The following is an 85,439-nucleotide window of genomic DNA, read 5'->3' on the forward strand; positions in this document are numbered from 1 at the left end:
CGCGTCCTGGAGGATTCGAACCTCCGACCGCCTGGTTCGTAGCCAGGTACTCTATCCAGCTGAGCTAAGGACGCGCAGATCTTCTTGCTAAGAAGTTGTGAAGTAAATCACATTCATTTCTTACGAAACAAAAAAAAGGCCATCGGGCCAGTCAATGAATGGCGGTGAAGGAGGGATTCGAACCCTCGATACGGGATAAACCGTATACTCCCTTAGCAGGGGAGCGCCTTCAGCCTCTCGGCCACCTCACCGTTTTCATTGTTATATCTCAAAAGAGATATGGCGCGTCCTGGAGGATTCGAACCTCCGACCGCCTGGTTCGTAGCCAGGTACTCTATCCAGCTGAGCTAAGGACGCACTTTTTGTTGATAAATCAACGTTGCAAGAATGGCGGTGAAGGAGGGATTCGAACCCTCGATACGGGATAAACCGTATACTCCCTTAGCAGGGGAGCGCCTTCAGCCTCTCGGCCACCTCACCGTCTTGCGGAGGCACATATTACGTTTTACCGAAAATATGTCAAACACTTTCTTTGAAAAAATCTACGAAACTGGCTTAACCGTTGCTGATTTAATCAAAGTGACTATTAAACGAACTTTATCACTCTATTATGATGAAAAAAAGAGAGTCTTCTCTGAAAAAAAGACATTTATTTTCAAATAACTTTCTGAAGTTCGAATCAACATTATTGATGAATTCACAGCCATACTCAACACAATAGTTTCTGCAAATTTTCAAAAACAGTAAAAACTAAAAAGGCCAACCCTTCGGTTAGCCTTTTTCATTCAAACTAAGCTCTGTAAACAGGAGCGACTTAGTAGTTACCTGAAGCAACGTTGCCATTGCCTTTTTCAGCTTGAATGCGCATGTAGATTTCTTCACGGTGAACTGAAACCTCTTTCGGAGCGTTAACGCCGATACGCACTTGGTTACCTTTAACACCTAGTACAGTTACAGTCACTTCATCACCAATCATCAGTGTTTCGCCTACGCGGCGAGTCAAAATTAGCATTCTTTGCTCCTTGAGTAATCTCTAAATTTTCTTGCTACAAAGCTATTATCCAACAAAAGTTATATTTTCGTAAACTACCTTGTTAGCGAAAATCAGCCTAAAAAGGCATGTTTTTGTTGAATGTTTAATGCTTCACTAGACGTAATGTAAGCATCATGCAGAATGTTTGCTGCTGTATCCACACATTCGGGTGCTAAAACTAGCATCATAGTGAGTGCATTCGTTGCGCTGAAATTGATCTCAATATCTCGCTTTGCCAACAAATCGCATGCGTGCTCTACCATTCCATTGGCCTCAAGCCCCACTGCGGTCAACAGGCTTACCACTTCACTATTACGGATTTTGTCGCTGAACACCAGATCGAACTTGGCACATGCATCTTGTTTTATCGTGATACCTGCCCGTTCTGTTTCCTCGATCACATTCCAAATGTCGATACCCAACATCTGACATTGTTTTGTAGCACTAGATAAATGTTCTTTATCGACTTCGATTATGGCAAGGTCACGTTGAATGGCTATACCAGAGACGGCTTGATTGCCTAACTCCCCCTTTACCAGACTGCCTTCATTAACATCAAATGTCGAAAGCACGCGCAGTGGCACATTATTCTTCCATGCAAATTGCACTGAAGGTAAATGTAATACTTTCGCGCCTCGGCTTGCCATCGCTTCCATGGAAGGAAAATCGATAACCGCCAATTTTCGCGCGTTTTTCACTACACGTGGGTCACAAGTATAAATACCATCAACGTCGGTAAAGATTTGACACTCATCCGCGCGCAATGCGCCTGCCAGTGCCACTGCGCTCGTATCTGAGCCACCTCGACCTAATGTGGTGATATCCCCGTTCTCATTCACACCTTGAAAGCCTGCAACAATCACTATTTGGTCTTGCTCAAGCAATCCCAGAATTGTCTTAGTATCAATGTGTTTAATCGTTGCGTCATTGTGTTGATTATCCGTCACAATATTCGCCTGTGCTCCGGTAAGCGAGCGTGCAGCATGACCCAATTTATTGAGTGTCATTGCTAACAGTGCCATTGACACTTGCTCACCAGCAGAGAGCAAAACATCAAGTTCTCGAGCTGTAGGCACGCTATCTATCTGTTTAGCGAGGTCCATCAGTCTGTTTGTTTCGCCTGACATTGCAGACACGACAACAACAACTTGATTGCCATCATTTTTCGCCTTAATGATGTGTTCAGCAACTTGGTGGATTCTTTCAATTGAACCCACAGAGGTTCCGCCAAACTTTTGCACGATAAGGGGCTTTTTCACCAGTCTTCACCTTCCCAAGACCGAAGTCTCTTTAGAACTGCTTACATCGTCAGTATTTCCTTTTAGAAAAATTATATAAGCAGTAGTTACAACAAAAACCAAATAGCCTAAATGACTCGGTTAACTTTTAGTCAATTAAACCACTTGGCTGCTAAAAAAAATTACGCTCAATCAAAGAAACTTGATTGAGCGTAATTTTAGTAGTTAAAAGCTTATAAGCGCTCTTCTAACCAAGGCTGAACTGTTTTAATTGCCTCTGGTAGTGCGGCTACATCAGTACCACCAGCTTGAGCCATGTCAGGACGACCACCGCCCTTACCACCGACTTGCTCAGCAATCATCTTAACTAGATCACCAGCTTTTACTTTACCAGTTAGATCTTTAGTCACACCAGCAATCAGGCCAACCTTGTCACCTGTTACGTTAGCAAGCAGTACGACACCAGACCCCATTTGGTTCTTAATGTCATCAACCATAGTACGTAGGTTCTTGCTGTCAGCGCCTTCAAGAGCTGCGACTAGAACTTTTGTACCATTGACTTCAACCGCTTTGCCCATGATGTTAGCGCTTTCTGCTGCCGCCATCTTATCTTTTAGCTTCTGCACTTCTTTCTCTAGCGCTTTTGCTTTCTGTGCAGATTCTGCCAGTTTCTCTTCGTACTTCGCGTTTTGAGCTTCAATCGCGTCTAATGCAGCCTCGCCTGTTACCGCCTCAATACGTCGAATACCTGCAGCAATGCCGCTTTCTGAAGTAATTTTGAATAGGCCAATATCACCTGTGCTTGATGCGTGAATACCACCGCAAAGCTCTGTCGAGAAGTCACCCATAGACAGTACGCGTACTTCGTCATCGTACTTCTCACCAAACAGTGCCATTGCGCCTTTCTTCTTAGCAGACTCAATGTCCATCACGTTGGTTTCAATCGTGTGGTTGCGACGAATTTGCGCGTTAACTAGACGCTCAACTTCTTTCAGTTCTGCTGCAGTTACGGCTTCTAGGTGTGAGAAGTCGAAACGTAGGTTGTCTGCCTTCACCAATGAACCTTTCTGCGTTACGTGCTCACCTAAAACTTGGCGTAGTGCTGCGTGTAGCAAGTGCGTTGCTGAGTGGTTTAGAGAGATAGCTGCGCGGCGCTCTGCGTCAACGATAGTTGCTACTTCATCACCTTTCGCTAGAACGCCTTCTGCCATTACACCGTGGTGCGCGATTGCGTTACCTAGTTTTTGAGTGTCCTCAACGCGGAATACACCAGACTCAGTACGGATTTCACCAGCGTCACCACACTGACCGCCTGACTCTGCGTAGAATGGTGTTTCACCAAGTACGATGATTGCTTTGTCGCCCGCAGATAGAGAATCTACTTCGTTGCCTTCAACGAACATCGCTGCTACAGAACTAGAGCCTTTAGTACCTGTGTAACCACAGAATTCTGTTTGCGTATCAACTTTGATTGCTGCGTTGTAGTCAGTACCAAAATTACCCGCTTCACGCGCACGTTGACGCTGCTCTTCCATCGCTTTCTCAAAACCTTCTTCGTCGATTGCGAACTCACGCTCACGTGCAACGTCGTTAGTTAAGTCAGCTGGGAAGCCGTAAGTGTCGTAAAGTTTAAATACGGTTTCGCCGTCCAGTACTTTACCGTCTAGGTTATCTAATGCTTCGTTTAGAATCGCCATACCGCGCTCAAGTGTACGACCAAAGTTTTCTTCTTCGATACGCAGTACTTTTTCAACCACAGCTTGTTGACGCTTCAGCTCTTCACCAGCCGTACCCATGATGTCTGCCAGTACGCCAACCAACTTGTGGAAGAATGCACCTTGTGCGCCCAGCTTGTTACCGTGACGAACTGCGCGACGGATGATACGGCGTAATACGTAACCACGACCTTCGTTTGAAGGCATAACGCCATCTACGATCAGGAATGAACATGAACGGATGTGGTCAGCGATAACGCGTAGTGATTGGTTTGATAGGTCTTCGTAACCGATCACTTCTGCTGCTGCTTTGATAAGAGCTTGGAATACATCAATTTCGTAGTTTGAGTGAACGCCCTGCATGATTGCAGAGATACGCTCGATACCCATACCAGTATCTACCGATGGTTTTGGTAGCGGTTCCATAGTGCCGTCTGCGTGACGGTTGAACTGCATGAATACGTTGTTCCAGATCTCGATGAAACGGTCACCATCTTCTTCAGGCGTGCCAGGACGGCCACCCCAGATGTGCTCACCGTGATCGTAGAAGATTTCAGTACATGGACCACAAGGGCCAGTGTCGCCCATTTGCCAGAAGTTATCAGACTCGTACGGCTTGCCGCCTTCTTTGTCACCAATGCGAACAATACGATCAGCGGGCACGCCAACTTTCTTGTTCCAGATGTCAAACGCTTCGTCATCGGTTTCGTAAACAGTTACCAATAAACGATCCGCTGGCAGTTTAAGAACTTCAGTTAAGAATTCCCAAGCAAAGGAGATCGCATCTTCTTTGAAGTAATCGCCAAAGCTGAAGTTGCCTAACATTTCAAAGAATGTGTGGTGACGAGCAGTAAAGCCAACATTTTCTAGGTCGTTATGTTTACCACCAGCACGTACGCAACGCTGAGCCGTAGTCGCTCGAGTGTAGGCTCGTTTTTCTAAGCCTAAGAAACAATCTTTAAATTGGTTCATACCTGCGTTTGTGAACAGCAGGGTTGGGTCGTTATGTGGAACTAACGATGAACTTTCTACGATTTGGTGTCCTTTGCTCTCAAAGAACTTGAGGAACGCGTTACGAACCTCATCAGTGCTCATGTACATGCAGCTCTTCCTGAAAATAGTCGAGTTAGAATTTTGCCGTATTGTAGATCATGCAAACAGCTGAGACTAGTTTTCTTGAGGAAAAGAGGGAGTAGGAGAAAAAATTTGAAGCAAAACAAAAATCAGTGCGGACGACTGACCGTTAATCTTCATCCTCAAAGCTCAGCGCGTAGCTGATTTGGTCAAAACTGTAGCCGCGATACTGCAGAAAACGAACTTGTTTTGCGTACTCTTTTTGGTCTTTGGCTTTAATACCTTTGAATTTCTTTTCTGCCGCCTGTTTAGCCAGTTCAAACCAATCTTGCGGCTCTTCAGCCATAGCTTGCTCAATCACCGATTCCGCAACACGCTTCTGGTTTAACTCTTGACGAATTCGACGCTCTCCATGTCCTTTGTATACATGCTGTCTAATTTGACTCTTCGCGTAACGTAAATCATCTAAATAGTTATGGTCTAGGCAAAAATTAATTGCGATGTCGATGTCTGATTCTTCATAGCCCTTCATCGATAATTTTTGGTAAAGCTCATACTGACCATGATCGCGACGGCTAAGCAATTGTATAGCAGCCTCTTTGCTCGATAATGTTGGCGCCTGGCGTTTTTGGTACATGATGATCCTAAAAGTATTTTTGCTGTACAGGCTCTCAATGGCCTTTGTGATAATTCGATTTTTGATTTCAATAGATACAACAAAGCCCCGCATTGCAGGGCTTTGTCATTTATTAATCTATGAGAGATTAAAACTCTTCAGCTTGCTCTGGCGCTTCACCAGCTTCAGGCGCTTCCGCAAGTGCTGGCGCTAGCAACATTTCACGCAGTTTTGTATCGATAGTTTTAGCCACTTCAGGGTGCTCACGCAGGTAGTTACATGCATTCGCTTTACCTTGACCAATCTTATCGCCATTGTAGCTATACCAAGCACCGGCTTTTTCAACTAACTTGTGCTTCACACCTAGATCGACAAGTTCACCTTCGCGGTTAAAGCCTTGGCCGTACATGATTTGTGTGTTTGCTTCTTTAAATGGTGCTGCAATCTTATTCTTAACAACTTTGATGCGCGTTTCGTTACCTACGACTTCGTCACCTTCTTTGATTGCACCAGTACGACGGATATCTAGACGAACAGAAGCGTAGAACTTAAGTGCGTTACCACCTGTTGTTGTTTCTGGGTTACCAAACATCACACCAATCTTCATACGGATTTGGTTGATGAAGATACACATACAGTTAGACTGCTTTAGGTTACCCGTTAGCTTACGCATTGCTTGAGAAAGCATACGTGCTTGCAGACCCATGTGGCTATCGCCCATTTCGCCTTCGATTTCTGCTTTCGGTGTTAGTGCTGCAACAGAGTCGACAACCATAACATCGATAGCACCAGAACGTGCAAGTGCGTCACAGATCTCTAGAGCTTGCTCACCTGTGTCTGGCTGAGAAACTAGCAATGCATCGATATCAACGCCAAGTTTCTTCGCGTATACAGGATCTAGAGCATGCTCTGCATCGATAAACGCACACGTTTTGCCTTCACGTTGCGCAGCAGCAATAAGCTCAAGCGTTAATGTTGTTTTACCTGAAGATTCTGGGCCGTAGATTTCTACGATACGACCCATTGGTAGACCACCAGCACCCAAAGCGATATCAAGAGAAAGAGAACCCGTTGAGATGGTTTCTACGTCCATTGCGCGGTTATCACCAAGGCGCATGATAGAGCCTTTACCGAATTGCTTTTCAATTTGACCTAGCGCAGCGGCGAGCGCTTTCTGTTTGTTCTCGTCCATTACTTTCTCCGATTTATTCATCTTCTTTGGGCGACGAATAGTAATTCATTTTTCTTAAGCAGAAGAACTGCTCAGCAATGAAAGTTATTATACTGTTGATTCATACAGTGTCCATACCTGTATGAAAAAAATTTGGCTGACCTAAAGTCATGATTTGCTCTAGCCCTTATCAATGCTGGGCTAAAACAAGTTAAGAAATTCTAGAGCAGATGTTGATACAATTGAGTCAGCGCGTGCTCGACCGCTTTTTTGCGAACTTCTGCACGGTCACCAGAGAAATGCATGGTTTCGACTTGCTGCCAACTTTGGTTATCAGCAAAAGCAAAGCAGACCATGCCGACTGGTTTCTCTTCACTGCCACCACCCGGCCCTGCAATACCACTGATGGACACACCGATGGTGGCATTGGAGTTTTTAATTGCACCCTGCACCATTTCAATCACAACTGGCTCACTCACTGCACCATGCGCTTCTAACGTTGAAGCTTGCACACCAAGCATCTCCATTTTCGCTTCATTACTGTAGGTGACGAACGCACGGTCAAGCCAAGCTGAACTACCAGCAATGTCAGTAATGGCGGTTGCAACACCACCACCTGTGCATGATTCTGCGGTTGTTAAAACATGCCCGTGTTTAGCCAATAATGTGCCTAAATCGGCACTCAATTTTGTTGTTTTTTCCATAGCCAAAATGCCCTTTGTCTCTTTTTACTTGATAGGGATTCACGTATCCTAAGCCGCTACGGAAATAAACAAAAGAACTTACCTGTGAAAGCTGAACAAAAACACACTCCGATGATGCAGCAATACCTCAAGCTAAAAGCTGAGAACCCAGAGATTTTGCTGTTCTACCGCATGGGCGATTTCTACGAACTCTTTTACGATGATGCCAAGCGAGCTTCTCAGCTTCTTGATATTTCATTGACCAAACGTGGTGCGTCTGCAGGTGAACCTATCCCAATGGCGGGTGTGCCATTTCACGCCGTAGAGGGCTACCTGGCAAAACTTGTTCAGCTTGGTGAGTCTGTGGCGATCTGTGAACAGATTGGCGATCCGGCCACCAGCAAGGGACCGGTAGAACGTAAAGTTGTGCGTATCGTGACACCAGGTACTGTGACGGATGAAGCGCTGCTTTCTGAGCGTGTCGATAACTTAATCGCAGCAATTTACCATCACAACGGTAAGTTCGGTTATGCGACGCTGGATGTCACCTCTGGTCGCTTCCAACTGACAGAACCAGAAACTGAAGAAGCGATGACAGCCGAGCTTCAACGCACTGCACCACGTGAGCTACTGTTCCCAGAAGATTTTGAACCTGTACATTTAATGGCGGGCCGCAATGGTAACCGTCGTCGCCCAGTCTGGGAGTTTGAGCTTGATACGGCTAAGCAACAACTCAATCAACAATTTGGCACAAAAGATCTGGTTGGTTTTGGTGTAGAACATGCGTCCTTAGGGTTATGTGCTGCTGGTTGTTTGATCCAGTACGTAAAAGATACTCAACGTACGGCTTTACCTCATATTCGCTCTTTAACGTTTGATCATCAGGATCAATCCGTCATCCTTGATGCTGCTACCCGACGTAATCTGGAAATTACTCAAAATCTAGCAGGCGGAACCGATAACACGCTCGCTGCAGTACTCGACCATTGTGCAACTCCGATGGGCAGCCGAATGCTGAAGCGTTGGTTGCATCAGCCTATGCGTTGCATTGAAACGTTAAACAATCGCCTTGATGCGATTGGTGAGATTAAAGAACAAGCTCTGTTTGCCGATCTTCAACCAACGTTAAAGCAAATTGGTGATATTGAACGTATCTTAGCGCGCCTTGCATTACGCTCTGCTCGCCCTCGCGATATGGCTAGACTTCGCAATGCCATGCAACAGCTACCAGAGCTAGAATCTGTCACCGCTTCTTTGACCCATCCGTACCTAACGAAATTGGCGAAGTATGCAGCTCCGATTGACGAAGTATGTGACCTGTTAGAGCGCGCGATTAAAGAAAATCCGCCGGTTGTTATTCGTGATGGTGGCGTCATCGCTGAAGGCTACAATGCGGAGCTCGATGAATGGCGAAAATTGGCAGACGGTGCAACAGAATATCTTGAGCAGCTTGAGCGAGATGAGCGTGAACGACACGGTATCGATACGCTTAAAGTAGGCTATAACAACGTTCATGGCTTCTTTATCCAAGTGAGCCGTGGCCAGAGCCATTTGGTTCCACCGCATTATGTACGTCGCCAAACACTCAAAAACGCTGAACGCTACATCATCCCAGAGCTTAAGGAACACGAAGACAAAGTACTTAACTCGAAATCTAAAGCGTTAGCACTTGAGAAACAGTTGTGGGAAGAACTGTTTGATCTATTGATGCCAAACCTTGAGAAGCTGCAAAACCTAGCTTCTGCTCTGTCTCAACTGGATGTATTACAAAACCTAGCAGAGCGTGCAGATTCGTTAGATTACTGCCGCCCAACGCTTGTGAAAGACGCAGGAATTCACATTCAAGCTGGTCGTCATCCAGTCGTAGAACAAGTAACAACAGAGCCGTTCATCGCGAACCCAATTGAGCTTAACCCAGCCCGTAAGATGTTGATCATCACCGGTCCAAACATGGGTGGTAAATCAACCTACATGCGTCAAACTGCGCTGATTGCATTGATGGCACATATCGGCTCTTATGTACCGGCAGAATCCGCACAGATTGGTTCTTTAGATCGTATATTTACTCGTATTGGTGCGTCAGATGATCTTGCATCTGGCCGCTCGACCTTCATGGTAGAAATGACCGAAACAGCCAATATTCTTCACAACGCAACTAAGAACAGTTTGGTGCTAATGGATGAAATCGGACGCGGTACTAGTACTTACGACGGTCTCTCTTTAGCTTGGGCAAGTGCGGAATGGCTCGCAACACAAATTGGTGCGATGACCCTATTTGCAACTCACTACTTCGAATTAACAGAGTTACCGAACCAACTGCCAAGCTTAGCGAACGTTCACTTGGATGCCGTAGAACATGGAGACAGCATTGCCTTTATGCACGCAGTTCAAGAAGGTGCGGCAAGTAAGTCTTACGGCTTGGCTGTTGCGGGCTTAGCTGGCGTACCAAAAACGGTCATCAAAAATGCGCGTAACAAGCTATCTCAGCTAGAGCAACTGGGGCAAAACAGTGACACACCGCGTCCAAGTGCAGTAGATGTGGCCAACCAGTTGAGCCTGATTCCAGAGCCTAGCGAGGTCGAACAAGCTCTGTCAGGTATTGATCCTGACGACTTAACGCCACGCCAAGCTCTTGAAGAGCTGTATCGCTTGAAGAAGATGCTGTAAACAGACTCACACCGACGAGCAAAAAAGAAAAAAGGCTATGGGGAACCATAGCCTTTTGTGTATCTAGTGAAATACGGATTACTTAATCGTCTTCTACGTTAAACAAGTTTTCCATATTCAAACCTTGTTTGATTAGGACTTCACGAAGACGACGTAAACCTTCCACTTGTATTTGACGTACTCGCTCACGTGTCAGACCAATCTCTCGACCAACTTCTTCCAGCGTCGAAGGCTCGTAGCCTAGTAGGCCGAAGCGACGTGCAAGCACTTCTTTCTGTTTCGGATTCAACTCTTCTAACCAATGAATCAACGATGATTTGATGTCGTCATCTTGAGTCGAAACTTCTGGATCAGAGTTGTTTGCATCAGGAATAATATCCAGCAGCGCTTTCTCACCGTCACCACCGATTGGCGTGTCGACAGAGCTAATACGCTCATTAAGGCGTAACATTTTGCTTACGTCTTCGACTGGAATATCTAATTGAGCAGCAATTTCTTCTGCGGTCGGTTCGTGATCGAGCTTTTGAGAAAGTTCACGCGCAGTACGCAGATAAATGTTCAGCTCTTTCACTACGTGGATAGGTAGACGGATCGTGCGAGTTTGGTTCATCAACGCTCGCTCTATCGTTTGTCGGATCCACCATGTTGCGTAAGTAGAGAAACGGAAACCACGTTCTGGGTCGAATTTTTCGACCGCTCGGATCAAGCCGAGGTTACCTTCTTCAATCAGATCGAGTAGTGCTAGACCACGGTTACTGTATCGACGAGAAATCTTAACAACCAAACGTAGGTTACTTTCGATCATACGTTTGCGTGCCGCTTCGTCGCCACGTAGGGCGCGTCTTGCGTAAAGCACTTCTTCTTCGGCAGTAAGTAAAGGTGAGAAGCCAATTTCGCCCAAATACAACTGAGTTGCATCTAAGCTTTTACTGCTCGCGTCAAATTCTTCACGCGCAGTCGCTTTGCTTTCTGTGGATGATGATCTTTCGAGTTCGTTATCAATGGTCTTCACTGACGCATTGTCAAATGCAAACTCTTCAACTTTGGTTACTGTGTTGCTGATACTCATAACGCCTCCCCCTGGCGAGTTAGCAAGACATGACAACTCAATATGTCGCTAAATGATGTCGCAAGTTGTTTTTCAAAGTTTTAAGGCAAATAGCGTTTTGGATTCACTGATTTACCTTGATAGCGAATTTCAAAGTGTAGTTTGACCGACTTTGCACCTGAACTACCCATGGTGGCGATTTTTTGTCCGCTTTTTACGCTTTGTCCTTCTGTGACCAGCAGTTTGTCATTATGTGCGTATGCGCTTAAATAATTGTCGTTATGCTTTACTATAATTAAGTTGCCATAACCTCGTAGCGCATTGCCTGAATAAACGACTGTGCCGGCTGCGGTTGAAACGATAGGTTGACCACGCTGTCCTGCGATGTCGATACCTTTATTTCCCTGTTCTCCCGCCGAAAAGTTCTTGATTACTCTCCCTTTTGTTGGCCACAACCACTTTGAGACTTTATCACTCTTTGCTGTGGTAGTTGGCGCTTTTTGCTTCACTTTTTGGTTATCTTTTGAACCAACATACTCCTTTGTTTTCGATTGTTCAACCTTCTTTGGAGGCTGTTTTTGTACGACTTTAGGCTTAGTCTCTGTAGGTTTTTGACTAGAGTTTTTACTCGAAGGTTTAGGTTTAGAGGCTGTTGATGTTTTCGTCACTGGAGCTGGGGGTGTCGTAACAACAGGAGCCACAACGGGTTCAACTTTTTGACCATATTTAGGGGCGACATATTTCGGAGCCCAAAGTTTTAGCCTCTGTCCTGGGTAGATAGTGTAAGGCTGAGTTAACTCATTGTAACGAACAAGATCATTTACATCTTTATCTGTGACATAAGCTATGAAGTAAAGCGTATCGCCTTTTTTTACCTCATAATAACTCCCTCTGTAACTCCCTCTTTCAAGGCTTGAATAGTCTTTTTTTAGACTAGAGACAGGTGCAGGGGAATGCGCTGCACAACCAACTAGTCCTGCAGCAAACACAAAGCTAATACCAATATGACGTAGTAACTTATTCACCTATCCCTAACCCTTAAGCTAAATCACCCGCAACCAGAGGTACGAACCGAACCATTTCTACAACGGTAGAGAGATATTCGTCTCCCTTACGCTCTATTTTTAATAACTGTTGCTCCGTATCTCCAACAGGAATGACCATTTTGCCGCCATCTCTTAATTGTGAGAGAAGAGCTTGGGGAATCACTTCAGCGGCAGCGGTAACAATGATAGCATCGAAAGGACCTCTCGCTTCCCAGCCCTGCCACCCATCAGCATGCTTAGTTGAAACATTGTAAATATCCAATTGCTTCAGGCGACGCTTTGCTTCCCATTGCAACGATTTAATTCGCTCAACGGAGTATACATGATCAACAATTTGCGCCAGTACCGCGGTTTGATAACCCGATCCCGTTCCGATTTCCAGAACACGACTCGCCGGCTCTAGCTCAAGCAACTCGGTCATACGCGCAACGATATAAGGCTGAGAAATAGTTTGTCCCTGACCAATTGGTAACGCATTGTTATCATAGGCTTGGTGCATCATCGCTTGAGAAACAAAGCTTTCTCGTGGCAAGCGTTGGATAGCATCCAGAACTCTTTGGTCTTTGATGCCACTGGAGATAAGAAACGCTATCAACCTGTCAGCATGTGGGTTACTCATTACTTCTCTTCCTTTAACCAACTATCCATAGCACGCAGCGACTCGTGAGCGGTGAGATCAACTTGCAGAGGCGTCATTGAAACTCGGCCATGCTCAATTGCATAAAAGTCCGTGCCCTCTCCTGCATCTTGCTCCTTTCCTGGTGGCCCTAACCAATAAATGTCATGGCCTCTCGGATCTTTCTGCTTGATCATATTCTCTGCGTGATGACGTGCACCTAAACGCGTAACTTCAATTTCACCTAAATTCTCTGATGGTAAGTCAGGCACGTTTACGTTCAGTAGACGATTCGTTGGAATCGGCGACGCTAAATGCTGTTGTACAATTTGACGTGCAATTTTAGCGGCGGATTCGAAATGTCGCTTACCCACTAGAGAAAAAGCCACCGACTGAACGCCAAGGAAATGACCTTCCATGGCTGCTGCTACTGTTCCAGAATAAAGAACATCATCACCCAAATTAGCGCCATGGTTGATTCCTGACAGAACAAGATCAGGCAAATCATCTTTCATTAGCTCATTCAGCGCGAAATGCACACAATCCGTGGGCGTGCCTTGCACTGAGTAGATATTTGGGGCAATTTCAGTCACGCGTAATGGTTGTTCTAATGTGAGTGAATTCGAAGCACCTGAACGATTTCGATCAGGTGCGACAATGGTCACTTCAGCGATATCTCTCAACTCATCAGCGAGGGCATGAATCCCTTGAGCATGAACACCATCATCATTGCTGATTAAGACTCTTAAGGGCTTCGGGTTTCGTGAATCCTGTTCCATTAGTATTCTCTTTCTACTTCAACCTCATTAACTAACTCACGAACAATAGAGGTCGCAAAAGATCCCGCATCCAGTGAGAAAGTCAGCGTAATGTTGTTACCTTCAACCGTCCAAGCTAAATCTTTTGGCTTCAGCGCAATATCGCGACGATCGTGGCGCATGCGATTACCACGAATCAACGCCATGAGGTCAGGCTCTTCGTCTAAAAACGGTTGCTCTAATGCCAGAGCCTCGGCTTGAGTAGGCAGTGCATTATCGCCAGCAAGCGCAGCGGTAATTGCCGCTTCACCTTGTGCAAATTGCACTTGCAAATCAGTGATGTTGTTTGCATCAATCAACTGAGTGCCTGAATTCGTCTGTGCAATGTCACCATCAATGAACTTATCAAACACACCATTCTCTAGACGAGCTGAAACGATGCGGTTGAAAATCCACGAACGAGCCGCTGATAAATACATGCTGCGCTTGTTTTGATTGCGGGTACGAACGTTTTCGCGTCCCCATCGACGTGCTTCTTCAAGGTTGTTACCATCGTTACCAAAACGCTGACTACCAAAGTAGTTTGGCACGCCAACTTGTTTCACTTTTTCAAGACGTTGCTCTACATCCGCTATATCTGTCACTTCAGACAAAGTAACCACGAACTCGTTCCCTACTAGGTCACCAGGACGCAGTTTTTTATTGTGACGATCTGTTGCAAGGATTTCGATACTTGGGTATTGAGACAAAAACGCTGAAAAATCTGGCGTTTCACCTTTTGGTAAATGGACACTTAACCACTGTTCCGTCACCGCATGACGGTCTTTAAGACCCGCCCAGCTAACGTCTTTCGACTTAACACCACAGGCTTTTGCTAACTCGTTAGCAACGAAGCTGGTGTTCTCGCCCTTTTTACGGATACGAACCATTAAGTGCTCGCCTTCGCCCGTAAAGGCAAAACCTAAATCTTCGCGAACCTGAAAATGCTCTGGCTGCGCTTTAATTTTTGCCGATGCAACTGGCTTACCCGTTAGGTAAGCCAATGAAGATAAAATGTCTGACATGATGTGTTTCCGCTGATATCACAGCTTAGGGGAGCAAATTGCTAGTTATTGCTTAAACAGAAGTACAACGGCTTCCGTTGCAATGCCTTCTTTGCGTCCAGTAAAACCGAGACGTTCTGTCGTCGTCGCTTTTACGTTGATGTTACTAATGTCGGTTTCTAGGTCTTCGGCAATTGCCGCACACATTGCGTCAATGTGTGGTGCCATTTTAGGCGCTTGTGCCATGATGGTTACATCAGCATTGCCAAGACGGTAGCCTTGCTCTTTGACTCGACGGTAAACGTCTTTCAGTAATTCACGACTGTTTGCGCCTTTCCATTTATCATCCGTATCTGGGAAATGACGACCAATATCGCCGGCAGCAATCGCGCCCAGCAGAGCATCCGTTAACGCATGCAACGCTACATCGCCGTCTGAGTGTGCAATCAAACCTTGCTCATAAGGGATTGCTACACCACCAATAATGACTGGGCCTTCACCACCGAATTTATGTACATCGAAACCATGACCAATTCGAATCATTTTCTATCCTTTCTTTATTCGCCGCGCTCACGGCTTAGATAAAACTCGGCTAACGCGAGATCTTCTGGCTGAGTGATTTTTATATTGTTCGCATTCCCTTGAACTAAGGCTGGCTTCTCGCCTAACCATTCCAAAGCCGAGGCTTCATCGGTAATGGTTACACCCTGTTCTAATGCGTCAGCCAGTGCTTGAGTAAGCTGCTGAGTTTTAAACATTTGTGGAGTAAGTGCATGCCACAATGCTTCTCTATCTACCGTATGATCGATATCTTGTACTGCGTTTGCTCGCTTCATTGTATCTCTCACAGGAGATGCGAGAATGCCACCCGTTGAGTGGGCGCAGCAAACATCAATCAAACGGTCAATGTCGGATGTTAATACACATGGCCTCGCAGCGTCGTGGACTAATACCCACTCGCTTTCCAGATGCTCATTGACATAGTTTAGCCCTGATAACACAGAGTCTGCTCTTTCTTTACCACCAGCTACACGAATCACATCTGGGTGCTTAGCAATGGACAATTCTGGGTAATATGGGTCGCCGTCAGTAACGGCAACGACAACCTTAGAAATATTTGGGTGAGAAAGCAGTTTCTCTACGGTATGTTCCAGTACCGCTTTACCTTCGATCAATAAATATTGCTTAGGGCGATCTGCCTTCATTCTGCTCCCTACACCAGCAGCTGGCACAATTGCGATATGCGATGAGTTCATATCCAACATTTTAATGGTTTTCCTCACCTATAATGCGGTAAAAAGTCTCGCCATCTTTAACTAAACCGAGCTCATGACGCGCACGTTCTTCAATCGCATCAAGACCTTGCCTTAAGTCATCAATCTCAGCGAACATTTCATTGTTGCGAGCTTGTAGCTTGCTGTTCACTTGTTGCTGAACTTCAATTTCATCTTTTACTGTGTAGTAGTCAGACACTCCGTTTTTACCAAACCATAGAGTGTATTGAAGCAAGCCAAACAGTAGCGTAAGGGCTATAACAAAGATTCGCATATCGCTGCTAACATTCTGTACCGGAAGGAATTAGATAAGGAGACATATATAGCATAAATGCGAGGTTGCCTCTAGGGGAGAAAGGGAGACTCACACGCTCCTTACAAGAAATAAGCAGCAAAATGAAACAAAGAGACTTCTCTACTCTCTCCTTCCTCGTTCTATGGAATCACAAATGAACGTAAGCGAAAGACATCAAAAAGCAAAGCCTGTTCTCATATGTCAGATACAAAAACACCCCGCCAAAGCAGGGTGTTTCAAAAGCTTTAAGTTAAGCGGTTAATTCAATTAAGAATTAAGCTTGACCTTTAACTTCTTTAAGACCGTTGAAAGGAGCGCGATCACCTAGTGCTTCCTCGATACGGATTAGCTGGTTGTACTTAGCAACACGGTCAGAACGGCTCATAGAACCAGTTTTGATTTGACCTGCTGCTGTACCTACCGCTAGGTCAGCGATAGTTGCATCTTCAGTTTCGCCAGAACGGTGAGAGATTACTGCTGTGTAACCTGCGTCTTTAGCCATCTTGATTGCAGCTAGAGTCTCAGTTAGAGAACCGATTTGGTTGAACTTGATAAGGATAGAGTTAGCTACGCCTTTCTCGATACCTTCAGCAAGGATCTTAGTGTTAGTAACGAATAGATCGTCACCTACTAGTTGAAGCTTGTCACCTAGTAGTTCTGTTTGGTGCTTGAAGCCATCCCAGTCAGACTCGTCTAGACCGTCTTCGATAGAAACGATTGGGAATTGGTTAGCTAGCTCAGCTAGGTAGTGGTTGAACTCTTCAGAAGTGAAAGTTTTACCTTCGCCTTTCATGTTGTAGATGCCAGCTTCTTTGTCGAAGAACTCAGATGCAGCACAGTCCATAGCTAGAGTAACGTCTTTACCTAGTTCGTAACCAGCAGCTGCAACAGCTTCTGCGATAACTTCTAGAGCTTCAGCGTTAGATTTAAGGTTAGGAGCGAAACCACCTTCATCACCAACTGCAGTGCTGTAGCCTTTAGACTTAAGAACTTTAGCTAGGTTGTGGAATACTTCTGCACCGATACGTAGACCTTCTTTAAGAGTCTTAGCGCCAACTGGTTGGATCATGAACTCTTGGATGTCAACGTTGTTGTCTGCGTGCTCACCACCGTTGATGATGTTCATCATTGGTAGAGGCATAGAGAACTGACCTGCAGTGCCGTTTAGCTCAGCGATGTGCTCGTATAGAGGCATGCCTTTCGCAGCAGCAGCAGCTTTAGCGTTTGCTAGAGAAACAGCTAGGATAGCGTTAGCACCGAATTTAGATTTGTTTTCAGTGCCGTCTAGTTCGATCATTACTGCGTCGATTGCAGCTTGGTCTTTAGCGTCTTTGCCAACTAGAGCTTCAGCGATTGGGCCGTTTACAGCTTCAACTGCTTTAAGAACACCTTTACCTAGGAAACGTGCTTTGTCACCGTCACGTAGCTCAAGAGCTTCGCGAGAACCAGTAGATGCGCCAGATGGAGCTGCCGCCATACCTACGAAACCGCCTTCTAGGTGTACTTCAGCTTCTACAGTTGGGTTACCACGTGAGTCGATGATTTCACGACCTAGAACTTTAACGATCTTAGACATTAATGTTTCCTCTCGTTTCAAATATAAATGTCAATCTTAAAGGGCAGCAGCACAACCTTCGCCGCCGCCCGTATCCTTTTACTTCTCGAATTCGCCGCGTGCGTTTTGGCCCGCAGCCTTAACAAAACCTGCAAACAATGGATGTCCATCGCGAGGAGTCGAGGTGAATTCTGGGTGGAACTGAGCCGCTACAAACCATGGGTGAGCTGGGTTCTCAATCATTTCCACTAACTTCTTGTCCGCAGATAGACCTGATACTTTTAGGCCTGCTTTTTCGATTTGCGGACGAAGCACGTTATTCACTTCGTAACGGTGACGGTGACGTTCATGGATCGTCGCGCTACCGTACAGTTCACGAGCTTTAGTCCCTTTCTCTAGGTGACACAGCTGTGAACCAAGACGCATCGTACCGCCTAGGTCAGACTTTTCAGTACGCTCTTCTACGCTACCTGATTCGTCTACCCACTCTGTGATCAAACCTACCACAGGGTACTTAGTCTCTTTGTCAAATTCTGTTGAATGTGCACCTTCCATACCCGCAACGTTACGCGCGTATTCGATTAGTGCAACTTGCATACCCAAACAAATACCCAGGTAAGGCACGTTATTTTCACGTGCATATTGAGCCGCACGGATCTTGCCTTCAATACCACGATCGCCGAAGCCACCTGGTACTAGGATTGCGTCCAAACCTTCTAGAAGTTCAACGCCTTTTGTTTCGATATCTTGTGAGTCTACATACTTAATTGTGACGCTTAGGCGGTTTTTCAAGCCAGCGTGTTTAAGCGCTTCGTTCACAGATTTGTATGCATCTGGTAATTCAATGTATTTACCAACCATACCGATGGTTACTTCACCAGTAGGATTTGCTTCTTCGTAGATAACCTGTTCCCATTCAGAAAGGTCTGCTTCCGGAGCAGTAATACCAAAGCGAGCACACACAAGGTCATCTAGACCTTGAGATTTAATCAACTGAGGGATCTTGTAGATAGAGTCTACATCCTTCATTGAAATTACTGCTTTTTCTGGAACATTACAGAACAGTGCGATTTTTTTACGCTCATTCGCAGGAATAACGCGATCGCTACGGCAAACTAGGATATCTGGCTGAATACCGATAGATAGAAGTTCTTTTACAGAGTGTTGCGTCGGCTTAGTTTTCACTTCGCCCGCTGCCGCTAGGTAAGGAACAAGTGTTAGGTGCATGAACATTGCGCGCTCACGGCCTAGCTCAACAGCTAGCTGACGAATCGCTTCCATAAATGGTAGTGATTCGATATCACCAACAGTACCGCCAACTTCAACGATAGCCACATCATGGCCTTCAGAACCTGCAATAACGCGATCTTTGATTGCGTTAGTGATATGAGGGATAACTTGAATAGTTGCGCCTAGGTAGTCACCACGACGTTCTTTACGAAGTACGTCGGCATAAACACGACCTGCAGTGAAGTTGTTACGCTTGGTCATCTTGGTACGGATAAAACGCTCGTAGTGACCAAGGTCAAGGTCAGTCTCTGCGCCATCTTCTGTAACGAACACTTCACCGTGCTGAGTAGGGCTCATTGTGCCCGGGTCAACGTTGATGTAAGGGTCAAGCTTCATCATAGTCACTTTAAGACCACGAGCTTCTAGAATAGCCGCAAGAGATGCTGCTGCAATACCTTTACCTAGAGAGGATACAACCCCGCCAGTAACAAAAATGTAATTTGTCGTCATGTTTAACCTGAAATTGGTTGAATGAGGGAAATGGAGTGCTTCTGGACGGGAGATAAATATACCAGAAGCTCCTTACCGCCACAACGTGAAATCTATCACACCGTAATTTTTTATTTTTTGCTTCAAATCAAAGTGAGCAAAGACAAACCAAAGTCCGTTTTCGTGTAACCAAACAAGCTGACCTTATATTATGTATTCTGCCAGTTTACCTCTGCCTCGATTCTTCTTGTTTTACTTCATCCCAAAAATGGTCAAGTTCTGATAAAGAACAATCTGTAAGTACTTTGCCTGACTGCTGGACCTTGCCTTCAACTTGTTTAAAACGTCGCGCAAACTTTACGTTTGCTTTTCCTAGCGCGACTTCTGGGTTTTTATCAAGGTGGCGAGCCAAATTGACAGTCGCAAATAGCAAATCACCGAGCTCCAACTCAACTTTCTCTTCATCGGGCTGAACTTGCAGTGCCTCTTCCATGACTTCGTCAATTTCTTCTCGTACTTTATCGACAACCGGGCCAAGTGAATCCCAATCAAACCCAAATTTTGCACATTTTTTCTGAATTTTTGTAGCACGAGAAAGTGCAGGTAAAGAGTTTGGTATTGAGTCTAGGATACTTTCTTCCGCTTTGCCTACTAGGGCTTTTTCTTTTGCTTTTTCCGCTTCCCAGTTCGCGTTAATTTCCTCGTCAGATTCAAACTCAACATCTGAAAAAACGTGCGGGTGGCGACGAGTCAGTTTTTCGTTCACGGTTTCGACGACATCCGAAAAGTCAAACAGCTCTTGCTCTTTCGCTAGTTGACTGTAAAAAATCACCTGAAACAACAAATCCCCTAGCTCTTCTTTTAGATTGGGCCAATCTCGATTTTGAATCGCGTCCACCACTTCGTAGGTTTCTTCTATAGTATGCGGAACGATGGTGTCAAAGGTTTGTTTTAAGTCCCAAGGGCAACCATTTTCTGGGTCACGCAGCTTCGCCATGATTTGTTCTAACTGTTCAATTGGATGACTCATTTTTTGTTCCTTTAAACCTTTCTATTAAAGAAAAAGGTGAGCAGCCAAAACCACTCACCTTCTACATTATATTTTCTCAGCAGCTTTCACTAAGTAATTGTTACTTTGACAAGGCAACAAATTTTCGCGACTCCTGAGCATAGCTCGTCTATGTGATGCCCCTGAGCCGGCGCGTCGGAATAAGTGCAGCTAACGCAGATAAAAAGCCAAATATGACGCAAGTGTAACTCTGTAAATAGTTGAAGTTGTAGCTAGGCGACAAACAAACGAGACTCCATCACATGGTTCACCATGTGATGGAGCGAGTGCGTGCAGTCAACAACGCTACAACGATAACTATGACGAGAGTTTTAGCCGAGGCGTTTCACCGTCATGACATCCTTGATCTGTTCCACACGTTTCGAAACCCGCGAAAGCACCTCAATATTGGTGACTTCTAGGTCAAAGTCCATGATGGCAAGTTGACGTCTGTAGTCGACTCGGTTCTTCATACTGGTCACTTTGATCTTTTCGTTGGCGAACAGTGTCGTAATGTCTTTGAGTAGACCACCTCGCTCCATCGCTTCAACACGCACGGTGAGGATGTATGACCCCACAAAGCCGCTGCCCCAGACAGTATCAATGATACGCTCTGGCGCATGATGGCGCAGTTCTTCTAACTGTTCACAGTCACTACGGTGTACTGAAATGCCGCGACCTTGCGTGATGTAACCACAGATATCATCACCTGGAATCGGCTGACAGCAACGCGCTAGGTGCGTCATTAGATTATCGACACCTTCTACAACGACGGCGTCTTTTTTCGGTCGGCTTTGCGCTGGTGATTTGTGCTCTGCTTCTTGCAGTTTTTCCAGTGCTTGCTGGTCTTCTTCCTCTGCCGTTGGCTTGTTAACTAACGCGTTGATATGGTTAATGATTTGGTTGATGCGCAAATCACCGCTACCTACCCCAACATACAATTCATCTGGTGTTTTGACGTTAAACCGCTTGAGGGCGTAATGCTCTGCATCTTTTAACGTTGCGCCAATTTTGGCTAACTCATGCTCAAGGATTTCACGACCTGCTTCAAGGTTCTTCTCACGGCTTTGTTTTCGGAACCAGGCGTTAATTTTGGCACGCGCACGACCAGAATGAACGAAGCCTAATGATGGGTTTAACCAGTCACGTGATGGGTTAGGTTCTTTCTGAGTGATAATCTCGACTTGGTCACCCATATGTAATTTATGCGTGAACGGCACAATACGACCTCCGACTTTGGCACCGATACAACGGTGTCCCACTTCGGAGTGAATGTGATAGGCAAAATCTAGCGGCGTTGCCCCCATTGGCAAATCGACAACATCACCACGTGGTGTAAAGGCATAAACACGGTCATCAAAGACTTGGCTACGCAGCTCATCGAGCATTTCGCCAGAGTCAGACATTTCTTCTTGCCAATCCAGTAGCTTACGCAGCCACGTGATCTTCTCATCATAACCGCTTCGGCTGCTTGCCCCTTCTTTATATTTCCAGTGCGCGGCAACACCCAGCTCCGACTCTTCATGCATTTGCTTGGTACGAATCTGGATCTCGATGGTTTTGCCTTCTGGCCCTAGAATTACGGTGTGGATCGATTGATAACCGTTTGGTTTAGGGTTAGCAACGTAGTCATCAAACTCGCTCGGTAGGTGCTTGTATTTGGTGTGAACTACACCCAAAGCCGCGTAACAGTCTTGCAGTTTGTCTGCGATGATACGTACTGCTCGAACATCAAACAGCTCATCAAAGGCCAAACTCTTCTTCTGCATTTTTCGCCAAATGCTGTAGATGTGCTTAGGTCGACCACTCACTTCGGCATTGATGCCCGACACTTCCATTTCGTGCGTGAGGTCTTCAACAAAGTCTTTGATGTACTGTTCACGAACGATGCGTCGCTCAGAAAGCTGCTTGGCAATTTGTTTGTAAGTTTCCGGCTGTTGGTAGCGGAAAGCGTAATCTTCAATTTCCCATTTCAGCTGACCGATGCCTAATCGGTTTGCTAGCGGCGCATAGATGTTGGCACACTCTTTTGCCGCCGCACGTCGAACTTCATCAGGCGCTTTTTTAACTTCAATAAGGTTACAAATTCGCTCCGCAAGCTTGATAACCACGCAGCGGAAGTCATCCACCATGGCAAGCAGCATGCGGCGTACGTTATCTACCTGAGATGACGCTGCACTGCCTTCCATGTTGACGTTGAGTTGGCCAATAGCAGCCATTTCTTCAACGCCGTCGATTAATTTTATGATTTCTTTGCTGTATTTCTCTTCCAGAATTTCTCTGTTAAAAGCACCACTTGAAACCAAAGGAAACAGTTGAGCAGCCACTAAAGTGGCTTGATCCATAGACAAGGTGATCAAAATTTCGATCATTTCTCGTCCACGCCACAACAACAGCTCCGCTTGCTCGTTATCAGCCAATACCGTCTGGCAATCTCGATATACTTCGATTAAGCGTGAGGCTGTGTTTTTCTCTTGTCCTAGGCTAGCCACCCAGTTTTCGAGTTCAAACTGTTCATCTTGGTTTAAATGCGCGCTTCTTACCGCAACCATCTCATCATCCTAATTATTATATTCGTGTGGTTTGACTAACACCGTCCAGGTTAGTTCTTTTTACCGCGCGTACACGCTGGCTTTATGACCACCCACCACAAATAAGGGGTCAAAGTCCTAAAGTTAGGACTTTTCAAACAATGCCATCGATTCTAGATGACTGGTATGAGGGAACATATCCAGCATACCTAATTTCGTTAATTTATAGCCTTGCTCTATCAAGCTTTGACTATCCCTAGCAAGGGTAGCAGGATTACAAGAAACATAAACTACACGCTGTGCGCCAAGCTCAGAAACTTGATCGATGATCCCACTCGCTCCCGCGCGTGCCGGGTCTAATAATACTTTATCAAACCGCTCTGCGGCCCAGGCTTGGCCTTCAAAATCTTGCTCAAGGTTAGCGTGATAAAATTGCGCGTTATTGATTTGGTTCAAAGATGCATTGTTTGTGGCTTTTTCTACCATCTCTGCAACACCCTCTACTCCAACCACGTACTTAGCTAATTTCGCAACTGGTAAACTAAAGTTGCCTAAACCACAGAACAAATCTAACACTCGGTCACTCTTTTGTGGGTCTAACCACTCAACCGCTTGTTTGACCATTTGTTGGTTTACACCTTGGTTTACTTGAATAAAGTTATTTGGTGCAAAAGGGATTTTCACTCCAACTTCTTGATAAAAAGGCATATCGCCTTCGATAAGGTCTAATTGTTCTGTCGATGGCATTAAGTACAACGATGCGCCATGACGTTTTGCCAACTCCGTTAGAGATTGAGTTTCACTCGTTGTCAGAGCGCTCAAGTGGCGCAGCGTAATACACGGCCCATTATCACCAAGTACCAGCTCTACATGACCTAATTGTTCCGGCTTTTTGAACGCTTTTAGGGCTGAGTAAATCTCTGGCAGCAAAACATTCAGTTCCGGTGCCAGCACTGGGCAATCGGTCACTTGCGCAATTTGCTTACTCTGCTTTTTACGGAAACCAAAATGTAGCTGACGTGTTTTTTTATCAACAAACAAGCTCACTCTCGCACGGCGACGGTAGGCCTGCGAATATCCCAATAACGGGGCATCTAGTTCAATGTCACTGCCTGAAAATTTTCGCATTAGCTGACGCAACGTTTGCTGTTTGTACGTCAATTGTTGGTCATAATCTAGATGCTGCAAATCACAGCCACCGCACTCATGATAATGTGGGCAAAATGGCTCCACACGAGCTTCACTCGGCTTAAGGATTTTAATCAACTTACCGCGAGCGTATTTGCTCTTTTCTTCCACCAATTGAGTGACCACCTCCTCACCCGGCAGTGCTCCATCAATAAACAATGGCTTCTTTTTGAGGTAAGCAATGCCTGCGCCGTGGTGATCTAAACGCTCTACTTGCACTGCTTGGTGCCGAGTATTGAGTTGGGTTTTCTTTTTCGGTTGAAAGATGCGTGCCATGCTCTATGCCTGATTTATGTGTAATTGCTCTTCGGCTTCACTATTCTTGATTGCAGCCGTTGTGTGATTCGAGTGACTTGATTATGCTTACCGTTTATTCGGTGACGTCACTTCTTTGCTCAAGGCTTTATCGTGCGCTTGAGAAATAATGCGTTATTTTCCCATATCCAGACTCCGATGTAATTAGATAACATGACCAGATATGGCTTACGAGCACGTGTAATTACACTAACTCTCGCTCCCACTCTCATTATTGGTTTATTACTGAGCGGCTTTTTCTCATTTAACCGCTACCAAGACCTTGAGAAACAAGTTATCACCACTGGTAACAGCATTATTGAGCCGCTGGCGATTGCCAGTGAAACTCATCTACTATCAGAAAGCCGAGAGGCGGTACGTCGCTTGATAAGCTACGCGCACCGCAAAAACTCCAAACTGGTTCGTAGTATCGCGGTATTTGATGAACATCATGAGCTCTTTGTGACCTCTAACTTTCATCCTAATTTTGAAGCCTTGATGTTTCCCAAAGATAAACCGATCCCGCAACTGGGTAATTCGGAAATCTACGAAAACTCACTGATATTGCGTGTCCCCATTTTGTCAGAAGGTCACTACTTAGCGGAGTTGTCGAACGAAAGCCAAGGCACAAAAGCGATTGGTTACATCGCCGTCGAGTTAGATCTCTCCTCCTTGAGGCTGCAACAGTATCAAGAAGTCTTCTCTGCTTTTTTAGTTCTGGTTCTCGGTCTTGGCTTAGCAAGTGTGTTTGCTTCACGTCTAATGCACGATGTGACCCAACCTATCACCCACATGAAGAATGTCGTTGACCGCATTCGCCGTGGTCATCTGGATGTGCGTATCGAAGGCAAAATGCACGGTGAGTTAGACCAGCTAAAAAATGGCATCAACGCCATGGCGGTATCGTTATCAGAATATCACGTGGAGATGCAGCACAGTATAGACCAAGCCACGTCCGACTTACGTGAAACGCTTGAGCAGCTAGAAATTCAGAACGTTGAGTTGGATATCGCGAAGAAACGCGCGCAAGAAGCGGCCAGGGTTAAGTCAGAGTTCTTGGCGAACATGTCGCACGAGCTGCGTACTCCGCTCAATGGGGTGATTGGCTTTACTCGTCAAATGCTTAAAACGCAGCTTTCTAACAGCCAAACGGATTACCTACAGACGATTGAGAAATCGGCGAACAACCTGCTGAATATCATCAATGACATTCTCGACTTCTCGAAACTTGAAGCGGGTAAGCTGGCACTCGAAAACATTCCTTTTGATTTCCGAGAAAGTTTAGAAGAGGTAATTAACCTACAAGCCACAAGTGCACATGAGAAAGGGTTAGAAATCACCCTAAAAGTGGACCCTAAAATTCCACCAGGTTTAGTTGGGGATCCACTACGTATCCAGCAAATTTTGACGAACTTAGTCGGTAACTCAATCAAGTTTACCGAGCGAGGCAACATTGATGTTAGCGTAGAAATGCGCTCTCAATCAGGAGACTCCGTCGAACTGCAATTCATGGTGCGTGATACCGGTATTGGTATCTCTGAGCGTCAGCAAGCGCAGTTGTTCCAAGCCTTTAGCCAAGCAGATGCAAGTATTTCACGTCGTTACGGCGGTACTGGTCTTGGTCTGGTTATCACTCAGAAACTGGTGAGCCAGATGGGCGGCGAAATCAGTTTAACCAGCCGTCTACACCAAGGTTCAACCTTCTGGTTTACGGTGCGCTTGCACTCAACTGAGATGCCAATGAGCGAACTGATTGAAGTGGAACTTCTGACTGGGAAGCAGTTACTGCTGATTGAACCAAACATGCAAGCCGCATCCGTAACCCAACAGATTCTAAGTCAGGAGGGTATTTTAGTAACCTACCGCTCTTCGCTACCAAACAACGAAGAACAATATGATTATGTACTGTTGAATTTAGCGGCCAACCAGACTCACGATGCGGAAGTTATTACACCTTGGATAGAACAAGCGAAACGCATGGCTCCGAGTGTTCTCCTAGGGACACCGAGTACCGAATTGGCGCTTGCGGACCAAATAATGACAGAGCATCACGTCCAGTGCCTGACGAAACCATTGTCTCGCCGTAAGTTGCTACAAAGCCTGATTAGCGAACATGTAGAATCGCCACCGGTATTAAGCGCTCCAATTACGCCAAGCGAAGGGGACCGTTTACCTCTCACTGTACTAGCAGTGGATGACAACCCTGCAAACTTGAAGCTGATCTCTGCACTGCTCCGCGAACGAGTAGAAACCGTCACCGCCTGTAGCAATGGCCAGCAAGCGGTGAACCTGGCGACAGAGAAAAAGTACGATTTAATCTTCATGGATATTCAAATGCCACAAATGGATGGGGTGACCGCTTGTAAGCACATTAAAGAGTTGGAGCTAAATAAAGACACGCCAGTGATTGCGGTAACGGCACATGCCATGGCAGGGGAACGAGACCGCTTGCTCTCGGCAGGAATGGATGACTACTTGACCAAACCTATTGAAGAGCATGTGCTACAACAGGTTTTGGTTCACTGGAACCCAAATGCTTGTACAGAGAGCATTGGCAAAGTCGCCCCTTCATACGTTGATGAACCTGAAGGAAGCGCACCACAATCCGTTTCTTCGCCTCAGCAGGATGTGATTATTGATTGGCAAGCAGCCTTGAAACAGAGCGCGAATAAAGAGGATCTCGCTAAAGACATGCTACGCATGTTGATTGAGTTCATCCCTGAAGTAGAAGCAGTCGTTGACCAAGCTCTGGAGCAAGAAGATATCTCTCGTGATGACCTAATTCATGTCATACATAAGCTGCACGGCAGTAGTTCATATTGTGGCGTTCCAAGACTGAAGTCACTCTGTGCGACGCTTGAGCAAGCACTGCGCTCAGGGATCAGTCTTGAGGAGGTTGAGCCTGAAATGTTCGAGCTGCAAGATGAAATGATTAAAGTAACAACAACCGCAAAGTTATACCTTGAACAGTGATCTATTGAAGAGAAACAAAAGCCAGAGCAAATGCTCTGGCTTTTTAGTATTTTGTTTAAGACTTACAAGCTAGGATTCAAAAATGACCGTCGCCACAGCGTAATGACGCTCATCGGAAATGGACAGGTGAATGTGGTTAACACCCATCGCATCCGCTATTTGCTTGGCTGTGCCCGTCAATGCGAGTACTGGTTTTCCAAGCTCATCGTTCGAGATGGAAAAGTCGTGAAACGTGACCCCTTTTGCGATCCCTGTCCCCAATGCTTTTGAGGCAGCTTCTTTAACAGCAAAGCGCTTAGCAAGATAACGACCTTGCAGCTTAAGCTGTGAGAATTTGGCCATTTCTTCTTCTGAAAGAATCCGCTGAGCAAAAGGTTCACCACTACGAGCTAACGCTTTTTCAATACGCTCAATTTCTGCAATGTCGGTCCCTAACCCTATAATCGCCATCTAGATAGCCCTATGACTGGCGAGCCTCAATCATCAATGCTTTCATGTCAGCAACCGCTTTATTTAAACCATCAAATACCGCGCGACCAATGATTGAGTGACCAATGTTGAGTTCGTAAATTTCTGGTAATGCAGCAATTGGTGCGACATTGTGATAAGTCAGGCCATGCCCGGCATTAACAATAATACCTAGATCATGTGCATAACTAGCACCAGCGGCAATCTTCTTCAGTTCAGCTTGTTGCTCGTCTTCTGTCGTCGCATCTGCATAATGGCCAGTATGTAGCTCAATAAACGGAGCGCCACACTTTTTCGCAGCTTCAATCTGTTGACGGTCAGCATCAATAAAGAGCGAAACTTTGATGCCTGCATCTGTCAGCTTTTTCGTCGCAGCTTTAATTTTTTCAAGCTGCCCTACTACATCTAAGCCACCTTCCGTCGTCAGTTCTTCACGCTTTTCAGGCACTAAACACACAAACTCTGGTTTAGTTTGCAGCGCAATCTCAACCATTTCGTCCGTCACTGCCATCTCTAGATTCATACGCGTTTGAATGGTTTCACGCAGAATACGTACATCACGATCCAAAATATGGCGACGGTCTTCACGTAAGTGGATAGTGATACCGTCCGCGCCTGCACGCTCAGCAATTTCAGCAGCGTGAACAGGATCTGGGTATTTTGTACCACGTGCATTACGTAGAGTGGCAATATGGTCGATATTGACGCCTAAATAAATTGAGCTCATTTTCCGTTACTCCGTGCTCTGGGGGTCTGAATGAAAAATTCACGACTTTTTAAAGGTTTGCCGCCAAGATACGGCTTTAAGGCTATACGTGTAAAGCGTTTTGCCGCTTTTAGCTGCTCTTTAGTGACGAACCGCCGCTCACTGATAGCAATCAGTTCATTCCCTAAAAACGTGAGGTTATCGCGCCTAACAGAAGCAATAAACCCTTTCTGTTCCCGGTAACGATAGGTCATTTCTGGGTCGACGGGCTCGCCGGTACCTGCACAATGCAAAAAATCCACGCCATACCCCATCGAAGACAGCAAGGCTAACTCAAAACGACGCAGTGCAGGCTCAGGGTTCTCGTTGTGCGCCAACTCGGTTAACGCATGCAAATAATCATGAAATAGTGCTGGCATCGGCACTTCAGCCATCAAAATACGGCCAATCAGTTCATTGACGTACATGGCTGAGTAGAGATTAATGCCCGTTAACGGCAAACCTAGACTTATCGGCTCGGCTTGACGCAAAGTTTTCATTGAGCCTTTCCCCGACCATTTAAGTAATAGCGGGGTAAAAGGTTGCAATGCGCCTTTTAAGTTCGAACGCTTACTGCGCGCGCCTTTGGCCATTAAAGTCATTCGGCCATATTCCTCACTAAATACATCAAGGATTAAGCTCGATTCACTGTAAGGGCGTCGGTGCAATACAAAACAGCGCTGTAAACCTTCGGAAGACAGATTACTCATCTAAGTCATTGTGCCTAAAAAGTGTGAAATAAAAAATAAGGAGCCGAGCGGCTCCTTATTTTAATCGATACTGATTTTTCATCGATGTTGGAGCGAAGCACCTTCGCAGCCAAGATTATAAATCGTCTATATAACCCAACGATCGCAACGCTCGTTCGTCGTCTGCCCAGCCAGATTTCACTTTTACCCAAGTTTCTAGGTAAACCTTACGACCGAACAATTCTTCCATATCTAAACGCGCTTCGCGACCAATGGTTTTAATCTTCTCGCCGCCTTTGCCAATCACCATTTTCTTCTGGCCATTACGCTCAACAAGAATCAAGGCATTGATGTGGAAACCGTCGGTTTCTGGGTTGTAATCAAAACGTTCAATCTCAACCGTTACTGAGTATGGCAGCTCTTCACCAGTAAAGCGCATCAGCTTTTCACGCACAATCTCAGACGCCATAAAACGCTGAGAACGGTCAGTCACGTATTCTTCTGGGAAGTGATGCGTTGCTTTAGGTAAGTGATTACGCACGTGCTTACGCAGTACGTCAATGTTCTTACCTTGCTTGGCAGAGATTGGCACAACATCCACGAAGTCCATCTTCTTAGACATCTCCGCCATGTGTAGCATCACGTCGTTACGATCTTGTACGTTGTCGACTTTGTTTACACAAAGCACAACTGGGAAGTTCGATTTTTGAAGTTTGGTCAGCACCATCTCATCATCTTTAGTCCAATGCGTACCATCGACTAAGAAGAACACAAGGTTTACATCACTCAATGACGAGTTAGCTGCACGGTTCATCAAACGGTTGATCGCACGCTTTTCTTCAATGTGAAGTCCAGGCGTGTCGACGTAAATCGCTTGGTAATCGCCGTCCGTATCCACACCCATAATACGGTGGCGTGTCGTTTGCGGCTTACGAGAGGTGATCGAAATCTTCTGACCCAAAATCTTGTTCAAAAGTGTCGACTTACCTACGTTTGGACGACCAACAATAGCAATAAAGCCACAGTGTTGGTTTTCTGGCGAGCTTGGCTCACCCTGTGATGCGAAAAACGCATCGATATCGAATTCGTTATCAGCCATTTGTTAATTGCTCAAGTGCTGTTTCAGCAGCCGCTTGTTCTGCCTTGCGGCGGCTGGTGCCTTTACCGATTACAGGCTTATCCACACCTGCTACTTCACACTCAACCGTGAACTCTTGGTTGTGCGCTTCACCTTTAATATTAGTCACTGTGTAGACAGGCAGCGGTTTTCTTCTGCCTTGTAGGAACTCTTGTAGGCGAGTTTTCGGATCTTTCTGTGAAACGCCTGGTTTAATGGCTTCAAGGCGTGACTGATACCAACTCAGTACAATGCCTCGCACAACTTCAAGATCACTGTCTAGGTAAATTGCGCCAATAATGGCTTCAACCGCATCGGCTAAAATAGAGTCTCGGCGAAAACCGCCACTCTTCAATTCACCTGGACCTAATTTTAAATAATCTCCTAGATCGAATTCACGACCCAGTTCCGCCAATGTATGTCCGCGAACCAAAGTAGCACGCATGCGGCTCATGTCACCTTCGTTCACTTTTGGGAAACGATGGTACAGATCATCGGCGATGACAAAACTTAAAATTGAATCGCCCAGAAACTCAAGACGTTCATTGTGCTTACTGTTGGCGCTGCGGTGCGTCAGCGCCAAATTGATAAGCCCGGCATCTTGAAACTGGTAGCCGAGCTTTCTCTCTAGTTTATCAATTGGAGAATTCATACTCTCTCGATATTTGAATGGTTAGTGAATGCCACCGATGCGGTTAAAACGCACACCAGTTGGAATCCATGAAGGTAGAACACTATCTGCGCCACGATCAAACTCGAAGCTGATCCAGATCGCGACAGCTTTACCGACTAAGTTTGCTTCTGGAACAAAGCCCCAGTAACGGCTGTCAGCACTGTTGTCACGGTTATCACCCATCACAAAATACTGACCTTGTGGTACAACCCACTCTGTCGTTCCGCTGCGTGGGAAATATTGCTCCACGCGGTTACGCACAAGAGGGTTAACCAAAATATTGTGCTCAACGTTACCCAATTTTTCATCCAGTTGGATCATTGGAATACCGTTCGAGCTAAACTGACTTTCTTCAACATTGCTCAGTTTAACTGGCTTACATGCCGATTCGCCTAGGCTTTGCACGCAAAGCTGCTTATCACTTGAATAACGCACGATATCACCAGGTAAACCAACTACACGCTTAATGTAGTCCACACTTGGTTGTGGTGGGTATTTGAATACCACGATATCACCACGCTCAGGCTTACCAGTTTCCACTAGCTGAGTACGCCATACTGGGTCTTTTAGACCGTACGCGTACTTCTCAACTAAAATGAAATCGCCAACTAGCAAGGTAGGCATCATTGAGCCTGATGGGATTTGAAATGGTTCGTAGATAAAAGAACGTAATACTAAAACGAACGCGATCACAGGAAAAATAGAGACGCTATTTTCAACCCACCAAGGCTGACGCTCTACTTTTTGCAAGGTCACTGCATCCAAACCATTAGACGTCTGAGCTTGAATCTCAGCCAGTTTTTCCTGACGCTTTTTCGCGAAAACCAGCTTTTCCAATAGCCAAACCACGCCAGTTACCAAAGTCGCAATAACCAACATCAGTGAGAATGTATTCGCCATTAAATTCCCTTATCTAAAAATACGAAAGTGAAAGAGCCGAAACCCTTTCACTTATTTTAATATCTAACGTCTTAAGACCGACAAGTGTGAGACAAAGTTCAACTTTAGTCTTTACCTACGTGAAGGATGGCTAGGAACGCTTCTTGAGGCAGCTCAACGTTACCGATCTGCTTCATGCGTTTCTTACCTTCTTTCTGTTTCTTCAGAAGTTTCTTCTTACGACTTACGTCACCGCCGTAACATTTCGCAATAACGTTCTTACGCAACTGTTTTACCGTTGAACGAGCGATAATGTGGTTACCAATTGCCGCTTGGATTGCGATATCAAACATTTGGCGAGGGATGAATTCTTTCATCTTCTCTACCAACTGACGACCGCGAGTCTGAGACTGATCTTTGTGTGTAATCATCGCCAATGCATCAACAGTATCACCGTTAAGAAGAACGTCTACACGTACCATGTTCGAAGCTTCAAAACGCTGGAAGTTGTAATCCAAAGATGCGTAACCGCGTGATGTTGATTTCAGACGATCGAAGAAATCCAGTACCACTTCAGCCATTGGAATATCGTAAGTCACAGCGACTTGGTTACCGTGGTAAACCATATCAACTTGACTGCCTCGCTTTTCAACACACAGGGTGATTACGTTACCGAGGTACTCTGAAGGCACAAGGATATTACAACGTGCAATCGGTTCACGAATTTCTTCAATATCATTGATCGCTGGTAGTTTTGCTGGGCTATCAACATACAGCAGATCGCCATCCGTCTTCTCAACTTCGTAAACTACCGTTGGTGCTGTGGTAATAAGATCCAAGTCGTATTCACGCTCTAGACGCTCTTGGATGATTTCCATGTGCAACATGCCAAGGAAACCACAACGGAAACCAAAGCCAAGTGCCGCAGAGTTTTCTGGCTCGTAGAATAGCGATGCGTCGTTAAGGCTTAGTTTGCCTAGTGCGTCACGGAAGTTCTCGTAATCGTCAGAAGATACAGGGAACAGACCTGCGTAAACCTGAGGTTTAACTTTCTTAAAGCCTGGTAGCGGTTTATCACAACCATTCTTCGCTAGAGTCAGCGTATCACCAACAGGGGCACCAAGAATGTCTTTGATACCACAAACAACCCAACCTACTTCACCAGTACGAAGGGTATCGGTATCTACTTGTTTTGGCGTAAAGATACCAAGGCGGTCTACACCCCAAACTTGGCCCGTACTCATCACTTTGATCTTATCGTTCTTCTTCAGTTCGCCGTTTTTAATACGCACTAGAGAAACAACGCCAAGGTAGTTATCAAACCATGAGTCTATGATCAGCGCTTGTAGTGGCGCATCTGGATCACCTTCCGGTGCTGGAATCGCTGACACAATGTTCTCTAGAACGTCATCAACACCAATGCCTGTCTTCGCAGAACAGCGGGTTGCTTCCATTGCATCGATACCAACGATTTCTTCAATTTCTTCCGCTACACGCTCAGGATCGGCTGCTGGTAGGTCAATCTTGTTCAAGATTGGCACAACCTCTAGATCCATTTCGATCGCGGTGTAACAGTTAGCCAGTGTTTGAGCTTCAACACCTTGACCCGCATCCACAACCAATAGCGCACCCTCACAAGCCGCTAGAGAACGTGATACTTCATATGCAAAGTCAACGTGCCCCGGAGTATCGATGAAGTTCAGCTGATACGTCTCACCGTCTTTAGCGGTGTAGTTTAGCGTCACACTCTGAGATTTGATGGTGATGCCACGCTCACGTTCAAGATCCATAGAATCCAGAACCTGTGCGGCCATTTCACGATCGGTTAACCCGCCACAAACTTGGATTAGACGGTCTGATAGGGTCGACTTACCATGGTCGATGTGGGCGATAATCGAAAAGTTACGAATGTGCTTCATAGATTTAGGGTGACTAACTCTTTACAAATAGGGACAGTAAGAAACGCCATCTACTGACGGCATTTCAATCAAGTTGGCAGATTCTACCGAATTTCGTTAACGGGCGCACGTAATTTAAAGTACATACCCAAATAACCTTTAGTGGAGGGGGACAGCACTTACTGGATTGGCTCTCCAAGTACCCGAACGAGGGTAACTTGGCGCTTGGATTCATCTTCTAACGGACGAGAAACACGTTTTGCGATCCACATTCCACCAGCGGCAAACAATACCGATGCCAATATGATGATGCCTTCCCCGCCGGCTGTCAGCGGCGCTAATAGGAAGTGACCAAACATCGCACCGATAATCAAACCAAACAATGGCAGTAAATAAACCGCCATTGCTGATTTTATTAGGCTTGACTCAGGAAAACCAATCTCGACGACTTGACCTATTTTCACCGATTTATCCGTGCGCAGGTGCCAAGATAAACTCTTGTTACCAATGGCTTTAGTAACAACGCCCGTTCCACAGCTTTTCCGTGAAGAGCAACTACTGCAACTGGTCTGCTGTTCGCAACTTAAATCAATTTCGAATTGCTTGCCGCGACGATGCACGTCTGTCACGGTAGCCAACGCGGTCATCATTGTTATTTACTCTTTGTTACATTAAATGTGACAGATTGGGCGATACGCTGTGCTGTGGTCGGTGGAATGTCTCCTACAACAGAGATTTCATGTTGACCGCTCACAAAACTGTGTAGCGTTCTTCTGCCTTGGCGAACCAACTGCCCTTTTAACGAATGCTCATCTTTGTTTGCTACGTAAACAGAGAAGCTAAACAGACCATCAGAATACAGCTGGCTCTCCACCATTTGATTAGTAACGGCCATTCGATAGCGGTTGAGCTCGTTCGGCTCGAAACCCTCAGGGATCCAACCAACCTGCCAATTACTGGTCCCAATATCGCCTTTTGGCATGGTGAGAACAGCAGGTAATTGAACATCTTGCAGGCCACTCATTAACTCTGCGATTTTTGGGTTTACCGTGTAAGAAATAGTGCGATATTGTTCAAGCATCTCACCATCGCGGTCCACAAGGTCGGCACGTAACGGCAATTTACTCTTCTCATCGATCCATAGTACGTATGAATAGCGCAGACCGTCTTTAGGAACAATACGCAGCACTTGTGTTGCCACACCAGCTTCACGAGCTCTACCCACTTTTACATAGTCGTAATACAAGTTTAGCTCATCGATATTGGTGTTGAGCATAGGCATAGTCGGAGCGACCATTTTACCTGACTCGATGGTGAACGGTTCTAAACCCGTTTCGATGTAACTTACTTCAGTTCCGCGACGAATCACTTCACGCACGGGGCCACTTAAGTAGACAAGGTGAGCATATTGATCGTCACCATGCGTGGCATGACGATACAGCAACGGCTCAATGCTGTTCTTTTTGATAAGGATATAAGAGAGTTCGTAACTTAAATTCTTACTCGCCTCGCTCATTTGATGCAATAAAGCCTCCGCTGGCTTATCACCAGCAAAGGCTTGAGAAGACATCATACTGAACAGAGCGCAAGCGCTGATCAGAAATTTTTTCATTCAATATCCGGATTCAGATTTGCATCTTGTTGAGATGCATCACTGTTAATTCGTAACTGCAATTCGTAGTCTCGCAGCATAGCATGAACACGCTTGCGCTGCTCTTGCATATTTGCCTCGCCTACAGAACGTTCTACAGACTCACGAGTCAAACTCACTGGTTCTGCGCTGCCAGCAAACGGAACCGTCTGCAATACAGGTAATTGATCTGTTTGCGGCGACATTGAATCGCTACCACCGTACTGCTGTACACCTAAAATAACAACAAGCGATACACATGCAGCAACAGCAACTTGACCAAACTGCGTCAACCAACCTGGCAACTGACGTTTTGCTTTTTGCGGTTCTGGTTGCGACTCTTTTGGCGTATCCGCAATTGAGATAACATTTGCACTGTGCGAATCAAACGCACGGTGTGCAGGTTCATCTTCTAACGCTAACGCCACGCTTTCAGCAATATTCCACTCAGGTTTTGCTGGCGCTTCGCCTCGCATCACATCACCAATCAGGTGATAGTTCTGCCAAGCATCACGGCTCTCTTGGTCTTGCTCTAACTCTTGAATTAAAGCCTTATCGACCAATTCTCCATCCATGAGAGCTGAAAGTTTTTCTTTGTCAGCCATTATTTTCACCATAGTTATTACTTGTACTAGCGTTGCAAAAGAGGTCTGATTTTCTTTTCCACCGCCTCACGAGCACGGAAGATACGCGATCGTACCGTTCCTACCGGGCAATCCATCACTTCTGCAATTTCTTCATAACTCAAGCCATCGAGCTCTCGTAATGTCATTGCGGTTTTTAAATCTTCAGGCAAAGCTTCGATTGCACTGAACACCACCCGTTGCAATTCTTTGGACAACGTTAAGTTCTCAGGGTTCGATATTTCTTTAAGTGCACTACCTGTTTCGTAAAATTCAGCATCTTCAGCATCGACATCTGTCGCTGGAGGTCTACGCCCTTGAGCAACAATGTGATTTTTCGCAGTATTCACTGCAATGCGATACAGCCACGTATAAAACGCACTTTCCCCACGAAAGCTAGGGATAGCTCGGTAAGCTTTAATAAACGCTTCTTGTGCTACATCTGGTACATCGCCAGGATTACTAACGTATCTGGAAATAAGATTACATACCTTATTCTGGTACTTTGTTACCAACAGGTTGAATGCTTGCTTATCGCCATTCTGAACTCGCTCAATCAATACTTGATCGGTCAGCTGCTCGTTCATTCGAGCGGATACTCCTATTTGTTATGCCCCTACTCTTCTCAGATATGGGTACTAATTATGCAAAACGTAGTATTGACACCACTGCTTACTTGAGCACTATTGTGACCCTAACGTGAATGAGAAAGTTCCATGGTTTCTCAAGTTTTTTGTCATTGTTTTTTCACAGTGTGATGTCTGTACCCAAATGACCACCGCTGCCTGACTTTAGTCTAAGTTTGACAAGCGAGCATCTTGGAGGGAAATGGGTATAATGAATGATCTCTGTCCCAGATTGTGCTGGGTCGAGCATGGAAAAGCAATGGCATTGACAAACTATTACTTTTCATTTGCATGGCTAATGGCTATCTGAACACCGCGTTACAAATTATAACTTAGGAAGCATGCTCATGCTCTGCATGAAAAAGAAGAGTGGCTCAGTCACCGCAGTAACACGGACGTCGATAGGTCTCCCAACTTAGCCCTTAGCGACAGATGTCGCGATAATGGAATGCACATGGTGTGCAAATAATACACAAGGTAACTTTGTTACCTTAGCTTGGGATTATAAAAGTTATATGAACACAAATCGTGAACATGAGTGTGATGTATTAGTGGTAGGGAGTGGCGCGGCAGGTTTGTCGTTGGCTTTGCGCGTTGCTAACCACTGTAAGGTGATGGTGCTGAGTAAAGGACCACGCAGCGAAGGGGCGACCTACTATGCTCAAGGCGGTATCGCTGCCGTATTTGATGAGTCAGACACCATTGATTCACACGTTGAAGACACGCAAATCGCCGGGGATGGTATTTGCGATGAGGAGACCGTAAGGTTCATTGCTGAGCATTCAAAAGAGTGTGTACAGTGGTTGATTGACGGTGGTGTCCCATTTGATCGTGAAGAAGATGACTCTGACGATGAACCTCGCTACCACTTAACTCGTGAAGGTGGTCATAGCCGTCGTCGTATTCTTCACGCGGCAGATGCGACAGGTATGGCGATGCAAACCTCCCTGCAAGATAACGCTCATAACCATCCAAACATTCATGTTCTCGAACGTCATAATGCTCTGGACTTAATCACCGAAAACAAAATTGGCGGTGATAAAAACAAAGTTATCGGTGCTTATATTTGGAACCGCAGCGAAGAGCATGTCGAAACCGTGCGAGCCAAATTTGTGGTTCTCGCTACAGGTGGGGCTTCAAAGGTTTATCAATACACCTCTAACCCAGATGTGTCGTCTGGTGATGGTATTGCGATTGCTTGGCGTGCAGGGTGTCGTGTAGCGAATATGGAATTTAACCAGTTCCATCCGACGTGTTTATATCACCCAGAAGCACGTAACTTCTTGCTGACTGAAGCGTTGCGTGGCGAAGGTGCTTACCTGCGTCGTCCAGATGGCTCTCGCTTTATGCCGGATTTCGATGAACGTAAAGAGCTTGCTCCGCGTGACGTCGTGGCTCGTGCTATCGACTTCGAAATGAAGCGTTTAGGTGCCGACTGTATGTATCTCGACATCAGTCATAAGCCTGCTGACTTTATTACGAAACACTTCCCAACCATTTATTCACGTTTGATGGACTTGGGCATTGACATGACTAAAGAGCCAATCCCAATCGTACCTGCTGCACACTACACTTGTGGCGGTGTCATGGTGGATAGAAATGGCAGCACCGATCTGAAAAATTTGTATGCGATTGGTGAAGTTAGCTACACCGGGCTGCATGGTGCTAACCGCATGGCATCAAACTCACTTCTCGAATGCGTGGTTTATGCTTGGTCTGCGGCAAAAGATATTCTAAAACATCACACTAACGTTGAGCTACCCTCACAGGTGCCATGTTGGGATGAAAGCAAAGTAACCAATAGTGATGAAGAAGTGATCATTCAGCACAACTGGCACGAGCTTCGTCTGTTTATGTGGGACTACATGGGCATTGTGCGAACTGACAAGCGTTTAGAGCGCGCCTTACGCCGTATCCAACTGTTGCAACAAGAAACACACGAGTACTACAGCAATTTCCGAGTGTCGAACAACTTATTAGAACTGCGTAACCTTTTACAAGTCGCAGAGTTGATGGTTCGTTGTGCGATGCAGCGTAAAGAGAGTCGAGGTTTGCACTACACACTTGATTATCCGAACCAACTGGAAAACAGCGGACCAACGATTTTGGTTCCAGCTAAACAGCTTTAACTTTGCCAAGTAAACTATTAAATCAGCAGGGAGCATTAGCTCCCTGTTTCATTTCCCATTGGCGTAATACCAAAGATAGTTGACGATACTGCTCATCGTCACAGCTATCACGCCAAATCGTAACACTACGGCCAGATTGCAATTGGAATGTTATCTTGAATGGTGATGCCGATGTATCGACTCGCTGTAAATGACCCTTTTCGGACTCAATATCTTCCGAGTATTCGCCATATTCAAGGGCATCAAACCTAACCGAGCCATCGCAGTGCACATACCAATGCCCATGACTTGTAGGTTGAACAAGGCCTTGGCTTGAGAGAGCCTTAACAATCAGTAATAACAAATAAGTCGATAATACGAGCGGAATGCTAGAGAGGATAACAGCCCAAGTCATCAATAAGAAAAGTACAACATTGAGGACTCGGGCAGTCAGAGAGGGAGAAGCAGTAAAATTAACGAACTTTGCTGAGGTTATGGGCGACAATTTTATCAACCATTGCTGCATGACCTAAATTTTCGCTACGGCCATGCCCCATTACCCAAGTAAACAGATCAGGATCATCGCATTCAAGTAAAGAAACAAAGTCACGCTGCTCTTGTTCACTCAGAGTATCAAAGCACTCTTCAAAAAACGGCATAATTACTACGTCAAGCTCAAGCATGCCTCGACGACAAGCCCATTTAATACGCGCTTTTTCTTCCGGAGTGTACATTCACTATTCCTTCATAGATGTCTTGTTGTTAGTGCGGAGTGTAACAAGGGATGTGCTACGTCACTAGTGTGCGGGTCACAATACGATAGTGAAAGCAGACAAATGTTGATTCGTAAATCGCTCCCCTAGTATCTCAAGGTTATTTGGGTATAACATAGCGGAAAAATATCTTCAAAAGGCATTGTAATTATGGAATGGCAAACTCGTTTTTCAGCATTACCTCTCTCAACTCAAGACGCACTTCCAGAGTTATCTATCTCACTGCTGGATAACTTCGGCATGATCACCATGATCGGTGACGATAAAAAATCATACTTACAAGGTCAGGTTACCTGCGATGTTGTTTCTTTAGAACAAGACCAATCAACACTGGGCGCACATTGTGATGCAAAAGGCAAAGTGTGGAGCGTGTTCCGCCTTTTCCATCATCATGATGGCTACGGCATGATCCAACCAAGATCGGCGATTGACGTAGAACTTAATGAAATAAAGAAATACGCCATTTTCTCTAAAGTAACGATTGAAGCTTCTGATGACGTTATCTTAGGCGTTGCTGGCGTTAAAGCCGACGAATTCATTTCAACAATGAGCAAGACAACTGGCAGCGTTCGCCCAGTTGACGGTGGCACAGCCGTGCAAGTTGCACAAGATCGCTGGTTACTGATATTAAGTGCGCCAGAAGCACAGCAAATCGTTGAAACTACCGACGCGGTCTTTACGACAAATGAGCTTTGGAATCGTTTCGATATTGAGGCAGGTTTACCATTTGTCTCTGCATCCGCGCAGAATGCTCACATTCCACAAGCACTCAACGTTCAAGCTTTAGGAGGCATAAGCTTCACAAAGGGCTGCTACACGGGACAAGAAACGGTAGCACGAGCGAAGTATCGCGGTACCAATAAACGTGCGATGTATATCGTAAAAGGTGCGACTTCTGCTCCATTCAGTGACGAACCAATTGAGCTCGAACGCAGCGTAGGTGAAAACTGGCGTTCAGTAGGTGCTTTATTAAATCACTACCAGTTCAGTGACAATCACGCGATTGGCCTGATCGTGCTGCCTAATAATCTCGATGAGGACACTCGTCTTCGTTTGGTTGCGCAACCAGAGTGTGAATGGACAATCGAATCACTGCCTTACAGTCTTGATGATGAGTAATACAATCAATACTCCTTTGATGCAATTTCTCACAGACCAACACATTCCGTTTCGTCTGTTACCGCATCAAAGACCAGCAACGACCATTGAGGATGCCGCGCACCAACGCGGCATTCGCCCCTCTCAAATGGTGAAAGCAATCTTGCTACGAGACATGGGTAATCAATATGCACTCGCCTGTGCGCCAGGTGATCGTAGCGTTGATCCCAAAAAAGTGCGCTCGTTACTGAAATGTCGCCGGATGACTTGTGTTGATCAAGCCGACGTTGAGTCCATCACTGGTTACAAAATTGGTACTGTCACTCCTCTGCTACTAAAACGTCATATGCCAATCGTGTTCGACCCCAGCTTACTAGAAGAACAGGAAGTCACGATCAGCAGTGGCGATCGCATGGCTGGACTGGCGCTTTCTATCCAAGATCTCATCCAATTGTGTCAGCCGACCGTAGCTGAGATCTGTCGTTAATCGTCTAAAAACAATGTAATGACACGTAGTGTTTCTATCACTGCGTGATCTCGCTCATATCTACAAAAATAGACATAAGAATTTTTAATCACATATAAAACATAAATAGTCACATGAATAAAACTCGTATATGCTGAATTTGTTGGTTAAGTTTCAAACAAGCACTTAACCGATATAAAGTGAGTCAGCTAGCTGAGTGACAGCATTCATGCAGTTAGTTATCCACTTTTGTGTAATGCATCTGTGACTATTCGCCCGCTGAAGCGGGCTTTTTTTTACGTGGAACTTTTTCTCTTTCATTTCCTCTAATCGTTAGAACGTAAAGTGTGTTACGCGAAGCACGGCCTTAATAGAAACAACTAGCAAACAACCGTTTTCGTTCTATTCTTAATTCTGTAACAAAACTATTGCTTAATGCGTCACGTAAAAAGGAGTGTATTGGCATAAGGGTTCCTTTAGAGAGGTTATTTTTGGGGTAATCCTCACGCTATTTAAGAGATGACACTGTCAAATTGTCTAAGACAACACAATTCTCTGACGCAACACCCTACATCTGTATTTAATACTATTGCTGTCACAATAATTTTCGCGTCCAGAACGTAGAATACCTAGGCTAGGTTAGATAAAAGGAAAGTAAATATGAGACTGTTTAAGCGCTATACACCAAGTATGATTGCTAAACATATAAGTCGTCTTTTTAAAGGAAGAATTTATATTTACGGGGTCGGTAGATTCGAGTTTGATAACGGTAAGTTAATACTGCCGGAGAAAGCAGAGCAACGCCATTTCCGAGCGGTCAAAGAGATCAATCAAGAAATAATGAAACTCCGATGCGCATATGCTTAGCAAAATGTTGATAAAACAAAGGCTGGATTAACCAGCCTTTTGTGTATTTGAAGTTCACTTTGCACTTACTGACGCGCCAGATCCGGCAAGTGCCCCTTTAAACCAAGCGCGCGCTTCATGATCTCATCTTTCGCTCCCGGCAGTTGCCCCGCTAAACTCAAGCCAATGCCACGAACGAGCTTCTTAGCTGGGTTCTCGCCAGAGAACAAATCTCGAAACCCTTGCATAGTAGCGATCATCTTTGCCGCTTCCGCTTTTCGCCAACGCTCGTAGCTTCTTAGGTTGCGTTTACTGCCGATATCTTGTCCCTGCTTCCAAAGTGCTAACACCTCTTGAGCAAGACTGGCCGCATCTAATAAACCTAAATTCACACCCTGCCCCGCTAATGGGTGAATGGTATGGGCCGCATCACCAACCAGCGCGACTCGCTCGACGACAAAATCTCGCGCATAGCGCATTTTCAAAGGAAACGCAGCACGCTCTCCCACTACTTCACATAGACCAAGTCGAGCATCAAACTCACTCGTTAACGCTTTATTGAAATCATGTTCACTCATTGCCACTAACTGCTCTGCTCGATTTGGCTCCGTGGACCAAACAATAGAGCACATATCTGGTTGCGACATTGGCAAAAATGCCAACGGTCCGTGAGGAGTAAATATCTGGCGCGCAATGCTGTTGTGTGGCATAGCAGTTTTGACATTCGCGACCAAAGCATGATGACCATAGTCCCAATGCGTTAATGGAATATCCATTTGATGGCGAAGCCACGAATTCGCCCCATCGGCTCCGACCACTAATTTAGCGGTCATGGCTTGGCCATTATCGAGCGTCAGCCAGCTTTCTTGCTCACCGACCGCGAGAGTCGCGCAACGTGCAGGCATAAACATAGTGACGTTATCGAGCTTTTGGACTTGTTCAAGTAGCGCAAGTTGAATCACACGATTCTCAACAATATGCCCTAAATCAGGTTGTGCCATGCTTTGTGCATTGAACTCAATACTAGCAAAGCTATCTTGCTCCCACACTTCCATACCGTAGTATGGTGAAGCTCGGCGTTGCTCTATCCCCTGCCAAGCGCCAAGCTTACGCAAGATCGTTTCACTAGAACGGCTCAACGCAGACACACGCACATCAGGTAACTCTTTCAACGACTCATCTGGCACCTTACCTTCTATTACGGCGACACGCAGGTCACTGTCCTTGAACGCGGCAGCAAGTGCCAACCCAACCATCCCTCCGCCGATGATGGCGATATCTACACTTTGCATCATTGCTTTTTATTACCTAATTCAGTGCGGCCGTTCATCGTTTTACCAAACCAAGCGTATGGCGCAGTAGCGGCTGCTTAAAAATAGAAAGGTTATCCATCGCTGCTAAGGCCGTATTTCGCCCAATTCGCATCGCGGGTAAATCATTTGAAAAAACATGCACTAAGGCACTGGTTAGCCAAATAGTTTCGCTTCGATCTGCTTCTCTACGTTGACTAAAGCGCATCAGGCCTTGATAAAGACCCACATCCTCACTTTGCTGTACAATTTCTTCTGCTAGTGAGACTACATCGCGAATACCGAGATTAAAGCCTTGTCCAGCTATCGGGTGCAGCGTTTGTGCCGCATTTCCAACAATCGCAAAGCGATGTGAAATATTTTGCTTTCGATGACGAAGAAGTAATGGGTAACTTGCACGACGCCCCACTTTTTTCATCGCGCCTAAACGCCAACCAAAATCGTTCTGTAAATGCTGGAGAAATGCTTGATCAGATAACTCAAGAACGGCTTGGGCTTCTTCAGGGTGCAAACACCAAACTAAGGACATTCGATTGTCACTCATTGGCAATAAAGCAACAGGGCCATTTTCAGTAAAACGTTCAAAGGCTCTACCTTGATGAGGTTCTTGAGTCACAATATTGGCAATGACAGCCACTTGTTCAAAATCTTGCTCAGAAAGTTCTAGACCAATTTTCTGACAACAGGTCGAAACAGCACCATCTGCAGCCACCAGCAGTTTTGCTTCAAGTTGCTCACCACTTTTCAACGTCACATGGGTACAGTTTTGCTCGCGCTCGATATCGGTAACCGAGTCAGGACAAAACAGCGTAATTGATTCGCTGCTGTCTAATAATTCTTGATATACACGCCCAACATCGGCTAATTCTACAACATACCCTAGAGCTCCCACCCCAACCTCTTGCTTGGTAATCTCCGTCATCCCAGCATGAGAACGGTCAGAAACGTGGATATGTTCAATGGGTGTGACAAACGGTTCTACTGACGTCCAGAGCTGTAGTTGACGCAACAGATTGACAGTACCGTAAGACAATGCGATTGAGCGAGAGTCAAAACCAGGGTGCATATCTGATTGTGCTTTAAAAGGCTCAACGACGGCAATGCGGAGCTTTCCCTGAGACAAATGGTCAATCGCCAATGCTAACGTTGCACCAGCCATGGCACCACCAGCAATGACTACATCATATTGCTTCATACTAACCTCTGGACGGTCTACGATTAGTGAATAGTAGGTTTTTTGTCGCTGCTTTCAGGACGAACACCAAATTCAGCATGAATCGTTAGTACGCAAGCTTTGATGTGCTCAATCACTTGCTCTAGCAATTGCGCTTGTTCACCAAGATCGTCATCTTCATCAATGCCTAATTTGGCAATCTCTTCTAGATCAGCCAGTGCTTCTTTAGCGTCATCAGATGCTTTGTTAAGCGCAACGCCTGCTAGACCTAGCCCAGAAATAAAGTGGTTTACAAAGTCGGACACACTGTCGGCTAATGCGAATAAGCCTTCTTCGCCCGGCTCATCTGGCAATAGTAAAGACAGCTCCATTGATGTGCCAGTAAGCTCATTAACAGTAACGTTGAATATGCTCTGAGCAAAAGTGAGTGCTGTCGAGGGCCACCCCATCCCATCATTGGTGTAGTCAAAAAGAATCGGCTGCCAAGTTTGATCATTGATCGCCAATCCACCACTTAACATGCCAACAAATAAGCCATGTAACTCCGCCGGTGTCACTGCTAGGCTTGCCGATTGCAGTTCAGCAGCAATAGATTGGTATTCAGGAAGGGTGATTTCACTCATAACTTGGCTCATTCTTGCGTAATAATGTATTGGTATATCCTACCATCAAGGTTAGTGGTCTGAAACGGCTATCAAATTCAATTTTGGACAGCATTTGTTCAATTTGCCCAATTCCTGTGTGATCTCGTCATCATTTCTCTTTCTGTGATGGGAAATGCTTGAATCTTAATAGCGGTTTTCCTATAGTTTGCTCCTCGGTAGTTGTATGAAGCAACACCTTAGATAGCGCGAATATAGAGTTTATTCATCATGAGCAATCAAGCGATCGACGTTGAAATATTAGGCAAACTTACACGAGTGAATTGTCCGACAGGACAAGAAGAGTCTCTTGTTGCAGCGGCAAAAGATCTGGATCGCCGATTGAAAGAAATGAGCGAACGTACTAAGGTAACCAATGAAATCCAACTGCTGACCTTTGCTGCATTGAATATTTGCTATGAGTTGCACACCAAGTCATACGAATCCAATGGTCAACAGCAAGAAATTACTGAGCGAATGGAAAAGCTCACCGCGTCTTTAGAGAACGCACTAAGCAAAGTTACGCAAGGACAGCAGTAAATACAAAATTTACCCTGGGGTGTGCGTCAGCAGGATTTAAGTCCCTGAGCCGATAAGCAATACCTAAGGGTTAGTATTTGGTAACTATTGAGCAAGCTCGGCATGCACCGAGAAGCCTACGGTTGTCATTGCTGATCCGCCTTGAACCAGCTGGTTCAAGGGCCACAATCCTCAACGGCACCCTGGGGTATTCTCTCTATGTCAGACCTCTCTCGACAAGACTTCCGCAAACTGATTCGTGAAAAGCGCAACGCTCTGTGCAGTGATACACAATACCAAGCGGGAATCGACCTTATTACTCAATTTTCCCAACTTCCTGAAATCGAGCAGGCGCAACATATTGCCATCTACCTTTCTGCAGACGGTGAGCTTGATACTAAACCGCTCATTGAATGGTTATGGCAACAGGGAAAATCGGTTTATCTGCCCGTCATCCATCCCTTTTCTAAAGGTCAGTTACTGTTTCTTCAGTATATAAGTGATGAACAGCTCGTCTACAACAAGTACGGCATCTTAGAGCCCAAGCTCGATATCAGACACCTCAAACCCGTTCGCCAGCTTGATTTAATCTGCACACCTTTAGTTGGGTTCGACAGCATCGGACACCGCTTAGGCATGGGCGGGGGGTACTACGATCGTACTCTGTCACGTTGGTTTGTAACTGGAGAGGGTGCTAAACCTGTCGGTATCGCTCATGACTGCCAACATGTAGAACGCTTACCAATTGAAAGCTGGGACATTCCATTACCTAAGATCGTGACCCCAAGCCAAATATGGCAATGGGAAAGTGACAAGTAAGCCGCTATAATCACGCCCGCAAACGTTAACGAACATCTATTCAGGAGATTGGCATGACTCAAGATGAAATGAAAAAAGCGGCTGGTTGGGCAGCACTAAAATATGTTGAGAAAGGCAGCATTGTCGGTGTTGGTACTGGCTCTACCGTGAATCACTTCATCGATGCACTAGGCACTATCAAAGATGATATTAAAGGTGCAGTGTCTAGCTCTGTCGCTTCAACTGAGCGCCTTAAAGAGCTTGGTATTGAAGTATACGAGTGTAACGATGTAATGAAGCTGGATGTGTATGTTGATGGCGCAGATGAGATCAACCCAGCACGTGAAATGATCAAAGGCGGCGGCGCGGCTCTGACTCGTGAGAAAATTGTCGCAGCAATCTCTGATAAGTTCGTATGTATCGTTGACGGCACTAAAGCAGTTGACGTACTTGGCCAGTTCCCATTGCCTGTTGAAGTAATCCCAATGGCACGCTCTTACGTGGCTCGTGAATTGGTAAAACTAGGTGGTGATCCAGCTTACCGTGAAGGCGTTGTGACTGACAACGGCAACGTGATTCTGGATGTGCACAATATGCAAATTACCAACCCGAAAGAAATGGAAGACAAAATAAACGGCATCGCTGGTGTGGTGACTGTGGGTCTTTTCGCTCATCGTGGTGCAGACGTAGTGATCACTGGCACACCAGAAGGTGCAAAAATTGAAGAATAAATAACAGCCCAAAATGAACCTATCTGGTTCACTTTTCTGTTATTTCATTACATACGGTGCTGCAAGGCACCGTTTTTTATTCCTTTCTATAATAAAATTATCTCTTATTCCGTAATTTTCTTACCCAAAACAATTTTTTTTTGTTACTTTATTGAACAGAAGACGCACAGGGAAACGTTTGTCTTCCTACAAAACTGTTAATTATCCCCTTTTTAATAGTTTTGCCCAATGTGCGCCACATTAGCCCACCTTTCCATTTTAAGGACGAGAAAAAATGGCCAAAGTTTCACTGGAAAAAGAAAAGATTAAGATCCTCTTGTTAGAGGGACTCCACCCTTCTTCAGTTGAAGTTCTTCAAGCAGCTGGTTATACCAACATTGAATACCATAAAGGTTCCCTTCCGGAAGAAGAACTAATTGAAGCAGTAAAAGACGTGCACTTCATTGGTATCCGCTCCCGTACGAGCCTATCTGAAGAGGTAATCAATGCGGCGAACAAGCTGGTTGCAATTGGCTGTTTTTGTATTGGTACTAACCAAGTAAACCTAGACGCAGCAGCAAAACGCGGTATTCCTGTCTTTAATGCACCATTCTCTAACACTCGAAGCGTGGCAGAGCTTGTACTTGGGCAAATCCTTTTACTAGTGCGTGGTATTCCTGAAAAGAATGCACTTGCACATCGCGGTATTTGGAAGAAAAGTGCAGACAACTCTTACGAAGCTCGTGGTAAGTGCCTTGGCATTATCGGATACGGTCACATTGGTACGCAGCTTGGTATTATTGCCGAAAACTTAGGTATGCGCGTTTACTACTACGATATTGAGAACAAACTGTCCCTTGGTAATGCGACGCAAGTACATACCATGAGTGAACTATTGAACAAATGTGATGTGATTTCTTTGCACGTTCCCGAAACACCGGAAACGAAAAACATGATGGGTGAAGCTGAATTTGCTCGAATGAAACCAGGTTCCATCTTTATCAACGCGGCACGTGGCACCGTTGTGGATATTCCTGCACTTTGCCATAGCTTAGAAGCTGGTCACCTTGCCGGCGCTGCAATTGATGTATTCCCAACTGAACCAAAAACAAATGCTGACCCGTTCGAGTCTCCTTTACAAAAATTCGATAACGTCATCCTTACTCCACACGTTGGTGGTTCAACGCAAGAAGCACAAGAGAATATCGGCTTAGAAGTGGCGGGCAAACTGGCTAAGTACTCTGATAACGGCTCGACACTTTCAAGCGTAAACTTCCCTGAAGTGTCATTGCCAGAACACAGTGGTGAGTGCTCTCGTCTGCTTCATATCCATAAGAACCGTCCTGGTATTCTAACTCAGATCAACACCATCTTTGCTGAAGAAGGCATTAACATTGCCGCGCAGTACCTACAAACAGCCGCTGAAATAGGCTACGTAGTGATCGACGTTGAAACTGAACGAGCAGAAGAAGCTCTAACAAAGCTCAAAAACATTGAAGGCACAATCCGTGCTCGTATCCTGCATTAAACTGTGAAATAGAAATGACAAAGGCAGGGGTTATGACTCCCTGCCTTTTGCTTTTTACTGTTTGCTAAGCCTTACTTTAGCTTATAAATGACATCGACTTGATCGCGAATGATCATAGTTGAATCTTGGTAGCTATTCGCTCCTTCTTTACTATCCATCGCCATTGAACGCATTAACACAGGCTGAACGTGCATCTGTCTGTAATTGATCTGCCATACATCGCCCAACTTTTTCTCAAAACCAGTCGCTAATGACCCTGCTTTTTCTCTTGCGTCCTTAATCGCAGCCATTCGTGCCTTTTGCTGATACTCGGCTTGGTTGCTTACCTTAAGTTGAATATTATCAACCTGATTAATTCCCGCTTCTAACGCCATATCTAGGTATTGGTTAAGGTTTTTCAGATCCGTCACCGTGACATCAATACTGCGAGATGCTCGATACCCAACAAGTTCTGCTTTTCCTGATTTAGGGTAATGGTACTGAGGAGCAAGGTATAAATTCGAGCTAGTAATATTGTCTTTTGACAAGCCGGCATCCGATAAGCTTTTTAGAAACTCTTCAACGGTTTTATCTACGGACAATTTCGCTTGTTCGGCCGTCATTGTCGTATCGACTACTTTTACAGAAAACGTAGCCATATCAGGTGTGGCCGTCACTTCGCCATACCCCGTTGTCGTAACATGAGCAAACTCTGGCGTATTCGCCAAAACTGAAGCACTGGTAAGGCTGAGTGCTGAAGCCAGCAAAAATGAATACAATTTCATTCAATAAATCCATCCATACAAAATTAAGTACTTAATCTCAGATTCCAACATCACTATCATGGCTGAGAAAGCGTGTGGTTTCATAATAGAAACTTCCGCCGATTATCCAAGCACCCATAGTGACTTCTAACACAACTTTGACTATGTAACATTGGCGTAATTTTTAAACAAAACACACTTAAGTTAACGATATGCAGCTCTGACGAACTTATTGAGGTAGATGCTGCTGCGCATACCCCACTATCGCATGTGAGATTTCTTGTAGTACCCCAGTTTCTAACTGCCAGTGGTGCCAATAAATCCGATGGGACATTAAAAAACCTGGAGTCACATCAACCAACACACCTCTGTCTAATTCGTCGGTAATTTGCAAGCGGGGGATCAAGCAATAAGCTACACCAGCTAACGCCACTTTTAGAAACGCTTCAGAACTACTGATGTTGTGATGAATAACGCTGTCAGGATTGACGTTAAAGTGCTCGGTAAGAAATGTTTTATGTAGATCATCATATTGGTCATATGAAACGGCCGGTGCTTTTGCCAATGTCTGATTATTTACGCCTTTAGAAAAATAACGCTGATAGAACTCTGGGCTCGCGACACAAACATAATCGATGCGACCTAAATAGTCTGCTCTGCATCCGGGGATTGGCTGGGACTCCAAGCTGATCGCTCCTGTCACTTCGCCACTTTTGAGTTTTTCAATAGAGCGGTATTCACCATAGATAGTCAGTTTTAGTTCAACTTGACGCTGCTTCATAACATTTTGCAGCGCTGGCAGTAGCCATGTTGCAAGGCTATCTGCATTAGTCGCTAAAGAGAGTTGCACAGGTCGCGTACTGGTATCATTTTTTAGTTCGGGGAGAATTTCATGCTCTAGCAAGCGTACTCGCCGATAAAGACCCAACAATTTTTTACCAATTGGCGTTGGCTTAGGTGGCTGGCTTCGAATTAAAACAGGCTGCGCGAGAAACTTCTCTAACTGCTTGATACGTTGAGAAATGGCGGATTGAGAAACAAATAAATGCTCGGCAGCACGCTCAAAGCTACCCTGATAAACTATAGCGTCTAATGCCTCAATCCATTTGTAATCTAACCCTCGCATACCTTTCCTCTCACTCTTGATCAAACGGCCTCCCGTTAAATTAGTCTATCTAATGTAAGATTAAAATCATTAATTATACTTATTTAGATAAACGCTTTATCTTTCCCTTTTCTGTAAATGTATTTGTTATTTTGAAGTGAGGTGAAGTGTGAGCTTGTGGGTTCTATTGCAAGGTTTTGGTTTAGGAGCATCAATGATCATTCCGATCGGCGCGCAAAATGCGTATGTTTTGAATCAAGGCATAAAGCGTAACCACCACCTAACAACCGCCACTATTTGTAGCGTGCTAGATATGATTTTCATCTCTCTAGGTATTTTTGGTGGTGGTGCAATTCTGTCTCAAAATGAAATCTTACTGACGTCGATGACACTTGGTGGTATTGCTTTCTTGAGCTTCTATGGACTGCTCTCGCTAAAAAGTGCTTTTAAGCCAGAGAGTGAATCGGAATCAAAAGGGGAGATTGTAGCTCGAGGTCGTCGAACGGTTATTCTAGGTGCGCTAGCTGTCACTGTGCTTAATCCGCACTTATATTTAGATACAGTCGTTATTCTAGGTTCGATCGGTGGACAATTTGAAGGCCATGATCGCATTGCTTTTGCACTAGGTACGATTCTGGCTTCCTTTGTTTGGTTCTACACTTTATCGATAGGAGCAGCCAAACTAGGTCCAACACTCTCTAAACCAAAAGTGAAAAAAACCATCGACATTGCAATCGCAATGATGATGTTCACAATAGCGTATATCTTAGCGAGTGAGCTTATTGATAAGTATTGGTAATCACCAGGTAGTAAGGCAGCAAAGACATGGAGTCACTAAAACGTATTTATAACAACAATAGAGAGCGATTCAACGCGCTCTCTATTCCTTTTCGGGAATGGCAGCACGAAGCCATCTTAGACTTTGAGACAGATATACGCATTGCGAGAGAGCTTGGTTGGACGGGTACGCATACCAAAAGCCTCTTTTTAACACTCAAAGGACAAGGTTACGCGGTTTATCTGACAGATAAGGACTCGCGCCTCGATGCCAAGCAGATTAAAGCGATTACAGGTAAACGTCCCTCTATTTGTAATGACGATGAAATGGTCGAAGTGTTGGGTTGCGTACCCGGCGCGGTTTGCCCAATAGGCTTACCGGAATACATCACTATCATTGTTGATACCAATCTCTATCAACATCAAGAGTTGCTCTATACGCCTGGCTTACCTGAGTTCACATTTGGATTTGCAGGTAAACATCTAAAACGCCTCTTACTTGCTGGTCATCACACCCTTTACGAAGTATAAAAAAGCGAGGCCTATTGGCCTCGCTTTTGAATATCGACTGCTTTTGATTAAGCGTCGACTTTGTTCAGGTGAACATCCATTTGTGGGAATGGAATCTCGATACCATTTTCATCCAATGCTTCTTTAATACCTTGCATTGCATCAAAGTATACGCCCCAGTAATCTGCAGTTTTCACCCATGGACGAACCACAAAGTTAACTGAAGAGTCTGCTAACGTAAGTACACCAATTGTGATATCTGGGTCTTTCAAGATACGTGGATCTTTCTCTAGCGTCTCACGAATCACTTTCTTCGTTAGTTTAAGGTCTGCTTTGTATGAAACACCAATCACTAGGTCGACACGTCGTGTCGCATGGCGAGAGTAGTTAGTAATGGCACCGCCGATAACTGAAGAGTTAGGCACAACAACCATTTTGTTGTCTGGTGTTTTTAGAACTGTTTGGAAGATTTGAATTGCTTCAACACTACCCGCTACACCACCGATTTCTACGTAGTCGCCTGATTTGAATGGACGGAACGCAACAATAAGTACGCCTGCTGCAAAGTTTGATAGTGAACCTTGTAGTGCAAGACCAACAGCAAGACCTGCCGCACCAATCACAGCAACAACAGAAGCGGTTTGAACTCCTAATCGACCAAGAGCCGCGATTAGCACGATTACAAATAGCAAGTAACGAACAAGACCGTGAATAAATTCAACGACGGCCTTATCCATGTTTTTCTTTTCTAGTACTTTAGAAACACTACCAGCGACTGCCTTAACGATAAGATTACCGATAAACAGAATAAGCAGCGCAGAGATAATGTTCACACCGTACTGAACCAGTAGATCTGAATTGTTTGTCAGCCAAGTTTCAGCCTGAGTTAGACCATCCGTTAAAGTGGTATCGATACCCACCGATTCACCTGCCATAATTCTTATCCTCAAAAATAAAGAGATATAAATCCAATTGCCGTTAATTTATGAACCTTGTTTTTTAAAGGCTCTTTTCTAAAACAACATCCCTATTGCTCCACTGAACAGTGTCAGATTTTTGGCACAATATCCCAACTCTGACTTTTTTCAAAGTCAGAGTTTCGCAAAGATATGCAAAACAAGACTTTATCAGAGCTTTCTGACACTGACTTGTTACAGGTTACGCAATGCACTCTGATTTCGCCACTCTTAAGACTGATATTCCCATGTTTTCTTTAAAAAAACGTTAAAGGTGAGATATCTCACTAGCAAATACAATCTAACGCATAAAAATATCGGGAGAAAGCAGCGGGGAAGAAAGTGATAGACATAAAAAAACCCGCTCAAAGAGCGGGTTTTTAAGTAACTTAATCAGTAACGATTATAGTACGTCAACTGCGTTAAGGTCAGCAAATGCTTGCTCTAGACGAGTAACCATTGAAGCTTGGCCTGCACGTAGCCATACGCGTGGATCGTAGTACTTCTTGTTTGGTGCATCTTCACCAGTTGGGTTACCGATCTGACCTTGTAGGTAATCGTGGTTTTCAGCTTCGAACTTACGGATACCATCCCAAGTAGCCCACTGTGTATCAGTATCGATGTTCATTTTGATTACACCGTAGCCGATAGATTCACGGATTTCTTCTAGAGAAGAACCTGAACCACCGTGGAATACGAAGTTTAGAGAGTTCGCTGGAAGACCGAATTTCTCAGAAACGTGCGCTTGAGAATCACGTAGGATAGTTGGAGTTAGTACAACGTTACCTGGCTTGTATACGCCGTGTACGTTACCGAAAGATGCTGCGATAGTGAAACGGTGGCTGATTGCGCTTAGTTTCTCGTATGCGTATGCAACGTCTTCTGGAGAAGTGTATAGCTCAGACGCATCCATATCAGAGTTGTCAACGCCATCTTCTTCACCACCAGTACAACCTAGTTCGATTTCTAGAGTCATGTTCATTTTAGCCATGCGCTCTAGGTACTTAGCAGAAATTTCGATGTTCTCTTCTAGAGACTCTTCAGAAAGGTCGATCATGTGAGAAGAGAATAGTGGCTTACCAGTTTGCGCGAAGTACTCTTCACCAGCGTCTAGTAGACCGTCGATCCAAGGAAGTAGTTTCTTAGCTGCGTGGTCAGTGTGTAGGATTACTGGAACACCGTAAGCTTCAGCTACAGCGTGAACGTATTTCGCACCAGCAACAGCACCTAGGATTTGAGCTTCTTGACCTTCAAGTTTTAGACCTTTACCAGCAAAGAAAGCAGCGCCACCGTTAGAGAACTGAACGATAACTGGAGCTTTAACTTTTGCAGCTGCTTCAAGTACTGCGTTTACAGAGTCAGTACCCACACAGTTTACTGCTGGAAGTGCAAAGCTGTTTTCTTTTGCAACTTCAAATACTTTCTGAACGTCATCGCCAGAGATAACACCTGGTTTTACGAAGTCGAAGATCTTAGACATGGATGTAATCCTATTTATCTGTCGTTTTTAAACAAAACTTGTTAAGTTGAAAATCTTGCAAACGTTTGCTCACAACTGAGGCTATTCTAGCAGAGTTCCTCACACGTTGCAGCAAACAAGAAAGCGGGAGAATCACTCCCCCGCTTTGCTTTAATTACTTAGCGCGTGCTTCTAGCATTTCTACTGCTGGAAGAACTTTACCTTCTACGAACTCAAGGAAAGCGCCGCCGCCAGTAGAGATGTAAGATACATCCGCTTTGATACCGAACTTGTCGATAGCTGCTAGCGTGTCACCACCGCCTGCAACAGAGAAGCCTTCAGAAGCTGCGATAGCTTCAGAGATACCTTTAGTACCTGCTTCGAAGTTCTTGAATTCGAATACGCCTACTGGACCATTCCATAGGATAGTCTTAGCGTTTTTAAGGATTTCAGCTAGTTCAGCTGTTGAATCTGGACCAAGGTCGAAGATCATGTCGTCGTCTTGTACTTCAGAAACGTGCTTAATTTCAGCTTCTGCGTTCTCGTCGAATGCTTTCGCACATGCAACGTCAGTTGCTACTGGAATTGCACACTCGTCCATTAGCTTCTTAGCTGTTTCAACTAGGTCTGCTTCGTATAGAGACTTACCAACGTTGTGGCCAGCAGCTGCGATGAATGTGTTAGCAATACCACCACCAACAACGAGTTGGTCAGCGATTTTAGATAGAGACTCAAGAACCGTTAGCTTAGTAGAAACTTTTGAACCACCTACGATAGCAACCATTGGACGAGCTGGCTTGTCCATTGCTTTGCCTAGCGCTTCTAGTTCGTTCGCTAGTAGAGGACCAGCACATGCTACGTCTGCGTGCATACCAACGCCGTGAGTAGATGCTTGAGCACGGTGAGCCGTACCGAATGCGTCCATTACGAATACGTCACATAGTGCTGCGTATTTCTTAGATAGCTCTTCGTCGTTTTTCTTTTCGCCTTTGTTGAAGCGAACGTTTTCAAGAACAACAAGTTCACCCGCATTTAGCTCTAGGCCATCTAGGTAGTCTTTTGCTAGCTTCACTTCGCAATCTAGTGCGTCGTTTAGGTAGTTAACAACTGGTTGTAGAGAGAACTCTTCAGCGTATTCACCTTCAGTTGGGCGACCTAGGTGAGACGTAACCATTACTTTAGCGCCTGCTTCTAGGCAGTGCTTAATAGTTGGAAGAGATGCGATGATACGTGCATCCGAAGTTACTTTACCGTCTTTTACTGGCACGTTTAGGTCAGCACGGATAAATACACGTTTACCTGCAAGATCCAGGTCAGTCATCTTGATTACAGACATGATGTGTCCTCTCAAATATTTAATAATTAAAGTTTTTGAAAACTCGGCAACCCTGCCAAGCCTGTTAATTCTTCAAACTGGTTATAGATATGGAGATATTATGGATTTATTTCAAGGCTAGAAATAAAAATTCTCCATCACTTCTTCGTCATTACTGTTCCACTTGCGAAGAAGCTTGCATTGCTAAGGCAGTATCCAGCATCCGGTTAGCAAAGCCCCATTCGTTGTCGCACCAAACGAGCATTTTTACGAGTTGCCCGTTACTCACTCTAGTCTGGCTTCCATCCACAATCGCACTATGGGGGTCGTGGTTAAAGTCGATGGAAACGAGTGGCGATTCAGTATAGTCAACAATGTTACGTAATGTACACTGAGATGCGTTGACAATGGTTTGATTTACGTCATTAACTTTCACATTTGTACTAATTGTGACACTTAAATCCATTGCAGTGACGTTAACCGTTGGAACACGAACAGAAATTGCTTCGAATTTGTTGGAAAATTTCGGGAAGATCCTTTCAATCCCCTTATGCAACTTAGTGTCCACCGGAATAATAGATTGGCTTGCAGCACGGGTACGGCGTAAGTCGTTATGATACGCATCAATTACTTGTTGATCGTTCATGGACGAATGAATTGTGGTAATGGTGCCAGACTCTATGCCGAAGGCTTCGTCTAGTACTTTAATGATGGGAACGATACAGTTGGTGGTGCAAGAGCCATTGGAGACAACACGGTGCTCGTCTTTCAGAGTTTCGTGGTTCACGCCATAGATAATCGTATTATCTAGGTCGTTTGCGCCCGGGTGCGAAAACAGTACTTTCTTCGCGCCTGCTTCTATATGCGCTTGCCCATCCGCTTGCGAACCAAATACGCCAGTGCAATCCAAGACGATATCAACTTCTAAATCACGCCAAGGAAGTAATTCGATTTCGGAGAGATGGAGAATGCGAATGGAATCATATTCACCGCTGTCATGATGAACATGCAAATGTTCTTGGTCATGGGAAATTTTTTTACCAAAGCGACCATGACTGGTGTCATATTGCAGTAGGTGTGCCATCGCCTCTGGCTGTGCTAGTTCGTTTACCGCCACAACCTTGATCTGCTGGTGTTTTCCGCTTTCATACACCGCTCGCAGAACATTACGACCTATACGTCCAAATCCATTGATCGCAACCTTTAGCATTTATCCTTCGCCCTACCAAAAATTTCGTGTCACAGATACTACCTGATCAGGCTGACAAACGCACCTGTTGAATCAAAGTAAAGCAGGATTAAAAAAAGGTCGAGACTATGCTCGACCTTATTACAACGATAGATAATTAAAATGCGACGTCTAAACCTAACCAGTAGCGACGACCATCTTCAATATATCCGTATTCTTCGTAACTGATTTCCTCGTCCAGCAAGTTATAGATAGCGCCTTTAATACGAGTATTGTCGGTTAACTGGTATGTCACACCGGCGTCCACAAAGGTATAAGCTGGCTCTACGATACTGTTTCTTGATGGGCCAGTAACCGGATCCATTTCTTTACCTCGGTACGTGACTTTCGCCCAGCTCTCTAGATCTGTTGTCGTTTGCCAAGTCACATCCACATTAAACAGGTGCTTTGGTAACTGCTGCAGCGGCATGCCTTTGTATTCACCTGTTTTTTGCTCTGAGTCGGTAAATGTGTAGCTCGAGCTGAGGTAAATGGTTTCCGTTAATGGCGATGCTAAGGTCGCTTCAATACCTTGTGTGACCGCTTCGTCCACGTTAATGCGGTACGTTGGATCTGCACCCCATTGGTTTGGTCCATCTGTACAGATGGTATCTGGACAAACAACACGTGTGATCTTGTCTTTGAACTCATTATGGAACGCAGTCAAAGAGACATCTAAACCAGAGTCACCTTGATACAAGACACTGATTTCTTTGTTTAGCGACGTTTCAGGGTCAAGGTCTGGGTTACCGTAGATATTACCGCCGCCACTGACTTGCGCCCAACCAGGAGTAATTTCACGTAATTGTGGAGAACGGAAACCTGTTGCCACACCGCCTTTCACAGTCCAAGACGGGTCAACTCGCCATACACCATAGACACGCGGACTAAAGTGCGCGCCATAGTTTTCGTCATGATCTAGACGGCCGCCAAGCGTAACGCTAAACGGATCAGCAATTCTCCATTCATCTTCAATGAAAACAGCCCACTGCGTATTCGATGTTTCAGTCTTCGATGACGCTTTGTTGGAGGTGAAATCCTCAAGCTCTGCATGAGTAGCGTCCACACCCGTCGTCAACGTATGGTTTCCAATACCAGTCACCAAGCTCGATTTGAACGTGGTGTTGGTGATCGTCATCTCACGAGATTTGTTCTCGCTCTCTTCTCGCTGTAAGTAAGTATCTGAAATTCCCACCGAATCCCAATCACCGTTGTGGCTTACCGTTACGTAATTACGACGATATTCATTCAGTGAATCTTCACACCCACCACGACACCCAGTGGTCGGCACTGAAAGGCCCACATTACCACGACGACTTTGTGCCGAGGTGCCACCTTCTAATTGCACCGAGTGGCGCTCATTAATCTGGTAAGTCAGCTTTGAAGAGATACTCTGCATATCTTTATCTTCATAACCGTATTCGATGTCATCTTCTTCTCTGGTTGTGTACTGACCATATACTTGGAGAGATAAATTTTCAGCCAACGGACCATTAACGAAAAAATTCGCGCTCTGCTCTCCCCCTGAGCGACTATTCTCTTGTAGTACCGTGCCCAGTTGAACATTACCCGTCCACTCTAGCGCATCTTTTCGTGTGATGACGTTAATCACACCACCAATCGCATCAGAACCGTAAAGCGTCGACATTGGGCCACGAATAACTTCGATTCGCTCAATCGCTTGAAGAGGAGGTAACCAACCTTGTTCGATACCAGGGCCGTCACTATTTGGACGAGTTTCACGCGTACTTTGACGTTTACCATCGACCAGTATCAAAGTGTATTTAGAACCCATACCACGGATACTAATGTCGGTGGTATCACCACCACCTGTCACGACAACACCTGGCACACTTTTTAGTGCATCAGTCACATCGCGGTAATAACGGGAGTCCAACTCCTCACGTGAAATCACACTAATACTTGCAGGCGCGTCCGCTTGAGATTGCTCATAACTTGATGCAGTTACAACCACTGTTTCCATTTTAGAAACTGCATCATTGGCAAAAACATGAGGGACACTGACGAAGGCTAAAATACCAGTTGCGGTAATAACTGGCAGTCTAAGAGTAGACATCTACATCTCCATAATTGATAATGATTATTATTTTCGAAAGTGAATTATTCACAAATAGAATGAGATGCATAGTGAGAGTTATGGAACGGTTCTTTCCATTTATGGAACTCGTACATAACGCAGTAAGGAGTAAAAGAAATATGCACGACTTAGCATCAATTAGAGCCTTTGATGCGCTCAATCAGCATAAAAGTTTGACAGCCGCTGCTAAAGCCCTTAATCAGCCAAAATCAACGCTAAGTCGTCGCTTGGCACAATTAGAAGAAGACTTCGGTCAGGCTCTAACCGCCAGACAAGGTAATCGATTAGTTCTGACAAGAGCTGGAGAAATCTTTGCCCACTACAGCCGCCAGATTCTTGAGTTAAGCGAAGAGAGTTATGATGCACTGCAAGGTTTAACGAACCAAGTTTCAGGGCCACTGCATATTGTTTGTCATACTGCCTTAGTTAGAAGCTGGCTCGGCGGCGTACTCAATCGTTTTCTTGCTGATAATCCCGATGTTAGAGTTCAACTTACCAGTGACTTTTCTGAGGCGCATCATGACCCAGATTTGTTCATCTGGCTCGGTGAACGTAAAGAGCTAGACTGGCGAAAAGAAGTGCTGGGGGTATTTCGCTATACGCCTTTTGCCTCTCCAAATTATCTAAAACAACATGGGCCTATACCGCACCCCAAAGAACTTGAAGCACATCCATGGATCGATTTTGGTTCAGTGCAAGAAAATGGATTGATGCTAGCACACCCTCAACACGGTGAGTTCTTTTTAGAACCCTTTGTTAGTCGCTTATACAGCGACAACATAGCAATGCAAATAGACAGTATCGCGAATGGTCATGGTATTGGACTGCTGCCGACTTGGACAGCATGCGGCTATGAGAAACATCACCCAGGGCGAATCACACCATGCTTAGAAGGTTGGGTTTCTGAGCCTATTTCCATTAACTGCTATACACCAGCAGGACGACCACCACTGCGCTTATCCGTACTTTTAGACTGCATTCACCAAAGCATTCCACAAGGTTGGAAAACCTGACAAAAATAAAAAGGCCATCATAATGATGGCCTTTCTAACTTTAGCATCTAACAGTTGTCGTTTACGTTCGACTGTTTAGATGGTCCTGCAATTACGCTAGCAATTCTTTAGCTGTGTTCACTACGTTTTCAGTCGTGAAGCCAAACATCTCGAATAGCTGACCAGCAGGTGCAGATTCACCGAATGTTGTCATACCGATGATACGACCGTCGAAGCCTACGTACTTGTACCAGAAATCCGCAATGCCCGCTTCAATAGCGATACGTGCCGTTACGTCTGATGGCAGTACAGATTCACGGTAAGCAGCGTCTTGTTTGTCGAATGCGTCTGTTGATGGCATTGAAACAACGCGTACTTTCTTGCCTTCTGAAGTTAGTTGCTCAGCGGCTTTCACTGCAAGCTCAACCTCAGAACCTGTTGCGATAAGGATTAGCTCAGGCTTACCTTCGCTATCTTTCAGGATGTAAGCACCTTTCGCGATGTCTGCGACTTGTTCAGCAGTACGCTCTTGTTGCGCTAGGTTTTGACGAGAGAAGATAAGTGCAGTTGGTGCATCTTTACGTTCAATCGCTAGTTTCCATGCAACTGCAGACTCAACTTGGTCACATGGGCGCCATGTGCTCATGTTTGGAGTTACACGTAGAGACGCCATTTGCTCAACAGGTTGGTGAGTTGGGCCATCTTCGCCAAGACCGATCGAATCATGCGTGTAAACTTGGATGTTCTGAATTTTCATCAGCGCAGCCATACGCATTGCGTTACGAGCGTATTCCATGAACATTAGGAATGTTGCGCCGTAAGGAACGAAACCACCGTGCAATGCGATACCGTTGATGATAGCAGTCATACCGAATTCGCGTACACCGTAGTGGATGTAGTTGCCAGAGAAGTCCTCCGTTTCTAGAGACTTAGAACCAGACCACATGGTCAGGTTAGAAGGCGCTAGGTCAGCAGAACCACCCATAAACTCAGGAAGCATTTGACCAAACGCTTCTAGTGCATTTTGCGATGCTTTACGTGATGCAATGTTCGCTGGGTTTGCTTGAAGATCGGCAATGATTTGGTTCGCTTTTTCTTCCCACTGTGCAGGAAGTTCGCCGTTTAGACGTCGTTTAAGCTCTGCCGCTTCAGCAGGGTAAGCTGCAGCGTATGCCTCGAATTTTTCATTCCAAGCTGCTTCTTTCGCGGCGCCCGCTTCTTTTGCATCCCACTCAGCGTAAACATCTGCCGGGATCTCAAATGGGCCATACTCCCAACCTAGGTATTCACGAGCCGCTTGGATCTCATCGTGACCTAGTGGTGCACCGTGACAGTCGTGCGAACCAGACTTGTTAGGAGAACCGAAACCGATAATTGTTTTGGTACAGATAAGCGTAGGACGTGGGTCCGCTTTTGCTGCTTCAATTGCTGCGTTGATCGCGTCTGAGTCGTGACCATCGACTGCTGGGATTACATGCCAGCCGTACGCTTCAAAACGCTTAGGTGTATCGTCAGAGAACCAGCCTTCAACGTGACCGTCGATAGAAATGCCGTTGTCATCCCAAAACGCGATCAGTTTGCCTAGACCTAACGTCCCAGCAAGAGAGCATGCTTCATGCGAGATGCCTTCCATTAGACAGCCGTCACCCATGAACACATACGTAAAGTGGTCAACGATATCGTGACCTTCTTTGTTGAACTGTGCCGCTAGTGCTTTCTCTGCGATCGCCATACCAACAGCGTTAGTGATGCCTTGACCTAGAGGACCCGTTGTTGTCTCGATACCAGGCGCGTAGCCGTACTCTGGGTGACCTGGGGTTTTTGAGTGCAATTGACGGAAGTTTTTCAGATCGTCAATAGATAGCTCGTAACCGCTTAAGTGCAGTAGAGAGTAAATAAGCATTGACCCATGACCGTTTGACAGCACAAAGCGATCGCGGTCGGCCCACTCTGGGTTTGAAGGGTTATGGTTTAGGTGAGAGCGCCAAAGAACTTCAGCGATATCAGCCATACCCATTGGTGCGCCTGGGTGGCCTGAGTTAGCTTGTTGAACACCATCCATGCTTAGAGCACGAATTGCATTGGCAAGATGTTTACGAGACGACATGTCTGCTCCTGAGTACATTAAGCGAAACGAAAAGTAGGTCATAATTCTCTCAAAGCCCTGTTGGGTGTGCAAACGTTTTCCAGTCCAAAACCTCACAAATATTGCACCTTTCGCGCCAAATCGTTCGAAGTTCTTAAAATTATCAATAAATCAGGCAAACGTTTGGTTATAACAAAAACCAAAAAAGAGCTTGTAATTCGAGCAATCAAATTTAGAATAGACGTCTAGATGTAGATACACCTACAAAAATTAGTATTAATTTGCGCTGGAGAGTTTATCATTCCCCAGTTTTAAACCAGATATAGTGGAGCTAACATGGCTAAGCACCTGTTTACTTCTGAGTCAGTATCAGAAGGTCATCCAGATAAAATTGCAGACCAGATTTCTGATGCGGTTCTTGACGCGATTCTAGAGCAAGATCCAAAGGCTCGTGTTGCATGTGAGACTTACGTTAAAACCGGTATGGTAATGGTGGGTGGTGAAATCACGACTTCAGCATGGGTAGACATCGAAGAGTTAACTCGTGAAACCGTTCGTGAAATCGGCTACGTACATTCAGATATGGGCTTTGACGCAGATTCTTGTGCGGTACTAAACACAATCGGTAAACAGTCGCCAGATATCAACCAAGGTGTTGATAAAGCTGACCCTAAAGAACAAGGTGCAGGCGACCAAGGCATCATGTTTGGTTACGCTTGTAACGAAACTGAAGTACTAATGCCAGCGCCAATTACTTACTCTCACCGTCTTGTTCAAAAGCAAGCAGAAGTTCGTAAAAACGGCACACTACCTTGGTTGCGTCCTGATGCAAAATCTCAGGTAACATTCCAATACGATCAAGGTAACATCGTTGGTATCGACGCGGTTGTTCTTTCAACTCAACACTGTGACTCAATCTCAACTTCAGACCTGCGTGAAGCGGTAATGGAAGAGATCATTAAGCCAGTGCTACCTTCTGAGTGGATCAACAAAGAAACAAACTTCTTCATTAACCCAACCGGTCGCTTCGTAATCGGTGGTCCTATGGGTGACTGTGGCCTAACTGGTCGTAAGATCATCGTAGATACCTACGGCGGCGCAGCTCGTCACGGTGGCGGTGCGTTTTCTGGTAAAGATCCATCAAAAGTTGACCGTAGTGCAGCATACGCAGCACGCTACGTAGCGAAAAACATCGTAGCGGCAGGCATGGCTGACCGTTGTGAGATCCAACTTTCTTACGCAATCGGTGTTGCTGATCCAACGTCTATCATGGTGGAAACGTTCGGTACTGAGAAAGTATCTCACGACATCATCATTGAAGCGGTTCGTCAATTCTTCGACCTACGTCCATACGGTCTACAAGAAATGCTTAACCTTCTTCAACCTATCTACAAGAAGACAGCGGCTTACGGTCACTTCGGTCGTGAAGAATTCCCGTGGGAAGCGACAGACAAAGCTGCACTTCTACGCGATTTCGCTGGCATCAAATAATCAAGCCAAGCAAGAATCAATCAAGCCCTCGCCTATGGCGGGGGCTTTTTATTTTCAGCAACTTTTATCCAGCCATTTCGGCTCATACCGCCCTGCCCCACAAAGCAGTCCTGTTTCTCCCTCATTTTTATACCGAATAAATTTTAAGCAATTATTTGTAAATTATCCCATCTCCGCCAATAGTTAAAATATTGTTAACTCCAATTTAAATAGAGACGTCGGATGCTGGCGACTGTGGAAGCAACACTTAAGTAAAGACATGAGTCAGGCATCTTTATGGCTGATACCAAACTAAGCCAATGCTCAGATGTAAACTTGAAAAAGTCGCTTCAAGTTTGACTGAACAAAAACCGCTGTCAGTTGGTATAAGCGGATAATGTGGGAATAAATCAAGGAGGAGTTATGCCTCGAACTGTTAATCCATCGGACTTCCACAACAAACGAAAGGAAGTGCCAGACAACGAATACGCCAGAACCATACCGTGCAATACGGTCAATCTTTCTGCACCTTTTCATTGGCTCGCATTAGGTCTGCATGATTTCGTGCGAATGCCGCTTATTAGTGCTTTCTATGGCATCTGTTTTATGGCAGCTGCGATAGGCATTGTTTTGCTCGTACAGTGGCAAGGCACACACTTAGTCGTCATGCCCAGTTTGATTGTTTACATGTTAATTGGTCCGTTTCTCGCGCTGGGCTTATATGATGCCAGTTGGGAGAGAGAGCGCGGACACAAAGCAAGCTTGTTCCATTCAATGAAAGCGATCGGTCGTAACTCAACATCTCAATGGGCGTTCGCCGTGTTACTCGCAGTGTGTATGATATTTTGGATGCGCATTGCCGCTCTACTTCATGCACTCTACCCTTCTGTTCAAGGGGCACCTTTAAGTGAGTTCCTACCCTTCCTTGTCATCGGCTCTTTAGTTGGCTTTGTTTTGGCTTGTGTGGTGTTTAGCATTTCAGCCTTTTCTATTCCGCTCATGATGGAGCGTCGCGTAGACATGATGACCGCTGTGTTTACCAGCTTTAATGCCGTGAAATCCAACATTCCAGCAATGATTGTTTGGGCAGCGATCATCTGTGGCGGTATTCTTATCGGCTTTGCGACCTACGGGATCGGAATGTTGTTTACCATGCCAATTCTAGGCTACGGTACATGGCACGCTTACCATGCGACCATCAAGAAAAAACACACACCATAATTAACTGATGCTATGATCTGGCCCTCGCAATGCGGGGGCTTTTTTATTTGATTTATCGAGGTGAATTGTGGATATAGAACTCAGCTATAAAGCCAAGCAAGTGATGGCGGGATGTATCGCGATGGCGGAACAAGCTTTCAAACGTTCTTTCCCGATTCCAACAATCACCTTCGACGTCCGTGGGAAAGCGGCAGGAAAAGCCTACCTTCAATTAAATCAAGTACGCCTAAACCCTGTTTTATTTCGCGAAAACACCCAAGCATTCTTAGATGAAGTCATTCCTCATGAAGTAGCACACCTGATTACTTATCAGGTTTACGGGCGAGTTAGGCCTCACGGCAAAGAATGGAAAGGCGTCATGGAAGCCGTATTTAACGTACCAGCCAAAACCACTCACAGCTTTGAAGTAAAATCCGTTCAAGGTAAAACCTTTGAGTATCGTTGTGGTTGTATGACCTACCCTCTCTCGATTCGCCGTCATAATAAAGTGCTGCGCAAAGAGGCGACGTACTCTTGTCAAAAATGCCGCCAACCACTTAACTTCACCGGTATTCAATTATCGTAGCCCTTACCTCATAGTGTTACTTGCGTTCCCAAAATAAAGATCGATTTGATCAAAACCTTCCCTTCGCCAACTATTGTTAACTTACTCATCACTAAAGCTATTTTATGCGTGTTATCATGAATAAAGTCATACTTTATAAAGACTTTTATCATGAAATACTTATTCTCTCTGTTGCTTATCTCGCTTTCTAGCACTGCGATTGCCGCTCCACCGAGCTCATTCTCTGCAGCCAAACGTGAGGCGGTCAAAATTTATCAAGACCACCCAACAAGCTTCTACTGTGGCTGTAACATTCAATGGCAAGGCAAGAAAGGCTTACCCGATTTAGCCTCTTGCGGTTACCAAGTCCGTAAACAAGAAAAACGGGCTGCACGAATCGAATGGGAGCACGTTGTTCCTGCGTGGCAATTTGGCCACCAGCGTCAATGCTGGCAAGATGGCGGACGTAAAAACTGTAAGAAAAAAGACAAAACTTTTCGTTTGATGGAAGCAGACTTGCACAACCTAACCCCTGCTATTGGTGAAGTAAACGGTGACCGTTCGAACTACAACTTCAGCCAATGGAACGGTATGGATGGCGTGAGTTATGGTCGCTGTGAGATGCAAGTGAACTTTAAGCAGCGTAAAGTCATGCCACCAGACCGTGCGCGTGGCTCAATTGCTCGTACCTATCTATACATGAGCAAAGAGTACGGTTTCAAACTGTCGAAGCAGCAAACGCAATTAATGAGTGCTTGGAACAAAACCTATCCTGTCGATAAATGGGAATGTGAGCGTGACGAGCGCATTGCAAAAGTACAGGGCAATCACAACCCATTTGTTCAAGAAGCCTGCCGCGCACTGTAACCTCCGACCTCGAAGCGTTTCAATTACTGATATTGAAACGCTTCTTGCCCCTTGTTTTTTCGGTGCAAAGCATCCATGTTAGGGTTTAAGTTTATTCTCTTGCTGGAAATCTCATGCGTACCCCTCGAATTTATCATCCAGAAACCATTCATCAACTTGGCTCACTTGCTTTAAGTGACGACGCAGCAGGCCATATCGGTCGTGTTTTGCGCATGAAAGAAGGCCAAGACGTTCTCCTTTTTGACAACAGTGGCGCAGAGTTCCCAGCGGTTATCAGTGAAGTCAGCAAGAAATCAGTTTTGGTTAACATCACCGAGCGTGTAGAAAGCAGTATTGAATCCCCTTTAGATCTGCACCTTGGTCAAGTCATTTCACGTGGCGATAAGATGGAGTTCACCATCCAAAAGTCTGTTGAACTTGGCGTCAATACCATCACTCCTCTGATTTCTGAACGTTGTGGCGTCAAGCTTGACCAAAAGCGTTTTGAGAAAAAACTCGCGCAATGGCAGAAAATCGCCATCAGTGCCTGTGAGCAATGTGGGCGTAATGTCGTGCCCGAAATTCGTCCAATTATGAGCTTGGAAGAGTGGTGTAAAGAAGAGTACGATGGTTTAAAGCTTAACCTTCACCCTCGTGCTAAATACTCAATCAACACTTTGCCAACCCCGGTTGAAAAAGTGCGCCTACTGATCGGTCCTGAAGGCGGTTTATCGTCTGAAGAGATCGAGATGACTCGAGAATACCAATTTGAAGAAACGCTACTCGGCCCTCGCGTTCTGCGTACCGAAACAGCGGCTCTGACAGCAATTACAGCCTTACAAGTTCGTTTCGGCGATCTTGGTTAAACGGAGAAAAATAATGATCAAACTCGGTATCGTAATGGACCCAATCTCGTCCATTAACATCAAAAAAGACTCTAGCTTTGCCATGATGCTTGAAGCGCAACGACGCGGCTATGAAATCCACTACATGGAAATGAATGATCTGCATCTCGATCAAGGCGTTGCCATTGCAGATACTAAAGTGGTAGAACTAAAAGAAGATCCAAACGGTTGGTACGAGTTCAAATCAGAGCAAACTATCGAACTGTCTGAGCTAGACGCGGTGCTAATGCGTAAAGATCCTCCGTTTGATACTGAATACATCTACGCGACTTACATCCTTGAGCGTGCAGAAGAACAAGGTGCACTGATCGTTAACAAGCCTCAAAGCTTACGTGATTGTAACGAAAAGCTGTTTACGGCATGGTTCCCAGAGCTGACACCTACAACGATCGTGACGCGAAAAGCAGAGAAAATTAAAGAATTTCGTGAAAAACATGGTGATGTCATCCTGAAACCGCTTGATGGTATGGGTGGCGCGTCCATCTTCCGTGTAAAAGAAAACGATCCAAACGTCTCTGTGATCATCGAGACATTGACTAACCACGGTCAAAACTACGCAATGGCACAAACCTTCGTGCCAGACATCAGCAACGGTGACAAACGTATCCTAGTGGTAGATGGCGAACCTATGCCTTACTGTCTAGCACGCATTCCTGCTAAAGGCGAAACGCGCGGCAACCTAGCCGCTGGTGGTACTGGTGAAGCTCGTCCGCTAAGCGAAACCGACCTCAAAATTGCGCAAACCGTTGCTCCGACACTGAAAGAAAAAGGCCTTATCTTTGTTGGCCTTGACGTAATTGGCGACAAGCTAACAGAGATCAACGTCACCAGTCCAACCTGTATTCGCGAAATTGAAGCAGCTTTTGATATCTCAATCACAGGCAAGCTGATGGATGCGATTGAACGTCGAGTAAAAGGCGAATAACTCAAACTGTATTACAGTTAATAGAGAGCGTAGTACATTAACTTAAGCAAACTCATGCACATACCTAGATGGTAAATTGTATGATGTTTGCTTAAGGGCATTTACGAGAGTTAAGGGTCAGTATGAGTATGAATCTCACAAATCACTTTTTGGTTGCCATGCCTGGGATGAAAGATCCGTACTTTCAAAACAGCGTGATCTACGTTTGTGAGCACAACGAAGACGGCGCTATGGGGCTGATGATCAATGCTCCTGTTGATATCACCGTCGGCAACATGCTCAAGCAGGTGGAAGTTCAGCCAGTACACCCGCGCCTATTTGAAGCCAGTCTAGATAGACCAGTCTACAATGGCGGCCCAATCTCGGAAGATCGTGGTTTTATTTTGCATAAACCCAAAGATTACTACGAGTCCAGCGTCCAAATGACCGACGACCTCGCGGTAACCACTTCGCGAGATATTCTTTCGGTGTTAGGAACAGAAGCAGAACCAAGTGATTACCTAGTGGCACTTGGCTACTCCGGTTGGAGTGCAGGCCAATTAGAAAGTGAGCTGGTCGAAAACTCTTGGCTCACCATTGAAGCGACGCCTGAAATTATCTTTAATACACCAATCAACGAGCGTTGGAAGAAAGCGGTCGAAAAGCTGGGCATCGACCCAAGTCACCTTTCAGCAGACTCTGGACATGCTTAGTCCAAATATACAGTTACATTAGATAGAGACACCTTATGTCACGCACAATTATGGCTTTTGACTTTGGAACCAAAAGCATTGGTAGCGCTATTGGCCAAGAAATTACTGGTACAGCTTCCCCATTAAAAGCCTTTAAAGCCAATGACGGTATTCCAAACTGGGACGATATCGAAAAGCAAATCAAAGAGTGGCAACCAGATTTGCTAGTGGTCGGTTTACCGACCGATCTGCATGGTAAAGACCTTGAGACCATAACCCCTCGTGCACGAAAATTTGCTAAGCGTCTGCAAGGCCGATACGGATTGCCTGTTGAACTGCATGATGAGCGTTTATCTACTGCAGAAGCTCGTGCGGAGTTGTTCAGCATGGGCGGCTACAAAGCCCTATCGAAAGGTAATGTTGACTGCCAGTCAGCAGTGGTGATTCTAGAAAGCTGGTTTGAAGCCCTTTGGGGTGAGTAAACACTTCAAGCACAATGAAAAAAGGTTGGCTCCTGCCAACCTTTTTTGTTTCTGGATTGGATTAATCCATATCGATCTTAACGTTCGCCAAACTGCCCGTAGAGAATGCTTCACCACGCTGCGTTTTCAACATCAAGCGCAGATCATTTGCCGAGTCGGCACTATGTAGTGCATCCTCTTCGCTGATCTTACCTTGCATCACTAACTTATAGAGAGATTGATCGAACGTCAGCATACCAAACTCATTTGAGCGAGCCATGGTTGACTTCAACTCATGTAAATCTCCGCGACGAATCAAATCCGACACACGTGGGCTATTTAGCAAGATCTCAAATACACCATGACGTCCCTGCCCATTTTTATCTCGGATCAACTGCTGACCAACCACGCCTTTTAGGTTCATCGACAAATCGAACAAGAATTGTTCTTTTTGATCTTTCGGTACCAAGTGAAGAATGCGCTCTAAAGCTTGGTTTGCATTGTTGGCGTGCAACGTTGCCATACACAGGTGACCCGTTTCGGCGAAGGTCATCGCGTATTCCATTGTTTCACGGCTACGGATCTCACCAATCAAAATCATATCTGGTGCTTGGCGCAGCGAGTTTTTAAGCGCAACTTCATAGCTTTCCGTATCTAACCCAACTTCGCGTTGAGTCACGATACAGCGCTTGTGTTCATGCACGAATTCGATCGGATCTTCGACCGTCAAAATATGCCCGGTTTTATTGCTGTTTCGATAGCCTGTCATCGCCGCCATGGTGGTCGATTTACCCGATCCAGTAGCACCGACCACCAGCACCAAACCACGCTTAGCTATTGCCAAATCTTGCAACACTAACGGTAACTTTAACTGCTCAAAAGTAGGAATATTGGTTTCAATACGACGAATCACTGCGCCTGGTAACTCGCGTTGAAAAAAGGCACTCACACGGAAGCGGCCACAATCTCTCACAATGGCAAAATTTGACTCGCGACTTTTACGAAATTCCTGACGCCGATCTGGTTCCATAGCGCTGTCGAGTAATGCAGCCACATCGCTCTCGGTAAGTTTTTCCCCTTGCGGACGCAATTCGCCATCCACACGAAATAGAATTGGCGCTCCAACCGTGATGTAAAGATCCGACGCTTTCAGCGCCAACATGCCTTCGAGAAATTTATCTAGATCCATCTTCCGTATTCACCATTATCTGTATGAACGTTACGAGAATTGCTGCACTTCTAATCCGATCTTACTATCGACCTCTTCACGAGCAACCATGCCTTGCGCCATTAACTGACGAGCATTTTGCTCCATGGTTTGCATGCCGTGAGCCGCACCTGTTTGAATGATCGAATACATCTGCGCGACTTTGTCTTCGCGGATCAAATTACGAATCGCAGGCGTTGCCATCATAATTTCATGGCATGCAATACGGCCACCACCATTACGCTTCAGAAGCTTTTGCGCGATAACCGAACGAAGAGACTCAGATAGCATCGAGCGGACCATATCTTTATCACTACCAGGAAAAACATCGATAATACGGTCAATAGTTTTTGCCGCCGAGCTGGTATGCAACGTCCCGAAAACTAAGTGACCCGTTTCTGCCGCCGTTAAGGCAAGGCTGATGGTTTCTTTATCACGCATCTCACCGACTAGAATCACATCCGGGTCTTCGCGCAATGCACTACGCAAAGCATTTTGGAAACTATGGGTGTCACGGTGAACTTCACGCTGGTTGATCAAACATTTATTGTTGTTGTGAACAAATTCAATCGGATCTTCAATTGTGAGTACGTGCTTGTTGTGATTACGGTTAATGTAGTCAACAATGGCTGCTAAGGTCGTCGATTTACCTGAACCTGTTGGGCCAGTGACCAGAACTAAGCCTTTTTCAGCGTTCGCAATTTTTTTGAAGATCTCTGGCGCTTCTAGCTCTTCCAGAGTTGGAATGCTACTTGGAATGGTACGGAATACTGCCGCACAACCGCGAGATTGGTTGAAGGCGTTGACACGGAAACGGCCAACGTTATGCAACTCAAAAGAGAAATCGACTTCGAGTTTTTCTTCGAACTCACTGCGTTGGGCATCGTTCATGATTTCGAAAACCAAACGATGCACTTCTTGGTGTGTAAACGCTGGAATACCTAGTTTTCTCACATCCCCATCAATACGAACCATTGGTGGGACACCTGCAGAAAGATGTAGATCCGAGGCATTATGTTTTACACTAAAATCCAGTAACTCAGTGATATCCATTTAAAATCCTTAAGTCTAAAGTACAGCTATGAGTAGTATTCAACAAAATATTGAACATATCACCTCTCAAATTCGATATGACGAGCAAAAATGTGGTCGAACTCCAGAGTCAGTGCAACTTCTAGCGGTAAGCAAAACTAAACCTGTCGAGGCAATTCTCGAAGCCTACCGAGCGGGACAAACCGCCTTTGGTGAAAACTACGTCCAAGAGGGCGTCAGTAAAGTTCAGCACTTTGCCGAGCATTATCCAGATAATCGAATCGAATGGCACTTCATTGGCCCGATTCAGTCGAATAAATCGCGACTTGTTGCCGAACATTTCGATTGGGTTCACACCATCGATCGAACCAAGATTGCTCAACGCCTGAATGATCAGCGTCCAAGCGAACTTAAACCGCTACAAGTTCTGATTCAGGTTAACACCAGTGGTGAGGCATCTAAGTCTGGTGTCACTGAAGCGGAAGTATTCGAGCTGGCGGAGTTGATTTCTCGCCTACCCAACCTCACTTTAAGAGGGTTGATGTCGATTCCTGCCAACGTGTCTGACTACGAATCACAACTCCATGAATTTCAGAAGTTGGCTACGTTGAAGCAAACACTCGAAGCACAGTTCCCAGAAATCGATACATTATCAATGGGAATGAGTGGTGATATGACCGCTGCAATCGAAGCTGGTAGTACAATGGTTCGTATTGGAACCGCTATTTTCGGCGCACGAGACTACAGCTAAATCAACAAAACGCTCACTCGCGACATAAGTTATGTCGTCAATCGTTAGAGCGTAAATGCGCAATCATCTTACTCGCCAATAGGAGCAGTAAGTAACAGCGGCGCCATTATACACCTGAGCGCACAACAAATTCTAAATATCATGATGGAAATCAGACTAATGGAACATAAAAAAATCGCCTTCATTGGTGCTGGCAACATGGTGAGAGCCATTGTTTCCGGCTTGGTTGCTAACGGATACCCAGCGCAAAACATTACCGCGACGGCTCCTTCAGAGGCTCGCCGCCTTCTGCTAGAACAAGATTTTGGCATCCGTACCACCAGCTATAACATCCAAGCTGCGACCGAGGCGGATGTGGTGGTATTGTCTGTAAAACCGCAAATGATGGCGGATGTCTGTAAACCACTGCAATCGATCGATTTCACTAATAAACTGGTGATTTCTATTGCCGCAGGCATCAACTGTTCACGATTGGATGATATGCTAGCCACCAAATTGAACTTGGTTCGTGTTATGCCAAATACGCCATCACAACTTGGGTTGGGTATGAGTGGGTTGTTCGCACCAACTCATGTAACCGAGCACGACAAAGCTTTTGCCGCAGAGTTAATGGAAGCGGTCGGTAAAGTATGTTGGGTTGAGCAAGAGTCTGGCATCAATAATGTGATTGCCGCAGCGGGCAGTGCTCCAGCATACTTCTTCCTGTTTATGGAAGCGATGCAAGCAGAAGCGATTGCGCAAGGCTTTGATAAAGAGACCGCTCGACTATTGGTTCAGCAAGCTGCACTGGGCGCGGCCAGTATGGTGGTTAGCAACCCAGAAACTGAGCTATCGACCCTGCGTGAGAACGTAACTTCGAAAGGTGGGACAACGGCAGAAGCACTGCGTACATTCAACGAACATCAACTTTCAGATATTGTCGCTAAAGCCATGCAAGCTGCTGTGGCTCGCGCGGAAGAAATGGAAAAACTGTTTTAATTATTTGGATGAACTCCGTTTAGTATCATCCATCACTTGTTAAGGGTACCTTATGAATTCAATGAGTTTTCTCATCTCAACCCTATTTGACCTGTACATCATGGTCGTAATTTTGCGAATTTGGTTGCAAGCTGCGCGCGCAGACTTCTACAACCCATTCTCGCAATTTATAGTAAAAGCGACTCAGCCGGTCATTGGTCCATTGCGCCGCGTTATCCCTTCCGTGGGGAATATTGACCTAGCAACCGTGTTGTTTGCCTACGTGTTGTGTGTGCTTAAATTTGTCGTGCTTATCCTAATAGCTTCGAACGGTTCCGTCTCTTTCAGCGCTGACTTCTTATTCTTGGGCTTATTATCATTAATCAAAGCCGCAGGTGGCCTATTGTTCTGGGTACTATTGATCCGTGCAATTTTGAGCTGGGTAAGCCAAGGCCGCAGCCCTATCGAGTACGTATTCCATCAACTGACCGAGCCAATGTGCGCTCCAATCCGTCGTATTCTTCCGGCTATTGGTGGTCTTGATTTAAGCGTACTGGTGTTATTTATCGGCTTGCAGTTCGCGAACTTCTTAATGGGCGATATCATTGGTCCAATTTGGTTCCAGCTATAATGTCAGCTGCAGTTTGGCAAGATGGTGAGGACATCATCCTGAAGCTCTATATTCAACCTAAAGCTAGCCGCGATAAAATCGTTGGCTTGCATGGTGAAGAGCTAAAAATCGCCATTACTGCTCCACCTGTCGATGGCAAAGCTAATGCACACCTAACTAAGTTCTTAGCCAAGCAGTTTAAAATCGCTAAGGGCTTGGTTAACATAGAAAAAGGTGAATTAGGACGGCACAAACAAATTCGGATAGAATCGCCTACCCAGATACCGACAGAAATTAAAGCCATCTTATGATGGCTTTTTATTTACGATTTTGTACCACACTTACTAATACCAACGACTGAGTACGCATTTTTTACCCCCTGACCAAGGTAAAATTGCAGCTATGGTTGTTTTATAACAAGTGCTTTGAGGAAGTAACAATGAGCAAATGGATTACCGCATTACTGATTAGCCTGTTGTCGTTACCAAGCTTCGCCGATCAGTTTAAAAATATGAAAGATATCGAAGTACACTATGTAGCGTTTAACTCAACATTCCTAACACCCAAAGTCGCACGTAGCTACGATATCAAACGTAATGGATACCTCGCTGTGGTTAATATTAGCGTGTTAGATAGAGCTTCATTGGGTAAGCCAGCATTAGAAGCAAAAATTGCTGGACGCGCGAAGAACCTTATCGGCCAAACTCAGACCTTGACCTTTCGTGAAGTCAAAGAAGGCAATGCGATATACTATTTAGCCGAACTGCCAATTACCCACGAAGAAACTTTTACTTTCGATATTGACGTAAAAGCTGGAAACAAAGGCTCAGGTAAGCTTAAATTCACCCAGAAGTTTTATGTTGAAGAGTAATTGGGTTGTGATGTTCCAAAAGCTTTTGGATCTAAGCAGGCTAAAAACCACTTATTAGTTAAAGAATATCTAGAGGAGAACGATTTGTTCTCCTCTATCACTATTAAAAGAGATTCCCATGAAAAAAATTGTGCTAGCAACTGGTAACCAAGGCAAAGTTCGTGAAATGGCAGATTTATTGTCTGACTTCGGCTTTGAAGTATTAGCGCAAAGTGAATTCAATGTATCGGAAGTAGCTGAAACGGGTACAACTTTCATTGAAAACGCAATCATTAAAGCTCGCCATGCCGCACAAGAAACAGGGCTTCCTGCCATTGCAGACGACTCTGGATTAGAAGTCGATTTCTTAAAAGGCGCTCCGGGCATTTACTCTGCACGTTACGCAGGCGAGAGCGCATCTGATCAAGAGAATCTAGAAAAATTGCTAGCGGCAATGGAAGGCGTACCAGAAGCAGAGCGTACAGCACGTTTCCACTGCGTATTAGTCCTCATGCGTCACGAGAACGACCCAACGCCTATCGTCTGTCACGGTAAATGGGAAGGCCGAATTCTAACTGAAGCACACGGTGAAAATGGCTTTGGCTACGACCCAATCTTCTTTGTTCCTGAAGACAACTGTGCGTCAGCCGAACTTGAACCTGCACGTAAGAAACAACTGTCTCACCGCGGTAAAGCGCTCAAGTCGTTGTTTGCTCAACTGTCTGAGCAAGTGTCTCAGTAATCACGAGCGAATTAGACCATGTTAACGCCCCCAGCACTCAGCTTGTATGTACACATCCCTTGGTGTGTGCAAAAGTGCCCGTATTGCGACTTTAACTCTCACGCGCTCAAAACCGAGATTCCAGAAGAAGAGTACATCAGTGCCCTTTTAGAAGATTTGGATACCGACATTGAGAAATACCGACTTAACGAAGCGCCACGTCCACTGCATTCAATCTTCATTGGTGGTGGTACGCCGAGTTTGATTTCGGCAGAAGGCATCGAGCGTCTACTTAAGGGCATTGAAGCGCGTATTCCGTTCAAGCCTGAAATCGAAATAACCATGGAAGCGAACCCAGGCACCATCGAAGCAGAGCGTTTTGTTGGCTACCGTAAAGCCGGGGTAACGCGTATCTCTATCGGCGTGCAAAGCTTTGAGCAACAAAAGCTTGAGCGTTTGGGGCGTATTCACGGCCAAGACGAAGCCGTCAACGCTGCTCATCTGGCGCACCAAATCGGTTTGAACAGCTTTAACCTCGATCTCATGCACGGCTTACCTGATCAAAGCATCGAACAAGCCTTGGCAGATTTGGACAAAGCGATTGAGTTGGCACCGCCGCACTTGTCTTGGTATCAGCTGACCATCGAACCAAACACCATGTTCTACTACAAGCCACCAACGCTACCTGACGATGATGACTTGTGGGATATTTTCGAGCTCGGACACCAAAAACTTGCAGCCGCGGGTTATGTGCAATATGAAATCTCCGGTTACAGTAAGCCGGGCTATCAGTGTCAGCACAACCTCAACTACTGGCGCTTTGGTGATTACCTTGGTATCGGTTGTGGCTCTCATGGCAAACTCAGTTTTACCGACGGACGTATTATTCGAACGACAAAGGTAAAACACCCGCGAGGCTATTTAGCGGCTTATCAAAATATGGTCAAACCTTATCTGCATACGGAACATGTCGTCGCGGATGAAGATCGTCCATTCGAGTTCTTTATGAACCGATTCCGCTTAATTGAAGCCTGTCCGAAGCAAGATTACGTGGACACCACGGGCTTACCGCTTAGTACGATTCAAGAAACCATCAACTGGGCGATAGAAATGGGCTACCTGAGTGAAACGCCTACCCACTGGCAAATTACTGAAAAAGGGAAGCTCTTCCTTAATGATTTGCTCGAAGCCTTTATGGCCGAAGAAAGCGAAGAGTAACGCAACCCCAAAACAAAAAAAGCCTCTCAATTGAGAGGCTTTTTATTTAGAAACTGTGTGCCGTCCTAAATAAGGTTGACACATTTCCAACCTTAGAAAATTGAACGGCCAATTCGCTCTGAGAGCAGCTCAAGCGCCTTAGTACCAGCAAGCGAGTTACCTGAAGGATCAAGCTCTGGAGACCATACTGAAATGGTCATTTCACCAGGTACTACCGCGATAATGCCACCACCAACACCAGACTTACCAGGCATTCCAACGCGATAAGCAAACTCGCCCGCGCCATCATACAAGCCACACGTTGCTAACAGTGCATTAAGTTGTTTGGTTTGCACAGGAGAAACTACAGGCTTACCCGTTTGTACCGATGTGCCCTTGTTTGCTAAATAGCTAAACGTTTTAGCCAAATCGACGCAACTCATCTTCAGCGCACAAGCGTGGAAGTAATTTTGTAGTACTGGAATCACTTCATTTTCGAAGTTGCCAAACGAATGCATGAGATATGCAATCGCCGCATTACGATCACCATGCATCATTTCGGATGCCGCAACGACTTTGTCATACACAATATGGGTATCACCAGAAAGCTGACGCACAAACTCCAACAGGCGCTGACGAGGCGCAGATAAGCGAGTTTGTAACAAATCCGCCACTACTATCGCTCCAGCATTTATAAATGGATTACGAGGAATACCTTGCTCCATTTCTAGCTGGATTAGCGAATTAAATGCCTGCCCCGAAGGCTCTTTTCCCACTCGAGACCAAATTTCTTCTTGCTTGTACAAGCACATCGCTAACGTCAAGCTCAATGCTTTTGAAATAGATTGGATAGAGAAAGGTTCATCGGCATCACCCGCCTTAATAACCTCACCTTCGTTGGTGTATACCGCAATACCTAACTTGTTGCTGGGTACTTTTGCCAGAGCAGGAATGTAATCAGCCACTTTACCTTGGCCGATTAAAGGGCGTACTTCCGCCAAAATATCTGTCAAAATTTCCACTGTCGGTTTCATTCTCTACCTTCTATTTACAAGAGAACTCGTTGAGCTCAGAGGTAAAAAAAGCCAACGTGTCGTTGGCTTTTCCATAGGGTTCGTTCGACTCAAGTCGATTATGGTTTTACTGCCACAATAATATTGCGGTTGATAGATTGATCAACACGGTGAAGATAACCGATGTAAGGCTCTTCTGAAAGTACCTTCCAACCTTGCTCTTCAAATAATGCCGCGACATCTTTCCATTTCAATGTAAATTCATTGAAAGACAACACCACTGAACCTTGTTTTTTCAATACCACTTTCCATGCAGGCAGAGCCTCTTTTAAAAGCTCTAGTGGACTGCGGTTCAGTTTGCTGTCCTTGGCATTTTTGCTGCCGTGCTGCACGCCATAAGGCAAGTCAGACACCATCACATCAACTGAGTTCTTTTTCACGACTTGATCAGCGATACGAGTATCAGCCGAATATAGCTTCATAAACTGAAGATGGCCTTGGTTGTAATCTTCTTTATTTGCTGCAGCTTCAACCACGAAACCATCCGCCACTTTCTTGCCACCCGCAGTGCGCTTTTCTTTGCTCACTTTGTGCTTAAAGCGGCCATTCTTCATGAACTTAACAATAAAGGTCTGGATCTCTTGCACCCACTTGGCGTTGATCTCAACCCCTACCACGTTCAAACCGTGGATCAAGCCTTCAAATAAGGTTGTACCTTTACCACACATTGGATCCATTAAGGTCAGTTGTTCACTTCCCGTATTGGACGCACTAATGCCGATATTCACCATCAAACGGGTAAACTGCTCGTTTGTTTTCCCGGTGTAGCGCAAAATCTGGCTCATACTTTCCGGGAAAGTGTTAAATACGGGCGCTTGAACTGGTCGAAGTAAACCATCTTCGCGCACTTCAAATAGCGCATAGTAAATCGAAGAGGCTGCGATTCTTCGCGCCTGCTCATCGGTTAGCGCTTCCTGACAAGAAAACACCAACGCAGCAGGTAAGCCAACGTCTTTACTACCAATTTCTGTCACATCCACGCCTTGTGAAGCTAAAATTGCTTTTAGCTCAGAACAGGCAATGGTCATTGCGCTATCAAAGTAAATTCGGTTATGACCCGGATTCGCTAATATCGCGTAATGGTACATCCCATGAACTCCTCTGGTTACGCAATACGCTTATATTCGATATCCCAAACACCGTGACCAAGACGGTGACCACGAGCTTCAAACTTCGTTAGCGGGCGATCGTCTGGACGAGGAACGAAATCACCATCTTTAGCAATGTTTTCGAAACCTGGCGCTTGGTTCATCACTTCAATCATGTGCTCTGCGTAGTTTTCCCAGTCGGTCGCCATGTGGAAAATACCTTCATTAGGGATAAGCTTCTCACGCACCATTTCCGCAAAACCTAATTGAACAATACGACGCTTGTGGTGACGCTTCTTATGCCAAGGGTCTGGGAAGAACAATTGCAGTGTCGATAAGCTGCCATTTGGGATCATGTGTTCGAATACTTCTACCGCATCGTGACACATTACACGCAGGTTAGTAATTCCCGCTTCGCGAGCATCGGCAAGACAAGCACCAACGCCTGGGCTATGAACTTCGATACCGATGAAGTTTTTCTCTGGCGCGTTCTTTGCCATTTCAACCAATGAAGCACCCATACCAAAACCGATCTCAAGCACTACTGGGTTATCGTTGCCAAACACCTCTTTCCAATCGAGAAGTTCAGCTTTGAAGTCAATACCCATCGTAGGCCAGCATTCATTCATCGCGCTCTCTTGACCTTTAGTCAAACGCCCTTCACGGCGTACAAAGCTGCGGATTTTGCGGATCAGCTTTCCGTCTTCGTTGTATTCGTTAGTGGTTACTTCACTCATTGATTTTGCCTGCACATTGATTAATCAAAGCGGGGATTATCCAAAGAATTTACTTAGGTGCAAGTATTTGTTGAGCTCTTGGTCTATGGCAACCCAAAAGCAACGAAACACCTCTTTATATCCCTACTGTTTATCCGTTGTACTTCTTGCCCATTATGTGGTGCAATTTTGCACCTAACCAATAATAGAATACAGAGCAAGTCGTGACACCTTTCGCCAGTGCCATCCTAGAATGGTATGACGCATATGGAAGAAAAGATCTTCCGTGGCAACAAAATAAGACCGCATACAGTGTCTGGTTGTCTGAAATTATGCTTCAGCAAACTCAGGTCACTACGGTTATTCCGTATTACCAACGTTTCTTGGAGCGCTTTCCAACCGTAATCGATCTTGCCAATGCTGAGCAAGATGAAGTCCTACACCTTTGGACTGGCTTAGGGTATTACGCCCGAGCCCGTAACCTTCACAAAGCAGCACAAGAGGTCGCCTCTACATACAATGGTGAGTTTCCTCTTGATATAGAGAAAATGAACGCCCTACCGGGGATTGGTCGCTCTACTGCTGCCGCCATTTTATCGTCTGTGTATAAACAACCACACGCGATTCTTGATGGTAACGTGAAGCGCACCCTATCCCGCTGTTTCGCAGTTGCAGGATGGCCAGGACAAAAAAAGGTTGAAAACCAGCTGTGGGAAATTGCCGAAACGCATACCCCACAAACGGATGTAGATAAGTATAACCAGGCAATGATGGACATGGGCGCAATGGTCTGCACTCGCAGCAAACCCAAATGTAGCCTCTGCCCTGTTGCTGACCTGTGTGTGGCAAAACAACAAGGTAATGTGCTCGACTACCCGGGCAAAAAACCGAAGAAAGATAAACCAATCAAGCAAACTCGTTTCGTGATGCTTCACCACAACACCGAAAATGGTCATGAGGTGTGGTTGGAGCAAAGACCACAAACAGGCATTTGGGGTGGCTTATTCTGCTTCCCACAAACCGAACATGTGGATGCAGAAAGCGACATTGAATTGCTACTGGATCAACGCGGCATTCAAGCCAGCAATATCAAACAGAAGCAAACACTGATTACCTTTCGTCATACATTCAGCCATTACCACCTAGATATCACGCCAATTTTGATTGATTTATCAAAGCAACCGGACGTGATAATGGAAGGCAACAAAGGTCTTTGGTATAACTTATCTAAACCTGAAGAAGTCGGTTTAGCCGCGCCAGTAAAACTATTGCTGGAAACGCTACCCCACGAACTTCGTTAATTGAATACAAGGAGTCATTATGAGCCGCACTGTATTTTGTGCTCGACTAAAGAAAGAAGGCGAAGGTCTAGACTTTCAACTTTACCCTGGTGAACTAGGTAAACGCATTTTCGACAACATCTCGAAAGAAGCGTGGGCTCAGTGGCAACACAAACAAACCATGTTGATCAACGAGAAGAAACTCAACATGATGGATCCAGAACACCGCAAACTGATCGAAACAGAAATGGTAAATTTCCTCTTTGAAGGAAAAGACGTTCATATCGAAGGTTACACACCGCCGAGCGAATAAAGTCGCTTGAGTTAAACAATGACATCACAACCATTTGTGGTGTCATTTTTCTATTACCTTCAATAACTCTGATACTTATGAAAAAAATTGTCTTTATCGCTGCCGCACTTTTAATGGCAGGCTGTAGCCGTGAATTCGTCGAAAAGATTTATGACGTCAACTACGAGCCAACAAACCGTTTTGCCAATAACTTAGCTGAGCTACCAGGACAATTTGAAAAAGATACTGCGGCGCTAGATGCCTTAATCAATAGCTTTTCAGGCAATATTCAAAAGCGCTGGGGTAAAAAAGAAATCAAGTACGCTGGCAAGAGTAATTACGTTAAGTACATCGATAACTACCTTAGCCGCGCCGAGGTCGACTTTCGCAAAGGCGTGATCACGATAGAGACCGTATCACCGACCGAGCCCCAAAAACACCTAAAAGACGCGATTGTCACCACCTTATTAACACCAGACGATCCCGCGCACGTCGACTTATTCTCCTCTAAAGGTATCACGTTAGAGGGGCAACCATTCCTGTATAAACAAGTTGTCGACCAAGACAATAAGCCAATTCAATGGTCTTGGCGGGCAAACCGATTTGCGGAATACCTCATCGCAAATAAAATAAAAACCAAAAATGTAGATTTCAAGAAAGCGTATTACGTCGAAATTCCCATGGTTGAAGACCACTTTTCAACTCGCAGCTACCAATACGCCGATATCGTGCGTCGAGCTTCCAAGAAATACGACATTCCAGAAGACTTGATATACGCCATTATTAAAACCGAGAGCAGTTTCAACCCATACGCGGTAAGTTGGGCAAATGCGTATGGCCTAATGCAAGTTGTACCTAAAACAGCGGGACGAGATGTGTTCAAACTCGTGAAAAAGCGCTCGGGCCAACCAAGCCCTGAATATTTGTTTAATCCAGAAAACAACATAGATACCGGTACTGCGTATTTCTATATCTTAAAAAATCGTTATTTAAGAGAAGTCCGCCACCCTACCTCTCTCGAGTACAGCATGATTTCAGCTTACAATGGCGGTACTGGAGGAGTTTTAAACACATTTCATCGCAGTGATCGCAAACGCGCAATGCAAGATCTTAATTCATTGCAACCCAACCAAGTTTATTGGGCGTTAACCAAGAAACACCCGAACGCAGAAGCGCGTCGCTACCTAGAAAAAGTTACAAATTTCAAAAAGGAATTTAACTCGAAGCAAACTTTGTAGTGACAGTTGAATAAAAAGCGTTCGAACAACCACTTTTTTGAAATTATTTAAAAAAAGTGGTTGACGCAACGCGGGAAAATCCGTTTAATAGCGCTCCGTTGCCCGGATAGCTCAGTCGGTAGAGCAGAGGATTGAAAATCCTCGTGTCGGTGGTTCGATTCCGCCTCCGGGCACCACAATTTGATTTGTTGGTGTCTTAACGAAATGTTATAACACGGACAAAAGCACAAAGAATAAAGTGTGCCGACTTAGCTCAGTAGGTAGAGCAACTGACTTGTAATCAGTAGGTCACCAGTTCGATTCCGGTAGTCGGCACCATTTTTTTGCCTCGATAGCTCAGTCGGTAGAGCAGAGGATTGAAAATCCTCGTGTCGGTGGTTCGATTCCGCCTCGAGGCACCATATTTGGTGCACTTGCTTCATAAGCAAGACACAAAAAAGAATAGTTCCTCCTTAGCTCAGTTGGTAGAGCGACGGACTGTTAATCCGCAGGTCGCTGGTTCGAGCCCAGCAGGAGGAGCCAATTTCTAGAATCTTACTTAAGTGAGATTTTAAAAACTGAAGAGATAATCTCTTCTAGAAAGAATACAGTGTGCCGACTTAGCTCAGTAGGTAGAGCAACTGACTTGTAATCAGTAGGTCACCAGTTCGATTCCGGTAGTCGGCACCATTCTTTTGCCTCGATAGCTCAGTCGGTAGAGCAGAGGATTGAAAATCCTCGTGTCGGTGGTTCGATTCCGCCTCGAGGCACCATATCTGGTGCACTTGCTTCATAAGCAAGACACAAAAAAGAATAATTCCTCCTTAGCTCAGTTGGTAGAGCGACGGACTGTTAATCCGCAGGTCGCTGGTTCGAGCCCAGCAGGAGGAGCCACTTTTAAAGCCGCATCACTTGATGCGGCTTTTTTGTATCTGCTTTATACGTCATTTCTCACTTTCCCATTTATCTGCACTTCATTTCTAAACATCAGCGAACATTAAATCCTTTCTTCAAAAACACTTATTTCACGCTAAAAATTTAATCCTCATCGTAATTTCAATACGCATTAGTATCCGAGCATATTTATCTTCACTAAGATGCCCGAGTTATTACATTTCTTCTTTTAGCTATGCCTTGCATAGTGATAACACTTTATTTGTGAGCTAAATATGAAACTAAAAACTCAAGCCTATTTATTATCTGCGATCATATTGCTAGCTCTCCTAGCTCTGACCGCAACGGGCTTATGGACACTTCGCGTCGCAAGTAACCTTGATAACAAAGCTCGAGTTACTGAGCTATTTAAAAGTGCGTACAGCATACTTACCGAAGTAGAAAAGATGGCTATCGAAGGCAAAATGCCGGAAGACGAAGCGAAAGCATTAGCCACTCGCCTACTTCGTAACAATATCTACAAAGACAACGAATACGTTTATGTCGCAGATGAAAATATGATGTTCATCGCCGCACCACTAGACCCTCAACTGCACGGAACCAGCTTCCATGACTTTAGAGATGGCAGTGGTAATAGCGTAGGCCAACTCATTCTAGATGTATTGGGGCACAAAACAGGTCAGATCGTTGAATATACCTGGAGCCAAAAACAAGCTGATGGCAGCATTGAAGAAAAACACTCGATAGCAGAAAAAACACCACACTGGGGCTGGGTTGTCGGTACAGGTATTGGCTTTAATGAAGTTAACGCACGTTTTTGGTCGACAGCACAATGGCAGCTTGTGCTGTGTCTGATTATCGCGGGAAGTATTCTAAGTGGCCTGATCATTTCGATTCGCAAAATGCTTCATCTACTTGGTGGAGAGCCTAACGACGTGCGTAAAGCAGTTCAAGCTGTCGCTCAAGGAGACATTCAGACCAGTTTTGATACTGTGGCACCGAGAGGAAGTATCTATCGTGCCGTGCAAGATATGAGTCAATCACTAGCTACCATGGTGACAAACCTAGAGAAGTCTATGCATGCACTGCGCGCAGAGTTGTTTGCCGTAGAGTCTCGATCAAATACGATTGCCGATCTTACCGTATCTCAGCAGCAATCAACGGCGATGATTGCCACTGCGATGACTGAAATGGCATCTTCAGCCAACCATGTTGCCAATTCAGCAAGCGACACCGCAAACAATACGGACGAGGCAGACAAACAAAGCCAACATACTCAGAAACTCATTCATAACACGGTTGAAAACATTCAAGGTTTAGCTTCTCAATTAAATACTGCGAGTAAAGCGGTCGCCGATCTAGATCAGGATGTAAATAATATTGTAAAAGTGCTCGATGTGATTGGTGATATTGCAGAGCAAACAAACCTATTGGCACTCAATGCAGCCATTGAAGCAGCACGTGCTGGAGAACAAGGCCGAGGCTTCGCAGTCGTTGCTGATGAGGTACGCAACCTAGCAGGACGCACACAAGACAGCACAAAAGAGATTCAGTATATGATCTCCAATCTGCAAGAAGGCTCTCGCAATGCCATTCACACAATGGAAATATGTGCAGAAACCAGTGAAAGCACTGTTACAGAGTCTAAGAATGCCTCTGAAGCTCTACAGCAAATTGTAACGGCGTTAGAATCTATCACCACAATGAGCCAGCAGATCGCTACTGCTGCCGCTGAGCAGACGCAGGTTAGCGATGATATTGCGCTACGCATAAACCTTATCGAGGAAAGTGGAGGCCAACTCAACTCTGTCGTAACCGAGAGTCAATCAAGTACTCAAAGTTTAGCTTCACTAGCGAATGAGCTAGAAGGTTGGGTAAACAAGTTCTCAGTAAAGCACTAGTTTAAAGTCAATTGTTCAATAAAAAGCACGTTTTCAGACGTGCTTTTTTGTTTTTATCGCCTTTATTTTGCAAGTGAACACACTATCAATGTTAAAACATCGCTTAAAGCATGGCGCATTGCTGCTAAAAACGCATAAAAACAGCCCACTCCGAGCACAAATTCATCAAACGATATTTTATTTTAATTTTATTGTTGACCTGAAAGCCGAAAAGCCTTTTAATACACCTCGTCGCCCGGATAGCTCAGTCGGTAGAGCAGAGGATTGAAAATCCTCGTGTCGGTGGTTCGATTCCGCCTCCGGGCACCACAATTTATTAATTGTTGGTGCTTAGCACGAACAATGTTAAAGAATAAAATGTGCCGACTTAGCTCAGTAGGTAGAGCAACTGACTTGTAATCAGTAGGTCACCAGTTCGATTCCGGTAGTCGGCACCA

80 protein-coding genes, 13 tRNA genes and 1 other RNA gene are annotated in these 85,439 nt (G+C 45.3%); 42 read left to right on the forward strand and 52 right to left on the reverse strand.

Going from position 1 to position 85,439, the window contains the following annotated elements; genetic code table 11:
• The 10 genes from R8N28_RS15350 to pncC form a co-directional block, all read right to left on the reverse strand.
• A tRNA-Arg gene (locus R8N28_RS15350) sits at positions 1-74 on the reverse strand.
• 85 nt (positions 75-159) lie between these two features.
• Positions 160-251: transfer RNA gene (locus R8N28_RS15355), tRNA-Ser, on the reverse strand.
• A gap of 29 nt (positions 252-280) precedes the next feature.
• Positions 281-357, reverse strand: a tRNA-Arg gene (locus R8N28_RS15360).
• Between the two features lie 31 nt (positions 358-388).
• Positions 389-480: transfer RNA gene (locus tag R8N28_RS15365), tRNA-Ser, on the reverse strand.
• 334 nt (positions 481-814) lie between these two features.
• Entirely contained in the window at positions 815-1,012 is a 198-nt protein-coding gene (csrA, locus tag R8N28_RS15370; RefSeq protein WP_004415691.1) for a carbon storage regulator CsrA, read from the reverse strand.
• Positions 1,013-1,104: 92 nt separating this feature from the next.
• The gene (locus R8N28_RS15375; RefSeq protein WP_065274845.1) at positions 1,105-2,292 is read right to left on the reverse strand and encodes an aspartate kinase; all 1,188 of its coding nucleotides are present in this window, start codon (positions 2,290-2,292) and stop codon (positions 1,105-1,107) included.
• A gap of 212 nt (positions 2,293-2,504) precedes the next feature.
• Positions 2,505-5,087, reverse strand: coding sequence for an alanine--tRNA ligase (gene alaS / locus R8N28_RS15380; RefSeq protein ID WP_005380872.1), 2,583 nt, complete (start codon positions 5,085-5,087; stop codon positions 2,505-2,507).
• Positions 5,088-5,229: 142 nt separating this feature from the next.
• Entirely contained in the window at positions 5,230-5,697 is a 468-nt protein-coding gene (recX, locus tag R8N28_RS15385) for a recombination regulator RecX (RefSeq protein ID WP_017633543.1), read from the reverse strand.
• A gap of 127 nt (positions 5,698-5,824) precedes the next feature.
• Positions 5,825-6,868 carry a recombinase RecA gene (gene recA, locus R8N28_RS15390; protein WP_005380874.1) on the reverse strand — a complete coding sequence of 348 codons (1,044 nt, stop codon included), beginning with the start codon at positions 6,866-6,868 and terminating at the stop codon, positions 5,825-5,827.
• A gap of 200 nt (positions 6,869-7,068) precedes the next feature.
• Positions 7,069-7,551, reverse strand: coding sequence for a nicotinamide-nucleotide amidase (gene pncC / locus R8N28_RS15395; protein WP_065274846.1), 483 nt, complete (start codon positions 7,549-7,551; stop codon positions 7,069-7,071).
• Positions 7,552-7,635: 84 nt separating this feature from the next.
• On the opposite strand from pncC, the gene mutS reads away from it, so the two are divergent.
• A complete protein-coding gene (mutS, locus tag R8N28_RS15400) occupies positions 7,636-10,197 on the forward strand; it encodes a DNA mismatch repair protein MutS (protein WP_065274847.1) in 2,562 nt (853 codons plus the stop codon).
• Positions 10,198-10,279: 82 nt separating this feature from the next.
• Here mutS and rpoS read toward each other — a convergent pair whose 3' ends face one another.
• The 13 genes from rpoS to rlmD all read right to left on the reverse strand — a co-directional run bounded on the left by rpoS (position 10,280) and on the right by rlmD (position 24,594).
• Positions 10,280-11,266: an RNA polymerase sigma factor RpoS gene (gene rpoS / locus R8N28_RS15405; RefSeq protein ID WP_005380887.1), complete on the reverse strand. Its 987-nt coding sequence runs from the start codon at positions 11,264-11,266 to the stop codon at positions 10,280-10,282.
• Positions 11,267-11,346: 80 nt separating this feature from the next.
• A complete protein-coding gene (locus R8N28_RS15410) occupies positions 11,347-12,270 on the reverse strand; it encodes a peptidoglycan DD-metalloendopeptidase family protein (protein ID WP_017633546.1) in 924 nt (307 codons plus the stop codon).
• Positions 12,271-12,283: 13 nt separating this feature from the next.
• Positions 12,284-12,910, reverse strand: a complete 627-nt coding sequence (locus R8N28_RS15415; protein WP_005380892.1) for a protein-L-isoaspartate(D-aspartate) O-methyltransferase — start codon at positions 12,908-12,910, stop codon at positions 12,284-12,286.
• Positions 12,910-13,686 carry a 5'/3'-nucleotidase SurE gene (surE, locus tag R8N28_RS15420; protein ID WP_005380894.1) on the reverse strand — a complete coding sequence of 259 codons (777 nt, stop codon included), beginning with the start codon at positions 13,684-13,686 and terminating at the stop codon, positions 12,910-12,912. The genes R8N28_RS15415 and surE overlap by 1 nt, the downstream gene beginning before the upstream one ends.
• Entirely contained in the window at positions 13,686-14,729 is a 1,044-nt protein-coding gene (truD, locus tag R8N28_RS15425) for a tRNA pseudouridine(13) synthase TruD (protein WP_017633547.1), read from the reverse strand. The genes surE and truD overlap by 1 nt, the downstream gene beginning before the upstream one ends.
• 45 nt (positions 14,730-14,774) lie before the next feature.
• Positions 14,775-15,251: a 2-C-methyl-D-erythritol 2,4-cyclodiphosphate synthase gene (gene ispF / locus R8N28_RS15430; protein ID WP_005380896.1), complete on the reverse strand. Its 477-nt coding sequence runs from the start codon at positions 15,249-15,251 to the stop codon at positions 14,775-14,777.
• Positions 15,252-15,265: 14 nt separating this feature from the next.
• Positions 15,266-15,973 carry a 2-C-methyl-D-erythritol 4-phosphate cytidylyltransferase gene (gene ispD, locus R8N28_RS15435; protein ID WP_017633548.1) on the reverse strand — a complete coding sequence of 236 codons (708 nt, stop codon included), beginning with the start codon at positions 15,971-15,973 and terminating at the stop codon, positions 15,266-15,268.
• A gap of 1 nt (position 15,974) precedes the next feature.
• On the reverse strand, positions 15,975-16,256 hold the full coding sequence (gene ftsB, locus R8N28_RS15440; protein ID WP_005380907.1) for a cell division protein FtsB: 282 nt from the start codon (positions 16,254-16,256) through the stop codon (positions 15,975-15,977).
• Between the two features lie 295 nt (positions 16,257-16,551).
• Positions 16,552-17,853, reverse strand: coding sequence for a phosphopyruvate hydratase (gene eno / locus R8N28_RS15445; RefSeq protein ID WP_005380909.1), 1,302 nt, complete (start codon positions 17,851-17,853; stop codon positions 16,552-16,554).
• 78 nt (positions 17,854-17,931) lie between these two features.
• The gene (locus tag R8N28_RS15450) at positions 17,932-19,572 is read right to left on the reverse strand and encodes a CTP synthase (RefSeq protein WP_065274849.1); all 1,641 of its coding nucleotides are present in this window, start codon (positions 19,570-19,572) and stop codon (positions 17,932-17,934) included.
• 205 nt (positions 19,573-19,777) lie between these two features.
• Entirely contained in the window at positions 19,778-20,581 is an 804-nt protein-coding gene (gene mazG, locus R8N28_RS15455) for a nucleoside triphosphate pyrophosphohydrolase (RefSeq protein WP_005383780.1), read from the reverse strand.
• Between the two features lie 350 nt (positions 20,582-20,931).
• Entirely contained in the window at positions 20,932-23,151 is a 2,220-nt protein-coding gene (relA, locus tag R8N28_RS15460) for a GTP diphosphokinase (RefSeq protein WP_005393896.1), read from the reverse strand.
• Positions 23,152-23,274: 123 nt separating this feature from the next.
• A complete protein-coding gene (gene rlmD / locus R8N28_RS15465) occupies positions 23,275-24,594 on the reverse strand; it encodes a 23S rRNA (uracil(1939)-C(5))-methyltransferase RlmD (protein ID WP_025768846.1) in 1,320 nt (439 codons plus the stop codon).
• A gap of 192 nt (positions 24,595-24,786) precedes the next feature.
• On the opposite strand from rlmD, the gene barA reads away from it, so the two are divergent.
• Complete coding sequence (gene barA / locus R8N28_RS15470) at positions 24,787-27,585, forward strand: two-component sensor histidine kinase BarA (protein ID WP_033907441.1); 2,799 nt, start codon at positions 24,787-24,789, stop codon at positions 27,583-27,585.
• Positions 27,586-27,654: 69 nt separating this feature from the next.
• Here the strand turns inward: barA and acpS are convergent, their stop codons facing one another.
• From acpS to rpoE, 11 genes are all read right to left on the reverse strand, one after another.
• Positions 27,655-28,035 carry a holo-ACP synthase gene (gene acpS / locus R8N28_RS15475; RefSeq protein ID WP_005380927.1) on the reverse strand — a complete coding sequence of 127 codons (381 nt, stop codon included), beginning with the start codon at positions 28,033-28,035 and terminating at the stop codon, positions 27,655-27,657.
• A gap of 10 nt (positions 28,036-28,045) precedes the next feature.
• Entirely contained in the window at positions 28,046-28,780 is a 735-nt protein-coding gene (gene pdxJ / locus R8N28_RS15480; RefSeq protein WP_005384579.1) for a pyridoxine 5'-phosphate synthase, read from the reverse strand.
• Complete coding sequence (gene recO / locus R8N28_RS15485) at positions 28,777-29,508, reverse strand: DNA repair protein RecO (RefSeq protein WP_006743310.1); 732 nt, start codon at positions 29,506-29,508, stop codon at positions 28,777-28,779. Before recO ends, pdxJ begins: the two co-directional genes overlap by 4 nt.
• Positions 29,509-29,623: 115 nt before the next feature.
• Positions 29,624-30,586, reverse strand: a complete 963-nt coding sequence (gene era / locus R8N28_RS15490) for a GTPase Era (RefSeq protein ID WP_005380931.1) — start codon at positions 30,584-30,586, stop codon at positions 29,624-29,626.
• Positions 30,579-31,256 (reverse strand): ribonuclease III, encoded by a 678-nt coding sequence (rnc, locus tag R8N28_RS15495; RefSeq protein WP_005380932.1) that lies wholly within the window; start codon positions 31,254-31,256, stop codon positions 30,579-30,581. The genes era and rnc overlap by 8 nt, the downstream gene beginning before the upstream one ends.
• Before the next feature lie 21 nt (positions 31,257-31,277).
• Positions 31,278-32,177, reverse strand: coding sequence for a signal peptidase I (lepB, locus tag R8N28_RS15500; protein ID WP_042521273.1), 900 nt, complete (start codon positions 32,175-32,177; stop codon positions 31,278-31,280).
• 104 nt (positions 32,178-32,281) lie between these two features.
• Positions 32,282-34,075, reverse strand: coding sequence for a translation elongation factor 4 (gene lepA / locus R8N28_RS15505; RefSeq protein WP_005380934.1), 1,794 nt, complete (start codon positions 34,073-34,075; stop codon positions 32,282-32,284).
• A gap of 158 nt (positions 34,076-34,233) precedes the next feature.
• Entirely contained in the window at positions 34,234-34,704 is a 471-nt protein-coding gene (locus R8N28_RS15510; RefSeq protein WP_065274851.1) for a SoxR reducing system RseC family protein, read from the reverse strand.
• Positions 34,705-34,706: 2 nt separating this feature from the next.
• The gene (rseB, locus tag R8N28_RS15515; RefSeq protein WP_005380941.1) at positions 34,707-35,666 is read right to left on the reverse strand and encodes a sigma-E factor regulatory protein RseB; all 960 of its coding nucleotides are present in this window, start codon (positions 35,664-35,666) and stop codon (positions 34,707-34,709) included.
• Positions 35,663-36,289 (reverse strand): sigma-E factor negative regulatory protein, encoded by a 627-nt coding sequence (locus R8N28_RS15520; RefSeq protein ID WP_005380944.1) that lies wholly within the window; start codon positions 36,287-36,289, stop codon positions 35,663-35,665. The genes rseB and R8N28_RS15520 overlap by 4 nt, the downstream gene beginning before the upstream one ends.
• Positions 36,290-36,315: 26 nt before the next feature.
• Entirely contained in the window at positions 36,316-36,894 is a 579-nt protein-coding gene (rpoE, locus tag R8N28_RS15525; RefSeq protein WP_005380946.1) for an RNA polymerase sigma factor RpoE, read from the reverse strand.
• A gap of 554 nt (positions 36,895-37,448) precedes the next feature.
• On the opposite strand from rpoE, the gene nadB reads away from it, so the two are divergent.
• Positions 37,449-39,062: an L-aspartate oxidase gene (gene nadB / locus R8N28_RS15530; protein ID WP_065275086.1), complete on the forward strand. Its 1,614-nt coding sequence runs from the start codon at positions 37,449-37,451 to the stop codon at positions 39,060-39,062.
• 22 nt (positions 39,063-39,084) lie between these two features.
• Here the strand turns inward: nadB and R8N28_RS15535 are convergent, their stop codons facing one another.
• On the reverse strand, positions 39,085-39,546 hold the full coding sequence (locus R8N28_RS15535; protein ID WP_224721353.1) for a protein YgfX: 462 nt from the start codon (positions 39,544-39,546) through the stop codon (positions 39,085-39,087).
• Positions 39,515-39,775 (reverse strand): succinate dehydrogenase assembly factor 2, encoded by a 261-nt coding sequence (locus tag R8N28_RS15540; protein WP_005380951.1) that lies wholly within the window; start codon positions 39,773-39,775, stop codon positions 39,515-39,517. Before R8N28_RS15540 ends, R8N28_RS15535 begins: the two co-directional genes overlap by 32 nt.
• Positions 39,776-39,964: 189 nt before the next feature.
• Here R8N28_RS15540 and ygfZ point away from each other — a divergent pair, with 189 nt between their 5' ends.
• The 3 genes from ygfZ to R8N28_RS15555 all read left to right on the forward strand — a co-directional run bounded on the left by ygfZ (position 39,965) and on the right by R8N28_RS15555 (position 42,245).
• Positions 39,965-40,933 (forward strand): tRNA-modifying protein YgfZ, encoded by a 969-nt coding sequence (ygfZ, locus tag R8N28_RS15545; protein ID WP_065274852.1) that lies wholly within the window; start codon positions 39,965-39,967, stop codon positions 40,931-40,933.
• Positions 40,926-41,399, forward strand: coding sequence for an aminoacyl-tRNA deacylase (locus R8N28_RS15550; RefSeq protein ID WP_005384562.1), 474 nt, complete (start codon positions 40,926-40,928; stop codon positions 41,397-41,399). Before ygfZ ends, R8N28_RS15550 begins: the two co-directional genes overlap by 8 nt.
• Before the next feature lie 639 nt (positions 41,400-42,038).
• A complete protein-coding gene (locus tag R8N28_RS15555; RefSeq protein WP_005380970.1) occupies positions 42,039-42,245 on the forward strand; it encodes a DUF1107 domain-containing protein in 207 nt (68 codons plus the stop codon).
• Between the two features lie 65 nt (positions 42,246-42,310).
• Here the strand turns inward: R8N28_RS15555 and R8N28_RS15560 are convergent, their stop codons facing one another.
• From R8N28_RS15560 to R8N28_RS15570, 3 genes are read right to left on the reverse strand one after another with little or no spacing between them, the layout of a single operon-like run.
• Positions 42,311-43,519 carry an FAD-dependent 2-octaprenylphenol hydroxylase gene (locus R8N28_RS15560; protein ID WP_065274853.1) on the reverse strand — a complete coding sequence of 403 codons (1,209 nt, stop codon included), beginning with the start codon at positions 43,517-43,519 and terminating at the stop codon, positions 42,311-42,313.
• Positions 43,520-43,550: 31 nt separating this feature from the next.
• Positions 43,551-44,729 carry a 2-octaprenyl-6-methoxyphenyl hydroxylase gene (gene ubiH / locus R8N28_RS15565; RefSeq protein ID WP_065274854.1) on the reverse strand — a complete coding sequence of 393 codons (1,179 nt, stop codon included), beginning with the start codon at positions 44,727-44,729 and terminating at the stop codon, positions 43,551-43,553.
• Between the two features lie 23 nt (positions 44,730-44,752).
• Entirely contained in the window at positions 44,753-45,331 is a 579-nt protein-coding gene (locus R8N28_RS15570) for a YecA family protein (protein WP_005380976.1), read from the reverse strand.
• A gap of 249 nt (positions 45,332-45,580) precedes the next feature.
• Here R8N28_RS15570 and R8N28_RS15575 point away from each other — a divergent pair, with 249 nt between their 5' ends.
• The 5 genes from R8N28_RS15575 to serA all read left to right on the forward strand — a co-directional run bounded on the left by R8N28_RS15575 (position 45,581) and on the right by serA (position 48,904).
• Positions 45,581-45,889 (forward strand): cell division protein ZapA, encoded by a 309-nt coding sequence (locus R8N28_RS15575; protein WP_005384553.1) that lies wholly within the window; start codon positions 45,581-45,583, stop codon positions 45,887-45,889.
• An 8-nt stretch (positions 45,890-45,897) separates the two neighbouring features.
• Positions 45,898-46,082, forward strand: a non-coding RNA gene (ssrS, locus tag R8N28_RS15580) — 6S RNA.
• A gap of 5 nt (positions 46,083-46,087) precedes the next feature.
• Entirely contained in the window at positions 46,088-46,687 is a 600-nt protein-coding gene (locus tag R8N28_RS15585) for a 5-formyltetrahydrofolate cyclo-ligase (RefSeq protein ID WP_065274855.1), read from the forward strand.
• Between the two features lie 53 nt (positions 46,688-46,740).
• Positions 46,741-47,397, forward strand: coding sequence for a ribose-5-phosphate isomerase RpiA (gene rpiA, locus R8N28_RS15590; protein ID WP_005380982.1), 657 nt, complete (start codon positions 46,741-46,743; stop codon positions 47,395-47,397).
• Positions 47,398-47,671: 274 nt separating this feature from the next.
• Complete coding sequence (serA, locus tag R8N28_RS15595; protein ID WP_065274856.1) at positions 47,672-48,904, forward strand: phosphoglycerate dehydrogenase; 1,233 nt, start codon at positions 47,672-47,674, stop codon at positions 48,902-48,904.
• Positions 48,905-48,975: 71 nt separating this feature from the next.
• Here the strand turns inward: serA and R8N28_RS15600 are convergent, their stop codons facing one another.
• Entirely contained in the window at positions 48,976-49,668 is a 693-nt protein-coding gene (locus R8N28_RS15600; RefSeq protein WP_005384550.1) for an oxidative stress defense protein, read from the reverse strand.
• A gap of 208 nt (positions 49,669-49,876) precedes the next feature.
• A complete protein-coding gene (locus R8N28_RS15605) occupies positions 49,877-50,773 on the reverse strand; it encodes a LysR family transcriptional regulator ArgP (RefSeq protein ID WP_005380990.1) in 897 nt (298 codons plus the stop codon).
• 148 nt (positions 50,774-50,921) lie between these two features.
• Here R8N28_RS15605 and R8N28_RS15610 point away from each other — a divergent pair, with 148 nt between their 5' ends.
• Entirely contained in the window at positions 50,922-51,551 is a 630-nt protein-coding gene (locus R8N28_RS15610; RefSeq protein WP_065274857.1) for a LysE/ArgO family amino acid transporter, read from the forward strand.
• 26 nt (positions 51,552-51,577) lie between these two features.
• On the forward strand, positions 51,578-52,060 hold the full coding sequence (locus tag R8N28_RS15615; protein WP_017633558.1) for a YbaK/EbsC family protein: 483 nt from the start codon (positions 51,578-51,580) through the stop codon (positions 52,058-52,060).
• 47 nt (positions 52,061-52,107) lie between these two features.
• Here the strand turns inward: R8N28_RS15615 and mscS are convergent, their stop codons facing one another.
• The 5 genes from mscS to R8N28_RS15640 form a co-directional block, all read right to left on the reverse strand.
• Positions 52,108-52,974 carry a small-conductance mechanosensitive channel MscS gene (gene mscS, locus R8N28_RS15620; RefSeq protein WP_005380995.1) on the reverse strand — a complete coding sequence of 289 codons (867 nt, stop codon included), beginning with the start codon at positions 52,972-52,974 and terminating at the stop codon, positions 52,108-52,110.
• Between the two features lie 424 nt (positions 52,975-53,398).
• Complete coding sequence (gene fbaA / locus R8N28_RS15625; protein WP_005380996.1) at positions 53,399-54,475, reverse strand: class II fructose-bisphosphate aldolase; 1,077 nt, start codon at positions 54,473-54,475, stop codon at positions 53,399-53,401.
• A gap of 154 nt (positions 54,476-54,629) precedes the next feature.
• Positions 54,630-55,790, reverse strand: coding sequence for a phosphoglycerate kinase (locus tag R8N28_RS15630; RefSeq protein ID WP_005384547.1), 1,161 nt, complete (start codon positions 55,788-55,790; stop codon positions 54,630-54,632).
• Between the two features lie 151 nt (positions 55,791-55,941).
• Positions 55,942-56,979, reverse strand: coding sequence for an erythrose-4-phosphate dehydrogenase (epd, locus tag R8N28_RS15635; RefSeq protein ID WP_005384545.1), 1,038 nt, complete (start codon positions 56,977-56,979; stop codon positions 55,942-55,944).
• Between the two features lie 136 nt (positions 56,980-57,115).
• Entirely contained in the window at positions 57,116-59,074 is a 1,959-nt protein-coding gene (locus R8N28_RS15640; protein WP_065274858.1) for a ligand-gated channel protein, read from the reverse strand.
• A gap of 140 nt (positions 59,075-59,214) precedes the next feature.
• On the opposite strand from R8N28_RS15640, the gene R8N28_RS15645 reads away from it, so the two are divergent.
• Positions 59,215-60,108, forward strand: a complete 894-nt coding sequence (locus R8N28_RS15645) for a LysR family transcriptional regulator (protein WP_065274859.1) — start codon at positions 59,215-59,217, stop codon at positions 60,106-60,108.
• Positions 60,109-60,199: 91 nt separating this feature from the next.
• On the opposite strand, the gene tkt is transcribed toward R8N28_RS15645, so the two are convergent.
• Positions 60,200-62,194 (reverse strand): transketolase, encoded by a 1,995-nt coding sequence (gene tkt, locus R8N28_RS15650; RefSeq protein ID WP_005381028.1) that lies wholly within the window; start codon positions 62,192-62,194, stop codon positions 60,200-60,202.
• Between the two features lie 315 nt (positions 62,195-62,509).
• Between tkt and metK the strand changes: the two genes are divergently transcribed.
• The 8 genes from metK (at position 62,510) to ruvX (ending at position 69,237) form a co-directional block, all read left to right on the forward strand.
• Positions 62,510-63,664: a methionine adenosyltransferase gene (gene metK / locus R8N28_RS15655; protein WP_005381027.1), complete on the forward strand. Its 1,155-nt coding sequence runs from the start codon at positions 62,510-62,512 to the stop codon at positions 63,662-63,664.
• Positions 63,665-64,066: 402 nt separating this feature from the next.
• Positions 64,067-64,864 (forward strand): DUF2189 domain-containing protein, encoded by a 798-nt coding sequence (locus R8N28_RS15660; protein WP_005381026.1) that lies wholly within the window; start codon positions 64,067-64,069, stop codon positions 64,862-64,864.
• Between the two features lie 67 nt (positions 64,865-64,931).
• Complete coding sequence (locus R8N28_RS15665) at positions 64,932-65,429, forward strand: SprT family zinc-dependent metalloprotease (protein WP_005381025.1); 498 nt, start codon at positions 64,932-64,934, stop codon at positions 65,427-65,429.
• Positions 65,430-65,579: 150 nt separating this feature from the next.
• Entirely contained in the window at positions 65,580-66,275 is a 696-nt protein-coding gene (gene endA / locus R8N28_RS15670; RefSeq protein WP_033907455.1) for a deoxyribonuclease I, read from the forward strand.
• A 113-nt stretch (positions 66,276-66,388) separates the two neighbouring features.
• Complete coding sequence (gene rsmE, locus R8N28_RS15675) at positions 66,389-67,120, forward strand: 16S rRNA (uracil(1498)-N(3))-methyltransferase (protein WP_065274860.1); 732 nt, start codon at positions 66,389-66,391, stop codon at positions 67,118-67,120.
• A 13-nt stretch (positions 67,121-67,133) separates the two neighbouring features.
• A complete protein-coding gene (gene gshB, locus R8N28_RS15680) occupies positions 67,134-68,084 on the forward strand; it encodes a glutathione synthase (protein WP_005381021.1) in 951 nt (316 codons plus the stop codon).
• A gap of 128 nt (positions 68,085-68,212) precedes the next feature.
• Positions 68,213-68,776, forward strand: coding sequence for a YqgE/AlgH family protein (locus R8N28_RS15685; RefSeq protein ID WP_005381020.1), 564 nt, complete (start codon positions 68,213-68,215; stop codon positions 68,774-68,776).
• A gap of 35 nt (positions 68,777-68,811) precedes the next feature.
• Positions 68,812-69,237, forward strand: coding sequence for a Holliday junction resolvase RuvX (gene ruvX / locus R8N28_RS15690; protein WP_005381017.1), 426 nt, complete (start codon positions 68,812-68,814; stop codon positions 69,235-69,237).
• Positions 69,238-69,298: 61 nt separating this feature from the next.
• Here the strand turns inward: ruvX and R8N28_RS15695 are convergent, their stop codons facing one another.
• Entirely contained in the window at positions 69,299-70,405 is a 1,107-nt protein-coding gene (locus R8N28_RS15695) for a PilT/PilU family type 4a pilus ATPase (protein WP_005381016.1), read from the reverse strand.
• Positions 70,406-70,435: 30 nt separating this feature from the next.
• Complete coding sequence (locus R8N28_RS15700; RefSeq protein ID WP_005381015.1) at positions 70,436-71,476, reverse strand: type IV pilus twitching motility protein PilT; 1,041 nt, start codon at positions 71,474-71,476, stop codon at positions 70,436-70,438.
• Between the two features lie 28 nt (positions 71,477-71,504).
• Here R8N28_RS15700 and R8N28_RS15705 point away from each other — a divergent pair, with 28 nt between their 5' ends.
• From R8N28_RS15705 to hemW, 7 genes are all read left to right on the forward strand, one after another.
• Positions 71,505-72,206, forward strand: coding sequence for a YggS family pyridoxal phosphate-dependent enzyme (locus tag R8N28_RS15705; RefSeq protein ID WP_064354309.1), 702 nt, complete (start codon positions 71,505-71,507; stop codon positions 72,204-72,206).
• A 159-nt stretch (positions 72,207-72,365) separates the two neighbouring features.
• Positions 72,366-73,184, forward strand: a complete 819-nt coding sequence (proC, locus tag R8N28_RS15710) for a pyrroline-5-carboxylate reductase (RefSeq protein WP_065274861.1) — start codon at positions 72,366-72,368, stop codon at positions 73,182-73,184.
• A 52-nt stretch (positions 73,185-73,236) separates the two neighbouring features.
• Entirely contained in the window at positions 73,237-73,794 is a 558-nt protein-coding gene (locus R8N28_RS15715) for a YggT family protein (protein ID WP_005381012.1), read from the forward strand.
• A complete protein-coding gene (gene yggU / locus R8N28_RS15720; RefSeq protein WP_065274862.1) occupies positions 73,794-74,084 on the forward strand; it encodes a DUF167 family protein YggU in 291 nt (96 codons plus the stop codon). Before R8N28_RS15715 ends, yggU begins: the two co-directional genes overlap by 1 nt.
• 128 nt (positions 74,085-74,212) lie before the next feature.
• The gene (locus R8N28_RS15725; protein WP_005381010.1) at positions 74,213-74,644 is read left to right on the forward strand and encodes a DUF4426 domain-containing protein; all 432 of its coding nucleotides are present in this window, start codon (positions 74,213-74,215) and stop codon (positions 74,642-74,644) included.
• Positions 74,645-74,762: 118 nt separating this feature from the next.
• Positions 74,763-75,365 carry an XTP/dITP diphosphatase gene (locus tag R8N28_RS15730; protein WP_005381009.1) on the forward strand — a complete coding sequence of 201 codons (603 nt, stop codon included), beginning with the start codon at positions 74,763-74,765 and terminating at the stop codon, positions 75,363-75,365.
• Between the two features lie 18 nt (positions 75,366-75,383).
• A complete protein-coding gene (gene hemW, locus R8N28_RS15735) occupies positions 75,384-76,562 on the forward strand; it encodes a radical SAM family heme chaperone HemW (RefSeq protein WP_065274863.1) in 1,179 nt (392 codons plus the stop codon).
• A gap of 92 nt (positions 76,563-76,654) precedes the next feature.
• Here hemW and glsB read toward each other — a convergent pair whose 3' ends face one another.
• The 3 genes from glsB to trmB all read right to left on the reverse strand — a co-directional run bounded on the left by glsB (position 76,655) and on the right by trmB (position 79,439).
• Positions 76,655-77,575, reverse strand: coding sequence for a glutaminase B (gene glsB, locus R8N28_RS15740; RefSeq protein ID WP_262635266.1), 921 nt, complete (start codon positions 77,573-77,575; stop codon positions 76,655-76,657).
• A 98-nt stretch (positions 77,576-77,673) separates the two neighbouring features.
• Positions 77,674-78,702, reverse strand: a complete 1,029-nt coding sequence (locus R8N28_RS15745) for a TRM11 family SAM-dependent methyltransferase (protein WP_065274864.1) — start codon at positions 78,700-78,702, stop codon at positions 77,674-77,676.
• Positions 78,703-78,719: 17 nt separating this feature from the next.
• Positions 78,720-79,439: a tRNA (guanosine(46)-N7)-methyltransferase TrmB gene (trmB, locus tag R8N28_RS15750; protein ID WP_262635267.1), complete on the reverse strand. Its 720-nt coding sequence runs from the start codon at positions 79,437-79,439 to the stop codon at positions 78,720-78,722.
• Positions 79,440-79,642: 203 nt separating this feature from the next.
• Between trmB and mutY the strand changes: the two genes are divergently transcribed.
• The 13 genes from mutY (at position 79,643) to R8N28_RS15815 (ending at position 85,439) form a co-directional block, all read left to right on the forward strand.
• Complete coding sequence (gene mutY, locus R8N28_RS15755; protein WP_017635575.1) at positions 79,643-80,719, forward strand: A/G-specific adenine glycosylase; 1,077 nt, start codon at positions 79,643-79,645, stop codon at positions 80,717-80,719.
• A 19-nt stretch (positions 80,720-80,738) separates the two neighbouring features.
• Positions 80,739-81,011 carry an oxidative damage protection protein gene (locus R8N28_RS15760; RefSeq protein WP_005381002.1) on the forward strand — a complete coding sequence of 91 codons (273 nt, stop codon included), beginning with the start codon at positions 80,739-80,741 and terminating at the stop codon, positions 81,009-81,011.
• Between the two features lie 77 nt (positions 81,012-81,088).
• A complete protein-coding gene (gene mltC / locus R8N28_RS15765; RefSeq protein WP_005381001.1) occupies positions 81,089-82,228 on the forward strand; it encodes a membrane-bound lytic murein transglycosylase MltC in 1,140 nt (379 codons plus the stop codon).
• 100 nt (positions 82,229-82,328) lie between these two features.
• Positions 82,329-82,404: transfer RNA gene (locus tag R8N28_RS15770), tRNA-Phe, on the forward strand.
• Between the two features lie 66 nt (positions 82,405-82,470).
• Positions 82,471-82,546, forward strand: a tRNA-Thr gene (locus R8N28_RS15775).
• Positions 82,547-82,553: 7 nt separating this feature from the next.
• A tRNA-Phe gene (locus R8N28_RS15780) sits at positions 82,554-82,629 on the forward strand.
• 45 nt (positions 82,630-82,674) lie between these two features.
• Positions 82,675-82,750: transfer RNA gene (locus R8N28_RS15785), tRNA-Asn, on the forward strand.
• A 71-nt stretch (positions 82,751-82,821) separates the two neighbouring features.
• Positions 82,822-82,897, forward strand: a tRNA-Thr gene (locus tag R8N28_RS15790).
• A 7-nt stretch (positions 82,898-82,904) separates the two neighbouring features.
• Positions 82,905-82,980 (forward strand) — tRNA-Phe (locus R8N28_RS15795).
• 45 nt (positions 82,981-83,025) lie between these two features.
• Positions 83,026-83,101: transfer RNA gene (locus R8N28_RS15800), tRNA-Asn, on the forward strand.
• Between the two features lie 275 nt (positions 83,102-83,376).
• Positions 83,377-85,002: a methyl-accepting chemotaxis protein gene (locus R8N28_RS15805; protein WP_025768824.1), complete on the forward strand. Its 1,626-nt coding sequence runs from the start codon at positions 83,377-83,379 to the stop codon at positions 85,000-85,002.
• A gap of 233 nt (positions 85,003-85,235) precedes the next feature.
• A tRNA-Phe gene (locus R8N28_RS15810) sits at positions 85,236-85,311 on the forward strand.
• A 52-nt stretch (positions 85,312-85,363) separates the two neighbouring features.
• Positions 85,364-85,439 (forward strand) — tRNA-Thr (locus R8N28_RS15815).

The sequence above is a fragment of the Vibrio sp. Vb1554 genome (assembly GCF_033344235.1).

Bases quoted from the DNA above. Each gene is read 5' to 3' on its own strand.
- csrA (WP_004415691.1), bottom strand. From the start codon at position 1,012: ATGCTAATTTTGACTCGCCGCGTAGGCGAAACACTGATGATTGGTGAT.
- alaS (WP_005380872.1), bottom strand. From the start codon at position 5,087: ATGTACATGAGCACTGATGAGGTTCGTAACGCGTTCCTCAAGTTCTTT.
- recX (WP_017633543.1), bottom strand. From the start codon at position 5,697: ATGTACCAAAAACGCCAGGCGCCAACATTATCGAGCAAAGAGGCTGCT.
- recA (WP_005380874.1), bottom strand. From the start codon at position 6,868: ATGGACGAGAACAAACAGAAAGCGCTCGCCGCTGCGCTAGGTCAAATT.
- pncC (WP_065274846.1), bottom strand. From the start codon at position 7,551: ATGGAAAAAACAACAAAATTGAGTGCCGATTTAGGCACATTATTGGCT.
- rpoS (WP_005380887.1), bottom strand. From the start codon at position 11,266: ATGAGTATCAGCAACACAGTAACCAAAGTTGAAGAGTTTGCATTTGAC.
- R8N28_RS15415 (WP_005380892.1), bottom strand. From the start codon at position 12,910: ATGAGTAACCCACATGCTGACAGGTTGATAGCGTTTCTTATCTCCAGT.
- surE (WP_005380894.1), bottom strand. From the start codon at position 13,686: ATGGAACAGGATTCACGAAACCCGAAGCCCTTAAGAGTCTTAATCAGC.
- truD (WP_017633547.1), bottom strand. From the start codon at position 14,729: ATGTCAGACATTTTATCTTCATTGGCTTACCTAACGGGTAAGCCAGTT.
- ispF (WP_005380896.1), bottom strand. From the start codon at position 15,251: ATGATTCGAATTGGTCATGGTTTCGATGTACATAAATTCGGTGGTGAA.
- ispD (WP_017633548.1), bottom strand. From the start codon at position 15,973: ATGTTGGATATGAACTCATCGCATATCGCAATTGTGCCAGCTGCTGGT.
- ftsB (WP_005380907.1), bottom strand. From the start codon at position 16,256: ATGCGAATCTTTGTTATAGCCCTTACGCTACTGTTTGGCTTGCTTCAA.
- eno (WP_005380909.1), bottom strand. From the start codon at position 17,853: ATGTCTAAGATCGTTAAAGTTCTAGGTCGTGAAATCATCGACTCACGT.
- R8N28_RS15450 (WP_065274849.1), bottom strand. From the start codon at position 19,572: ATGACGACAAATTACATTTTTGTTACTGGCGGGGTTGTATCCTCTCTA.
- mazG (WP_005383780.1), bottom strand. From the start codon at position 20,581: ATGAGTCATCCAATTGAACAGTTAGAACAAATCATGGCGAAGCTGCGT.
- relA (WP_005393896.1), bottom strand. From the start codon at position 23,151: ATGGTTGCGGTAAGAAGCGCGCATTTAAACCAAGATGAACAGTTTGAA.
- rlmD (WP_025768846.1), bottom strand. From the start codon at position 24,594: ATGGCACGCATCTTTCAACCGAAAAAGAAAACCCAACTCAATACTCGG.
- barA (WP_033907441.1), top strand. From the start codon at position 24,787: ATGACCAGATATGGCTTACGAGCACGTGTAATTACACTAACTCTCGCT.
- acpS (WP_005380927.1), bottom strand. From the start codon at position 28,035: ATGGCGATTATAGGGTTAGGGACCGACATTGCAGAAATTGAGCGTATT.
- pdxJ (WP_005384579.1), bottom strand. From the start codon at position 28,780: ATGAGCTCAATTTATTTAGGCGTCAATATCGACCATATTGCCACTCTA.
- recO (WP_006743310.1), bottom strand. From the start codon at position 29,508: ATGAGTAATCTGTCTTCCGAAGGTTTACAGCGCTGTTTTGTATTGCAC.
- era (WP_005380931.1), bottom strand. From the start codon at position 30,586: ATGGCTGATAACGAATTCGATATCGATGCGTTTTTCGCATCACAGGGT.
- rnc (WP_005380932.1), bottom strand. From the start codon at position 31,256: ATGAATTCTCCAATTGATAAACTAGAGAGAAAGCTCGGCTACCAGTTT.
- lepB (WP_042521273.1), bottom strand. From the start codon at position 32,177: ATGGCGAATACATTCTCACTGATGTTGGTTATTGCGACTTTGGTAACT.
- lepA (WP_005380934.1), bottom strand. From the start codon at position 34,075: ATGAAGCACATTCGTAACTTTTCGATTATCGCCCACATCGACCATGGT.
- R8N28_RS15510 (WP_065274851.1), bottom strand. From the start codon at position 34,704: ATGATGACCGCGTTGGCTACCGTGACAGACGTGCATCGTCGCGGCAAG.
- rseB (WP_005380941.1), bottom strand. From the start codon at position 35,666: ATGAAAAAATTTCTGATCAGCGCTTGCGCTCTGTTCAGTATGATGTCT.
- R8N28_RS15520 (WP_005380944.1), bottom strand. From the start codon at position 36,289: ATGGCTGACAAAGAAAAACTTTCAGCTCTCATGGATGGAGAATTGGTC.
- rpoE (WP_005380946.1), bottom strand. From the start codon at position 36,894: ATGAACGAGCAGCTGACCGATCAAGTATTGATTGAGCGAGTTCAGAAT.
- nadB (WP_065275086.1), top strand. From the start codon at position 37,449: ATGAACACAAATCGTGAACATGAGTGTGATGTATTAGTGGTAGGGAGT.
- R8N28_RS15540 (WP_005380951.1), bottom strand. From the start codon at position 39,775: ATGTACACTCCGGAAGAAAAAGCGCGTATTAAATGGGCTTGTCGTCGA.
- ygfZ (WP_065274852.1), top strand. From the start codon at position 39,965: ATGGAATGGCAAACTCGTTTTTCAGCATTACCTCTCTCAACTCAAGAC.
- R8N28_RS15550 (WP_005384562.1), top strand. From the start codon at position 40,926: ATGAGTAATACAATCAATACTCCTTTGATGCAATTTCTCACAGACCAA.
- R8N28_RS15555 (WP_005380970.1), top strand. From the start codon at position 42,039: ATGAGACTGTTTAAGCGCTATACACCAAGTATGATTGCTAAACATATA.
- R8N28_RS15560 (WP_065274853.1), bottom strand. From the start codon at position 43,519: ATGATGCAAAGTGTAGATATCGCCATCATCGGCGGAGGGATGGTTGGG.
- ubiH (WP_065274854.1), bottom strand. From the start codon at position 44,729: ATGAAGCAATATGATGTAGTCATTGCTGGTGGTGCCATGGCTGGTGCA.
- R8N28_RS15570 (WP_005380976.1), bottom strand. From the start codon at position 45,331: ATGAGTGAAATCACCCTTCCTGAATACCAATCTATTGCTGCTGAACTG.
- R8N28_RS15575 (WP_005384553.1), top strand. From the start codon at position 45,581: ATGAGCAATCAAGCGATCGACGTTGAAATATTAGGCAAACTTACACGA.
- R8N28_RS15585 (WP_065274855.1), top strand. From the start codon at position 46,088: ATGTCAGACCTCTCTCGACAAGACTTCCGCAAACTGATTCGTGAAAAG.
- rpiA (WP_005380982.1), top strand. From the start codon at position 46,741: ATGACTCAAGATGAAATGAAAAAAGCGGCTGGTTGGGCAGCACTAAAA.
- serA (WP_065274856.1), top strand. From the start codon at position 47,672: ATGGCCAAAGTTTCACTGGAAAAAGAAAAGATTAAGATCCTCTTGTTA.
- R8N28_RS15600 (WP_005384550.1), bottom strand. From the start codon at position 49,668: ATGAAATTGTATTCATTTTTGCTGGCTTCAGCACTCAGCCTTACCAGT.
- R8N28_RS15605 (WP_005380990.1), bottom strand. From the start codon at position 50,773: ATGCGAGGGTTAGATTACAAATGGATTGAGGCATTAGACGCTATAGTT.
- R8N28_RS15615 (WP_017633558.1), top strand. From the start codon at position 51,578: ATGGAGTCACTAAAACGTATTTATAACAACAATAGAGAGCGATTCAAC.
- mscS (WP_005380995.1), bottom strand. From the start codon at position 52,974: ATGGCAGGTGAATCGGTGGGTATCGATACCACTTTAACGGATGGTCTA.
- fbaA (WP_005380996.1), bottom strand. From the start codon at position 54,475: ATGTCTAAGATCTTCGACTTCGTAAAACCAGGTGTTATCTCTGGCGAT.
- R8N28_RS15630 (WP_005384547.1), bottom strand. From the start codon at position 55,790: ATGTCTGTAATCAAGATGACTGACCTGGATCTTGCAGGTAAACGTGTA.
- epd (WP_005384545.1), bottom strand. From the start codon at position 56,979: ATGCTAAAGGTTGCGATCAATGGATTTGGACGTATAGGTCGTAATGTT.
- R8N28_RS15640 (WP_065274858.1), bottom strand. From the start codon at position 59,074: ATGTCTACTCTTAGACTGCCAGTTATTACCGCAACTGGTATTTTAGCC.
- R8N28_RS15645 (WP_065274859.1), top strand. From the start codon at position 59,215: ATGCACGACTTAGCATCAATTAGAGCCTTTGATGCGCTCAATCAGCAT.
- tkt (WP_005381028.1), bottom strand. From the start codon at position 62,194: ATGTCGTCTCGTAAACATCTTGCCAATGCAATTCGTGCTCTAAGCATG.
- metK (WP_005381027.1), top strand. From the start codon at position 62,510: ATGGCTAAGCACCTGTTTACTTCTGAGTCAGTATCAGAAGGTCATCCA.
- R8N28_RS15660 (WP_005381026.1), top strand. From the start codon at position 64,067: ATGCCTCGAACTGTTAATCCATCGGACTTCCACAACAAACGAAAGGAA.
- endA (WP_033907455.1), top strand. From the start codon at position 65,580: ATGAAATACTTATTCTCTCTGTTGCTTATCTCGCTTTCTAGCACTGCG.
- rsmE (WP_065274860.1), top strand. From the start codon at position 66,389: ATGCGTACCCCTCGAATTTATCATCCAGAAACCATTCATCAACTTGGC.
- gshB (WP_005381021.1), top strand. From the start codon at position 67,134: ATGATCAAACTCGGTATCGTAATGGACCCAATCTCGTCCATTAACATC.
- R8N28_RS15685 (WP_005381020.1), top strand. From the start codon at position 68,213: ATGAATCTCACAAATCACTTTTTGGTTGCCATGCCTGGGATGAAAGAT.
- ruvX (WP_005381017.1), top strand. From the start codon at position 68,812: ATGTCACGCACAATTATGGCTTTTGACTTTGGAACCAAAAGCATTGGT.
- R8N28_RS15695 (WP_005381016.1), bottom strand. From the start codon at position 70,405: ATGGATCTAGATAAATTTCTCGAAGGCATGTTGGCGCTGAAAGCGTCG.
- R8N28_RS15700 (WP_005381015.1), bottom strand. From the start codon at position 71,476: ATGGATATCACTGAGTTACTGGATTTTAGTGTAAAACATAATGCCTCG.
- R8N28_RS15705 (WP_064354309.1), top strand. From the start codon at position 71,505: ATGAGTAGTATTCAACAAAATATTGAACATATCACCTCTCAAATTCGA.
- proC (WP_065274861.1), top strand. From the start codon at position 72,366: ATGGAACATAAAAAAATCGCCTTCATTGGTGCTGGCAACATGGTGAGA.
- R8N28_RS15715 (WP_005381012.1), top strand. From the start codon at position 73,237: ATGAATTCAATGAGTTTTCTCATCTCAACCCTATTTGACCTGTACATC.
- yggU (WP_065274862.1), top strand. From the start codon at position 73,794: ATGTCAGCTGCAGTTTGGCAAGATGGTGAGGACATCATCCTGAAGCTC.
- R8N28_RS15725 (WP_005381010.1), top strand. From the start codon at position 74,213: ATGAGCAAATGGATTACCGCATTACTGATTAGCCTGTTGTCGTTACCA.
- R8N28_RS15730 (WP_005381009.1), top strand. From the start codon at position 74,763: ATGAAAAAAATTGTGCTAGCAACTGGTAACCAAGGCAAAGTTCGTGAA.
- hemW (WP_065274863.1), top strand. From the start codon at position 75,384: ATGTTAACGCCCCCAGCACTCAGCTTGTATGTACACATCCCTTGGTGT.
- glsB (WP_262635266.1), bottom strand. From the start codon at position 77,575: ATGAAACCGACAGTGGAAATTTTGACAGATATTTTGGCGGAAGTACGC.
- R8N28_RS15745 (WP_065274864.1), bottom strand. From the start codon at position 78,702: ATGTACCATTACGCGATATTAGCGAATCCGGGTCATAACCGAATTTAC.
- trmB (WP_262635267.1), bottom strand. From the start codon at position 79,439: ATGAGTGAAGTAACCACTAACGAATACAACGAAGACGGAAAGCTGATC.
- R8N28_RS15760 (WP_005381002.1), top strand. From the start codon at position 80,739: ATGAGCCGCACTGTATTTTGTGCTCGACTAAAGAAAGAAGGCGAAGGT.
- mltC (WP_005381001.1), top strand. From the start codon at position 81,089: ATGAAAAAAATTGTCTTTATCGCTGCCGCACTTTTAATGGCAGGCTGT.
- R8N28_RS15805 (WP_025768824.1), top strand. From the start codon at position 83,377: ATGAAACTAAAAACTCAAGCCTATTTATTATCTGCGATCATATTGCTA.